General features: G+C 65.2%; 105 protein-coding genes, 1 tRNA gene and 4 pseudogenes (1 of these 110 running past the window's edge). 61 read left to right on the top strand and 49 right to left on the bottom strand.

Translation table 11 applies throughout. From position 1 onward, the window contains the following. Positions 1–542, top strand: partial view of an SDR family NAD(P)-dependent oxidoreductase gene (locus A5634_RS20435; protein WP_065145832.1) — the 3' portion only. Its footprint begins 274 nt before the window's first position; 542 of the gene's 816 nt are visible here — the last part of the coding sequence; its start codon lies off the left edge, out of view; its stop codon occupies positions 540–542. A gap of 10 nt (positions 543–552) precedes the next feature. On the opposite strand, the gene A5634_RS20430 is transcribed toward A5634_RS20435, so the two are convergent. Together A5634_RS20430 and A5634_RS20425 are read right to left on the bottom strand one after the other, a co-directional pair. After that, entirely contained in the window at positions 553–1,731 is a 1,179-nt protein-coding gene (locus A5634_RS20430) for an acyl-CoA dehydrogenase family protein (protein ID WP_065145831.1), read from the bottom strand. Continuing rightward, positions 1,728–2,750, bottom strand: a complete 1,023-nt coding sequence (locus A5634_RS20425; protein WP_065145830.1) for a phosphotransferase family protein — start codon at positions 2,748–2,750, stop codon at positions 1,728–1,730. The genes A5634_RS20430 and A5634_RS20425 overlap by 4 nt, the downstream gene beginning before the upstream one ends. Before the next feature lie 210 nt (positions 2,751–2,960). Between A5634_RS20425 and A5634_RS20420 the strand changes: the two are divergent. From A5634_RS20420 to A5634_RS20410, 3 genes and pseudogenes are all read left to right on the top strand, one after another. Further along, a pseudogene (locus A5634_RS20420) lies at positions 2,961–4,193 on the top strand (acyl-CoA dehydrogenase family protein). Beyond that, positions 4,194–5,318: an acyl-CoA dehydrogenase family protein gene (locus A5634_RS20415; protein WP_065145829.1), complete on the top strand. Its 1,125-nt coding sequence runs from the start codon at positions 4,194–4,196 to the stop codon at positions 5,316–5,318. It begins immediately after the preceding pseudogene. 6 nt (positions 5,319–5,324) lie between these two features. Next, a complete protein-coding gene (locus A5634_RS20410) occupies positions 5,325–6,065 on the top strand; it encodes an SDR family NAD(P)-dependent oxidoreductase (RefSeq protein ID WP_065145828.1) in 741 nt (246 codons plus the stop codon). Positions 6,066–6,073: 8 nt separating this feature from the next. Here the strand turns inward: A5634_RS20410 and A5634_RS20405 are convergent, their stop codons facing one another. Then, positions 6,074–6,712, bottom strand: a complete 639-nt coding sequence (locus A5634_RS20405) for a hypothetical protein (RefSeq protein WP_065145827.1) — start codon at positions 6,710–6,712, stop codon at positions 6,074–6,076. Between the two features lie 88 nt (positions 6,713–6,800). Here A5634_RS20405 and A5634_RS20400 point away from each other — a divergent pair, with 88 nt between their 5' ends. Further along, positions 6,801–7,370: a TetR/AcrR family transcriptional regulator gene (locus tag A5634_RS20400; protein WP_065145826.1), complete on the top strand. Its 570-nt coding sequence runs from the start codon at positions 6,801–6,803 to the stop codon at positions 7,368–7,370. Between the two features lie 113 nt (positions 7,371–7,483). Further along, complete coding sequence (locus A5634_RS20395; RefSeq protein ID WP_065145825.1) at positions 7,484–8,923, top strand: FAD-dependent oxidoreductase; 1,440 nt, start codon at positions 7,484–7,486, stop codon at positions 8,921–8,923. Here A5634_RS20395 and A5634_RS20390 read toward each other — a convergent pair. Beyond that, the gene (locus A5634_RS20390) at positions 8,920–10,347 is read right to left on the bottom strand and encodes an aldehyde dehydrogenase (RefSeq protein ID WP_065145860.1); all 1,428 of its coding nucleotides are present in this window, start codon (positions 10,345–10,347) and stop codon (positions 8,920–8,922) included. The two genes, A5634_RS20395 and A5634_RS20390, sit on opposite strands and share 4 nt — an antisense overlap. 88 nt (positions 10,348–10,435) lie before the next feature. Here A5634_RS20390 and A5634_RS20385 point away from each other — a divergent pair, with 88 nt between their 5' ends. From A5634_RS20385 to A5634_RS20340, 10 genes and pseudogenes are all read left to right on the top strand, one after another. Next, positions 10,436–11,710, top strand: a complete 1,275-nt coding sequence (locus A5634_RS20385; protein WP_065145859.1) for an aromatic ring-hydroxylating oxygenase subunit alpha — start codon at positions 10,436–10,438, stop codon at positions 11,708–11,710. After that, positions 11,707–12,045 (top strand): hypothetical protein, encoded by a 339-nt coding sequence (locus A5634_RS20380; protein WP_065145824.1) that lies wholly within the window; start codon positions 11,707–11,709, stop codon positions 12,043–12,045. Before A5634_RS20385 ends, A5634_RS20380 begins: the two co-directional genes overlap by 4 nt. Then, positions 12,042–13,313, top strand: a complete 1,272-nt coding sequence (locus tag A5634_RS20375) for a metal-dependent hydrolase family protein (RefSeq protein WP_065145823.1) — start codon at positions 12,042–12,044, stop codon at positions 13,311–13,313. The genes A5634_RS20380 and A5634_RS20375 overlap by 4 nt, the downstream gene beginning before the upstream one ends. Beyond that, on the top strand, positions 13,300–13,752 hold the full coding sequence (locus A5634_RS20370) for a MarR family winged helix-turn-helix transcriptional regulator (RefSeq protein ID WP_065145822.1): 453 nt from the start codon (positions 13,300–13,302) through the stop codon (positions 13,750–13,752). The genes A5634_RS20375 and A5634_RS20370 overlap by 14 nt, the downstream gene beginning before the upstream one ends. Before the next feature lie 107 nt (positions 13,753–13,859). Then, positions 13,860–14,102 (top strand): annotated as a pseudogene (locus A5634_RS20365) (2Fe-2S iron-sulfur cluster-binding protein); the annotation flags it as partial. Beyond that, entirely contained in the window at positions 14,099–14,845 is a 747-nt protein-coding gene (locus A5634_RS20360) for an SDR family NAD(P)-dependent oxidoreductase (RefSeq protein ID WP_065145821.1), read from the top strand. The pseudogene A5634_RS20365 and the gene A5634_RS20360, both read left to right, overlap by 4 nt. A 41-nt stretch (positions 14,846–14,886) precedes the next feature. Then, positions 14,887–16,149, top strand: coding sequence for an aromatic ring-hydroxylating oxygenase subunit alpha (locus tag A5634_RS20355; protein ID WP_065145820.1), 1,263 nt, complete (start codon positions 14,887–14,889; stop codon positions 16,147–16,149). Between the two features lie 2 nt (positions 16,150–16,151). Continuing rightward, the gene (locus tag A5634_RS20350) at positions 16,152–16,487 is read left to right on the top strand and encodes a hypothetical protein (protein WP_065145819.1); all 336 of its coding nucleotides are present in this window, start codon (positions 16,152–16,154) and stop codon (positions 16,485–16,487) included. Positions 16,488–16,515: 28 nt separating this feature from the next. Further along, positions 16,516–17,373: a TauD/TfdA dioxygenase family protein gene (locus A5634_RS20345; RefSeq protein ID WP_065145818.1), complete on the top strand. Its 858-nt coding sequence runs from the start codon at positions 16,516–16,518 to the stop codon at positions 17,371–17,373. A gap of 13 nt (positions 17,374–17,386) precedes the next feature. Next, entirely contained in the window at positions 17,387–17,692 is a 306-nt protein-coding gene (locus A5634_RS20340; protein WP_065145817.1) for a hypothetical protein, read from the top strand. A 1-nt stretch (position 17,693) separates the two neighbouring features. Here the strand turns inward: A5634_RS20340 and A5634_RS20335 are convergent, their stop codons facing one another. Next, positions 17,694–18,116: a YchJ family protein gene (locus A5634_RS20335; RefSeq protein ID WP_065145816.1), complete on the bottom strand. Its 423-nt coding sequence runs from the start codon at positions 18,114–18,116 to the stop codon at positions 17,694–17,696. A gap of 119 nt (positions 18,117–18,235) precedes the next feature. Here A5634_RS20335 and A5634_RS20330 point away from each other — a divergent pair, with 119 nt between their 5' ends. Then, on the top strand, positions 18,236–18,985 hold the full coding sequence (locus tag A5634_RS20330; RefSeq protein ID WP_065145815.1) for an SCO6745 family protein: 750 nt from the start codon (positions 18,236–18,238) through the stop codon (positions 18,983–18,985). Between the two features lie 62 nt (positions 18,986–19,047). Here A5634_RS20330 and A5634_RS20325 read toward each other — a convergent pair whose 3' ends face one another. From A5634_RS20325 to A5634_RS28745, 3 genes are all read right to left on the bottom strand, one after another. Continuing rightward, the gene (locus A5634_RS20325; protein WP_065145814.1) at positions 19,048–20,259 is read right to left on the bottom strand and encodes a thiolase family protein; all 1,212 of its coding nucleotides are present in this window, start codon (positions 20,257–20,259) and stop codon (positions 19,048–19,050) included. A 15-nt stretch (positions 20,260–20,274) separates the two neighbouring features. Beyond that, the gene (locus tag A5634_RS20320) at positions 20,275–20,673 is read right to left on the bottom strand and encodes a Zn-ribbon domain-containing OB-fold protein (RefSeq protein ID WP_065145813.1); all 399 of its coding nucleotides are present in this window, start codon (positions 20,671–20,673) and stop codon (positions 20,275–20,277) included. Positions 20,674–20,797: 124 nt separating this feature from the next. Continuing rightward, positions 20,798–20,965 carry a hypothetical protein gene (locus A5634_RS28745; protein ID WP_172831747.1) on the bottom strand — a complete coding sequence of 56 codons (168 nt, stop codon included), beginning with the start codon at positions 20,963–20,965 and terminating at the stop codon, positions 20,798–20,800. A 70-nt stretch (positions 20,966–21,035) separates the two neighbouring features. Here A5634_RS28745 and A5634_RS20315 point away from each other — a divergent pair, with 70 nt between their 5' ends. The 7 genes and pseudogenes from A5634_RS20315 (at position 21,036) to A5634_RS20285 (ending at position 29,175) form a co-directional block, all read left to right on the top strand. Continuing rightward, positions 21,036–22,505 carry an amidase gene (locus tag A5634_RS20315; RefSeq protein ID WP_065145812.1) on the top strand — a complete coding sequence of 490 codons (1,470 nt, stop codon included), beginning with the start codon at positions 21,036–21,038 and terminating at the stop codon, positions 22,503–22,505. A gap of 90 nt (positions 22,506–22,595) precedes the next feature. Then, positions 22,596–23,840 (top strand): cytochrome P450, encoded by a 1,245-nt coding sequence (locus tag A5634_RS20310; RefSeq protein ID WP_065145857.1) that lies wholly within the window; start codon positions 22,596–22,598, stop codon positions 23,838–23,840. Positions 23,841–23,953: 113 nt separating this feature from the next. Beyond that, positions 23,954–25,036 (top strand): GGDEF domain-containing protein, encoded by a 1,083-nt coding sequence (locus tag A5634_RS20305; protein WP_065145811.1) that lies wholly within the window; start codon positions 23,954–23,956, stop codon positions 25,034–25,036. 68 nt (positions 25,037–25,104) lie between these two features. After that, entirely contained in the window at positions 25,105–25,536 is a 432-nt protein-coding gene (locus tag A5634_RS20300; RefSeq protein WP_065145856.1) for a YiiD C-terminal domain-containing protein, read from the top strand. A gap of 50 nt (positions 25,537–25,586) precedes the next feature. Then, positions 25,587–26,741 (top strand): annotated as a pseudogene (locus A5634_RS20295) (DNA polymerase); the annotation flags it as partial. Between the two features lie 93 nt (positions 26,742–26,834). Then, positions 26,835–27,728: an alpha/beta fold hydrolase gene (locus A5634_RS20290; protein ID WP_065145809.1), complete on the top strand. Its 894-nt coding sequence runs from the start codon at positions 26,835–26,837 to the stop codon at positions 27,726–27,728. Positions 27,729–27,756: 28 nt separating this feature from the next. Continuing rightward, positions 27,757–29,175: a WS/DGAT/MGAT family O-acyltransferase gene (locus A5634_RS20285; RefSeq protein WP_065145808.1), complete on the top strand. Its 1,419-nt coding sequence runs from the start codon at positions 27,757–27,759 to the stop codon at positions 29,173–29,175. Between the two features lie 20 nt (positions 29,176–29,195). On the opposite strand, the gene A5634_RS20280 is transcribed toward A5634_RS20285, so the two are convergent. From A5634_RS20280 to A5634_RS20270, 3 genes are all read right to left on the bottom strand, one after another. Beyond that, entirely contained in the window at positions 29,196–31,364 is a 2,169-nt protein-coding gene (locus A5634_RS20280) for a molybdopterin-containing oxidoreductase family protein (protein ID WP_065145807.1), read from the bottom strand. A gap of 70 nt (positions 31,365–31,434) precedes the next feature. Continuing rightward, complete coding sequence (locus tag A5634_RS20275) at positions 31,435–31,929, bottom strand: MarR family winged helix-turn-helix transcriptional regulator (RefSeq protein WP_065145806.1); 495 nt, start codon at positions 31,927–31,929, stop codon at positions 31,435–31,437. Positions 31,930–31,957: 28 nt separating this feature from the next. Then, complete coding sequence (locus tag A5634_RS20270) at positions 31,958–32,374, bottom strand: DUF5313 domain-containing protein (protein ID WP_065145805.1); 417 nt, start codon at positions 32,372–32,374, stop codon at positions 31,958–31,960. A 159-nt stretch (positions 32,375–32,533) separates the two neighbouring features. On the opposite strand from A5634_RS20270, the gene A5634_RS20265 reads away from it, so the two are divergent. The 3 genes from A5634_RS20265 to A5634_RS20255 all read left to right on the top strand — a co-directional run bounded on the left by A5634_RS20265 (position 32,534) and on the right by A5634_RS20255 (position 35,012). Further along, positions 32,534–33,253 carry an NUDIX hydrolase gene (locus A5634_RS20265; protein ID WP_065145855.1) on the top strand — a complete coding sequence of 240 codons (720 nt, stop codon included), beginning with the start codon at positions 32,534–32,536 and terminating at the stop codon, positions 33,251–33,253. Between the two features lie 94 nt (positions 33,254–33,347). Further along, positions 33,348–34,136: a thioesterase family protein gene (locus A5634_RS20260; protein WP_437339997.1), complete on the top strand. Its 789-nt coding sequence runs from the start codon at positions 33,348–33,350 to the stop codon at positions 34,134–34,136. A 66-nt stretch (positions 34,137–34,202) separates the two neighbouring features. Continuing rightward, positions 34,203–35,012: a crotonase/enoyl-CoA hydratase family protein gene (locus A5634_RS20255; RefSeq protein WP_065145803.1), complete on the top strand. Its 810-nt coding sequence runs from the start codon at positions 34,203–34,205 to the stop codon at positions 35,010–35,012. Here A5634_RS20255 and A5634_RS20250 read toward each other — a convergent pair. The 6 genes from A5634_RS20250 to A5634_RS20225 form a co-directional block, all read right to left on the bottom strand. Continuing rightward, the gene (locus A5634_RS20250) at positions 34,999–35,580 is read right to left on the bottom strand and encodes a DUF998 domain-containing protein (RefSeq protein WP_065145802.1); all 582 of its coding nucleotides are present in this window, start codon (positions 35,578–35,580) and stop codon (positions 34,999–35,001) included. The genes A5634_RS20255 and A5634_RS20250 overlap by 14 nt on opposite strands. Next, positions 35,577–35,999, bottom strand: coding sequence for a hypothetical protein (locus tag A5634_RS20245; RefSeq protein ID WP_065145801.1), 423 nt, complete (start codon positions 35,997–35,999; stop codon positions 35,577–35,579). The genes A5634_RS20250 and A5634_RS20245 overlap by 4 nt, the downstream gene beginning before the upstream one ends. 101 nt (positions 36,000–36,100) lie before the next feature. After that, positions 36,101–37,312: an acyl-CoA dehydrogenase family protein gene (locus tag A5634_RS20240; RefSeq protein WP_065145800.1), complete on the bottom strand. Its 1,212-nt coding sequence runs from the start codon at positions 37,310–37,312 to the stop codon at positions 36,101–36,103. 26 nt (positions 37,313–37,338) lie between these two features. Further along, complete coding sequence (locus A5634_RS20235; protein WP_065145799.1) at positions 37,339–37,950, bottom strand: TetR/AcrR family transcriptional regulator; 612 nt, start codon at positions 37,948–37,950, stop codon at positions 37,339–37,341. Positions 37,951–38,027: 77 nt separating this feature from the next. Next, positions 38,028–38,975: an NAD(P)/FAD-dependent oxidoreductase gene (locus tag A5634_RS20230; RefSeq protein ID WP_065145798.1), complete on the bottom strand. Its 948-nt coding sequence runs from the start codon at positions 38,973–38,975 to the stop codon at positions 38,028–38,030. A 2-nt stretch (positions 38,976–38,977) separates the two neighbouring features. After that, positions 38,978–40,195 (bottom strand): GNAT family N-acetyltransferase, encoded by a 1,218-nt coding sequence (locus A5634_RS20225; protein ID WP_065145797.1) that lies wholly within the window; start codon positions 40,193–40,195, stop codon positions 38,978–38,980. 164 nt (positions 40,196–40,359) lie between these two features. Between A5634_RS20225 and A5634_RS20220 the strand changes: the two genes are divergently transcribed. Genes A5634_RS20220 through A5634_RS20210 form a run of 3 tightly spaced genes read left to right on the top strand, consistent with a single transcriptional unit; the run spans position 40,360 to position 42,668 of the window. Continuing rightward, entirely contained in the window at positions 40,360–41,277 is a 918-nt protein-coding gene (locus A5634_RS20220) for a metal-dependent hydrolase (protein ID WP_065145796.1), read from the top strand. Beyond that, on the top strand, positions 41,274–41,462 hold the full coding sequence (locus tag A5634_RS20215; protein ID WP_065145795.1) for a ferredoxin: 189 nt from the start codon (positions 41,274–41,276) through the stop codon (positions 41,460–41,462). The genes A5634_RS20220 and A5634_RS20215 overlap by 4 nt, the downstream gene beginning before the upstream one ends. 3 nt (positions 41,463–41,465) lie before the next feature. Continuing rightward, positions 41,466–42,668: an NAD(P)/FAD-dependent oxidoreductase gene (locus A5634_RS20210; protein WP_065145794.1), complete on the top strand. Its 1,203-nt coding sequence runs from the start codon at positions 41,466–41,468 to the stop codon at positions 42,666–42,668. Here the strand turns inward: A5634_RS20210 and A5634_RS20205 are convergent. Beyond that, entirely contained in the window at positions 42,628–44,136 is a 1,509-nt protein-coding gene (locus tag A5634_RS20205; RefSeq protein WP_065145793.1) for an FAD-dependent oxidoreductase, read from the bottom strand. The two genes, A5634_RS20210 and A5634_RS20205, sit on opposite strands and share 41 nt — an antisense overlap. Next, the gene (locus A5634_RS20200; protein WP_065145792.1) at positions 44,133–44,540 is read right to left on the bottom strand and encodes a hypothetical protein; all 408 of its coding nucleotides are present in this window, start codon (positions 44,538–44,540) and stop codon (positions 44,133–44,135) included. The genes A5634_RS20205 and A5634_RS20200 overlap by 4 nt, the downstream gene beginning before the upstream one ends. Before the next feature lie 89 nt (positions 44,541–44,629). On the opposite strand from A5634_RS20200, the gene A5634_RS20195 reads away from it, so the two are divergent. After that, complete coding sequence (locus A5634_RS20195) at positions 44,630–45,190, top strand: TetR/AcrR family transcriptional regulator (protein ID WP_065145791.1); 561 nt, start codon at positions 44,630–44,632, stop codon at positions 45,188–45,190. Here A5634_RS20195 and A5634_RS20190 read toward each other — a convergent pair. Next, positions 45,180–46,079, bottom strand: coding sequence for a LysR family transcriptional regulator (locus A5634_RS20190; protein ID WP_065145790.1), 900 nt, complete (start codon positions 46,077–46,079; stop codon positions 45,180–45,182). The two genes, A5634_RS20195 and A5634_RS20190, sit on opposite strands and share 11 nt — an antisense overlap. Before the next feature lie 78 nt (positions 46,080–46,157). Between A5634_RS20190 and A5634_RS20185 the strand changes: the two genes are divergently transcribed. The 5 genes from A5634_RS20185 (at position 46,158) to A5634_RS20165 (ending at position 52,339) form a co-directional block, all read left to right on the top strand. After that, positions 46,158–48,476 (top strand): hypothetical protein, encoded by a 2,319-nt coding sequence (locus A5634_RS20185; RefSeq protein ID WP_437339995.1) that lies wholly within the window; start codon positions 46,158–46,160, stop codon positions 48,474–48,476. Positions 48,477–48,612: 136 nt separating this feature from the next. Next, a complete protein-coding gene (locus A5634_RS20180; RefSeq protein WP_065145854.1) occupies positions 48,613–49,635 on the top strand; it encodes an ABC transporter substrate-binding protein in 1,023 nt (340 codons plus the stop codon). A gap of 68 nt (positions 49,636–49,703) precedes the next feature. Then, positions 49,704–50,438, top strand: a complete 735-nt coding sequence (locus tag A5634_RS20175; RefSeq protein ID WP_065145788.1) for an ABC transporter ATP-binding protein — start codon at positions 49,704–49,706, stop codon at positions 50,436–50,438. After that, a complete protein-coding gene (locus tag A5634_RS20170) occupies positions 50,428–51,279 on the top strand; it encodes an ABC transporter permease (protein WP_253861780.1) in 852 nt (283 codons plus the stop codon). The genes A5634_RS20175 and A5634_RS20170 overlap by 11 nt, the downstream gene beginning before the upstream one ends. Continuing rightward, on the top strand, positions 51,272–52,339 hold the full coding sequence (locus tag A5634_RS20165) for a hypothetical protein (protein WP_065145787.1): 1,068 nt from the start codon (positions 51,272–51,274) through the stop codon (positions 52,337–52,339). The genes A5634_RS20170 and A5634_RS20165 overlap by 8 nt, the downstream gene beginning before the upstream one ends. A gap of 6 nt (positions 52,340–52,345) precedes the next feature. On the opposite strand, the gene A5634_RS20160 is transcribed toward A5634_RS20165, so the two are convergent. Both A5634_RS20160 and A5634_RS20155 read right to left on the bottom strand, forming a co-directional pair. Continuing rightward, on the bottom strand, positions 52,346–53,800 hold the full coding sequence (locus A5634_RS20160; protein WP_065145786.1) for a flavin-containing monooxygenase: 1,455 nt from the start codon (positions 53,798–53,800) through the stop codon (positions 52,346–52,348). Next, positions 53,797–54,360 (bottom strand): PadR family transcriptional regulator, encoded by a 564-nt coding sequence (locus tag A5634_RS20155; RefSeq protein WP_065145852.1) that lies wholly within the window; start codon positions 54,358–54,360, stop codon positions 53,797–53,799. The genes A5634_RS20160 and A5634_RS20155 overlap by 4 nt, the downstream gene beginning before the upstream one ends. 184 nt (positions 54,361–54,544) lie before the next feature. Here A5634_RS20155 and A5634_RS20150 point away from each other — a divergent pair, with 184 nt between their 5' ends. Together A5634_RS20150 and A5634_RS20145 are read left to right on the top strand one after the other, a co-directional pair. After that, entirely contained in the window at positions 54,545–54,901 is a 357-nt protein-coding gene (locus A5634_RS20150; protein ID WP_065145851.1) for a hypothetical protein, read from the top strand. 1 nt (position 54,902) lies between these two features. Then, positions 54,903–55,943: an LLM class F420-dependent oxidoreductase gene (locus A5634_RS20145; RefSeq protein WP_065145785.1), complete on the top strand. Its 1,041-nt coding sequence runs from the start codon at positions 54,903–54,905 to the stop codon at positions 55,941–55,943. A 6-nt stretch (positions 55,944–55,949) separates the two neighbouring features. On the opposite strand, the gene A5634_RS20140 is transcribed toward A5634_RS20145, so the two are convergent. Then, positions 55,950–56,339 carry a nuclear transport factor 2 family protein gene (locus tag A5634_RS20140; protein ID WP_065145784.1) on the bottom strand — a complete coding sequence of 130 codons (390 nt, stop codon included), beginning with the start codon at positions 56,337–56,339 and terminating at the stop codon, positions 55,950–55,952. A 45-nt stretch (positions 56,340–56,384) separates the two neighbouring features. Beyond that, positions 56,385–57,062, bottom strand: coding sequence for a TetR/AcrR family transcriptional regulator (locus A5634_RS20135; RefSeq protein WP_065145783.1), 678 nt, complete (start codon positions 57,060–57,062; stop codon positions 56,385–56,387). Between the two features lie 118 nt (positions 57,063–57,180). Between A5634_RS20135 and A5634_RS20130 the strand changes: the two genes are divergently transcribed. Next, a complete protein-coding gene (locus A5634_RS20130; RefSeq protein WP_065145850.1) occupies positions 57,181–59,181 on the top strand; it encodes a flavin-containing monooxygenase in 2,001 nt (666 codons plus the stop codon). Here the strand turns inward: A5634_RS20130 and A5634_RS20125 are convergent. Further along, positions 59,178–60,377 carry a sulfotransferase family protein gene (locus A5634_RS20125; RefSeq protein ID WP_065145782.1) on the bottom strand — a complete coding sequence of 400 codons (1,200 nt, stop codon included), beginning with the start codon at positions 60,375–60,377 and terminating at the stop codon, positions 59,178–59,180. The genes A5634_RS20130 and A5634_RS20125 overlap by 4 nt on opposite strands. Then, the gene (locus A5634_RS20120) at positions 60,374–61,450 is read right to left on the bottom strand and encodes a DUF1214 domain-containing protein (RefSeq protein WP_065145781.1); all 1,077 of its coding nucleotides are present in this window, start codon (positions 61,448–61,450) and stop codon (positions 60,374–60,376) included. The genes A5634_RS20125 and A5634_RS20120 overlap by 4 nt, the downstream gene beginning before the upstream one ends. A gap of 66 nt (positions 61,451–61,516) precedes the next feature. Here A5634_RS20120 and fdh point away from each other — a divergent pair, with 66 nt between their 5' ends. Genes fdh through nrfD form a run of 3 tightly spaced genes read left to right on the top strand, consistent with a single transcriptional unit; the run spans position 61,517 to position 66,863 of the window. Next, positions 61,517–64,831 carry a formate dehydrogenase gene (fdh, locus tag A5634_RS20110; protein ID WP_081290549.1) on the top strand — a complete coding sequence of 1,105 codons (3,315 nt, stop codon included), beginning with the start codon at positions 61,517–61,519 and terminating at the stop codon, positions 64,829–64,831. Further along, the gene (locus tag A5634_RS20105; protein WP_065145778.1) at positions 64,831–65,796 is read left to right on the top strand and encodes a 4Fe-4S dicluster domain-containing protein; all 966 of its coding nucleotides are present in this window, start codon (positions 64,831–64,833) and stop codon (positions 65,794–65,796) included. The genes fdh and A5634_RS20105 overlap by 1 nt, the downstream gene beginning before the upstream one ends. Next, on the top strand, positions 65,793–66,863 hold the full coding sequence (gene nrfD, locus A5634_RS20100) for an NrfD/PsrC family molybdoenzyme membrane anchor subunit (RefSeq protein ID WP_065145777.1): 1,071 nt from the start codon (positions 65,793–65,795) through the stop codon (positions 66,861–66,863). Before A5634_RS20105 ends, nrfD begins: the two co-directional genes overlap by 4 nt. Before the next feature lie 13 nt (positions 66,864–66,876). Here the strand turns inward: nrfD and selD are convergent, their stop codons facing one another. Continuing rightward, positions 66,877–67,848 carry a selenide, water dikinase SelD gene (gene selD, locus A5634_RS20095; RefSeq protein WP_065145776.1) on the bottom strand — a complete coding sequence of 324 codons (972 nt, stop codon included), beginning with the start codon at positions 67,846–67,848 and terminating at the stop codon, positions 66,877–66,879. Between the two features lie 270 nt (positions 67,849–68,118). Here selD and A5634_RS20090 point away from each other — a divergent pair. From A5634_RS20090 to A5634_RS20075, 4 genes are all read left to right on the top strand, one after another. After that, a tRNA-Sec gene (locus tag A5634_RS20090) sits at positions 68,119–68,212 on the top strand. A gap of 31 nt (positions 68,213–68,243) precedes the next feature. Further along, a complete protein-coding gene (gene selA / locus A5634_RS20085; RefSeq protein WP_065145775.1) occupies positions 68,244–69,551 on the top strand; it encodes an L-seryl-tRNA(Sec) selenium transferase in 1,308 nt (435 codons plus the stop codon). Positions 69,552–69,558: 7 nt separating this feature from the next. After that, positions 69,559–71,349, top strand: a complete 1,791-nt coding sequence (selB, locus tag A5634_RS20080) for a selenocysteine-specific translation elongation factor (RefSeq protein WP_065145774.1) — start codon at positions 69,559–69,561, stop codon at positions 71,347–71,349. Between the two features lie 19 nt (positions 71,350–71,368). Beyond that, positions 71,369–72,571, top strand: a complete 1,203-nt coding sequence (locus A5634_RS20075; RefSeq protein WP_065145773.1) for an adenylate/guanylate cyclase domain-containing protein — start codon at positions 71,369–71,371, stop codon at positions 72,569–72,571. On the opposite strand, the gene A5634_RS20070 is transcribed toward A5634_RS20075, so the two are convergent. From A5634_RS20070 to A5634_RS20060, 3 genes are all read right to left on the bottom strand, one after another. Next, a complete protein-coding gene (locus tag A5634_RS20070; protein WP_065145772.1) occupies positions 72,568–73,608 on the bottom strand; it encodes a phosphotransferase family protein in 1,041 nt (346 codons plus the stop codon). The two genes, A5634_RS20075 and A5634_RS20070, sit on opposite strands and share 4 nt — an antisense overlap. Next, complete coding sequence (locus tag A5634_RS20065; protein WP_065145771.1) at positions 73,605–74,825, bottom strand: acyl-CoA dehydrogenase family protein; 1,221 nt, start codon at positions 74,823–74,825, stop codon at positions 73,605–73,607. The genes A5634_RS20070 and A5634_RS20065 overlap by 4 nt, the downstream gene beginning before the upstream one ends. A gap of 104 nt (positions 74,826–74,929) precedes the next feature. Then, on the bottom strand, positions 74,930–77,161 hold the full coding sequence (locus tag A5634_RS20060) for an NADP-dependent isocitrate dehydrogenase (protein ID WP_065145770.1): 2,232 nt from the start codon (positions 77,159–77,161) through the stop codon (positions 74,930–74,932). Between the two features lie 226 nt (positions 77,162–77,387). Here A5634_RS20060 and A5634_RS20055 point away from each other — a divergent pair, with 226 nt between their 5' ends. Further along, the gene (locus tag A5634_RS20055) at positions 77,388–78,344 is read left to right on the top strand and encodes an alpha/beta fold hydrolase (RefSeq protein WP_065145769.1); all 957 of its coding nucleotides are present in this window, start codon (positions 77,388–77,390) and stop codon (positions 78,342–78,344) included. On the opposite strand, the gene A5634_RS20050 is transcribed toward A5634_RS20055, so the two are convergent. The 3 genes from A5634_RS20050 to A5634_RS20040 form a co-directional block, all read right to left on the bottom strand. Beyond that, positions 78,326–79,945 (bottom strand): FAD-binding protein, encoded by a 1,620-nt coding sequence (locus tag A5634_RS20050; RefSeq protein WP_065145768.1) that lies wholly within the window; start codon positions 79,943–79,945, stop codon positions 78,326–78,328. The two genes, A5634_RS20055 and A5634_RS20050, sit on opposite strands and share 19 nt — an antisense overlap. A 40-nt stretch (positions 79,946–79,985) precedes the next feature. Beyond that, entirely contained in the window at positions 79,986–80,729 is a 744-nt protein-coding gene (locus A5634_RS20045; protein WP_065145767.1) for a PP2C family protein-serine/threonine phosphatase, read from the bottom strand. Positions 80,730–80,810: 81 nt separating this feature from the next. Continuing rightward, a complete protein-coding gene (locus A5634_RS20040) occupies positions 80,811–82,058 on the bottom strand; it encodes a cytochrome P450 (RefSeq protein WP_065145849.1) in 1,248 nt (415 codons plus the stop codon). A 185-nt stretch (positions 82,059–82,243) separates the two neighbouring features. On the opposite strand from A5634_RS20040, the gene A5634_RS20035 reads away from it, so the two are divergent. Continuing rightward, positions 82,244–85,534, top strand: coding sequence for a helix-turn-helix transcriptional regulator (locus A5634_RS20035; protein WP_065145848.1), 3,291 nt, complete (start codon positions 82,244–82,246; stop codon positions 85,532–85,534). 186 nt (positions 85,535–85,720) lie between these two features. Here the strand turns inward: A5634_RS20035 and A5634_RS20030 are convergent, their stop codons facing one another. The 4 genes from A5634_RS20030 to A5634_RS20015 all read right to left on the bottom strand — a co-directional run bounded on the left by A5634_RS20030 (position 85,721) and on the right by A5634_RS20015 (position 89,836). Continuing rightward, complete coding sequence (locus A5634_RS20030; protein ID WP_065145766.1) at positions 85,721–87,070, bottom strand: aromatic ring-hydroxylating oxygenase subunit alpha; 1,350 nt, start codon at positions 87,068–87,070, stop codon at positions 85,721–85,723. Between the two features lie 12 nt (positions 87,071–87,082). Continuing rightward, positions 87,083–88,843, bottom strand: coding sequence for an N-acyl-D-amino-acid deacylase family protein (locus tag A5634_RS20025; protein WP_065145847.1), 1,761 nt, complete (start codon positions 88,841–88,843; stop codon positions 87,083–87,085). A gap of 128 nt (positions 88,844–88,971) precedes the next feature. Further along, positions 88,972–89,412 (bottom strand): ATP-binding protein, encoded by a 441-nt coding sequence (locus tag A5634_RS20020; protein ID WP_065145765.1) that lies wholly within the window; start codon positions 89,410–89,412, stop codon positions 88,972–88,974. 46 nt (positions 89,413–89,458) lie between these two features. Beyond that, on the bottom strand, positions 89,459–89,836 hold the full coding sequence (locus A5634_RS20015; RefSeq protein WP_065145764.1) for an STAS domain-containing protein: 378 nt from the start codon (positions 89,834–89,836) through the stop codon (positions 89,459–89,461). Between the two features lie 283 nt (positions 89,837–90,119). Between A5634_RS20015 and A5634_RS20010 the strand changes: the two genes are divergently transcribed. Further along, the gene (locus tag A5634_RS20010; protein ID WP_065145763.1) at positions 90,120–91,169 is read left to right on the top strand and encodes an ABC transporter permease; all 1,050 of its coding nucleotides are present in this window, start codon (positions 90,120–90,122) and stop codon (positions 91,167–91,169) included. Between the two features lie 2 nt (positions 91,170–91,171). After that, complete coding sequence (locus tag A5634_RS20005; protein WP_065145762.1) at positions 91,172–92,164, top strand: ATP-binding cassette domain-containing protein; 993 nt, start codon at positions 91,172–91,174, stop codon at positions 92,162–92,164. Between the two features lie 3 nt (positions 92,165–92,167). Here the strand turns inward: A5634_RS20005 and A5634_RS20000 are convergent, their stop codons facing one another. After that, positions 92,168–93,109, bottom strand: a complete 942-nt coding sequence (locus A5634_RS20000; RefSeq protein ID WP_065145761.1) for an extracellular catalytic domain type 1 short-chain-length polyhydroxyalkanoate depolymerase — start codon at positions 93,107–93,109, stop codon at positions 92,168–92,170. Positions 93,110–93,221: 112 nt separating this feature from the next. Between A5634_RS20000 and A5634_RS19995 the strand changes: the two genes are divergently transcribed. Continuing rightward, a complete protein-coding gene (locus A5634_RS19995; RefSeq protein ID WP_155769632.1) occupies positions 93,222–93,671 on the top strand; it encodes a MarR family winged helix-turn-helix transcriptional regulator in 450 nt (149 codons plus the stop codon). Here the strand turns inward: A5634_RS19995 and A5634_RS19990 are convergent. The 6 genes and pseudogenes from A5634_RS19990 to A5634_RS19965 all read right to left on the bottom strand — a co-directional run bounded on the left by A5634_RS19990 (position 93,668) and on the right by A5634_RS19965 (position 99,575). Beyond that, positions 93,668–95,011, bottom strand: a complete 1,344-nt coding sequence (locus A5634_RS19990) for an acyltransferase family protein (protein ID WP_065145759.1) — start codon at positions 95,009–95,011, stop codon at positions 93,668–93,670. The two genes, A5634_RS19995 and A5634_RS19990, sit on opposite strands and share 4 nt — an antisense overlap. A gap of 65 nt (positions 95,012–95,076) precedes the next feature. Beyond that, a pseudogene (locus A5634_RS30030) lies at positions 95,077–96,144 on the bottom strand (PE family protein); the annotation flags it as partial. A gap of 53 nt (positions 96,145–96,197) precedes the next feature. Then, entirely contained in the window at positions 96,198–96,578 is a 381-nt protein-coding gene (locus A5634_RS19980; protein ID WP_065145846.1) for a hypothetical protein, read from the bottom strand. Positions 96,579–96,656: 78 nt separating this feature from the next. Further along, entirely contained in the window at positions 96,657–97,856 is a 1,200-nt protein-coding gene (locus tag A5634_RS19975) for a sulfotransferase family protein (protein ID WP_065145757.1), read from the bottom strand. Then, the gene (locus A5634_RS19970; protein WP_065145756.1) at positions 97,853–98,935 is read right to left on the bottom strand and encodes a DUF1214 domain-containing protein; all 1,083 of its coding nucleotides are present in this window, start codon (positions 98,933–98,935) and stop codon (positions 97,853–97,855) included. Before A5634_RS19970 ends, A5634_RS19975 begins: the two co-directional genes overlap by 4 nt. Positions 98,936–98,999: 64 nt before the next feature. After that, on the bottom strand, positions 99,000–99,575 hold the full coding sequence (locus A5634_RS19965; protein ID WP_065145755.1) for a TetR/AcrR family transcriptional regulator: 576 nt from the start codon (positions 99,573–99,575) through the stop codon (positions 99,000–99,002). A gap of 166 nt (positions 99,576–99,741) precedes the next feature. Between A5634_RS19965 and A5634_RS19960 the strand changes: the two genes are divergently transcribed. The 3 genes from A5634_RS19960 to A5634_RS19950 are packed head-to-tail and all read left to right on the top strand — an operon-like array spanning position 99,742 to position 103,602. Continuing rightward, positions 99,742–101,961 (top strand): acyl-CoA dehydrogenase, encoded by a 2,220-nt coding sequence (locus A5634_RS19960; RefSeq protein WP_065145754.1) that lies wholly within the window; start codon positions 99,742–99,744, stop codon positions 101,959–101,961. Positions 101,962–101,970: 9 nt separating this feature from the next. Beyond that, entirely contained in the window at positions 101,971–103,179 is a 1,209-nt protein-coding gene (locus tag A5634_RS19955; RefSeq protein WP_065145753.1) for a thiolase family protein, read from the top strand. A gap of 9 nt (positions 103,180–103,188) precedes the next feature. Next, positions 103,189–103,602: a Zn-ribbon domain-containing OB-fold protein gene (locus A5634_RS19950; protein ID WP_065145752.1), complete on the top strand. Its 414-nt coding sequence runs from the start codon at positions 103,189–103,191 to the stop codon at positions 103,600–103,602. Between the two features lie 17 nt (positions 103,603–103,619). Here A5634_RS19950 and A5634_RS19945 read toward each other — a convergent pair whose 3' ends face one another. Both A5634_RS19945 and A5634_RS19940 read right to left on the bottom strand, forming a co-directional pair. After that, positions 103,620–105,074: an aldehyde dehydrogenase family protein gene (locus A5634_RS19945; RefSeq protein WP_065145751.1), complete on the bottom strand. Its 1,455-nt coding sequence runs from the start codon at positions 105,072–105,074 to the stop codon at positions 103,620–103,622. Positions 105,075–105,159: 85 nt separating this feature from the next. Continuing rightward, on the bottom strand, positions 105,160–106,137 hold the full coding sequence (locus A5634_RS19940) for a LacI family DNA-binding transcriptional regulator (protein WP_065145750.1): 978 nt from the start codon (positions 106,135–106,137) through the stop codon (positions 105,160–105,162). A gap of 212 nt (positions 106,138–106,349) precedes the next feature. Between A5634_RS19940 and A5634_RS19935 the strand changes: the two genes are divergently transcribed. The 6 genes from A5634_RS19935 to A5634_RS19910 are packed head-to-tail and all read left to right on the top strand — an operon-like array spanning position 106,350 to position 112,618. Beyond that, positions 106,350–107,699, top strand: coding sequence for an amidohydrolase family protein (locus A5634_RS19935; protein ID WP_065145749.1), 1,350 nt, complete (start codon positions 106,350–106,352; stop codon positions 107,697–107,699). A gap of 2 nt (positions 107,700–107,701) precedes the next feature. Then, positions 107,702–110,032: a CoA transferase gene (locus A5634_RS19930; RefSeq protein ID WP_437339994.1), complete on the top strand. Its 2,331-nt coding sequence runs from the start codon at positions 107,702–107,704 to the stop codon at positions 110,030–110,032. Next, the gene (locus tag A5634_RS19925) at positions 110,033–110,377 is read left to right on the top strand and encodes a hypothetical protein (RefSeq protein ID WP_065145748.1); all 345 of its coding nucleotides are present in this window, start codon (positions 110,033–110,035) and stop codon (positions 110,375–110,377) included. It abuts the gene before it with no gap. A gap of 26 nt (positions 110,378–110,403) precedes the next feature. Next, positions 110,404–111,567, top strand: a complete 1,164-nt coding sequence (locus tag A5634_RS19920) for a thiolase family protein (RefSeq protein ID WP_065145747.1) — start codon at positions 110,404–110,406, stop codon at positions 111,565–111,567. Continuing rightward, positions 111,564–111,986, top strand: coding sequence for a Zn-ribbon domain-containing OB-fold protein (locus tag A5634_RS19915; RefSeq protein WP_065145746.1), 423 nt, complete (start codon positions 111,564–111,566; stop codon positions 111,984–111,986). Before A5634_RS19920 ends, A5634_RS19915 begins: the two co-directional genes overlap by 4 nt. Beyond that, a complete protein-coding gene (locus tag A5634_RS19910) occupies positions 111,983–112,618 on the top strand; it encodes a PadR family transcriptional regulator (protein ID WP_065145745.1) in 636 nt (211 codons plus the stop codon). Before A5634_RS19915 ends, A5634_RS19910 begins: the two co-directional genes overlap by 4 nt. Before the next feature lie 14 nt (positions 112,619–112,632). Here the strand turns inward: A5634_RS19910 and A5634_RS19905 are convergent, their stop codons facing one another. After that, positions 112,633–113,403 carry an SDR family NAD(P)-dependent oxidoreductase gene (locus tag A5634_RS19905; RefSeq protein ID WP_065145744.1) on the bottom strand — a complete coding sequence of 257 codons (771 nt, stop codon included), beginning with the start codon at positions 113,401–113,403 and terminating at the stop codon, positions 112,633–112,635. A 33-nt stretch (positions 113,404–113,436) separates the two neighbouring features. Then, positions 113,437–114,267, bottom strand: coding sequence for an alpha/beta fold hydrolase (locus A5634_RS19900; RefSeq protein ID WP_065145743.1), 831 nt, complete (start codon positions 114,265–114,267; stop codon positions 113,437–113,439). A 65-nt stretch (positions 114,268–114,332) separates the two neighbouring features. Between A5634_RS19900 and A5634_RS19895 the strand changes: the two genes are divergently transcribed. Next, positions 114,333–114,938, top strand: coding sequence for a TetR/AcrR family transcriptional regulator (locus A5634_RS19895; protein WP_065145742.1), 606 nt, complete (start codon positions 114,333–114,335; stop codon positions 114,936–114,938). A gap of 5 nt (positions 114,939–114,943) precedes the next feature. On the opposite strand, the gene A5634_RS19890 is transcribed toward A5634_RS19895, so the two are convergent. Next, positions 114,944–115,343 (bottom strand): LysR family substrate-binding domain-containing protein (locus tag A5634_RS19890; RefSeq protein WP_172831748.1); only part of this gene is annotated, 400 nt, incomplete at its 5' end.

Genomic DNA, 115,343 nt, shown 5'->3' with positions numbered 1-115,343 from the left:
CCGGCATCGTGCGCGGCAACGGCTACTTCTGGGACAACGAGCCACGCGACTTCATGCTCACCATGGAAGTCAACTCCATCGGCGCCATGCTGGTGGCGCGGGAGTTCCTGCCGGCGATGATCGAATCCGGTAAGGACTGTCGCCTCGTCAACATCGCATCCTCGGCCGGGCTCAATGCTATTCCCCGGATGGCCGCCTATGCCGCCTCCAAGTGGGCAGCGATCGGCTTCTCCGACTCCGTGCGGCTGGAGCTCGAACAGGCCGGACATGACCGGGTCAAGGTGACCACCGTGTGCCCGACCTACATCAACACCGGCATGTTCGATGGTGCCAAGGGGATTCTGTTCACGCCGATGCTCGAACAAGAGGACGTTGTCGACCAGACGTGGAAGACGATGCTCAAAGGCGGGCCGTTCGTCGTCATGCCGTGGACGTCGAAGATGAACAAGGTGCTCAGCGCCGTGCTACCGGTGCGGTTGCGTGACGTCTACCTTCGACGCGTCGGTGTGTACAACTCGATGGACGAGTTCACCGGGCACTGACCCGCAGACTTTATGTGTTGTCGCGCAACAGTTGTCGTGCGATCGCGTACTTGTGAACTTCGGTGGGTCCGTCGTAGAGGCGGAAGGCGCGCATGTCTCGGAAGATCATCGCGACCGGTGTCTCATCCGAGATACCAATTCCGCCAAGGACTTGCACACAACGGTCGGCCACTTGGTAGAGCTGTTCGGATACCGTCGCCTTGACCATGGAACTCTCGTGACGTCCCTTGGCTCCGCTGTCCAGCTTCCAGCAGGCCCACCAGATCGCCAGGCGGCAGTTCTGCAGCGCAATGGCGTTGTCGGCCAACATGAATGACACACCCTGATGCTCGCCGATCGGCTTGCCAAACGCTTGTCGTGTCCGCGCGTGATCGATGGCGATCGCTTGGGCGCGTTCGGCGGCGCCCAGCCAACGCATGCAGTGCGTCAGCCGTGCGGGTGCGAGTCGTAATTGTGCGTAGCGCAGCGCTTGTCCGACTTCACCGAGGACGCTGGACGCGGGCAGCGTGACGTTGTCGAGTCGGACCACGCCGTGGCCTTCCACATAGTTGCGGTCCATCGTCGACATGACACGTTCGATTTCGATGCCTGAAGTGGCACCGTCGCAGAGGAACAGCGTGGGGCCGCTGGCACCATGCGGGTTGTCGGCGACGTTGGCCATGATGATCCAGGTCTTGGCGCCCGAGGCTCCGGTGATGAGCCACTTCAAGCCGTTGATGACGTAGTGCGTCCCGTCGTATTCCGCGGTCGTCTTAAGTTGTGCGGGATCCGAGCCGGCGCCGTCGGGCTCGGTCATGGCGAACACCGAGCGCTGATGTCCGTCGATGACGGGTCGCAGGAATGTCTCGGCCTGCTCTTGGTTGGCGATCTTGGCCAGTAGGTACATGTTGCCTTCGTCGGGAGCGGCGCAGTTCATCGCGACCGGACCGAGTGTGGACCAGCCTGCCGCCTCATAGAGCACCGCTTGATCCAGATGTGAGGGTTCGCGACCGCCGAAGCGGGCGGGCGCCTGAATGGTCAGCAGCCCACGGTTGCGTGCCAGGTCCACCATCTCCGAACGTAATTCGTCGGTCGGCCCGTGCTGGGTCAGGCGTGGATCTTTTTCGAATGGCACGATCTCGTCGATCACGAACTGACGAATCTCGCTGGCCAGGGCGGCGGTTTCGTCGGGGATGGTGAAGTCGATCATTCGGATTCCTCTATCAGTTCAATCGCGCGCTCGAAGAGTCGCAGGGTAGTGGTGTGCAGTTGTTGGCCGACGTCCATTGAGGCCTTGCCGGCATGCGCACGGGCCCAGGTCCCCTCCAGGAGGATCCCGAGCTTGAAGCAGGCCAGGACGGTGTACCAGCGCAGGTGGCTCATATCGCGGGTGGTCTGCTGACCGTACCGATGTGCGAGTTCGGCCGTGCTGGGCAGGTTCGGCGAGCGGGCGAACGGCCCGCCGAACACCCCTTCGACGTCGGGTAGCCGCCATGAAGCCAGCAGCCAGCCGAGGTCTAGGAGCGGATCGCCGATGGTGGCCATTTCCCAGTCGACGATCGCGGCAACGGTGGGGCCGGTGCGAGCGAACATCACGTTCGCGGCGTGATAGTCACCGTGCATGATGCCCGGCGTCCAACGGGTCGGCTGCTGCGCCGTCAACCAGTCGGCGACGTCGGAGACGCCGGGGATCTGGGGATGAAAGCTGGGCGAGTGGTAGGAGTCCAGTTCGGCAAGCCAGCGGGGGACCTGTCGCTGCAGGAATCCCTCGGGCTTACCGAAGTCGGCCAGTCCGACCGCGGCGTGGTCCACCGCCCCCAGCGTGGCGAGCGCGTCCACCAGCGCGAAACTCATAGCGCGACGGACGCTTTCACTGCCGGCGTGCAGCGCGGGCAGTTCGACGCTGGCGTTGAAGCCGTCGATGGGTTCCATCAGGTAGAAGACCGACCCGCCCAGCACCGACGGGTCGTCACACGCCTGGATCAGTGCCGCATGCGGCACGTCGGTACCCACCAGCGCGGACAGCACCTGTGTCTCGCGCAGAATCGCGGTGTTGCTGTAGGGGCGGGGATGCGCCGGACCTCTGCGCAGGACGTACTCGCGGCCGTCGCGCTCGAAGCGGGCCATGATGTTCTGACTTCCGCCGGCAATCGCCCGCACATTCTCCACCGGTCCGGCGCCGAGCCCGTGTGCATCCATCCACGACCGCAGCGCGCCGATATCGATCATCTCGTAACCTGCTGTCTGCCAATAAATTTCACCCGAACGCGGCCGGCGGTAGTGTCGGGTGCCCGGCCCACGGAGGCCAGGAGCTCCTGGTCGTCGTCGAGCTAGTGCGCCACCGGTCACCTTACAAATGGCAGCGAAGATCGACGACGGCGCCTGGGCTAGACTCACCCCGACATCACCCGAACAGCGTGGTTAGGGCTGAGGGCATTCATGGATCTGCAGTGGTCAGAGCGTGACCGGACCTTCCAGGAGGAGGTCCGGCGGTTCCTTGACGAGAAACTCACCCCCGACATACGGCGCGCCGGGAGGTTGATGACCAGCGTCTACGCCGACCACGACGCGAGCATGGCATGGCAGGCGATCCTGCATGAGCGCGGTTGGGCGGCACCGGCGTGGCCGGTCGAGTACGGCGGCTGCGATTGGAGCCTCACGCAGCATTACATCTTTAGCCGGGAGACGACGCTGGCGGGCGCGCCGTCCTTGTCTCCGATGGGAATTCGGATGGTCGCGCACGCGATCATCAAATACGGGACGGACGCACAGAAGGAGTACTTCCTGCCCCGGATCCTCAACGGCGAAGTGTTCTTCTGCCAGGGGTATTCCGAGCCCGAGGCCGGGTCGGATCTCGCCTCGTTGTCGATGGGCGCCGTATCGGACGGCGACGATCTGGTGTGTACCGGCAGCAAGATCTGGACAACGCATGCCGCAGAAGCGAATTGGATGTTTGCGCTGGTGCGCACCTCGCGTATGGAGCGCAAGCAGCAGGGCATCACGTTCGTGCTGATCGACATGACCTCACCCGGCATCTCGATCCGGCCGTTGGTGATGACGTCGGGTGAACGAATCCAAAACCAGGTGTTCTTCGACGAGGTACGGGTGCCCAAGGGCAACGTTCTTGGCGCCATCGACAGCGGCTGGACGGTGGCCAAGTACCTTCTGGAGTTCGAGCGCGGCGGGGGAGCGGTGGCACCGGCACTGCAGGTGCAGGCAGAGGAGATCGGTCAAGCGGCGTAGGGCCAGCCAGGACCCGCTGGCGGGAGCTTGTCCGACGATCCCTCCTTCGCGCACAAGTTGGCCGAGGCGAAGATGCGCGCCGAAGTGCTGGAGATCCTCGAATACCGGGTGCTGGCCGCGGTGGCCGAAGGCCGCAACCCCGGTGCGGCGTCGTCGATGCTGAAGATTCTGGGCACCGAACTCAGCCAGAAACTCACCGAACTCGCGCTGGAGGCGGCCGGACCATACGGTCGGGCCTACCAGCCGCACGCTACCGCTCCCGGCGGCCCGGTCGCCGACTTCGAACCGCCCGCCGATGGATATCTGTGCGGCGACCCATGGCAGGCCATCGCCCCGCTGCGGTACTTCAACGACCGGGCCGGCTCGATTTACGCGGGCAGCAACGAAATTCAGCGCAACATCCTCGCCAAAGCGACCCTGGGGCTATAGATGGACTTCAACCTGAGCGCTGAGCAGCAACTGCTGCGTGACGGACTCGCGAAGTTCCTCAACGGGCGGTATCACCTCGAGACCAGCCGGGCAGTCGCCAAGACCGGTGCGGGCTGGCAGCCCGACATCTGGCACAGTTTCGCCGAAGAACTCGGCATCCTGGGCGCGCCATTGCCCGAAGACGTTGGGGGAATGGGCGGCGGCCCGGTCGAACTCATGGTCATCACCGAGGCGCTCGGGCACGCGCTGGTAATCGAGCCGTACGTGGGCACGGTCGTGGTCGCCGGCGGCTTACTGCTCCGCGCCGGCGGTCCAGCGGCCACAGCACTGTTGGAGAAGATTGCTGCGGGCAGTGCGATCGTGTCGTTGGCCGCCGCGGAGCCGGGATCGGCCGATCGTTGGCAGGACGTCTCCACGACGGCCCAACCCGACGGCGACGGTTGGGTTTTGAGCGGTTCGAAGATCATGGCTTTAGATGCACCGCTGGCGACGCATCTGCTGATCACCGCGCGCACGCCCGACTCAGACGGAATCTCGTTGTTTCTCACCGATTCCGACTCAACCGGCATTGAGGTGCACCCGTATCGAACTATCGACGACCGGCGCGCGGCCGACATCGTGTTCAACGACCTGCGGCTCGGACCCGAAGCCTTGCTCGGCGAAAAAGGCTGTGCCTGGCCATCTTTGGCTCAGGCGCGGGACGAGGGTGCCGTCGCGATCTGTTCGGAGGCCGTTGGTTGCATGCGAAAGGTGCTGGCGGACACCGTCGAATACTGCAAGCAACGCCAGCAGTTCGGCCAGCCGATCGGAAACTTTCAAGTGCTGCAACACCGCATGGTCGACATGTACATGGAACTCGAGCAGTCTGTCGCCGCCGTTTACCTCGCGATCCTCAATCTGGAGGCTGACGACGCGGTACGCGCCCGCACCGTATCGGTGGCCAAGGCCACCGTTGGCCGCGCGGCTCGGATGATCGGTCAGCAGGCCGTGCAGTTGCACGGCGGAATGGGAATGACCGAGGAACTGGCGATCGGTCACTATTTCAAGCGGCTCACCGCAGTCGAGTACGAATTCGGAACCACCGATGCCCACATCGCGCGATACGCCGAGCTGACCAGGACCTGACCGCTTATGGCAGGGTTGCAGGGCAAGGTGGCACTGGTCACCGGCGCCTCCTCCGGCTTGGGTGCCGAGACAGCACGCTTGCTGTCTCGCAGCGGCGCAACGGTTTTCGGGATCGCGCGAGACCCCGACAAGCTCGCAACGGTGTTCGACGACATCGAAGGCGGTGGCTACGCCTCGGTGAATGTGACCGTGGCCCAAGCCTGCCGCGACGCGGTGGAGCAGTGCGTTTCGCGGTTTGGCGGACTGGATGTGTTGATCAATATCGCCGGCCACCACCGGATGCGCCGCACCGAGTCGATGAGTGACGAGGACTGGGAAGACGATCTCGCGGTAAACCTGAACGGGCCGTTTTTTCTGTGCCGGGCCGCGCTACCGCACCTGCTGGCCCGCGGCGGCAACATCGTCAACGTCGCTTCGATCGCCGGTGTCGAGGGGCAGGCGTACTCGGCCGGCTATTGTTCGGCCAAGCACGGTTTGATCGGACTGACCCGCGCGCTGGCCATCGAGTACACCGCGGATCGATTGCGCGTCAATGCGGTTTGTCCCGGCGGCATGCTGACTCCGCAGATCGAACAGTTCAGCGCCCCGGAAGATCCCAACTACGAACTGATCATGCGTTCTGCCGCACCGCGCGGCATGATGCAACCCCTCGATGTCGCCAATGTCATTGCCTTCCTTGCCAGTGACGACGCAGCCGCCGTGCACGGCGCCGTGTATCGGGTCGACAACGGCAAAGGCGCGGGCTGAGACTCAACTCAACAGATCCTTGACGTTTCTCCGACCTCCGAGGACGAAGGCAGTTGCGGCAGCAGGTATTCCAGCTGCCCGACTTCTTCGATGTTGTGCCTCACCCATGCCTGCAGCATGTCGTCGGGAAAGCGCCTGCTCACCAAGCGGTTGGCCAACGCGAACAGCGGCGTGCGTGCGCCGACGTCCAGCACGGTGACGTAGTGCGCGCCATCGGAGCCCGCCGACCAGGTGTGCTCGAGCTGAAGGACGATGACGCCCGCAAATCGGGTCACCAGCCGGATGCCTGTCTCGTCCAGCTTCTCGACCCGGTCGACGACGTCGACCTTGAATTCGGGCCGTGCGCCGAACGCTTCCACGATGCGAAAGCGCGCACCCTCGGCCGCGCCGCCGCCGGGCGCCGGACGGGCCAGTTCCCAGCGAATGTGGTCGATCGGGTGCCAGGCGAGGTAGCGGTCAATGACCTCGCCGCCGTAGGACATCGTTTCGCCCAGGTGCGTGAACCAATCGAGCAGCATGGCCGGCGTTACGCCGGCGAGCACACGGTGGTCGATGGTGACGCGGCGCCGGTGGTGCGGAGCACGGAAGTAGCGGACGGTCGCGGTATCGACCGACCGTAGCGGATAGAGAACCGGGCGAGCCTGCATGACAACCTCCAAGATACGGTAACGTTTCTTGAGTCAGAGGGTAAGTGCTGTTGCTAAGAAACGCAATCGTTTCTTGGAAAGGATTGCGATGCGTCGGCGTCACGGTGCGGAACTCGAAGCGGCGATCATGGATGCCGTGCTGGGAATAGTCTGCGAGCACGGCACCACCGGCGTCACCATGGAGGCGGTCGCCGCCGCCGCCGGTACCAGTAAGGCGGTCCTCTACCGGCGCTGGCCAGACGGGCGAGCACTCTTGCGCGACACCCTGCTGCGCACCGCCACCGCGGCGATCCCGCACGACGACACCGGCAGCTACCGCGAGGACATGCTGGCGATCCTGCGCGGTTGGGCGGAGTTGTTCACCGGCCCACAGGCCGGCATCATCCAAGCTGGAATCGCCACGGCCGCACACGATTCCGAGTTCGCTGAGGTTTTCCGTACCGAGGTGATCGGTTGGCGGAAAAAAGAGATGGCCGACCTGTTATCCAGGGGGATCGCGCGCGGCGACGTGCGTTCCGACGTCCCCGTCGAGATCGCCCGCGAACTCGGCCAGAGTGTGCTCTGGCACCGGCTGCTGGTGACCGGCGACCCGATCGACGACGAACTGATCGTGCAACTCGTCGACGAGGTGCTGGTGCCGTTCGTCGCACCGCGCTGACACCCCGGGCGGATAAAGGTTCGAACACGTTTCGGTTGCCGTGCGTTATGGCACCACGGTCTCCGTCGGGCCGTCGCTGACAATTCCCCACATGACCGTATTGGGGGAGCGCCTTGTCGCGTGAGATTTCCCGCCAGGCGTTCCTGCGTGGTGCCGCCGGGGCGCTGGCCGCCGGCGTGATGCTCGGGCCCGGACGTGCCAGTGCGGATCCCGCGGCATCTCCGGGCTGGGACGGGCTGTCCACCGCGCTCGCCGGACACGTAGAGCAGTCCGGCAGCCCGCAATTCGCCTCGGCCAAACAGGTTTTCAATACCAACTACAACGGGTCGACGCCAGCGGCGATCGTCGCCCCGACCTCAGTGGCCGACGTGCAGAAGGCGGTGGCGTTCGCTGCGGCCCACAAGCTCAAGGTGGCCGCGCGCAGTGGTGGGCACTCCTACATCGGGGCGTCCACGGCCGATGGAGCGATGGTGCTCGACCTGCGGCAACTGCCCGGCGGAGTCAACTACGACGCCGCAACCGGGCAAGTCACCGTCACTCCCGCGACCGGTTTGTACGAGATACACCAGGCACTGGCCGCCGCGGGCCGGGGCATCCCGACGGGTACCTGCCCGACGGTCGGCGCGGGTGGGCACGCCCTGGGTGGCGGGCTAGGCGCTCAGTCCCGGCACGCGGGCATGCTTTGCGACCAACTGACGTCGGCTTCAGTCGTGCTGGCCAATGGTCAGGCGGTCACCGCGTCTGCGACGAGCAACCCAGACCTGTTCTGGGCGCTGCGCGGCGGCGGCGGCGGAAACTTCGGCGTGACAACGTCATTGACGTTCGCCACCTTCCCCACCATGGACGTCGACGCGGTGAACCTCATCTACCCGCAGCAATCGTTCGCCCAAGTGCTGGTCGGTTGGCAGAACTGGTTGCGAACTGCCGATCGCAACAGCTGGGCGTTGGCCGACAGCACCACCGAGGCGACGGGTACGCACTGCCGCATTCTGGCCACCTGCCCGGTCGGATCGGGCGCCGCCGTAGCCGAAGCCATCATCGCGGCCGTCGGAGCGCAACCGACCGGCACCGAGAACCACACGTTCAACTACCTCGACCTGGTGCGGTATCTCGCCGTCGGAAACCTCAACCCGGCGCCGGTGGGATATGTCGGCGGCTCCGATGTTTTCACCACCGTCACCCCGGCCGTGGCGAAGGGGATCGCGGCGGCCGTCGATGCTTTTCCCCGCGGTGCGGGACGCATGTTGGCGATCATGCATGCCCTCGACGGCGCGATGGCGACGGTCGCGCCGGCGGCCACTCCATTTCCGTGGCGTCGGCAGTCCGCGCTCGTGCAGTGGTACGTCGAAACATCCGGCTCTGCGGCGGCAGCAACCAGCTGGCTCAGCACGGCACATCAAGCGGTGCAACAGCATTCAGTCGGCGGCTATGTGAACTACGTGGAGGCCAACCAACCTCCGGCGCGCTATTTCGGCACGAACCTGGCCCGGTTGAGCGCGGTACGGCAGAAGTACGACCCGAACCGAATCATGTTCTCCGGGATGAACTTCTAACCGCCGACCGCAATCGACTTGGTGTTCAGGAAGCCGTCTAAGCCCTCCGGTCCCAGCTCGCGACCATAACCGCTCGACTTGACGCCGCCGAACGGCGCGAACGGATCCATCGTGTAGCCCTGGTTGATACCGAGCGTCCCGGTGCGGATGCGGGCGGCGATGGCCAGGGCACGCTCGGTGTCACCGGTCCACACCGATCCGGCCAATCCGTAATCGGAGTCGTTGGCGATGGCCACGGCGTCTTCCTCGTCGCGATACGGGATCACGGTGATGACGGGTCCGAAGATCTCTTCGCGCGCAATGCGCATGGCGTTGTCGGCTTCGGCGAACAGCGTCGGGCGTATGTACCAGCCCCGGTCGATTCCTTCGGGCATCTCGGCGCCACCGACGACCCGTCGAGCCCCTTCCTGTTCCCCGAGCTGGATGTATTCACGGACCCGCCGTTGCTGGCGGGCGGACACCAGCGGACCGAGCTGGGTCTGGGGATCGCTGGGGTCGCCGACGCGCAGGCCGCTCATTTCGGCGGCGAGCGCATCGACGTACTCGTCGTGACGCTGTTGAGGGACCAGAACCCGGGTCAGCGCGTTGCAGATCTGGCCGCTGTTGGACAGGCTGGCGGATCGCACACCGGCAGCGACCTTTTCCGGTGGCGCGTCATCGAGCACGACCGCCGCTGACTTTCCGCCCAACTCGAGGCTTACCTTGGTCAGGTTTGCCGCGCATGCGGCTGCCACGGACTTTCCGGCCGCGCTGGATCCGGTGAACGACACCTTGTCCACCCCGGCATGGCCAGCCAGGAGCTGACCGACGTCGCCGCCCCCAGGCAGCATGCTCACCACGCCCGACGGTAGGTCGACCTCGTCCAGCATCTCGGCCAAAAGCAGTGCGTCCAAAGGTGATTCGGCTGCCGGTTTCAGCACGACCGTGCAACCAGCCAGCAGCGCGGGCACCAGTTTGGTGACGATCAGGAACTGCGGCATGTTCCACGGCACAATCGCGCCGACAACGCCCACGGGCTCCTTGCGGATTTGGACGTCGGCCCCGAAGAACCCGGCCCGGCTTTCTTGCCAGGGGTGCCTTTCGGCCAGGTCGCAGAACGCCCGGATCATCATCGAGGGCAGCCCGACTTGAGCACGCTGCGCGAAGCTGATGGGAGCGCCGATTTCCGCACTGATGATGCCGGCCATTTCTTGACGCCGTTGGTCATAGACGTCGGCGAGGCGCCGAACTGCCGCGATCCGCTGCGCGGGACCGAACTTCGCCCATGGGCCAGAGTCAAAAGCGACCCGCGCGGCATGGACCGCCGCATCGACGTCCGCCGGTCCGGCAGAACCGATTTCGGCTATCACTTCCCCGGTGTGCGGAGAAATGACGTCAAAAGTCCCCGCCGACGCGAATACCGAACGACTCCGGGCTACCTGCATTTCCATGCCCACCTCCACCGCCATTATCAACTACTTGCGATTGATGGCCACAGCATATACCGTCGGGTTCCGACGGACAGGAGCGACCATGGCTCGATTCCCCAAGCCGCCGGAGGGCAGCTGGACCCAGCACTACCCCGAACTCGGTGTCGATCCGGTGTCCTACGAGGACTCGATCAATCCCGAAATCTACGAGCTGGAGCGGGCGGCGATCTTCAAGCGAGCCTGGCTCAATGTCGGCCGGGTCGAACAAGTGCCCCGAAAAGGTAGCTATTTCACCAAGGAACTCAAGGTCGTCAACACCTCAATCATCGTGGTGCGCACGACGTCTGGTGATATCAGGGCGTATCACAACATCTGCCGGCACCGGGGCAACAAACTGGTCTGGAACGACATGCCGCTAGAGGAGACCAGCGGGGTGTGCCGCCAATTCACCTGCAAGTACCACGCCTGGCGCTACGACCTGGACGGCAACCTGACGTTCGTACAGCAGGAAGGTGAGTTCTTCGACCTCGACAAGAGCCGCTACGGCCTGGTGTCGGTGCACTGCGAAGTCTGGGAAGGCTTCGTATTCGTCAATTTCGCCAAGCAGCCCGAGCAGTCGTTGCGTGAATTCCTGGGGCCGATGGTGACAGATTTGGAGGGCTACCCGTTCGGAGAGATGACTTCGCGCTGGCACTACCGCTCGGAGGTGAAGGCGAACTGGAAGCTGTACATGGATGCGTTCCAGGAGTTCTATCACGCACCGGTATTGCACGCGAACCAATCGCCGACCGCCTACTCAAAAGCCGCAGCGGAAGCGGGATTTGAGGCCCCGCACTACCGGCTCGACGGGCCGCACCGGTTGGTCAGCACCTCCGGTGTGCGGGCCTGGGAAATGTCGGAGGACATGCGCAAGCCGATCGAGGACATCTGCCAGAGCGGGCTGTTCGGTCCGTGGGACAAGCCGGATCTGGGCGAGATGCCGCCGGGGCTGAACCCGGCGAAATGCGATCCGTGGGGCCTTGATTCGTTTCAGCTGTTCCCCAACTTCGTCATCCTGTTCTGGGGGCAGGGCTGGTATTTGACCTATCACTATTGGCCAACCTCGTTCAACAGCCACATCTTCGAGGGCACCCTGTATTTCCCGCAGCCGCGCACGCCGCGCGAGCGCGTCGCCCAGGAGCTGGCGGCGGTTTCGTTCAAGGAGTACGGCCTTCAGGATGCGAACACTTTGGAGGCCACGCAGGGCATGCTGGAGTCGCGCGTGATCGACCGGTTCCTGCTCAACGACCAGGAGATACTGCTGCGTCATCTGCACAAGGAAACCGCGGCATGGATCGAGGAGTACCGCACGAAGACGGCTGGGGCGGTGGGGGTGTGAACACGTCACCTGCTTTGCTGCCAAGCGAATTCGCCGATTTGGAGCCGTTCAGCCAGTGGTGTCTGCCCACCGAAGCGCAGCGTTATGCCAAGCGGTTGGCCAGTTCGATGACGGAGATGAAGGCCTTCTACGACGCGATCACCCCGCGCGCCGAAGAGGCGTTGACCTACTGCGACAAGTTTCCGCTCGACGACCTTCCCGAGGACGTCCTGAACCTGATGCATCTGTTGTATTCGATGATCATGGTGTCGTTCCCGGTCGAGTGCTGGAAGCAACCGCGCGTGCCGGACTCGGGCGCCTCCACATTGGACTGCGTGTCCGAGCCTGTTCCATGACCACCGTCCTGCGGGCCGCCCGCTGGGCTGACGTCGACGCCGGACAGGTGCGCGCGCCCGCCGTGGTGGTGGTCGAGGGACAGCGCATCACCGCAATCAATCCATCAGAGCCACTGCCGGATTCGGCCACGGTTATTGATCTCGGGGACGTCACGCTGCTGCCCGGCCTGATGGACATGGAACTCAACCTGCTCATCGGCGGCCCCGGCGGACCAGAAGGTCTGCCATCGCCGATGCACGGCGTGCAGGACGACCCGGCATATCGCACCCTGCGCGGCGCGGTCAACGCCCGCACCACGCTGGACGCCGGCTTCACCACAGTTCGCAACCTGGGCCTGATGGTCAAGACCGGCGGCTACCTGCTCGACGTTGCATTGCAGCGAGCGATCGACCAGGGCTGGCATGCGGGACCGCGGATCTATCCCGCCGGTCACGCAGTCACCCCATACGGCGGTCATCTCGATCCCACGGTGTTCCAGCGGTTGGCGCCGGGAATCATGCCGTTGTCGGTGGCCGAGGGCATCGCCAATGGCGTTCCCGATGTGATCGCCTGTGTCCGTTACCAAGTCCGTCACGGCGCCAAGCTGATCAAGGTGTCGGCGTCGGGCGGCGTCATGTCGCACAGCACCGCCCCCGGGGCCCAGCAGTACTCCGACGCGGAGTTCGCCGCGATCGCCGACGAAGCCCACCGCGCCGGGGTTCGGGTGGCCGCGCACGCGGTCGGGGACTCCGCGGTTCAGGCGTGCATCCGCGCCGGCATCGACTGCATCGAGCACGGATTCTTGGCCAGCGACGAGACCATTCAGATGATGGTCGACCACGGCACCTTCCTGGTCTCCACCACCTACCTCACCGACGCGCTGGCGATCGACCGGATCGCACCGGAACTGCGCAAGAAAGCCGAGGAGGTGTTTCCGCGCGCAAAGGCGATGCTGCCCAAGGCCATTGCCGCCGGAGTCCGGATCGCCTGCGGCTCTGACGCGCCGGCGATCCCGCATGGTGAAAACGCCAAGGAGATCTGTGCGCTGGTCGAACGGGGTATGACCCCGATGCAGGCAATCCGCGCCGCCACGGTGGTATCGGCCGAGCTCATCGAGGCCGACCATGAGCTGGGTCGATTGGCGCCCGGTTATCTGGCGGACATCATCGCCGTTCCGGGTGATCCGTCTCGCGACATCGCGGCCACCCTTGACGTGTCGTTCGTCATGAAAGATGGACAAGTCCATAAGGCGCCTCCGCCGGCAGGAGGCACGGATGGAACTGACTGAAAACATCCTGTGGCTGCTCAAGCAGGCGTTCTATTTCTCGCTGACCACAGTGAACGACGCGATCAGCGCGCACGGTGTCAGCACGGCTCAAGTCGGTGTGCTGCGCCAACTTTCCAACGAGCCGGGCCTTTCCGGCGCCGAGTTGGCCCGTCGCCTGCTGATCAGCCCGCAAGGAGTTCAGCTGGCGCTGACCGCGCTGGAGCGGCGCGGTCTGGTGGAACGCAGGCAGGACCCCCAGCACAAGCGCATCCTGCAGGCCTATCTGACCGAGCAGGGTCAAGATGTCGTCGCCACCGTGGTCGGTGACGCCGTCGCCGCGCACGAGCAGGTATTCGGCGTCCTCAGCGAGGACGAAAAGGAAACCCTGCGCGAGCTGCTCGGGCGGGTGGTCGAAAAGGGCACCGGCCACGAATTCTTCACCGATCACGCCGAGCGCTGACCCATGTCTCTAGTACTTGATATTAGTCGCAAGTAGTTGATACTGTGGTCGTGATGCCCGACTCGACTGCCGCGGTCACCCAGGCGGTGACCATTCGGCTGAACCAGCGCGCCACCACCGTGCCGTACCAAGCGGGGGAGACCTTGCTGCAGACGGCGCGGATGGCCGGGCTGAACCCACCGTCATCGTGCGAAATCGGTTCGTGCGGAACATGTATGGCGCGGTTGACCGAGGGAAGCGCCCGGATGCTGAACAACGACGCACTCGAGGACGACGAAGTGGAAGAAGGCTGGGTGCTGACCTGTCAGGCGCTGCCCACCAGCCCCACCATCGGGGTGGTCTACGAATGAGCGCGCGGGTGGCGGTGGTGACCGGCGGCGCGTCCGGCATCGGTGAAGCGACCTGCCACGAACTGGGCCGACGCGGGCATCGCGTCGCGGTGTTCGACTTGAATGAACAAGCGGCGCAACGTGTCACCGAAGATCTTCGCGCCGCCGGGACGACTGCGCTCGGGGTCGGCGCCGACGTCACCGATCGGGCTGCGGTCGAACAGGCATTTGCCAAGATCCGCAGCGAGCTGGGTCCCGTGTCGGTTTTGGTGACCAGCGCCGGTCTCTTCGGCTACTCGCCCTTCGTCGAAATCACCGCACACGATTGGGCGCGGATTATCGATGTCAACCTCACCGGCACTTTTCACTGTTGCCAAGTCGCGCTGCCGGACATGCTGGCGGCGAAATGGGGCCGGATCGTGCTGATTTCGTCGTCCAGCGCCCAGCGTGGGTCACCGTTCGCCGCCCACTACGCGGCGTCCAAAGGCGGGGTGATCACCCTGACCAAGTCGCTGGCGCGTGAATTCGCCACACACGGGATCACCGTCAACACCATCCCGCCGTCGGGTATCGAGACGCCGATGCAACACCAATCCCAGGCGGCCGGATACCTGCCACCCAACGAACAGATCGCCGCCAATATCCCGGTGGGCTTTTTGGGCACCGGCGCCGATATCGCGGCCGCCGTCGGATTCCTGAGCTCCGAGGAGGCCAGATACATCACCGGCCAGGTCATCGGAGTCAACGGCGGTTCAGTGCTGTGACACCGGTTGCGCGACAAATGTTTTGAGAACGGAGACGTGACATGACGCGATCAGGACGCCCCCCGGAAGGCTCGTGGACCGAGCACTATGCCGACCTGGGTACCGGTCCCGTCTCATTCCGCGATTCGACCTCACCGGAGTTCTACGAACTCGAACGCGAAGCCGTCTTCAAGCGGGCCTGGCTCAACGTGGCGCGGATCGAGGAACTGCCGCGCGTGGGAAGCTATCTGACCAAAGAGATCGAGGTCGCGCGCGTTTCGATCATCCTGGTCAAGGGGCGCGACGAGCAGATCCGCGCCTTCTACAACGTGTGCCGCCATCGAGGAAACAAGTTGGTGTGGAACGAATTTCCCGGTGAGCAGACGCGCGGGACCTGTCGCCAGTTCACCTGCAAGTATCACGGCTGGCGGTACGACCTCACGGGCGCACTGACATTCGTGCAGCAGCCGTCGGAGTTCTTCGATCTCGATATGGCCGACTACGGCCTGAGCCCGGTGCACTGCGACGTGTGGAACGGTTTCGTCTTCGTCAACCTCGCTCCGGAACCCGAGCAGAGCCTGCGCGAATTCCTGGGCCCGATGATCACCGGCCTGGACGACTATCCGTTTGGGAAGCTGACCGAGCGCTACGAGTGGGTGGCGCACAACAACAGCAACTGGAAGATCTTCGCCGACGCGTTCCAGGAGTATTACCACGTGCCGTCGCTGCATCCCCAGCAGGTGCCGGCCGAGGTACGGGACCCCAACGCCGGATTTACCTGCGGGCACTTCCAACTCGACGGGCCGCATCGGATGGTGTCCACTGCCGGGCGGCGTCGCTGGCTGCTGGCACCTGAGTACATGTACCCGATCGAGCGGGCCACCAGAAGTGGGCTCGTCGGCCCGTGGCGCACCCCGGATATCGGCGAGCTGCCCGCCGGCCTCAATCCCGGTGGTATCGAACCCTGGGGAATCAGCAATTTCCAGATCTTCCCCAATATCGAGATTTTGATCTATGGCGGCTGGTACTTGCTCTACCGCTACTGGCCCACTTGGTACAACACCCACCGCTTTGAGGCCTACACGTACTTCCATCCGGCTCGCAGTGTGCGGGAACGCGTCGAACACGAAGTCGCAGCAGTGGTGCTCAAGGAGTTCGCGTTGCAGGATGCCGGCATGCTGGGCGGTACCCAGGCCGCGCTCGAGTACGGCATCGTCGACGACTTCCCGCTTAACGACCAGGAAATCCTGGTACGGCATCTCCATAAAGTCGTGGTCGACTGGGTCGAAGCGTATCGCAACCAGCGCACACCGGTGAGCGTGTAATCATGTCAAAACCGTTGCTGCCCAGTGCCTTTGCCGAACTCGAGCAGTACGCGCCCCTCTGGTGTCTGGCCACCGAGACCGAACGCTGGAATGCCCGTGTCAACAGCAGCATGCCGCAGATGCAGGCGTTCTACGACGCGTTCTTCCCGCGACTGGAAGAGGCCATCGACTATTGCGACAAGTTTGCGTTGGACGGTCTGCCCGATGACGCGCTCAACCTTCTGCACATGATCTATTCGCTGATCATGGTCGCCATGGCGGTCGAGATCATGCATCAGCCGGTACCGGTCAGCGCTGCCGACGCCGTCATGGTGCGCACCGACGAACCGGTGCCCTGATCGCGCAGCGCGCAAGAAAGGACGGACGATGAGTCTGCTTACCGTCACCAAGCTCACCGAGTCAGTCGGGGCGGAGGTCGTTGACCTCGATCCCACCCGACTCGCTTCCGATGACATTTCGGGCGACATCCTGGCTGAGGCGATCCTGGATGCATTGGAGGACAACGGAGTTCTGGTGTTCCGCGGGCTTTCGCTGGATCCGGTGGCCCAAGTCGCCTTCTGCAAGCGCCTCGGCGAGATTGACCACTCCTCCGACGGCCACCACCCCGTTGCGGGCATCTATCCCATCACCTTGAACCCGACGAAGAATTCTTCGGCGGCGTACCTGAAGGCAACATTCGACTGGCACATCGATGGCTGTACGCCCACCGGCGATGAGTACCCGCAAAAGGCCACCGTCCTGTCGGCGGTGCACGTCGCCGAGTCGGGCGGGGAAACGGAGTTCGCCAACTCCTACGCCGCCTATGAGGCGTTGACTCCCGAAGAAAAGGACTACCTCGGCACGCTACGGGTGGTCCATTCCCTGGAAGCCTCGCAACGGCGCGTCACTCCCGATCCCAGCCCAGAGGTGCTGGCGCGCTGGCGTTCTCGTCCCACCCACGAGCATCCCCTGATCTGGACGCATCGCAGCGGGCGAAAGTCGTTGGTGCTGGGCGCATCCGCGGACTACGTGGTAGGCATGGACCTCGACCGGGGTCGGGCACTGCTGAACGAATTGCTCGAGCGTGCCACCGTGCCGGACCGGGTATACAGCCACAGCTGGTCGGTTGGTGACACCGTCATCTGGGACAACCGCGGCGTCCTACACCGCGCCGCCCCCTACGACCCGGATTCGCCGCGCGAAATGTTGCGCACCACGGTCCTCGGCGACGAGCCGATCCAGTAGAAGGAGATTCGCAGTGGGCAAATCGTTGCTGTTTGTCGAGAGCAAACCCGAGTCGGCAGAACTCGTCGAGGAGTATCACCGCTGGCACGACGAGGTTCACCTGCCCGAGATGCTGACAATCGACGGGTTTGTGTCGGCGCGCCGCTGGCAGACAGACGGCGACAGCTTCATCACCCTCTACGAAATCGACACCGATGTCGACGCGGCCCGCGACAATCTGCGCGCGGCGTTTGCCAGCGGCAGAATGACCAAACCTGTTGCGGTGCAGACTCAGCCGCCGCCAGTGCAGCGTTATCTGAGTTTGATCAGCGAGCAGTAGCTCAGTCGGCCAGCTCGCCGTCCACATACAGCCATCGACCGTTCTCCCGGACGAATCGACTGCGTTCGCGCATGATGTGTCGTCTGCCGTCCCGCTCGTACTGGGCGCGAAACTCGACAACCCCGGTAGCGTCGTCGGGGCCGCCGGCTTCCGTGTCGACGATCTGAAGCCGGCGCCATGTGACGTCGCCGTCCAAAGCGAGACGGCTCGGCCGGGTGCTGGGATGCCAGGTCGCGAGGAGGTATTCGGTTGCACCGAGAGTGAATGCGCTGAAACGCGAACGCATTAGCGCCAGGGCGGTTTCGGCGCGGGGTTCACCGTTCGCGATGCCGGCGTGTAACGGCCCACAACAGGCGGCATAGCTGCGGCGTGATCCGCATCGACACGGCTCGTCCTCAGTTGCCGCAGGTGCCTTCGGGGCCATCGGGACATCATCTCAGCCGGAATCGCCACCGGCGTACTATTCGGCGCGAACGACTCTCATGCGGGGCGGGACATAAGGACGCGGGACTTAAGGACGCGGGACAAAAAAGGAGAAGTGTGATGAGCGACGCGATGTCTGAGGCCGCCCGGGCCGCGGGAGTACCCATTCAGCAAGCGGTGGCGATCTTCATGCTGCACCCGGAAACCTTCGCTGAGAGCGTCGGTGCCGGATACCAGAACCCGCTGGCCGGGTATGTGGCCGGTCGTGGCGGCGTGCTGGGTGAGGCCAACGGCGTCACCGTCGGTTCGGTGTTCGTGGTGTTCGAACCGAATGCGCTTGGTGCGCTGTGGGAGGAAGGCGTCGCGGTGCGCGGAGCGGCTGGTGCCGCCGAATTGTATTGGGAACAAACCGCGAACTTCGCCCGCAAGCATCTGGCCGGCACCCCAGGGCTGAATCGCTTCGCCGAGTTGGGCGAGAAGATCATCGCGGCGACACCGGCCGCAGGGCTGCCGCTGTATGCGGGCTGGCGCACGATGCCACTAGCCGACGATGCCCCGGCGCGGGCGCTGCAGGTGATGTTCATCCTACGCGAACTGCAGGCCGGTGTGCATTTCAATGCACTTGCCAACTCCGGTATCCACCCGGTCAAAGCCCATATGCTCAACAAGGGCCGCGAATACACCACCATGTTCGGCTGGCCTGAGCCGTTCGCCGACGGCTCGGACAAAAGGGATCGCTACGCCGAGATCCAAGACGTGACCAACCGCCGGATGACCGAAATCTTCGCGGCCGCGCTGAACATCGACGAGGCAGACGAACTAGCGCGATTGGGTGCCGGCGCGCTGACGTCGTTGAAAGCCGCGGGCTGAAGCGCGACATCGAAACTACCTGCGGGTCCAGATAATTCGAGTGTGGGTCGGTTCCGCTGCGTCTAGACGGCCGACTTCTCCAGGATGTGGACACCGCAAGCGGAGCCCAGGCCGATCACATGCGCCAGACCCACCTTGGCGTTCTCGATCTGGCGATCGGCGGCCTCGCCCCGCAAGTGATGGCACACCTCCCAGATGTTGGCAATGCCGGTGGCGGCGATGGGGTGGCCCTTTGACTGCAGGCCGCCGGACACGTTCACCGGCGTGGAGCCGTCGCGCCAGGTGGCGCCCGAGTTGAAATAGTCTGCGGCACCGCCTTCTTCGCACAACATCAAGTTGTCGTAGTGCACCAGTTCGGCGGTGGCGAAGCAGTCGTGCAGCTCGACCAGGTCGAGGTCGGCGGGGCCGATGCCGGCTTGCTCGTAAGCGGTCGCGGCGGCGTTGCGGGTCAGCGTGTTGACGTTCGGCAGGACCTGGCAGCCCTCTTCGTAGGGGTCGGTCGTCAGGACGGACGCCGAGACCTTAACCGCGCGCCGGCGTTGTTCGAGCGACAGTGACTTCAGCGTCTCACCGTTGCACACCACCGCGGCCGCGGCACCGTCGCAGTTGGCCGAACACATCGCACGAGTATTCGGGTAGGCGATCATGACGTCGTTCATGATCTGCTCAAGTGTGAATCGCTTCTGGTATGCCGCAAGCGGATTCAGTGTCGAATGGGCGTGGTTCTTCTCGCTGATCTTGGCGAAGAGCTCGAAGCTGGTGCCGCCGTACTTGTGTCCGTACTCGGTGCCGATCTGAGCGAACACACCGGGCATCGCTTCGGTACCGATACGGCCGTCGACCGGTGCGACCGCGCCGTAGCGACCCTTGGGTGCCCACACCTCGGCGTCGGCCTTCTTCTTGCCGCCCCCGCCGAGTAGCCCGGCACCCGACAGTTTCTCCACCCCGACGGCCAGCCCGTAGGCGACCTCGCCGGCCTTTACGGCCATGATGGCTGTTCGCAGGGCGGTGGCTCCGGTCGCGCAGGCGTTGGCCACGTTGTACACGGGTATGCCGGTCTGCCCGATCTGCTTCTGAAGTTGTTGTCCGATACCGGCATTCGCGGCCATCAGGTTGCCGGCCGCGATCACCCCGATGTCGGCCATGGTCACGCCCGCGTCGGCAAGCGCACCGGTGGCAGCCTCGGCGGCCAGGTCAACGGTGTCCAGGTCGGGATGCTTACCGAACTTGGTCATCCGAATGCCAAGGATCCAGATTTCGTCACTGGCGCTCATCGCCGCTCCATTCGCTTATTCGGCGGGCTCGAACCCGAAGCCGATTGCCTCGGTGCCCTCGGAGTCCGCGCCGATCGGGTAGGTGGCCAGTCGCACCTTCATTCCGTCGCGGACATGCTCGGGCGTGGGTTCGACGTTGACGAGGTTGGCCCGGACCTGGGTGCCGTCACAGTCGACCACGGAAGCTACGAACGGGGTCGGGATGCCCGGCGCGGCGAACGTGACGATGGTGAACGTCCGCACGGTGCCTTCGGTGGCGACCGCAACTGGGGCGAAGTCCGTTGCAAAGCAGCCGGCGCAGGCGTTGCGCCGGTCGAAAAACCGGGCGTCGCAGTTGGTGCACCGCTGCGCGACCAGGTGCGGTGGTCCATCGTCGAGTACCAAATAGTCGACCAAGGGGATCTGCCCAGTCATGGAACCTCCGTCGTGGTGTGCATAGCCATTAAAAGGCGGAGGTTGTCTGCACGGCAACACTATTGGCCGAGGTGCGCAGTGGGCGATACCAGGCGGTGGTTCCGGCGGGCCTGCCGGGCGGGCGTTACCGGGTGCTCTCGTCGGGAATCTGGTGGTGGGATTGCTGCGCGCCGGGCGCGCCCGGATCACCGTCCTGGTGCTCGAGCTGCTCCTCCTGTTCGCGCTGCGCTTCCGTGCTCTGTCTGGCGTCCATCGGCACCGGGCCGGTGTCGCCCTCGTCTTGCTTGTCCACAGCTCCAGGATCACCGCATTCGGCTGTCGCGAAACCCCAGCCGGTGATTCGGGGCGGCTACCGTCGAACCATGGACTTCGACGAGTACCGCAGGTATGACGCCACCGGACTGGCGAAACTGGTCGCTGACAAGGAGGTGACCGCGGCGGAGTTGCTCACCCTCGCCCGGGAGCGGGCCGCCGAGGTCAACCCCCGGATCAACGCGATCGTGCGCGACATCCCGGTCGCGCCAGCGGACCAGCGGCAGGGCCCATTCGCCGGCGTCCCGTTCCTGATCAAGGACATCGCGCAGGACTACGCGGGGCTGCCCACCTCGCAGGGGTCCCGCGCGCTGATGTCGACGCCTGTCGCCGAGCACGCAACCGTCGTGCAGCGCTGGCTGGACGCCGGGCTGGTCATCTTCGGCAAGACCAACCTGCCCGAGTTCGGGGCCAAGGGCATCACCGAATCGGAAGCCTGGGGCCCGGCCCGTAATCCGTGGGATCTGCAGCGAACGCCCGGCGGATCCTCGGGCGGTTCGGCCGCCGCTGTCGCGGCGGGCATCGTGCCGTGTGCGGGTGCCAATGATGGCGGGGGTTCCACACGCATCCCGGCGGCATGCTGCGGCTTGGTCGGACTGAAGCCGGGACGCGGCTTGACCCCGCTCGGCCCGGCATCGGGCGAAGCCATGCACGGGGCGGCGGTGCAGGGCGTCGTATCCCGAACAGTGCGCGATACCGCGGCCATGCTCGACGTCATCTGCGGCGGCGAACCGTTCGGGCCGTACGTGCCGGCGTTGCCACCGAAGCCGTTTGCGTCCTGCGTCGGCGAGGATCCCGGGCGGCTGCGGATCGGCGTGCGGGTGCCGTCGGCGATCAACCCGAATCCGCACCCCGAGGCGTTCGCGGCGGTCGAAGCGACCGTGCGAGTTCTCAGCGATCTGGGTCACCACGTCGACGAGTTGCCAAGAGCGCCCTACGACGACGACGCACTCGCCCGCGACTTTCTGCTCACCTGGTTCGTCCACTTGGCGTGGGACGTCGAGCAGACGAAGCAACTTACCGGGGCGGGCAACGAGTCCTTCGAGCGCGACACGTTGATCATGGCCGCGCTCGGTCGTGCCACCAGCGGCATCGACTATGTGGACGCCGTCGAACGGCGACATGAGCACACGCGCCGACTAAGCACGTTCTTCGAGTCCTACGACCTGTTGTTGACGCCGACTCTGGCGACCCCGCCCCCGAGGGTGGGCGAGTTCGACCTACCGGTCCCATTGCAGCGTGCAGCCGACGCGTTGCTGAAAACGCGGACCGCCCGCATGCTGCGCTACACCAAGATCGTCGACGACATGGTGGACAAGAACCTGGGCTGGGTGCCCTACACCCAACTTGCGAATCTCACTGGGCGACCGGCGATCTCGTTGCCACTGCACTGGACCGCCGACTCGTTGCCGCTCGGCGTCCAATTCGTGGCGCCGCTGGCCGGTGAGTCGCTGCTGATCCGGTTGGCGGCTCAACTCGAGCAGGCACTCCCATGGTCTGATCGGGATGCGCCTCTGTAGGTGGCCGGCCAATCCGGTGTGACTCGTACCACAGGCCGTACTGTAATATCTACGGTAAATCACTCCACCGCGGGGACGGGAAGGGTGAGCGTGTCACAGACCAGCGAGCTGCAAGCCGAACCACGGCCCGACGTCGACCTCACCGACGGCGCCTTCTATGCGGGCGACTCGCGCTCGGCGTACCGGTGGATGCGCCGGTATGAGCCGGTGTTCCGGGATCGCGCGGGCCTGGCTGCCGCGGCGTCTTATCAGGCGGTGATCGAAGCCGAGCGCGCGCCGGAGCTGTTCTCCAACGCCGGCGGAATCCGGCCGGACCAGGCCGCGCCGCCGATGATGATCGCAATGGACGATCCCGAACACCTGTTGCGACGCAAACTGGTCAACGCCGGGTTCACCCGCAAGCGCGTGAAGGACAAAGAACGCTCGATCGGCGCGCTATGCGACGCGTTGATCGACGCGGTGTGCGAGCGCGGCGAGTGCGACTTCGTCTGGGATATCGCCGCCCCGCTGCCGATGGCCGTCATCGGCGACATGCTGGGTGTGCTGCCGGAGGAACGCACGATGTTCCTGCGCTGGTCTGACGACATGGTCAGCTTTCTCAGCAGCACCACCGCCGACCAGGACTTCCAGGTCTCGATCGACGCGTTTGCCGCCTACACCGAATACATGACCACCATGATCGCGGCGCGCAAAGCCGAGCCGACCGACGATTTGGTCAGCGTGCTGGTGCACTCGGAGGTCGACGGCGCGAAGCTCGCAGACCACGAGATCGTCACCGAGGTGCTGCTGCTGTTGATCGGAGGCGACGAGACCACCCGGCACACGCTGTCTGGCGGCACCGCGCAACTGCTGCGCCACCCAGAACAGCACCAACGGCTGGTGGGCGACCCGCAATTGTTGCCCAACGCCATCGAAGAAATGCTGCGCTGGACTTCGCCGGTGAAGAACATGGCACGGACACTCACCGCGGACACCGAGTTCCACGGCGCACGGCTCACCCAAGGCGAAAAGATCATCCTGTTGTTCGAGTCCGCAAACTTCGACGAGGCGGTGTTCGGCGACCCCGAGAACTTCCGGATCGACCGCTACCCCAACAACCACGTGGCGTTCGGGTTCGGCACCCATTTCTGCCTCGGCAACCAACTGGCGCGCCTCGAGCTCTCGATGATGCAGGAGCGGTTGCTGCGGCGGCTGCCGGATATGCGGCTTTCGTCCGACGCTGCGCTGCCGCTGCGACCGGCAAATTTCGTCAGCGGTTTGGAACGAATGCCGGTCGAATTCACCCCGTCGGCACCGGTAGGCAGCGCAGAACTCCGCAGCGAATACCGAGAATAGGCATTTTGATGGCACATCAGCGATAATCCGCTTGTTTGGTCGCGGACCGGGCCGTGACTGTTGGGGCGAAGACCTCGAATTCCGATATCGGCGGAAGCGATTAAGAGTCGACAATGACCGCGGTGTTTAGCCGGTGGCGTGCTGATCAGTACGACTGGCTCTCCGGTTATCTGGCCTCGCGAGGCCTCAGCGGTGCCACCCGGGCCCTGATGTCCTTTCTCGCCGGGTCAATGGTGTTGTGCCTGATCGCGTTGCTGTACGGATCGGACGGACCCCGCGGCGCGCTACCGGTCGCGATGACGTGGATGGCCGTCGCCGGTGGGGTGGCGGGCGCGCTGTTGTGGGTATGGCGGTGGCCCACCCGCGGGCAGTCGGTGGCATTCGCCGTGACGTGCAACGCCGCGGTCGCCCTGGCCTGTTTGGCGCACCCCAATCCGTTGGCTGCGTTGATTGGATGCATCGCATTCGCAACCTTCGGTGCCTACATTGCGTTCTTCCACACGACGGCATTCGTGATGTACAACTTCGCGATCGCCGCCGGTGTCGCTCTCTACGAGGCTTCCCGACTGGCGACATCCGGACATCTGTCGCTGGCCGCAGTCGACCTGTGGCTGGTGCTGGAGGTCAACATCGCCCTCCCCTTGGCGATTGGAATCCTGGTCCGCGCCCTGGCGGGCGACCTACTGCGCGCTGACCGCGACCCGCTGACCGGCCTACTTAATCGTCGTGCTTTTCAGCACAACGCCTTAGGGATGATGCTGGCCCGCCGCGGCATCGACGCACACCTGGTCGTGTTGTTGATCGACCTCGACAATTTCAAAGGTCTCAACGACAACCGCGGGCACGCGGCCGGCGATCACGCGCTGGTGCAGGTCGCCCAGGCGCTGCTGGCCGCCGCAAATGACCAGGCGGTGGTCGCCCGCAGCGGGGGCGAGGAGTTTCTGGTGGCCGGAACCTCGGCGATCTGCAACGCCGAGTTATTCGCCGCGCAATTATGCCGAGCCGTCGAGGCTTCTACGGCCGGCGTCACGGCCAGCATCGGCACCGCTTGCGCGCGGCTGGATGACACCCCGACCGGCGAACACCAGTCGCTGCTCGAGGAGCTGATCTTTGCTTCCGACGGGGCGATGTACCAGGCCAAGCGCCTCGGCGGTAACCAGTGCCACCACCACGAACTGTGCGCCGCCGGCCACTGACCAACGGCGCTGCGTAGCGCGACGCGGGGTATGCGACCATCGACAGCGTGGCTGACCAAGTCGTCGAAATGATGAATGCGAGTCTGGCATCGACCATTCCGGTTGCCGGCAAGATGGGCGTGCAGGTATTGGAAGCCCGTCGGGGCTTCGCAGCGACCAGTGTTCCAGCGGAGGGCAACGGCAACCACTTCGGCGTCATCTACGCCGGCGTCCAGTTCACCGTCGCCGAAATCCTGGGCGGCATCATCGCCCTGTCGACATTCGACGCGAGCAAGTACTTCCCACTGGTGAAAAACGTGGATATTTCATTCGTCGGGATGGCCACCACGCCGCTGCGTGCGGAGGCGACGTTGGACGAGGAAACCATCGCCCGCGTCGAAGCCGAGGCCGCCGAGCGGGGCAAAGCCGATTACACGTTGGAGGCGGTGGTGACCGATGCTGCCGGTGCGGTGGTCGCCACCACCCGGGGGCTTTATCAGCTCCGCGCGCACCGGTCTTGAGGATTTCCTGCCTTTCGCCGTCGGGCCGATCATGACCAAGGATGAACAGGGTGTCGAACGGTTTCGACGTACGTGGGCGGGCGCTGCAAGCCGGTGAGCTCGCCGCCTGGCTGTCCGAGCACAGTCTGGGCAATCGGTTCGGACTCGAAGTCGTCGGTGACGGTTCGGCGTACGGCGGCACAGCAAACGCGCTGGCGATTGTCGCCGCGGACGGTGACGGCCGCTATATCGATCTCGCCGCATTGACGCCCGATGACGAAGAAGCGCTGGCATCCTGGCTGGCCGATCCCGGCCCGCCCAAAGCGGTACACGACGCGAAGCCAGCGCGGCATGCGCTGGCCGGCCGCGGTTGGATGCTGCGCGGTGTCACCTCCGACACGGCGCTCGCGGCTCACCTGTTGCTTCCCGAGCGCCGCAGTTTGGCACTCAATGACCTCTTGGTGCACCACATGCGCTGCGCTTTACCTGCGGAAGCTGTTGGGCCGCAACACTATTCTGATGGTGCATTGATCCTGCGGACCTGCGCGGTGCTCGACCTGGCCGATGTGCTGGACGAGGAGTTGGCACGAATCGACTCGTCGTCGCTATTGGGCCGGATGGAATTGCCGGTTCAGCAAGTGTTGACCGAAATGGAGGCCACCGGCATCGCCGTATCGGCCGTCGTACCGGCCCAAGTCGACGCGCTGGTTTCGGTTGCCCCCGATGGGCGTATCCACCCGACGTTCCACCAGACCCGCACCGCCACCGGCCGGCTCACGTCGTCGGATCCCGACCTGGACAACGTCCCGCGGCTATGGGAAGCGTTCGTGGCGGGCCACGACTTCACCGGCCTGATGACCGCGACCTATCGGGAGCTCGACGCGGCCATCTGGGCGCATTTTGTCGACGAGGCGGCGGTGATCGAGGAGGCGCGCGCGGTGGGGTACGCGGCAAGTGTGGCGGATCGGCGTCGCTACCTACCCGATCTGACCAGCAAGGATCGTTCGGCGCGCGAAAGCGCCGAACGGTCTGCCGTCGCTGCGACTGTCGAAGGTAGTGCGGCCGACGTCGTCAAAATGGCGATGATCAACATCGACCAGGCGCTCAAAGCACTTGGGTTGCGGTCGCGGATGCTGTTGCAGGCCGGTGGCGAGCTGATGTTCGAGGTCGCAGACGGCGAACGCGAGACGCTGGCGGAGTATGTCCTCGACGGTATGAGCGCCGCAGGGTCCGGGTTTGGGCTCCGAGCCGAACCTGGCTGCGATTTTCGGGCCGGTTTATCGCCGCCTGGTTCGGCTGGCGACAGTTAACATGAGCCAATGCAACGGCTACTGAAGGTGCCCGCGCTGGCACCGGTCGGGGAGCTACCGGTCGGAGTCGAAGTAGAGCTGCCCGGCCGGGGCAGCACCTACGTCGTCGACTCGGGACCTTGCGATGGACCTTGCGATGGGCCAACTTACATCCTGTTGCATTCGCTGGCCTGCACCGGACTGATGACCTGGTATCCGGCCCTGGAAAGGCTGCGTGAATTTGGCCGGGTGGTGGTCTTTGACCAGCGTTGCCACGGCCAGGGCATTACGCCGGCCCGGCTGCTGTTCGAGGACTGCGCCGACGACGTCGCCGCGCTAGCCGATGTGCTCGATATAGACAGCTTCGTTCCGGTGGGCTACTCGATGGGGTCTCTGGTCGCGCAACTGGTGTGGCGGCGCCACCGGGCCAGGGTCGACGGGTTGGTGCTGTGCGCCGCGACGGCGGCGGTCAGTCGGGCCCGCTACGAGCGGGTGGCCACCGGTCTGTTCGCGTCACTCATCGAAACACTGACGCCCACGCCGCGTCGTTACGGCCCCGCGGCGGCGGTGAGCGGCGGATTCCTTCCCGACTATCAATGGGTCCTGGGTCAGGCGCGCGCGACATCTCCCGGTGGCATCACCCGCGCCATCGCCGAGGTCGTCCGATTCGATTCGACGAGCTGGGTAGGCGAGATCGACGTGCCCACCGCGGTGGTGGTGACGATGAAAGACCGCGCTTTCGGTGTTCAGCGGCAGCAATGGCTGGCCGATCGCATCCCGGACGCCGAGCTGGTTCCGGTCGAAACCGGCCACGCCGGATGCACGTTGTCGCCGGCGGCATTCGTCCCGGGACTCGTGCGGGCTGTGGAATCGGTGCACCGCCGGTTGCCCGCTTCTCGTTCGGTTCAGCGCGCCGCCAGGTAGCGCATCGGTTCACCGAGAGGAGCGGCGATTGAAGCGACTCAGTGGGTGGGATGTGTTCATGCTGGCCAGCGAGACGCCCAACGTGCACCAGCACACCCTGAAGGTCGCGGTCGTCGACATCACCGGTTTCGAGGGCCGGGCGACTTTCGAAGCGTTCCGCGACGTTTTCCGCGACCGGCTGCCCGTCCTCGAGCCGATGCACTTCCAGATGATGGCGACACCATGGCACTTGCACCGCCCGGTCTGGCATGAGGACGCCGACCTGGACCTCGACTATCACCTGCAGCGGGTGTACGTCCCGGCGCCGGGAGGCCGGCGGGAACTCGACGCCGTGATCGGCGCGATCGCGAGCACCCCGCTGGATCGCAGCCGTCCGCTATGGCAGTTCTATTACGCCGAGGGGCTAGCCGACGACCGCGTCGCGGTGATCGGGAAGGTGCATCACGTGCTGGCCGACGGCGTCGCATCGGCGAACCTGATGGCGCGCGCGCTGTCGGATTCGGAGCCGAGGCCGGCCCACGCGCCGGCACCCACGCCCACGCCCATGCCCACGACAAGCGAAGTCGTGCGGTTCGCGGTACGCGACCACCTGGCGCGGATTCGCACGCTGCCCTCGGCGGTACGAGACGGGGTCGTCGGCTCCTACCGGATGCAGCGTCGCGCGCGGCAGCGGTTCGCCCATCCCGAGCTGGCCGCCCGATTCGACCCGCCGCCGACTTTCATTAATCACAAGCTCACGCCGGGCCGGACATTCGCCAGCGCATCACTGCCTCTCGCCGACGTCAAAGCGCTGAGCAAGAAGCTCGAAGTGACCGTCAACGACCTGGTACTGACGGTCACCGCGGGAGCGCTGCGGCAGATCCTGCGAAGCTACTCAGAACCCGCCGACCGGCCGTTGGTCGCGTCGATCCCCACTGCCACCGACGTCTCACCCGACCGCATCACCGGCAACGCGCTTGCCACCATGCTGGTTTCGTTGCCGGTGCAGATCGCCGACCCGATGGAGCGACTGCGGCTGATCCGCACCTCGACGCGGATCGCCAAAGAGGACCATCAACTGCTGGGGCCCACTTTGGTGGGCCGGTGGTTGGAGTTCGTCCCGCCGACGGTCACTCGCGCCACCTTCGGGTGGATGTCACGACGTGAGGCGCCCAACCAATTGTTCAACCTGATCGTCTCCAACGTCCCCGGACCGCGAGAACGCGGCCGCGTCGCTGGAGCTGTGGTTACCGAGTTCTATTCCATCGGCCCGCTTGCCGCCGGCGCGGCACTCAATATCACCGTGTGGAGTTACGTTGACCAACTCAGCGTCGCAGTACTCGCCGACGACGCGACGTTCGACGACACGCATGAAGTGACCGATGCGTTCGTCGCCGCCTTCGCCGAACTGAATGAGACGGCCGGATCCAACGGTGGCGCGGATCTCGCCGCGGCCCCGACCGGCTGACGCGCGTCGACGCGCGTGCGTCATCCGTGAGCGGCCACTTCCACCGGAATACCCGTCAGCCAAGACATTCCGGCCAGCGCCTCGAGGTCGTCAGGGTCGCTGGAGGTCAGCTGGTTGACATTGGCGCCGCCGGCGCTGTTGGCCAAATGCCATCTCCCGGTGCCCTTGTGGCCCCAACCATGCGGCACGGCGATGGTGCCCGGCACGATATCGGTGGTCAACTCGACGGCGACTGTGATCTGGCCGAACGGCGAGCACACGGTTACGGTGTCACCGGTTGTGATTCCGCGCCGGTCCGCGTCGGCGGAGTGCATTACGGCGCGCTGGGAGCGGTTGCCGCGCATCAGGATTGGTGAGTTGTGCAACCACGAATTCTCCGAGCGCGGTTCCCGCATGCCGATCAGCCGCATCGGATAAGCCGTAGGAGCGCTTCGTCGGGACAGGGCGGCAATCTCGCTGGTGATGTCGTCGTGGCGCAGCCGAATTCGACCGGCGCGGTAGGCGACCACCTCGTCCAGCACGCCGGTCCGCAGCTCCGGTGCGACCACCACACCATGTGGATACTGTTCGATCAGGCGGCGAAAAGTCAGGCCGCCGCGCCTCATTCCGAACCGATTACCACCGTCAGCCATGCGAATCATGATGTCCACCAACGGTCTCGGATGTAGCCGGACCCCGCAGCGCCGCAGCGCTCGTAGCAGCAGGAACAACGGCGTGCGCGTCTTGGTCCGCTGGATCAGGTCGGCGATGATGTCCCACTCCGTGCGCGCTTGGCCGACGGGTTCGACGACCGCCGCGGTAGCCTGCCGGAACGGCGTGGCCTGAAACGTCTGGAAAGTCACCGCAAAGTCGTCGCGTTCGTACATCGTGGTGACGGGCAGCACGTAATCACAGTGCGCCGTCGTCTCGTTGACGTACAGGTCGAGACCGACCATGAGATCCAGTTGCCCGACCGCGCGCTCCAGCTCGTCGCCATTGGGCACGGATAGCACCGGATTGCCCGCGCCGACGAACAACGCCCTGATCTGGCGCTCGCCGGCCGTGGTGATCTCTTTCGCCATGAGCGCGGCGGGTTCCGCGCCGATGGCGGTACGGGCGCCACCGACGCGAGTCCGCTTGCGGCGGTAGGACTGTCGTAGCGACCAGCCCATCGCCTTGAGTCCCCATTTTTGTCCCGGCATCCCGAGCGTGCTGAAAACACTGCCGCCGGGTCGGTCGAGATTGCCGGCGATGAAGTTGACCGCATCGATCAGGTAGGTGGTGAGCGTGCCGTGCCGACCGACGCAGGTGCCCAGACGTCCGTAGACGGCGGCGCGCGGTGTCGTGGCCAGGTCCCTGGCCAGCACGCGCACCGTATCGGGTGCGATGCCCGTATGACGCGCGGTGTTCTCGGGAGCGAAACGCGCGCACTGGTTCCGCAGCCACGTCACGCCGTCGGCGCGCGCGGCCGCCGCGTCGACCAAGCCATCGGTGAACATCACCTGCAACAACGACAGCAGCAGGTATGCGTCGGAATCGGGCACGATACCCAACCAGTCGAACTGGGCGGCGGTCTCCGAGCGGCGCGGATCGATCACGATCACCCGCCCACCGCGGTCGACGATATCGTGCATCCGATCCCGGATGCGCGGAGCGGTTAGGAAACTACCATGGGAGACAACGGGATTGGCTCCCATCAGAATCAACAGGTCGGTCCGCATCAGGTCGGGGATCGGCACCGACATCGGCGACCCGTAGAGAAGCTGGCTGGCGATCAGTCGGCTACTGGTGTCTTGCGAGGACGACGTGAAGAAGTGGCTGTGCCGACCGACGCCCTTGGCGAACGACATCGCACCGAACAAGTGGCTGTAGCTGAATGCGGCCGGGTTGCCCAAATACCAGCCAAACGCCCCCGATCCGTGCTTGCGGTGAATGTCGTCCAGACGCGCTGCGATGTCATCGAGGGCGTCATCCCACGAGACTGGCTCGAAGCCGGACGCGGTGCGGCGCAACGGCGTCCGTACCCGGTCGGGGTCGTTGACGACCTCGGTGAAGGCGATGCCCTTCTGGCAAGCGAAACCCGACGACAACGGGTGCTGCTTGTCGGGCCGCAGCGCCACCAGTCGGCCGTCCTCGATCGTGGCCACCATGCCGCACAACGGCTCGCAGATGCGGCAGAAGGTAGGTTTGTGGTCGACGCGGCCCGCCATCCTAGGCATCGTACTGTACGACTTACAGTACTGCCCTTGTTTGCGGGGCTCGTTCGGTTTGGGCTCGACGCTAGGCGCGCAGCGCGCCCGCCGCCACGGCGGCTGTGTTTATCCGGGTGAGTACCTCGCGCAGGTGCTCGAGTTCCGATAGTTCGACACCGAGGCGCTCCACAACCGCTAACGGAACTTTCAGCGCCTGTCGGCGCAGATTGCGGCCTTGGCGGGTCAGCGCCACCTGCGTGGTCCGCTCGTCGGTCGAGCTGCGTGTCCGGGTGATCAGTCCCTGAGATTCCAGACGTTTGAGCATCGGCGACAACGTGGCCGAATCCAATTGAAGTAGTGCGGCGATTTCCTTGACCGACAGGGCTTTTCCGTTCCGACCTGCATCCGACTTCGCCTCGTCCCAGAGCGCGAGCATCACCAGGTACTGCGGATGGGTCAGACCGAGCGGCTCCAGCAGCGGGCGGTAGACGGCGAGTACCGCGCGGTTGGTGACCGCGAGGGCGAAACAAACCTGGCGTTGCAAGGACAGCGGGTCGAGGTCCGCGGCGATCGTGGGGGGCACGGCTGTGTCGTCCCTTCGTGACTCGGGATCAGAACGGGCTGCTGTTTGCCTGCCACTCGGCCGACTCGGGCCGGGGTCCGTAGCGGCGCGCGTAGTCGTCATGGATGTGGGCTTGCTTCTGGCGTTTGAGCACGTCGACCAGAGTCGGGTCCAGCCCGTGCTGGGCCAGTCGGTGCCGCCGCCACACCTTGTTCAGGGCCAAGGCGATCAGCAGGGACCAGATATAGATCGGCGCCGTCATCTCCAGGTGCACGTACAGCGACGCGGGCAGTAGCCACAGCGGAGCGAGCACGAAAAGGGGCGGTATCGCCATTCGGATCATGTGCCGACGAATGGCGCCCGGGCCGGCCAGGTCATTGGCTACCCAGTCGCGCATCGATGCCGGCAGGACGCGGCCGTACGAAAAGCCGATGTACTGCAGCATATTTGGGCGATCGATCGCCATGGTTGCTCCTACGGTGACGGTGGATCAGCGGCCGGACGGGCCACGCCTTCGATTGTACGCGATTAGTTAGTGCCCTAACTATGAGTGCTCGGTCACGTTTGCAGCCGGCTAGTCTGACCGCTATACGAAGTGCCGATTAGCGGGGCATATGGTCGGATGGTGACCATCGCATACGACGACGCGCTGCGCGACCAGATCCGGGCGCGCTTGGCGGGTCACGAGCGCCGTACCGTGACGGACCCGACCAAGCGGCACGCGGCCGTGGCAGTGGTGCTGGTGGATTCCGAGGTGGGCGAGGACCGGGTAGATCCCGCTCCGGTCGACGACTGGATCGGCGGCCGACCCCTGCCCGAGGAGGGTCTTGACGGCCATATGGTCGACGTCGCCGGCGGAGCGGCGTTCCTGTTGTGCCGCAGGACAAGTCGGCTCAGTACTCACGCCGCGCAATGGGCACTACCCGGTGGGCGCCTTGACCCGGGTGAAACTGTCATCGACGCCGCATTGCGGGAACTCGACGAGGAGGTCGGTGTCAGACTGCCGGACTCGGCGGTACTGGGTCAGCTCGACGACTACCCGACCCGGTCCGGGTACGTCATCACCCCGGTGGTCATTTGGGGCGGCGGCCGGCTTGATCTGTATCCGGCGCCGGACGAGGTGCTCGCGGTCTACCGGGTCGGGCTGCACCAATTGCTACGCGAGGATTCACCGCGCTATATCAGCATCCCGGAGAGCCCTCGGCCAGTGGTGCAGATCCCACTGGGCAACGACCTGATCCATGCGCCGACGGGCGCGGTGCTGCTGCAACTGCGGTGGCTGGGATTGGAAGGCCGGCCAGACCCGGTCGACGAGCTTGAACAACCGCCGTTCGCCTGGAAGTAGGCGCCGATAGTAGGCCGTGACGCGCCGGCACCGAGCTGTGTTGTAGAAACACGTTGTGCAAGGCAATCCCGATAACGGCAATTCAGCGGCGCCGCTGCCGTACTTCGTTCGTGACGACAGCCGCTACGTGCCGACCGGAATTGCCCGCGGAGGGTGGGGCCCCTCGTTGAGCGGCCACGTGGTCGGCGGCCTGCTCGGTTGGGCGGTCGAACGCGCGGTCGACGATCCGCAGTTCCAACCCGCGCGCCTCACGGTCGATCTGCCGCGACCGACCGCGCCGAAGCCCCTTGAGGTGCACACCCGCATGCTCCAAGACCGCCGCCGCCTGCGCCTCGTCGAGGCTGTCGTGGTGCAGGACGGGAACCCGGTAGCGCAAGCGAGCGCGTTGTTTCTGCGCCGCGATGCACAACCCAATGGCCAGGTATGGTCGCAGCCTGTGCAGATGCCGCCGCTTCCGGACGATCCCGACGAGGCTCAGTCGCTGTTCATCCGAACTTACGGGTGGGGCACGGGAGTTCAGAATCCCGATCCGGACTGGGCGCAGACGTTCGGGCCGAAATACACCTGGATCCAAGAGACTCGGCCCCTTGTCGACAGTGAGCCGATGACGGCCTTCACGCGTGCGGCAATGGCAGGCGACATCACCGCGTCGATCGCAAACTGGGGCACGCAGGGCTTGCAGTTCATCAACGTCGACTACACGCTCACCGTCAGCCGGCTGCCCGAGGGACCTCATCTCGGGCTCGCCTCGCTCACGCACTACAGCGACGACGGGGTGGCCACCGGTTCGGCGGTGCTCGTCGACCACAAGGGCCCGATCGGCAACTGTGTTGCGGTCGCGGTAGCGCAGTCCGGGTTTCAGCCGACCTCTGGTGCCGGATAGTCCAGCACGCAGCGTGTTGATCCCGATCTAGGCCTAGCTCACGCAATTCGTGCTAGACACCAGTACGTGGCAGAACCGGCAGTGCTCGTCGAACGCGACCAGCACATCCTCACGATCACCATCAACCGTCCGGAAAAGCGCAACGCCTTCAATCCGGAAGTGCTGTGCCGACTCGCCGATGCCTGGGACCTGCTGGACGACGACCCGGATCTGCGCGTGGCGATCATGACCGGGGCCGCCGGAAACTTCTCCGCCGGCGCGGATCTGGATCGGTTAGTGGGCGCGCTGATCGCCGGAGAACCGCCGCAGAACGAGTACGAGGAGCGGGTCAAAAGCGACTTCTCGTTGATTTACAAGGGTTTTCTCAAAGACCACTACGTCAAGAAGCCGATCATCGCCGCTGTCGAGGGCTACTGCTATGCGGGTGGGATGGAGATCCTGCAGGCATTCGATATCAGGGTCGCGGCCGAAAATGCGCAGTTGGCAATAAGCGAGGTCCAGCGCGGTCTGTTCCCAATGAGCGCCTCGACGATCCGATTGCCACGTCAGATCCCGTATACCGTCGCGATGGAGATGCTGATCGCCGGGACTCCAATTTCTGGCCAGCGTGCCTACGAGGTCGGCCTGGTCGGACACGTCACGCCCACAGGGGGTGCCATGGCCAAGGCACGCGAGATCGCCGAGCAAGTGGCGGCCAATGGCCCGTTGGCCGTGCGCAATATCAAGGCCTCGGTGGTGGAGAACCTGGAGAAGACCGAGGCCGACGCGTTCGCGCGTGAACTCGAACTCGGTATGGCCGTGATGGCCTCGGCCGACGCCAAAGAGGGGCCGCGCGCGTTCCTGGAGAAACGGCCGCCCAACTTCACCGGGAAGTGACCGTCGAACGGCCGCGTCGCCACAGCAGCCAGGCAGTCAGCAACTGCCACAGGAAGATCGAGTACGCACTGCCGCGCTCGGCCACACCGGTGGGCATCACGATACCGGTCACCAACAGTGACAGGCACAGAAAGCCAACGGCCGCAATGATATTCGAGACGCTTCGATACCACCGTCGGATCGGGCCGACGACTGCGGCACCGGCCAGGATGGCGGCATTGCCACCGACGAGCGCCAGCGCGGCCCCGGCCACGTGCACCTTGCCGGTGTGCGCCGTACCGACCACGAAATTGCCAACCGCATTGGCGGCGACCAACGCCACAAACAGCCGGGCCCGGGTGCCGCGCACACCCGCGATCAGCGCTGCCCCGGCCAGAAACATGCTGCCCTGCAAGTAAAAGGCCGCGTGCATCAGCGGCGTCCGGGTGCCCCGCACCCCCAGGTCGCTGATGTAGTCGTGCACGTAGCTATAGCTCGGTCGATAACCGGTGGCGGCAATCGCTTCCAGGAGCAGGTATCCCAAGACCCCGCCGCTCCACAGGATGGCTCCCGCGGCGGTCTTGTTCACTCGACGGGCTTGAGGTGAATGTTCCTGGCACCCCGGGCGTTTCGTAAGCCAGAGCAGTTCACGCAACCGATGCAGCCGATGCAGTCGGTGCAACGCACACACGCGATGCAGCCGACGCACTGGGTGCAGGCAATGCATGCCAGGCATGCCACGCATTCCCGAACCGCGATACACACCACGGTGAGCAGACTCGCGATCACTCCGACACTGCCTGCGGTGGCCGCCGAGCCGGCGATCGCGACACTGCCTGCGGTGGCGGCTGAGCCGGCGACCGCGACGCTGCCGGCTGTGGCAACCGAACCGGCGACCGCGACGCTGCCCGCGGTGGTCGCGGACCCGGCCACCGCGACGCTGTCGATGGTGGCGACCGAGCCCACGACCGTGTCGTCGTCTGTTTCAGAGAGCGCAAGCACTGGCATGGGGCACATCCTCCCACGCCGAGCAGACAGAGAATCGCACGTATTGGCCAATCAGAGTGCGATTCTCTGTCTGCTCGCCGAGGGGAGCAGGCAGGCGCGGCCTAGCGGATCGCGAGCCCGGTCAGTGCCCGCGAAATCACCAGGCGCTGAATCTCACTGGTGCCCTCGAAGATGGTGAAGATCTTCGCGTCCCGGTGCATCCGCTCCACGGGATAGTCGCGCGTGTAGCCATTGCCGCCCAGGATTTGGATGGCCTCGTCGGTGACGTAGACAGCGGTCTCGCTGGCGACCAGTTTCGCCATCGAGCCTTCCGCGGACTCGAAATTCTGGTTGTTGCGAGCCATCCACCCCGCCCGCCACACCAGCAGTCGAGCCGCGTCGATGCGGCTCTTCATGTCCGCCAGCTTGAACGCCACAGCCTGGAACTCACCGATCTTGCGACCGAATTGTTCACGTTGGCAGGCGTAGTCGAGCGCGTACTCATACGCGGCGCGGGCTACGCCGACGGCCATCGCGCCGACGGTGGGCCGGGTGCGTTCGAAGGTCCGCATCGCGGCTTGGCCGCCCGCAGACGCGCCGGACTTGACCCGGGCAATCCTTGTTTCGAACTTCTCCCGCCCACCGAGTATCGCGTCCTCGGGCAGCCGCACATTGTCGAGCACCACTTCGGCGGTGTGCGACGCGCGGATGCCGTGCTTCTTGAACTTCTGGCCCTGCGCAAGGCCTTTGGTGTCCGGACCGATAACGAAGCTGGCCTGCCCCCGCGTCCCGAGTTCGGGGTAGACCGAGGCGACGACGATGTGCACGTTGGCAATACCGCCATTGGTGGCCCAGGTCTTCGTGCCGTTGAGCACCCACTCGTTGCTGGCCTCGTCATAGCGGGCCCGGGTCCGGATCCCACCCACATCGGAACCTGCGTCGGGCTCCGACGAACAGAATGCGCCGAGCTTGGGTTCCTCGGCGGTACCGAACATCTCGGGTAGCCACTGCCCGAGTTGCTCGGGAGTTCCATTGCCCGCCAACGCCGCCGCGGCCAGACCCGTGCCCATGATCGACAGGGCGATACCGGCGTCACCCCAGAACATCTCTTCGAAGGCGGTGAGCATGCCGAGCCCGGTCGCTTCGGCGGCCTGCTGTGCGAAAAAGTCGGGGGAGTACAGGCCTACTTTTGCTGCCTCCTGGATCACCGGCCACGGGGTTTCCTCCCGCTCGTCCCATTCGGCCGCGGCCGGCCGGATCACGTCGGCCGCGAACTTGTGTACCCAATCGCGTACCTCGATCACGTCGTCGCTGAGTTGCATGGAGAATGTCACGATCTCGCTCCTGAAATATGTTGGAATTAACTGGGTTTGGGGGTCCGGTAGTGCGTAATGACGCTGACGGTCTGGGCTACCCACGCCTGGAAGTAGCGATCTTCGTCGATGTTGCCGGGTAAACGGCCGGTGAGCGCTTGCAGGGTTGCGGCGTAGGACAGCGAGCCGATCGCGGTGGCCGCAATGGCTTCGGGATCCGGTATCTGGGTTCGGCCCGATCGGTTGGATGCGGTCAGTTCGTCCGCGAACCGCTGATAGGCGTTGTCGGTGATCACTTGCCAGGTCTTTTCGTCGAGATCGCCGAGTTCGTCGGGTTCGCGCAACATGACCTTGAGCAAGTCCTCGCTCTGTTTGAAGTTGCTCCAGATCAGTTGGCCCGCCGTGCGCACCGCGTGCTCGACGCCGCCGGGGTCTCCGGCGTCGTATTGTTCTCGCGCAGCGACGATGCTGTCGATCCGGTGCGCGACGGCCGCTTCCAACAGTTCGCGTTTGGAGCCGAAGTGTTTGTAGAGCGCGCCGGAGCCGGGTGCCAGGCCGGCCGCGCGTTGGATGTCGGCCACCGACGTCGCCGCGTATCCCTTGGCCGCGAACAGCTTCAGCGCCTCGGCCAATAGCCGGTCGCGTCCTGAAGCGCTCATATGGTGAGAGAGTACTCACTCACCCAGGCGGGCTCCAGCCTCTGTGGTAAGCGTCACCGGTACGGTGCCCGCCGCTATCAGCTAATGGCCAGATCAACGGGCAGTTCGTCACCGAGCACGAAATCGGCGAGAAGCTCACCGAGCAACGGCCCGAACTTCATCAGATTGGCGCCAACGAAAGCCACGACGCGGCCGCGCCGGCGCGCCGTCCAACCGTCGCCGCCGTCGTCTAGCCAGGACGCACGGGCCGTGACGCAATCCACCTGACCCACCGGCCGCAGCGTCGGGAAAAGTGTGCGCACCACGGCAGGATCGGGGACCTCCTGCCCGAAGGCCCAGCGGCCGGTGCTGCCTAGCGGCAACCCGTAGCGCTCCGGCGCGGACAAACAAGCGGCGCCGGTCGCATCGTCACCCTGATAGGTGAACCGGGTGTGCGGACCGAACTCGATGCCCATCGGACCGAACAGGGTCTGCGTCCGGACTCCCGCGCAGATCAGCACCCGGTCGGCCCGCAGCAAGGATGAGTCCGCGAACGTGACCGCGCCGTCATCGGTAACCGACAGCACATCGGCCCGCCGAACCTTGGCGCGTTGCGCCAGGGCGGTCAGCGCGCGACGGATGCGCAAGCTGCCGCCCAGGGGGTCGAAAAGGCCTGTCTGCCAAGGCGCATCCAAGAAGGGGATGCGCGCCTTGATGTCGCGGCGGCCGAGCCCGCAGAAATCGGCACCGGCGTCCTGCATGGCCGCCGCGGTGGCATCGATCGCACCTGCGGCGATGAAACCCTCGGAGCCAAGTAACCGGCCGACGCCGAACTCCGATTCCCAGCGCTGCCAGCCGATGCGGGCGCGCAGCGCCAGTCGACACAATTCCGGGCGGCGATGGGCAATCCGGAAGATCCGCGCCAGCCCCGCAGACTGCTCGCCGAAGGGCTCATTCCGCTCGACCACCAACACACGTTCGCCGCGCCGGGACAGTTCGTAGGCGGCCGCAAGCCCGCAGATACCGGCGCCGACGACGACGATCACGGCTAGAAGTAGAAGCCCGCGTAGGGGGCATGCGGTACCGCGAAAAGGCGGTCCGCGGTGAGCAGTGCCGACGGATCGTCCGCCCGTGCGAGTCCGGCGACCGCAAGACTGCGCCACGTCGTACCGCCGAGCAGTACGGCACCGAGCCCTTCGATGTCGACGTGTATATCGGGGTTTCGGTCCGTGGGTTCGGCCCCGTCACCGGCGATGGCAAAGACGGCCGAATTCCGTTGCAGCAATGGGTCTTCGACACCGATCACGACGGAACCGACTGCGGCGTAGCTGCGCGCGGACAATGCCTCTGCGACGTCGACGACGCGAAGCCAGGTCTCGTCGTAGACGGCGGTAACCTTCGCGGCCCGCCGATCGCGCAGCAGCACGGGTAACGGATCGTCGACGGGCAACATCCAAAAGATCACGCGGTCAATAAGATCCAGACCGAACAGGAAACGCAGCAGTCCTAGATAGGCGTCCATGGTCGGTGCGAAGAGATCCTCGACCACGATGGTCCGCTGGTCGCTGATGAACCACTTCTCGGTGTCGACCGGACGGTACCGGGCGAATCCCGACTCCGATCCCGGTGCTCCGTGCACCGCGATATAGGAAGGGCCGGGCGCTAATTCGCTGCGCAGCCGCAGTGCACGCCACCACACCGGCGCCCGGTCGACGGTTCCCGGCCGTGTCGGTCGGTGCTCGGAATAGATGCGTGGCAACGCTTCCCAGGCATCCGCCGGGTCGATCAGGCGCACCGGCCCGCCGGTCCCGACGCCGGGACGCAGTGCCGCGCGCGCCGTCTGCACCTCGACGCTCTGCGTGCAACTCGCCACCCCGTATCCGAAGCGCCCGTAGATCGTGGCCTCGGACGCGCGCAGCGTAGCGACCGCCTCGCCGCGGGCGGCGATGTCATGCAATTGGTGCCGAACCAGTTCGGTGGCCACACCTTGGCGGGTGAACGACGGCAGCACCCCGATATGCGTGACCGCGGCGTGGCCGACGGTCGATCCGCCGGGAAGTGTCAGACCGGTCGTGACGGCATCCGCCGTCCCAACCAACTGATCGCCGACGAATGCCCCGATGGTGCGGCCAGGTTCCAGCAGCGTTTTGATCTGGCCTGGCTGCAGGTTGGATAGCGGTGGGAATCCGATCATGGAAGTTCGGAACACGTTGGCCGCCGCGATCAGGTGGTCCTCGCTGTCGAGCACGCGGATGTCGGTGGTCACCCGGCCATTGTGCCGGTGGGTACGTCGCGCTGACAGGAGATACCCAGGAATCCGGTGGCGCCGATACGTTACTCCGCCGACTGGGTGGGTACAGCCATGAGTGAACAGTTGTTCGCGGGGTGGCGCGCTGCAACCCGTGCTCCCCCTCGCGTGGAAGGGGATTTATGCCGCAGGTCGAACTTCACCACGATGGGCACCCGAGATATCGCCGGATGGTCCGCTTTGACTGGTCGGACACGCCGCTGCACTGGGTGCCCGACGACCCGTTCTCGACACACATGATCAACGTCCTGCATCTGCTGCTGCCCGAGGGGGAGCGGCACTTCATCAAAGCCGTCTTGGAGGCATCGTCGCTTGTCGATGACCCCGAGTTGGAGGCGGCGATCAAGCCGTTCATCCAGCAGGAGTCCTGGCACGCCTGGGCACACCAAGTGGTGCTGGAACACCTTGCCGAACAGGGCATCGACACCAAGGCCTACACCGATCGGCTTGGGAAGACGTTGTCGATAAGTCTCGGCGACCCCCCGAAATTCTTTCCGCCGGCGTTGCGGCGCTGGTGGTTGTACCGTCGACTGGCCGATGTGGCTGCGCTGGAGCATTTCACCGCGATGTTGGGCGAATGGGTGCTGACCAACCGCGGTCTGGATTACGCGGGGGCCGACCCGATGATGCTCGACCTGCTGCGGTGGCACGGGGCGGAGGAAGTCGAGCATCGTTCGCTGGTCTTCGACGTCTACCAGCACGTGTCGGGAAATTACTGCATCAGGGCGTTCTCCATGCTGATGACCGCCCCGCTGTTCATCGGGTGGTGGGTCGCGGGCGCCAGGTACCTGATGAACAACGACCCGACTATCGACGAGAAGTGGCGTTTCCGCGACTGGCTGCGCGCGGCGCGGCAGTACCGACTGCCCGGCCCGTGGAAGCTGCTGGTGACGTCGCCGGCGCGATATATGCGGCCGAGCCATCACCCCGGTCCAGAGGCGGACACGCAGATGGCGGTCGACTACCTGAACTATTCACCCGTGGCCAAAGCCGCCCATGAGCGCGCGCGTGCCCAGGCAGACAAGGCCGTAGCGCGATGAAGGTAACCGTAGATCTGGACACCTGCGATGGAAATGGCGTGTGTATGAGCATCTGCCACGAAGTATTTGAGGTGAAAGAAGACGGGTTGCACGTGCTGCAGGACGAGCCCCCCGGCGAACTGCGTCAACAATTGAAGGGCGCAGAGGTCTCCTGTCCCACCCAGGCAATCACCGTGCGGGACTGACCGATGCCCACCGACCTGAAGCAGGTGGTCGTCGTCGGCGCGGGCGTTGCCGGGACCAGGGCTGCCGAGACGTTGCGGCAGGACGGCTTTGATGGCGAGCTCACTGTCGTGGGCGCCGAACGCCATTCGCCGTATCACCGTCCGCCGCTGTCCAAGAAGCTGCTCAGCGGGAAAGTCCATCGCGCTGGAATCGACATGGCGGCGCAGTTCGACATGGAGGCCCGGGTCTTGCGCGGCGCGTCGGCGCTCGCACTGGACATGTCCTCGCGGACCGTCCAAGTTCGCGACGGCGCCGATGAATTCGCTTTGCCTTTCGACGGTTTGGTGATCGCCAGCGGTGCGAGCCCACGCGAATGGCCGAACGGACCCGTACCCGATGGGGTGATGTTGCTTCGCACGGTCGACGACTGCCTGGCCATCCGGGAGCGGCTCGACGCGCGTCCACGCGTCGTCATCGTCGGTGGCGGATTCATCGGCGCCGAGGTCGCAGCGACCTGCCGGGAGATCGGACTCGATGTCGTGTTGGTCGAGCAGGCTGCCAACCCGTTGCAGGCCGCGCTGGGCGAGCAGCTGGCATCGAACTGGGCCGATCTGCACCGCCAGCACGGGGTGGATCTGCGCGTGGGTGTGAGCGTTGACGAATTCGTTGGAAATGGGCGGGTTGAAGCCGTCCGTTTGAGCGACGGCTCGCAACTGCCGGCCGATCTCGTCGTCGTCGGATTGGGCGTCACTCCGGTCACGGACTGGCTTGACGGCTCGGGGTTGCGTGTCGATGACGGGGTGGTGTGCGATGCGACCGGTGCGGTGGAAGGTGGCACCAATGTCGTCGCAGCCGGTGACGTTGCGTCCTGGTGGCATCCGCTCTACGAGCGACACCTGCGTATCGAACACTGGGACCACGCAGCCCGCCAAGGAGCGGTCGCGGCTCGAACGCTGTTGGCTGGCCCCGAGCGTGTGCAAGCCTATGACGAGGCGCCGTACTTCTGGTCTGACCAGTATGATGTCAAGGTTCAGATGCTCGGTGTGCCAACAGATTACGACGCGTTCGAAATCGTCGAAGGCGACCCGGACACGTGGGAGTTTGTCGCCGCATATGGATGTCGCGGCCAGACAATTGCGGTGCTGGGGACGGTGGCCGGGCGAGTGCATGCCTACCGTGACGCCATCACGGCGCGAGCGGCGTTCCCACCGAGCCCAGAGAATTAGGGGGACGGCTAGTGGGCACCGCGTCGATCCGCATCGGCCCGGTCCACTTGGCCAGCGCCGCGGCCCACCCGGACCGATCCGCCGAATCGCCCGCCCACGCCACGTAGCCGTCGGGTCGTACCAGCACGGCCGGACCGGCATCGGAACGTTGGGCTTGGTGCAGGTCAAGCGCGTCGATCGCGGCGGCTCGGTGTTCGCGAACCAGCACGAAGCCGGGCGTCACGCGTTGCACGTCGGTGAGCCGGTCCTGCGTCAACGGGATCTGCGTCGCACGAGAACCCACCAACGGGTGCTCGCCGCGGCGACGACCGTAACGCAACGTCGTTCCCGCGAAGCTCCCGGCCACCGCATCGCGAAACCGGGGCACACGAAGTAGCCTGGGCACCAACAAATTTCGCAGCACCCGTGCGACACGTGGGTGGAGCGTGACACCCCGGGCCAACATGCCGGACTGGAACAACACGCGCCGGGCGATCGGATACCGCTCGTCGTGGTAGGTGTCGAGCACGGCGTCATTCGCCCCGCCCAGGACGGCGTCAAGCTTCCACGCCAGGTTCGCCGCATCCTGGATACCGGTGTTCATCCCTTGTCCGCCCATCGGTGAGTGGACGTGCGCGGCATCGCCGGCCAGGAAAACCCGCCCGTGCCGGTAGCGCGTGACTTGCCTTTCCTCGCAATGGAATCGGGACTTCCATTGCACTTCCGACACGGCCAGGTCAGCATCCATGGCCTGGCCGAGGATGGCGATGATCTCGTCGTCGCTGACGGCTTGGTCGTCGGGCACCTGGTAGCCACGGTCCCACGTCATGGCGCGATACCACGAGCCCTCGGCGTCGCGACGCTGATAGGGAGCCAGGAACGCGAACGAGTTTCGGGTACTGCCAACCTTCAGGGTGTCGCCCGCCGGTGCGTGTGCCAGCTTTACATCGGCCAACACGATCGAGGACAGGATGGTCTTGCCTGGGAAGTCCGCGCCCACCAGAGCGCGGATCGTGCTGTGCGCCCCGTCAGCGCCGATCACATACCGCGCGCGCAACGGCTGTGCGCCGTCGGTGATCACGTTGACCCCGTCGGAATCCTGTTCGATGCCGGTCACTTCGACGCCGCGCCGAATGTCTGCCCCTTGCGCGACGGCGTAGCCGCGCAGCGCCGCATCGACATTGGTCTGCGGTGTCACCATCACGAACCGATAGGGCGAGTCGAGATGGGTGAGGTCGATGCGCGCTCCGCCGAAGATCGTGACGGCGGGCGCCCGATGTGCCTGCGCCAACAGGTCCTCGGCAAGTCCCCGAGCGTCGAGGACCTCGAGAGTGCGGGCCATGGTGGCAAACGCCCGGCTCGCCGGGTTCGGCGCGGGCCAACGTTCCAAGACGACGACCGACCTACCGGCCCGCGCCAGATCGCCTGCCGCGGTGAGGCCGGTGGGCCCAGCGCCGACGACGATGACGTCGACGTCATGTGCGTTCATTTCGCCACCGCCTCGGGGTGCGGGTACCAGCGTCGGATGTCATCCGGTGTCGACTGGGCCGCGTAGTTGAAGACGAATCGACAGCCGGGTTGCGTGACGTGCGCGGTGTTGACTATCTCCTCGAAAAGCAGTGTGTTGCCGGCAACTAGGCGGATGCCTGCCCCGATCAGCACCGCGTCATACCGGTTGGCTTCGAGCCACTGGCGGGCCTTGGTTGCGCCTGCCTCGCCGAAGTCGACGAGGCAGTTGTCGACCCGATAGCCGGCGGCCCGCATGGCGGCGACGTTGTCGTCGTTGGCGGCCCGAAGTTTTTCCCTTGTCAGACCGGGAAACTGCGCGAAATCGGCTGCGGAGCAGTCGATCACGTCGGGGTCGAGGCCGATCTGGATCGCGGTGATAGGCATGGCCGGACCTCCTGACTTCAACAACTGTTGAACTCAACGCTAGACCGCTGCGCTGGTCATGTCAACAGTTGTTGAATACACTGCTCGCCATGGCCCCGAAGGCGCGTGACGGTGAAGCAACTCGAGCCACCATCCTGGCGATGGCGCGCTCGCAATTCGGCACTCACGGTTTCGAACGCACGACCATCCGCTCGGTTGCGTCGGCGGCGGGTGTGGACCCGGCGCTCGTTATGCACTACTTCGGGAGCAAGGCGGAATTATTCACTGCGGCTGCACGATTCGACATAACCTTCCCGGACCTGAGCGGAGTCGCACCCGAACGGATAGTCGACCTGTTGTTGCCGATGTTCGTCTCGGTATGGGGTTCAGAGGGGCCGTTTCTGCCGCTACTGCGTGCGGCCGCAACCAACCGGGCCGCCGCCGACGCGATGCTCGAGGTATTCGTGGACCGGGTCGCGCCCGCGTTGGCCGCCGCCGTCCCCGATCGCGCCGCCGAGCGGACCGCCCTGTTGGGATCGCAGGTGTTGGGCTTGGCTACGGCGCGCTACATACTGCGAATCCCGGCGCTCGCCGATATGGATGATGCGACCCTCACCGAATGGTTGCGCCCGGTGTTCGCCCACTACTTGACCGGTCCGATCAGCTCGTGAGGCCGATGTGCTCGTGCACGCATCCGATGAAGGCGTGGGTCGCCGCCGAACGAAACCGACTCGGCGACGCGACCAGATGAACCTCGCGCCGCAACTCGGCGCCTTGCACAGGTAGCAGTACCAGCGTTGCGTTGGTCTCGGCGCGGCTTCGTGCCACCGACTCGGGAAGCAGTGCGACACCGAGGTTTTGACAGACGAAGTGAATCACCTCGTCGACCCGGGTCACCTCGAAGGCGACACGTCGCCGGACGTCGGCGAAGCCGCGGTCGGTCTCGCGGCGGAGTCCATAACCAGGCGGAAAGTCGATGAACGGGAGTGCAGCAAGCTCCGATAGCGACACCGACCGGCGGATGGCGAGCGGATGCCCGACCGGCAGCACGGCCACCAACGATTCGGAGAACAAGTGCTCGAAGCACAGTTGGTCGGTGGAGCGCCCGATGTTGGAGCCGACGATCGCCGCGTCGAGCTTGCGGTCCCGGGTGGCTTGGACGAGCAGGTCGCTGCCGCCGCTGCGCAGCGTCACGATGACGTCGGGGTAGCGCTCGTGGAAGGTCGCCATCAGAGCGGACACATCGAGGCTCTCCGACGGAATTTCCATCATCCCGACCGTAAGTCGGCCGGCCACCGTGCCGCGCAGCGCTTGGGCATCGATCGCGATCTGATCCACCCCGGCAATCACCTGGCGGAGCAGGGGAAGCAGCGCCTCTCCCGCGGGTGTCAGCGAGACCGATCGGGTGGTGCGATTGAAGACGGGAATGCCCAGCTCATCTTCGAGTTTGCGGACCTGTTGGCTCAGTGCTGACTGCACGACGAACAGGCTGTCCGCGGCCCGTGTGAAGCTACCGGTTTCGGCCACCGCAAGGACGTAACGGAGCTGCTGCAGGTTCACGATTGATCACTTTCGATGATTGATCGGATCATATCTATGCGCTGGACGTCTAAGTGCTGTCGATCAAGAATGAGCCACATGTCTGTCGTCGTGCGTCCGGTCACCGGACTCGGCACCAACGACTGCTCCTCGGTCGAAGTGCGGGAGCGGGTCGCTGCCGAGTTTGCGACGCTGCCGTTCCTGGGCACCTTGACCTGCCACACCGAGCGGGTGGTGGCCGGGGCGATAGAGGAACTCGTATTCACCTACGTCGTAGGGCAATCCGGCATCGCCGACAGCGGCTGGCTGAAGTTGTGCTACCGCTACTACTCCGACTGGGATCTGCAAACCTCCGAGCCCGCCGGCCGAGACTTCGCGACCGCTTCGCTGATCGGCCGCTCGGTGCTGGGCGGCGCGTCACCGGACGGCCGGGCCACCGCCCAGCAGCTGGTCACCCGATACGACGTCAAAGGCGGCGAGCGGCCGTTCCAGAAATCACTGCTGGTGCACGTGGTCGACGGATATCTGCGTCCAGGCGACGTGATCGAAATCCGGCTTGGCGACCGCCGTTTCGGTGGCCCCGGCACCCGGGTGCAAACCTTCGTCGAAGACGACTTCGAGGTGCATCTGTTCGTCGATCCGCTCGGTACCTCGCGGATGGCGCACGCGGCCGTCGCCAAGATCGCCGTCACCGCGGGCCCGCCGGCGCAGCTGGTGGTGCACGGTCCTCGCGTCGTCGGCGTCGGCACCACGGCGGCAAAACTGCGGGCACACTTGCAGGACCGCTGGGGTAACGCCTGCCGCGACGTCGCCGCGAGCGTGCGTGCCGAGGTCGGCGGCGAAACCATCGCGGCCGCAACAACTCCGGCGATCGGCTGGGCACAAACCACATTGGACGTTCCGGCTCCCACGGTCTCGGTCCAAGTGAGCGCTGAGGTCGACGGGGTGTCCTTCGGGCCGTGCCCGGCGGAGATCGACGTTGTCGCGGATCTGCCTGCGCCGCGCGGGTTTTTCTGCGATCTGCATGTGCACTCCAACGACACCGTCGGAACGCAGAACACAGACTGGAATCTTCGCTACGGCCGCGACGTCGGTGCGCTGGACATCCTCGGCTACACGGCCAACGACTTCCAGATCACCGACGGCGCCTGGTCGGACGTGGTGGACGCGTGCCGGGCCGCCTCCCAGGACGACGTCTTCGTCTGCTTCCCGGGGGTGGAATGGTGTGGGACCGCGGGTGTAGGCGGTGATCACAACGTCGTCTTCCTCGACGAGGACACCACCATCGCGCGGTCACTGGAATGGCGGCACGGCATGACAGCCACCGCACCAACGCCGCAGACGTGGCCGATCACCGAACTCTATGCGGCGTACGAAAAAGAGCCGGCATCGTATCTGCTGATCCCGCATGTCGGAGGTCGCCGAGCCGTCCTGGACTGGCACCATCCCGAGTTGGAGCGCCTGGTCGAGGTGCACTCCAGTTGGGGCATCAGCCCCTGGTTCTTCGAAGACGCATTGGCACGGGGTCTGAAAGTCGGCGCCAGCGCAGCCAGCGACGAACACCGGGGCCGTCCCGGCGGTGGCGCACCCGGCGCCAACATCTTCGGTGGTCATGGCGGTTTGACCGGAGTGCTCGCCGAGCGGCTCACGGCAAAGGACGTCGGCCGCGCATTGCGGTCCCGACGGACCTGGGCAACCACCGGCAGCAGGTCGGTAGCCCTGTTGCGCAGCGGCGAGGACTGGATGGGCGATGAAATACTCACCGCCGCCCCAGAACTCGCGGTGGAATACGGCGTCTACGGAAGCGCCGGCACCGAAGACATAGCGATCTACGACACGCACGGGCCGCTGTGGCGGCGCGACCTCAACGCCGAAACGGGGCTGTCGGATTCGCTGGTCCGGATCCGGTGGGGTGGCGCGCGGCACCGCGACCGCTACCGCTGGGCGACGTGGGCGGGCCGGCTGCAGGTCGACGGCACCGAAGTTGATTCCGTAACAGCCTGGGCGGCAAGTCATCCCGAACAGCAGATCGAAGGTGCGGGCCAGGTCGTCAACTGGGACACCACCACCTACGGGGCAGACATCGGATTCATCATGAGTCTGCGCGACTTGGCCGAAGCCCAATTGCACATCGAGACAACGGTGCTCGAATATGGCCACCGCGCGACCCTGACCGTCACGGGTTCGGAATTGATCGCGCAATCCGGCGTCGAGCAAGCGGCCGGTGGATTGAACCTGCGCATTCGCGCGGAACGAATCGCCGATCCGTCCGCATTGCCCACCACGGTCACCGGTGAGCTGGCACTGGCGCTTCCGACGCAACACAGTGCCGTCTACCTGAGGGCAAGGCAAAGCGACGGACATCAGATCTGGACCAGCCCACTGTTTGTCGCTCGGCCACAGGCAGACCCACGATGATGGGACATCGCGCGCTGACCCGGCGCCGTCACGTCGACTTCGGCCGCATCACCTGCGCTTCGTGTCCGGGTTCGCAGCAGGCCGGCTGAACATCCGGCGATTCGTCCCGTCCGCCAACCTTTCTCGGGGAGTGCCCGTGTCTGTTTCCAAGTATTTCCATCCCGCAATCGCTTTCGCGCTCGCGCTCGGCGCGGTGCTGGTCGGCTGCGGCGGTCACCCATCGACGTCGAACTCATCAGGTGTCACACTGCGGTTGGGTTACCTGACCCGGGTCACCCATGCCTCAGCGCTGGTCGGCATCGATACCGGGACGTTCGCGAAAAACCTCGGTCCGGGGGTGAAGTTCGAGCCACAGGCGTTCGGCCAGGGCACCGCGGAAACTACCGCGCTATTGTCAGGCCAACTCGATGCGGCATACATCGGTCCGAATCCGGCGTTCAACGCCTGGCAGCGATCCAACGGCACCGCCATCAAGATCATCTCCGGTTCCGCGGCCGGGGGGACGTCGATGGTGGTCAAGCCCGGCATCAACTCGGCCGAGGACTTTCGCGGCAAAACGTTCGCCGATCCGGCACTAGGCGGCGCCCAGGACGTCAGCCTGCGGGACTGGCTGTTGAAGAACGGCCTGAAGACCAATCCGCAAGGCGGCGGGGATGTTTCGATCAGACCGACGAGTCCGGAGTCGGCGATCGTGCAACAGTTCATCAACAACAAGATCGACGGTGCCATCGAATCGGCACCCTACGATGTGCAATTGGTCAACGCTGGTGGCGTCAGGCTCTGGTCGGACCCGAATACGATCACCATTTTGGTGGTGCGCCAAGAGTTTCTGTCCGCTCATCCCGACGTCGTCGCGGGTCTGATCCGTGGCCAGATCGAGGCCGACGAGACGATCCACCGCGACCCCGAGGCGGCGGCCCGGTCCACAAATGCCGCGTTGGTCAAGGCGCTGGGCAACGGACTGGCACCGGATGTGCTGACGGCGTCTTTCCAGGAGACTACGTTCACCAACGATCCAGGCGTGCAATCGCTCAACGATCAAGTACGCAAGGCTGTCTCGGTGAACCTGCTGCAACCGCTGAACCTCGAGGGCATCTTCGACCTCGGCCCGCTCAACCGTGAGCTGGCGGCCCGGGGTGCCCCGCCGGTGGCGGCGTGACGGCCGCCGGGGTTCGCGGTGCCGTAGTGTGCGACGCCAGCGTTCGCTCGCCGAGTTCGGTTGCCGCAGTGCGTCTCGACCGGGTGGCCAAGTCCTACGGAAAAGGGGCGGCCTCCGTCGCGGCGCTGGGCCCGTTGTCCCTGACGGTCGAGCAGGGGGAATTCGTCTGTGTGGTAGGTGTTTCCGGCTGTGGGAAGAGCACCCTGCTTTCGTTGATCGCCGAACTCGATAAGCCGACCGCGGGTTCGGTCAACACGGGCGGCCGCCGCGTCGCGATGATGTTCCAGGAGCCGGCCTTGTTTCCCTGGCTGACCGCCACGGGCAACGTCGAACTGGCGTTGCGGGCGCGCGCTGTTCCCCGCCGGCAACGTCGCGCGACTGCCCGCGACCTGCTGCACACCGTCGGGCTATCCGAGTTCGCCGACCGGCGGCCGCACCAGTTGTCCGGGGGAATGCAGCAGCGGGTGGCGTTAGCCCGGGCCCTGGCCCAAGATGCCGACGTCTTGTTGATGGACGAACCGTTTGCCGCGCTGGATGCGCTGACCCGCGATCGGCTACAGGGTGAGCTGGAACGGATTGCGTTGGCCCGCAACCTCACCGTTGTCTTCGTCACGCATAACGTGCGCGAGGCGGTACGCCTCGCCGATCGCGTGGTGCTGCTGAGTCGGCGGCCCGCGGAGGTCGTCGAGGAATTCCCGGTGTCGCTGACGCGCCCCCGTGACATCAACACCGCCGAAGTCGCCGAATTGGCCGCCCACATTACCGAGCAGCTCAATCGGAGCGGAAATACCAGTGGCGACTGAACTCGGTGACATCGTGCGGACTTCCCGGCTCGCCGATTCCGGCCGCAGCGGCATCATCCACCGGATGACGGCCACCGTGGGGCCGAAACTCATTGCCGTCCTGGCCATCGTCACCGGCTGGGAACTGATCGTGTTGAGCGGCTGGAAACCGCAGTTCGTGCTGCCCGGGCCTGGCATTGTCGCGGAAAACCTGTGGCGTCAACTGCAAGGTCCGTTGCTTTGGGATGCCATCGCTACCACGATGAGCCGCGCCCTGACAGGGTTTGCGCTGGCCGCCTTGATCGGCACGGCGATCGGCGCCGTGATCGCGCGAAACCGGTTGCTGCGTGTCGCTTTCGGGCCGTTGATCATCGGTCTGCAGACGATGCCGGCGATCGCGTGGTTCCCCTTCGCCATCATCTTCTTCGGTCTGAACACTTCGGCGATCCTGTTCGTAATCGTGATCGGCACCGTGCCGGCGGTGGCACTCGGCGTGATCGCCGGAGTCGATCACATCTCACCCGTGCTGCTGCGTGCTGCAAAGACTATGCAGCTCAGGTCTTTTGCGTTGTACCGACATGTGATACTCCCCGCCGCGCTGCCGATGTTCGTGGCCGGTCTCAAACAAGGGTGGGCATTCGCCTGGCGCAGTCTGATGGCCGGCGAGCTGGTGGTACTGGTCGCGAACACGTCGTCGATCGGGGTACTGCTGGAAAACGCGCAAAACCTCACCGACATGCCCTCGGCGATTGCCATCATGATCGTCATCCTGACGATCGGGATCTTCATCGACGCGCTGTTCAGCGTCGTGGATGTGCGGATCCGGCGGCGTTGGGGCCTGCTGGACGAGCGCGATGTCTGACGCGCGGCGGCCGTTGCGGCTGTGGGCGTTCGGTGACGCACACGTCGGTACCGACTGTCAGTACGGCCGGGAAAGCCTGGCGGAGGCCATCATCGACTCCGAGCGCGACGGATTCGACTGGGACCTCGCGATCGACGTCGGTGACATGTCGGGTGCACACCACAGCCTGCCCGATGACGCCGAAGGGCGAGAAGTGCGTCGCCAGTTCGGCGCGCTGCGCCGCCACCGCCGCGAGGACGTCTACAGCGTGTCCGGCAACCACGACCGCAATGGCATCGACGAACCCGACGCGTGGTGGTGGCGCAAGTGGATCGATCCGCTGGGCGAGCACACCGAAAGTTCCGGGGTGGATGCGACTGCGCGTCGGTATCCGATCACCGGGACCTGGGAGCGGTATTCATTTCGGGTGGGGAACTTGCTTTTTCTGATGATGAGCGACCGCAACGAACCGTCGCAGCGGGTCGGTCGCGGAACGCTGGGTGGTAACCCCGGCGGAGTGGTCAGCGGTGAGACGTTTCAGTGGTGGAAAGACATGGTGCTATCCCACCCGGACCTCAACATCGTCTCGGTGCATCACTATGTGTTGAAGGACACCACCGTCGCCTCGGGTGAATGGGAAGGGGTACGCAAGGGATCGGACAGACAATGGCACGAGCACTACCACCGGCCCTTCACCGAGGGCACGCCGAATGGGGCGTCGTACCTGTATTGGGTTGACAGCAAACCAGATTCCGCTCAGTTCGAATCGTTTCTCGCCGAACAGCCTGGCCGCGTGGCGATGTGGTTGGCCGGCCATACGCATACCCACCCCGACGACGACCACGGCGGTAAGACCCACATCGAACAACGTTGGGGCACCTGGTTTCTCAATGTCGCCTCGCTGAGCCGGCATCACATGCCGCTGACCACACTGCCGATCAGCAGACTGCTGACCTTCACGCCCGGGTGCCGCGAGGTGCGCGTGCAGTGTTATCTGCACACCGATCAGCATGCCCCGCAGGGTTGGTATCAGCCTGCGGAACGCACGATTGCGCTGCCCCACGCCTTCCGGTGGTGTTGACCGGCGCTACCGGATGTGGAAGTGCGCGAGATCGGGCGAGGCGAGCATCGACGTCAACCTCGCGCGGTTGTACGGCCACAGATCGATCGTGTTGCTGTCGGTGACGTACCACGAGTTGCACCCGGTATTCCACACGGTAGGTGTCATCGCTTCGGCCACATCGGCATTGAACTCGTCGGTGGCGTCCTCGGTGACCTCGACCGAGGTGGCCACTCCGGCGCGCAGCATCTCCAGGAGTTGCACTATGTAGTGGGCCGTCTTTTCCGCCGAATACTGCAGCGAGATGGAGCCTGTCGGCGAGTTCGGGCCCAGGACGGTGAAAAGGTTGGGAAATCCGGGGATTGCGGTCATTCGATAGGCCCGCGGCCCGCCGGCCCAGGCTTTGTCGATGCTGAGGCCGTCGCGGCCGGTAATCTCCATCGGTCGCATGTAATTGTGCGAGAGGAAGCCGGTGGCCAGCACGATCACATCGACCGACCGGTGCCGTCCGTCCGCGGTTCGGATCCCGGTCGGGGTGACCGCGGTGATGCGGTCGGTCACCAGTTCGGCATTGCCGGATTGAATTGCACGGTAGTAGGTTCCGGACACCACCTGTCGCTTGCACAGCGGCTGGTAGTCGGGAGTCAACTTCTTGCGCAAGCCGTCATCGCGGACCTGCAGGCGTAGGCAGAGCCGAGCGTAGCCCTGCACCGCACGGCGTCGCCAGGACGGGCGGGTGGTGATGTCCGCAAGAATTCCGGACGCCCACAACAGTGTCCGATACAGCCGGTCATTGGCGGTGGGGAAGCGCTTCATTGCCGCAGTGACAATAGCGTTCTGCCGCAACGACATCGGTGCCCACAGGATCCACTGGGGAGATCGGACGAAGTGAGTGATCGAGGCGGCACCTGGTTGCAGGGCGGAAACAATCTGAACTCCGGTGGATCCCGTCCCGATGACGGCGATGCGCTTGGCATCGGTGTCGACGCCGTCGTCCCAGCGCGCGGTGTGCACGACAGGTCCGTCGAATTCATCGAGCCCCGGAATGTCGGGCACGGCAGGGTGATGCAGGACGCCGGTGGCGCACACGACGACCTCAGCCGTCAGTTGGCGGCCTGCCGCGGTGGTCAACGTCCAGTTGGCGGTGTCCTCGTCCCACTGTGCGGCAACGACTTCGGTGTCGAGCTGGATGTGATCCCCGAGTCCGAGCCGCTGCACTACCTCGCGGTGGTAGCGCTGGATGTCACTGCCGTCGGCCCAGATGTGCGACCAGTCCGGTTTCGGTGCCCAGCCGAATTGGTAGAGCTGCGAAGGTACATCGCAGGTAAGCCCCGGGTAACGGTTCCAATGCCACACGCCCCCTACGTCGGAGCCTTTCTCCAATATCGTGACGTCGGAGAAGCCGCGTTGGGTGAAGACGTGTAGCGCGGTGATGCCGGCGAGTCCCGCTCCGATGATGACGATGCGCGGTTGACGCATCATGCGCGTGCCGGCAACCGACGCTCGATGATGGCCAGTGCGTGCTCGGCCCAGCGAATGTTCTCCTGCTCGAACGATATTCCGCGCAGCAGCGTCAGATACGGACCCACCCGTTCAGCCTGGGCCACGTATTCGTCCTCGGTGCGACCGGCGAGTAGCCGGGTCCGTAAGCGTTCGTAGCGTTCGAGTTTGGCCGTGGCCCAATGCATCCGCTCGGCGACCGAATCGCGGACGGCGCGGGTGTCCCCGGCATCGGCGGCCGCCGTCTTGATCATCAGCTCGTCCCGAATCGCCGACGGCTTGGGTGCTCGGGCAGTGAACTCCTGGATCGCCTCGCGGCCCGCGTCGGTCAGCGAATACATCCGCTTGTTTGGCCGCCGTTCCTGGTGGACGATTCGCGCCTGGATCAGGCCCTGCTCGGCCAGTCGATCGAGCTCGCGGTACAGCTGTTGGGGGGTGGCCATCCAGAAATTGGCGACTGACGCATCGAACTCCTTGGCCAGGTCGTATCCCGAATACTCCCCTTCCAACAGTGCGGCCAGCACGGCGTCACGCAGCGACATCGCCCGATCGTACAACGACACACCTATTCAACAAAGTGATTATTGTCGTCTGGACTTCTAGGTCGTCAACCTCTAGCGTCGATCGCGTCTACTCAACGAATTGACTATTGCGAGGTTCCTTGTGAGTTCCAAGCATCCCTTCCGCAAGGCGGTCGAGGAGCACGACGAAGCGGCCATCCAAGCGATGTTGGCCGACAATGTCGTGTTCACCAGCCCGGTGGCGTTCAAGCCGTACGAAGGCAAGCCCATCACCGCGGCGCTGCTGCGCGGCGTGCTGCGCGTGTTCGAAGACTTCCGGTATATCCGCGAGATCCACGACGAAAACGGCCGCGACCACGCGTTTCTGTTCGAAACGGTGGTTTCGGGTAAGAAGATCACCGGCTGCGACTTCCTGCACTTCAACGACGAGGGTCTGATCGACGACTTCATGGTGATGGTCCGGCCGTTGTCGGGTGCGACGGCGTTGTCAGAGGCGATGGGCGCGCAGTTCGACCGCATCCAGCAGGAAGCAGTCGAGTTCGTCGGAAGGCAGGGCGACTGAAATGCGGATCGGTTTGTCTATCAACTACGCGGGCGGTTTCAAGGAGGTGGCCGCCGAGGTGGCCGACCTGGAACGCGCCGGGCTGGACATCGCCTTTGTCCCCGAAGCGTATTCGTACGACGCGGTGAGTGCGCTGGGCTACCTGGCGGCCAGCACCGAACGGATCGAGCTGGCCTCGGGCATCTTGCAGCTCTACACGCGCACGCCCACTTTGACGGCGATGACCGCCGCGGGTCTGGACTACGTCTCCGACGGCCGGTTCATCCTGGGGCTGGGCGCTTCCGGTCCGCAGGTCATCGAGGGCTTCCACGGTGTGCCCTACGACGCGCCGATCGCCCGCACGCGCGAGGTCATCGAAATCTGCCGTCAGGTGTGGCGCCGCGAGCGGGTGCAATACCGCGGCGAGCATTACACCATTCCGCTGCCCCCCGAACAGGGCACCGGCTTGGGCAAGCCGCTCAAGCTGATCAATCACCCTGTCCGGGAACGCATCCCGATCCTGATCGCCGCGCTCGGTCCCAAAAACGTGGAACTGGCCGCCGAATTGGCCGAGGGCTGGCAGCCGATCTTCTACCTGCCGGAGAAGGCACAGGACGTCTGGGGCAAGGCGCTGGCTGCCGGTAGCGCCAAGCGTGATCCCGCATTGGGCAACCTCGAGGTGTTCGCCGGGCCGACGTTGGCAATCGGCGAAAACGTGGAGCCGCTACGGGAATTCGTCAAGCCGCACTTGGCGCTCTACATCGGCGGCATGGGCGCCAAGGGCAAGAACTTCTATCACACCCTGGCCACCAAGTACGGGTACGGTTCGCAGGCCGACCGGATCCAGGAGTTGTACCTGTCCGGAGACAAGGAAGGTGCCGCCAAGGTTGTTCCCGACGAACTCGTGCGCGATGTCAACCTGATCGGCACAAGGGAATTCGTCAAGGAGCGGGTGGCCGCTTACCGCGAGGCCGGGGTGACGACGCTGAATGTTGCGCCAATTGCGGCGACGCCGGGTGAGCGAATCAAACTCGTCGAGACATTGCGCGAACTGGTCGACTGATAGGGCCTAGCTGAACGCGGCGGTGATGGTGCCCATGTCGAAGTAGTCGCGCCAGGCAGCGATCTTGCCGTCGCGGACTTCGAAGACACCCATCACCGGCAGGGGCACCTCGCCGCCGTCCTTCTTGCGGAGCACGTCGGTGCGCTCATTCATCACGGTGTTGCCCTGGCTGACCTGGCGGTGCACCCGAAAGTCGACGCCATCGAAGCCCGCCAGAAAACCCTCCAGGAAGTTGCGGATCTCCGCGCGCCCGGTCAAAGGGGACATCGGGATGTTGTGGTACACAGCGTCTTCGGTAAAAGACTCGACGATGGCGTCGGTATCACCGGTAAGCCAGAGTCTGCAAAAGTCCTTCACGACGGCGTCGGGGTCGGTCTCGATCACGTTTTCTGTCATGCACCAAATGTGCGTCTGGCAGGCCCTGCGGTCAATGGGCGAGTGTCAGGATGCCGAGCGGCGGCGCGAAACTCGCGGGGAGACTTTCGCGAGGTTCGTCATCGAATCCATTGCCGTTGCGAAGCGCGGGTAGATGATCGCAGGCCCGATCCAGCGGGCCAGGAACTGACGGAGGTCATGACCGCGGCGTGGCGGCCGGCCGCGGTCGACGAGAAAGGAATAGAGCAGCCGAAGGCAGAATTCGGAGAGTTCGTCGAGCGCGGCGTCGTCGAAACCGCTGGCCTCCCAGTCCACGTCGTATCGGTGCAGCATCGAACGACTGAACGCCAACGCCGTGTCCGACGTGATCGTTGCGGTTACTTCGCCCTCACGCCGTTTGGTGAGTATGAATCGGATGCGGTCGTCGTCAGCCAGGTTTTCGATGGCAAACGACACGCCTTCGATAATCGCTTTCGCCGGATCGGTCTCGCCGCGCACATGTTCGGCCAGCTGGTCCAAGAACCCGTCGCCGGAACGCATTGCGGTGGCCAGCAATAGCGCCTCGGTACCGGGGAAGTAACGGTATACGGTCTGCCGCGTGACACCGAGCAACCGCGCGACGTCTGCGATGCGCATCGCTGATCCACGCTCGGCAATGATCTGGTCGGCGGCATCAAGGATCCGTCCGATTGCTTCCTCGTCGGAGGCGGGCGTGTTACCCGACCAACCGTGGCTACGCGCCACTACCGATCCACCCGCGCCGCAGACATGGGGTGATCATAATCGGCGACGGCGTGGGGTCTGGCGAACTACTCACCGGCGACCCCGACCATACGCGAGGAGATGAATGTATGGTGATTCGATGGGTCTCGTGGCCGACACCAACGCGGCCGTCTCAGCGGAGGGTAACGCGCTGCTCGGCCTGCCGTTCAACGATTCCGACGACGTCATCCGGGCCGCCATCGCGGACGCGAGTGTGCCGGCGCTGTTGATGTCGATGGTCCACATGACCGGTGACATGCGCCTGCTCGATGAACTGCCGCATCCGTTCGCGCTGATTGCGATGGACCTGCAGGGCGCGATGAGCGAGCCCGACAAAGATGCGGTGCGCGAACGCGCCTTCGACGTAATCCGCGATTACCGCGACCGCGGATGCCCGCCGCCGTACGTCCCGGGCCCCGAGCAGATGCGCGCGATGTTCGAGGTGATCTCGGCCGGCACCGTGACAGAAGAATTCGTCGACTACGTGGCTGCCGATTTGCGGTTCACCAACACCGACCAGGACGGACCGGTGCTCTCCTCGTCACCGCAGCAACGCGCGGACTTTCCCGTGCTCATCATCGGGTGCGGCGAGGCCGGGTTGCTCGCGGGCATCAAGCTCAAAGCGGCCGGGGTGCCGTTCACCATCATCGAGAAGCAGCGAGGCGTCGGCGGAACGTGGTTGGTCAACCGCTACCCGGGGTGTCGGGTCGACATCGCTAACCAGTACTACGCCTACTCATTCGAGCCGACGGACCATTGGACGCACTATTACTCCGAACAGCCCGAGATCCTGCAATACCTCAATGATGTTGCCGCCCGACACGACATCATCCCCTCGGTGCGGTTCAACACCGAAGTCATCGGCGCAACCTGGGACGAGAACTCGGCGACCTGGCGGGTGGCGATCCGTGGGCCAGCAGGGAACGAGGCGCTGACGGTGCGTGCACTGATCTGTGCGGTCGGCCAATTCAGTAACCCGGTGATTCCGGAGATCAAAGGGGTTGAGGCATTCCGCGGGCCGTCCTTTCATACCGCCGACTGGCGCGACGATGTGGACCTGACCGACAAGCGGGTGGCGGTTATCGGTGCGGGCGCCAGCGGGTTTCAGCTCGTGCCGGCCATCGCCGACGCGACGCGCCATGTCGACGTCTATCAGCGCACGCCGCAGTGGATGGCCCCAAACCCCCTCTACCACGACGTGATACCGGATGGAGCGCGATGGGCGATCCGTCATCTGCCGTACTACGGCAGGTGGCTGCGGTTCGTGTCGTGGTGGCCGCTGGCCGACGCCCTCGACGAGCAGGTGCGCTTGGATCCGGCTTGGGACAACGGAGGATTGTCGTGCAACGAGTCCAACCACGCCATCCGCGAGATGTTCATCGCATGGATGCGGGTGTTCTGCCAGGACGAGGAGTTACTGGCCAAGGTAACGCCGCGGTATCCGCCGATGGGCAAACGAACGTTGCAGGACAACGGAACCTGGCTCAAGACACTGCAGCGCGACGACGTCGAACTCATCACCGACAAGATTTCCGAAATCACCGCGGGCGGGGTCACCACCGCTGACGGTGTGCACCGGCCGGCGGATGTGCTGGTGTGGGCCACCGGATTTGACGTCAACCACCAACTCGGACCGATCGAAATCCGCGGACTCGACGGCGTTGACCTCAACACAGTCTGGGGCGACTCCGCCTACGCATATTTGGGCATCACGGTGCCTGACTTTCCGAACTTCTTCTGCATGTACGGGCCAGGCACCAATGCGGTCAACGGGGCCAGCATCATCTACAACTCCGAATGCCAGATGCGCTACATCATGGGCTGCATCGACATGGTGCTGGCGGGCGGTTACGGATCCGCCATGCCACGGGCAGAGGTATGCGAGGACTACAACCGGCGCAACCAAGAGCGGCTACGCCAGATGGTCTACAGCCACCCGGCGGTCAGTAGCAGCTACTACAAGAACTCCGCGGGAGCGGTGCCCACGCTCTACGGGTTCCGCATCTTCGACTACTGGCGATGGACCAACCGGCCGAAGCGGCAGGACTACGAACTGCGGCCCCCGGGCGAGCGCGTCGAGACGCTGCGGAAGCCGGGCTAGTTCAGAAAGGCGAATCGCTCGCGCAGTTCGATTTCGTCGATCCCGAAATCGCTGGACGTGTAACGGTGACGACCGATGTCGGCGGGATGTGCGACGTGGTAGTCGGCGATGAACTGCTCCAGCGCGGTGGGCGGTTCCATGTCGGCAGCCCGATAGACAAACGCAAGCGCGGCAGCGGGATTGGCGATGAACTCGCGGTAGTCCAGGTCGACGAATCGCACCCCGTCGGCGGCCGGTGAGGCCCGGAATTCGGCGGCGCGTCGAAACCACAGTTCGCTCTGATCGATCTGTTGTCGACCGACGTCGAGTGCGTCGACGTCGTCGCTGTAGGTGGATCGATACACGGCGAACAGACTGGAACCCGATGTCAAAGTCTCCACGATGTCGCGGTGGATCTGGACGACGACAGCGCCCGGGAACGCGGCGGCGAGGTGCCGCAGTTCCGCGGTGTGGGCCGGCGCTTTGAGGACGAAGCGGCGGTCATCATGCGTCGCGAGTAGCTGCAGAGCCTGCCGGTACCGAACGTAGGATGCCCCAAAGCTTTGACTGGACAGCCACTTTGAGTACCCGGGCAACCGCAGCATCGAGGTGAAGCCCCAGTTGCGCAGGTCGGTGCCCATGCCCAGCACGCATTCCTCGGGGAGCTTGGGTCCGGACGGGTGCACGAATGCCATATCGGGATTGAGCGTGTGCAACAGCACGTTGGCCGGTGCGGTGATAAACGGGTCCAGCGGCGGTTGTGGTCCGGCGAACAACCATGGTGCGACCAGTTCGGCCGGCAGTGGGGCGTGTAGGCGCGGGTCGGTACCGAGCAGCCGGAACAGGAACGTGGTTCCGGTTCGCCAACCGCCGATGATGACGATCGGTGGACGCAGTTGTGTCGCAACGGTTTCCGGGTGATCCGCGCGATAACTGGCGACGGTGGCACCGGCCGTCAATCTGCCACTGGCCATTCCGAGCACCATCCGGATGCCGACCGCGTTCAGACGCGCTTCCTGATCCGCCGACCCCAGCAACGCTTCCAGCCCGTCCTGCCAGCCCTCGGCGAACAGACTCTCCGGACAGCGCCGGGATGCTTTCTCTATCACCGTCTCGGGAACGAGGCGGTATCGGTCGGGCCGCTCGGTGCGTTCCTGCTCGGCGGCCGCGTAGATCGCGGTTGCGTCCGGGCTGCGGGCCGGAGCGTGCCAGGTCATGTGAGATCGCCGAGTGCGACGCGCCGAACGGTGGGCAACTCCGGTTCCGCGGCCGGTTGCAGGAAACGCATCACGAACAGGCCGAAGCTCCGCCGCTCGGTATCGAGCCAGTCATAACCGGCGACCTGCGGATCGCGGTCGGCCAGCATGAAGCGAAAACGCCCGTCGGTGATCGAACTGGTCGCCGCGGTGCGCGAGACGATTCGGTGACGATAATCCAGCGAATTCAGAAAGCGGTTGTACAGCACGATATTCCAGTGCCGGCACGCCACCACCGGGCCTTCGACCACGAGTGCTTCGTCGGGCTCGAGTTGCCAGGCTCCGCGCAGATAGTGAATCCCGGGCTCGGTGAACGCTGCACCGCCGGTCATCGATGTCCAGTGCCGCACCGTGTTCGGTGCCGCGAGGTCAGCTGCGACCGCGAATTCGAGCAGCTTTGGCAGCCGGCCCAGGAACGCACCGAGGCGGGACAGGTCGCGGTCCAGGCGTTCGTGGTCAGCCGACGCGTCCGCCGCTTGAGGGCCGGCGATCTCGATGCGACACCAGCCCGGCTGGGCCGGGCGCACTGCGTCGTGGACGTAACGTACCCACACCGACGTCGAACCCGGCGGCAACTCCAACCACCCGTCATGCCCGACACCGTTGCGCGACAATGTGACCGCGAAATTTCCGTCGGTGTCGGCAGACAAGTCGTCACTGTCGATGCGTGCCACCGCGGTCGTCGTCGCGATGTTCGTCCCGGCGTAGACCGTGACCGACTGGTACACCGAGTCACCGATGTTGCCGACAATCCGGTACTCGCCGTCGTCGCGGATGTCGGTGATCCAGTAGCGGTAGTCGGGATTGTCCATGAAGAACTTCTCGCGCCAACCATTGAACGGCACGAGTTCGGGTGCGTCCCGGTCGATTTCGAAGCGGCCGAGCAAATTGTTCAGTGCGCGCAGTAACGCCAACCGGGCGTCGGTGCGGTCGACGGCGTCGAGCCCGGCGGTGGACTCGATGCTCGGATACTCCAGGGCCAGGCCCGCGGCAGACATGCCCGCGACGAGTTCCCCCCAGCCTGTATCGGTCATCGCAAGCGAGTGTTGTCTACCGTCTTGTGGGTGTCAACGTGCCCGGATGAGCACTAGGCTTCGAACATGGCTCCCAAGAACCGCGTCGCCAAACTTTTCCTCGAGTGGCCCGTCGTGCGGCAGCTGCGGTCGGGTGACGTGCTGGGCCGCGGACCCGCGGTGACCTCCAAACAGACCCGCGCCCTGGCCCCGCGCACGTCGACCGCAGACCGAGTGGTGCAAAGCATCTGCCCGTACTGCGCGGTCGGCTGTGGACAGAAGGTCTACGTCAAGGACGAGACGGTGGTGCAGATCGAGGGCGACCCCGACTCGCCGATATCCCGCGGCCGGCTCTGCCCCAAAGGCTCTGCCAGCGAACAACTCGTCAACTCGCCCGGGCGGCAGACCAAGATGCTCTACCGCGCACCCGGTGCCACCGAATGGCAATCGCTGGACGTCGACACCGCCATCGACATGGTGGCCGACCGCTTCGTCGAAGCCCGCCGCCATGCCTGGCAGGACATCGACAAGAAGGGTCATCCCCTGCGGCGCACCATGAAAATCGCCGCGCTCGGCGGAGCCACTCTCGACAACGAAGAGAACTATGTCATCAAGAAACTCTTCACCGCCGCGGGTGCAATACAGATCGAGAACCAAGCTCGCATTTGACACTCCGCCACGGTTCCCGGTCTGGGAACCTCCTTCGGGCGCGGCGGCGCCACCCAGTCACTGCAGGACATGGCTAACGCGGACTGCATCGTCATTCAGGGCTCCAACATGGCCGAGTGTCACCCCGTCGGCTTCCAGTGGGTCGAAGAGGCTAAAGCTCGGGGCGCGAAGGTAATTCATGTCGACCCGCGCTTCACCCGCACTTCGGCGGTGTCTGACAAGCACATTGCGATCCGGGCCGGTTCCGACGTGGTGCTGCTGGGCGCGCTGATCAATTACGTGATTACCCAAGGCCTTTGGTTCAAGGAATACGTGGTGGCCTACACCAACGCGGCCACCCTGATCAACGACGACTTCCGGGACACCGAGGATCTGGGTGGACTGTTCTCGGGCTTTGATCCCGAGACTGGACAGTACGACCCGTCGACGTGGGCCTATGCGGAACGGGGAGCGGAACGGGGAGCGGAACGGGGAGCGGAACAGGAGAACGGTGACGAGCATGGCGCCAGCGCCTCCGAGCGCGCCGCCGGCCACTCCCACGGCAGCGGTGGACCGCAGTTGCCGCACGCCCGCGTACTGCGCGACGAGACGCTGACAGATCCGCAGACCGTGTTCCAGATTGTCAAGCGCCACTACGCCCGCTACACCCCGGAGATGGTTCGCGACGTGTGCGGCATCAGCGTCGAAGACTTCGATTACCTGGCCCGGGCCATCACCGAGAACTCCGGGCGCGACCGCACCACTTGCTTCGCCTACGCAGTCGGCTGGACCCAGCACACCCTCGGCGCCCAATTCATCCGCACCTCAACGATTTTGCAGTTGCTGCTGGGCAACATCGGACGTCCGGGAGGTGGCATCATGGCGCTGCGCGGCCATGCCACGATCCAAGGCTCCACGGATATCCCGACGCTGTTCAACCTGCTGCCCGGCTATCTACCGATGCCGAAAGCAGGGCTCCACGACACCTTCGACGACTACCTCGAGGCGGTGGGTCCAAAAGATCAGAAGGGCTACTGGGCCAACGCCGACGCCTATCTGGTCAGCCTGCTCAAGGCGTGGTGGGGGGACGCCGCCCGGCCGGACAACAATTGGGCCTACGACTACCTGCCGCGGCTCTCGGGTCCGCACGGCACCTATCAAACGGTGCTCGCCATGCTTGACGACGAGGTCGACGGGTACTTCTTGCTGGGGCAGAACCCGGCCGTCGGCTCGGCGCACGGGCGGATGCAGCGGATGGGCATGTCACACCTGAAGTGGTTGGTGGTGCGCGACCTCAACCTCATCGAGTCGGCCACGTTCTGGAAGGACGGTCCCGAAATCGCTTCTGGGGAACTGAAAACCGAAGAGATCGAGACGGAGGTGTTCTTCTTCCCGGCGGCCACTCACGTCGAGAAGGCCGGCTCGTTCACCCAGACGCAACGGATGGTGCAGTGGCGACATCAGGCGGTCGACCCGCCGGGCGACTGCCAGAGCGAACTGCAGTTCTTCGTCGAATTGGGCAACCGAATCCGCCAACGCCTGGCCGGCTCGACCGACGAACGGGACCGGCCGCTGCTCGATCTCACCTGGGACTATCCCGTCAACGAGCACGGCGACCCGGACTCCGAAGCGGTGCTGGCCGAGATCAACGGATTTCAACTCACCGGCCCCGAGGCGGGCAGCCCCCTATCCGGCTATCACGAACTACGCGCCGACGGTTCGACGGCTTGCGGGTGCTGGATCTACTCCGGCGTGCGCGCCGACGGGGTCAACCAGGCAGCGCGGCGCGCGCCGCAGGGCGGCCCGACACCGAACCAGTCCGAGTGGGGTTGGGCGTGGCCGGCCGACCGGCGCATCCTCTACAACCGCGCCTCCGCCGACCCCGAGGGAAAGCCGTGGAGCGAGCGCAAGAAATACGTGTGGTGGGACGAGGACGAGGGGCGCTGGGTTGGCAACGACGTGCCGGACTTCCCGGCCGACCGCGCTCCGACCGCACGACCCGACCCCGACATCGGCGGGCCCGCCGCCCTGGCCGGCGACGACCCGTTCGTCATGCAGGCCGACGGCAAGGGCTGGCTGTTCGCGCCCAAGGGAATGGTCGACGGTCCACTGCCCACTCACTACGAGCCGCAAGAGTCGCCCGTCGCCAACGCGCTCTATCCGCAGCAGCAGAGTCCGTCGCGAATCATGTTCCCCCGCAAGGACAATCTGTGGGCACCGAGTGCCGGCGATCCCGGGGCCGAGGTCTACCCCTATGTGTTCACCACCTATCGGCTGACTGAGCATCACACCGCGGGCGGCATGAGCCGGTGGCTGCCCTACTTGTCCGAATTGCAGCCGGAGATGTTTTGTGAGGTCTCGCCGGAGTTGGCTGCCGAACGCGGGCTTGAGCCGTACGGGTGGGCCACCATCATCTCGCCACGAGCGGCAATTGAAGCGAAAGTGCTTGTTACCGAACGGATGACGCCGCTGGTGATCAGCGGGCACACGTTCCACCAAATCGGTCTGCCCTACCACTGGGGGGTGGGCGGTGACGCGGTGGTCAGTGGGGATGCGGCCAACGATCTTTTGGGTGTGGTGCTCGACCCCAATGTGCAGATCCAGGAATCCAAGGCAGGGTCGTGCGACATCCGTCCCGGACGCCGACCGCAGGGCGAAGAACTGCTGCGCCTGATCGAGGAGTACCAGTCACGCGCGGGGGCGACCGTCGAGACGGACAATGTTCGTATCACCGAACCGCGCGAGGAGGGCTGATGGGTCAACTGGCCGGACCGACCGACCCCACCTCCGATGCCCGGTGGCCGGAACCGCAGTCGCGCAAAGGTTTCTTCACCGACACCTCGATCTGCATCGGCTGCAAGGCGTGCGAAGTGGCGTGCAAGGAATGGAACCGCAACCCGCTGGATGGTGACCTGGAGATCCTGGGCTCGTCCTACGACAACACCGGCCAACTGGGTGCCAGCACTTGGCGGCACGTCGCCTTCATCGAGCAGGGTCGGGAGCGCATCGAGGAGGCCCGCGAGTCCGGGCGTGCGCTGGTGAGCCTGGGTATGCCGGCCCTGCCGGGTCCGCCCGACACGAGTCCCCCGGAGACGCCCGAGTTTCGCTGGCTGATGGCCTCAGACGTGTGCAAGCACTGCACCCACGCCGGCTGCCTGGACGTCTGCCCCACCGGGGCGCTGTTTCGCACCGAGTTCGGCACCGTCGTCGTGCAGGACGACGTCTGCAATGGCTGCGGCACCTGCGTGGCCGGGTGCCCGTTCGGCGTCGTCGAGCGCCGCAGCGACGGCACCTACACTGCCCCCGACAAGCGTTCCGAGCGTCCGGGACACGAGTTCGTCACCGGCGTAGCCCAGAAATGCACGCTCTGTTACGACCGGCTCCTCGAAGACCAGACGCCGGCCTGCGCCCAGACCTGCCCGACGACGTCGATCAAATTCGGTGACCACGACGATCTAGTTGCGCAGGCTCGTGAGCGGGTCGCCGAACTGCACGCGCGGGGGCTCACCGAGGCGCGTCTGTATGGCGCCAACGAGAACGACGGCGTCGGCGGGACCGGGTCGGTCTTCCTGCTGCTCGACGAGCCCGAGGTCTACGGTCTGCCGCCGGATCCGCGGGTGTGCACGGCGGACCTGGCGACCATGTTCAAGCGGGCCGGCATCGCAGCCGCCGGCATGGTCGGGGCCGCGGCGCTGGCTTTTCTGGGTGGGCGCCGGTGACGACATCGGAGTTCGACAGCCTGCGGCCGCCGGAGCCGGAACGCGGCCGACGGCGCCGTCGGGGCCGGGCAGGGCGACGCCGCGACGAGTCGGTGATGGTGCCCGAGGCGGAGTTCACCAGCTACTACGGACGCCCGGTGGTCAAACCGGCGCCGTGGGGACACGAGGTAGGCGCGTACCTGTTTCTCGGTGGGTTGGCGGGCGGGTCCGGGCTGCTGGCGGCCGGCGCGCAGCTCACCGGACGGGCCACCTTGCGCCGCAACGCCCGGCTGTCCGCGTTGGCCGCCGTTGGGTTGGGGGCGGCCGCGCTGGTCAAGGACCTGGGCCGCCCGGAGCGGTTCGTCAACATGCTGCGGACCATCAAGTTGACCTCGCCGATGAGCCTGGGCTCGTGGATCCTCAGCTTCTTCAGCGCGGGCATCGGTGTCGCGGCGGTCTCCGAAGTCGACTGGATGACCGGTGACCGGTTGCCGTTGGGTCCGTTGCGGCCTGTGCTGCGTGCGGTCGAGGGGCCGGCCGGAATGGAGGCCGCGGTTTTTGCTGCGCCGCTGGCGGTCTATACCGCGGTGCTGCTCTCCGACACCGCGACGCCGACCTGGAATGCCGCATATCGAGATCTGCCGTTCGTGTTTGCCAGCTCGGCCAGCTTGGCCGCTTCGGGAATGGCCATGATTACGACCCCGGTCTCGGAAGCCGGACCCGCCCGCCGGCTCGCCGTCATCGGAGCGATCGCTGATCTGATCTTCGCGCGGATCACCGAGCACCGAATGGACCCGGTAACCAGGGAGCCGCTGCACCAGGGCGCGCCCGGTCGAATGCTGGAATGGAGCGAACGCCTGGCCGCTGCGGGCGGGTTGGGCGCATTGCTCGGCGGGGGACACCGCGGTGTCGCGGCCCTGTCCGGCGTGTCGCTGCTGACGGCGTCGGCGCTGTTGAGGTTCGGGTTCTTCGAGGCGGGGAAGGAGTCGGCGCGCGATCCCCGCTACACGATCGAGCCGCAGAAGCGGCGGTTGGCGGCGCGCCGCGCGGCGGGTATGACCGACGACTCGATCACGTCTGCTGGTTGATGCCTGAGGCGGACTAGCGGATCTCGATGCCGTGGCCCGCCACGGTGTGCCCGATGACCGGGTAGCCGGGTATTTCCCCGACCACCAGCAGGCCGCCGGAGGTCTGGGCGTCGGCCAGCAGCAGCAGGTCGTCCTCGGTGACATCCGGAGCTTGCGTCAGATGAGGCCGCACCCAGTCGAGGTTGCGCCGGGTACCGCCAGAGACGAAGCCGTCTTTCAGCGCCACCCGCGCGGCTTCGATCACGGGGACCGCCGAGCGCTCGATGACGGCCCCGACACCGGAGGCCCGGCACATCTTGTGCAGGTGGCCGAGCAAGCCGAACCCGGTGACGTCGGTGGCGGCCCGCACGCCACCGGTTATGGCCGCCTGCGCCGCGTCCCGGTTAAGCCGGGTCATGACTGCTATCGCCTCGGTGAACACCTCGCCGGTCTGCTTGTGTCGGTTGTTGAGCAGCCCGAGTCCGATCGGCTTGGTGAGGGTCAGCGGTAGTCCCGCCGCGGCGGCGTCGTTTCGCAGCAATTGGTCCGGATCGGCCACGCCCGTTACCGCCATCCCGTACTTGGGTTCGGGGTCGTCTATCGAGTGGCCGCCGATCACCGGACAGCCCGCTTCCGATGCCACCGCCAACCCGCCGCGCAGCACCTCCTTCATCAGCTCCAAGGGCAGCACGTCGCGCGGCCAGCCGATCAGGTTGATCGCTACCACGGGGCGCCCGCCCATGGCGTAGATGTCGGACAGCGCGTTCGCCGCGGCGATGCGCCCCCAGTCGAAGGGGTCGTCGACGACCGGTGTGAAGAAGTCGGCGGTGGACAGCACCGCGAAGTCACCGACGAGGACAGCGGCCGCGTCGTCGCCGTCGTCCAGCCCGACCAGGACGTTCTCGCCGCGTTGTCCGGTCAGCCCGCGGACCGCCTCTTCGAGCTCGCCCGGCGGAATTTTGCAGGCACAGCCGCCGCCGTGCGCGTATCCGGTCAGCCGCGTCATGAGCCGAGCGTACGAGGGCCCGGTTGTGCCCGCCGCTCGGGAGGGTGTCTGTTTGCCCGCCTCTCAGCGACAGAAAATTTGTCGCTCGGAGGCGGGCAACCGCACATATACCTCCGGAAGAGGAGCTGCCCGATCTCCGCAAGAGGAGCTGCCGGGGTAGTGCACTTTTGCCCGGCTCTCAGCGACAGAAAATTTGTCGCTCGGAGGCGGGCACGCGCACATATACCGCCGGAGGCCCAAACCGCGGTGCGCCACGCTAGGTTTACCAACGGAGGCGTTTGGGTTCCTGGTGGTCCCCCCGGTCTTCAAAACCGGTGAGATCGAGCATCTCGGTCTGGCGGGTTCGATTCCCGTCCGCCTCCGCGTGATGCCCGGCAAGTAACCCGAGAGGTCAAGTGACGCAGGTCGACCCACGCCGATTGATTCCGCGCACGGACCAGTTGCTAGCGCTGTCGGCCGTGCAGGAAGCGCGAAACAGGTTGGGCGACAACGTGATACGGACTATTGTCCAGGACGTCCAACAACAGGCCCGGCTAGGCCAGCTGGCTCCCGAACACGTGCGCGCCCACCTGGAGGAAGCCCTGACTGCGCGCACGGCCACGGCGCTGACGCCAGTGCTCAATGCCACCGGCGTCGTCGTGCACACCAATCTCGGTCGCGCGCCGCTCGCACCGGGCGCGGTCGAAGCCCTCACCGCAGCCAGCGGCTACGTCGACGTGGAACTCGACCTCGGCACCGGGACCCGGTCCAAGCGCGGGGTCGCCGTTCGGCGAGCGCTGCTCAACGCGTGCCCGGCCGCCGAGGACGCGCTCGTCGTCAACAACGGCGCCGCCGCCCTGGTGCTCGCGACTACCGCGTTGGCCGCCGGCCGCGAGATCCTGATCAGCCGCGGGGAACTCATCGAGATCGGCGCCGGATTCCGACTGCCCGATCTAATCGCGTCTACGGGCGCCCGCCTGCGTGAAGTCGGAACCACCAACCGCACGCATCTCAAGGACTACGAGGCGGCGATCGGACCGGAAACCGGTTGCGTACTCAAGGTCCATCAGAGCAACTTCCGCGTCGAAGGGTTCACCGCCGCCACCACCCTGCCCGAACTGCACACCCTGACCGCGGCCAGGCAGATCCCGCTCATCGCCGATCTGGGCAGCGGCCTCCTCGCCCCCGACTCCCTGCTCCCCGACGAACCCGATGCCGGCACCGCGCTGGCGCAAGGCGCCGACATCGTCACCGCCAGCGGCGACAAGCTGCTCGGCGGCCCGCAGGCCGGAATCGTGCTGGGCCGTGCCGAGGTGGTCGCCCGGATGACGCGACATCCGCTGGCGCGCGCGGTCCGCGCCGACAAACTCACCCTCGCGGCGCTGGAAGCTACCGTGCAAGCGGGCGAGTCGCCGGTGACGCAGGCACTGCACGCCGACCCCGCCCGGCTACGCGCCCGGGCCGAGACACTGGCGGCCGCCGTGAACGCGACCGTCGTCCCGCACGACGGACGGGTCGGCGGCGGCGGAGCCCCCGGAGTCCCGTTGCCGGGCTGGGCGATTCGGCTGCCGGAGTCAACGGCCGCGCCGCTGCGCACCGGCGACCCGGCAGTGCTGCCGCGCGTGCACGACGGTGCCTGCCTGCTGGACCTGCGCTGCATCCCGGAAGCCGACGACGCTCGCCTGCTGACCGCGGTCCGAAAAGCGTTGGGTGCAAAGCACTAGAGCACGAATGTCACGCAATGTAGTAGCCACCGCAGGTCACGTGGACCACGGCAAGAGCACGCTCATCCACGCACTCACCGGCATGGAGCCCGACCGATGGGAAGAAGAGCGCCGACGCGGCCTGACCATCGACCTCGGCTTTGCTTGGACCACTCTGCCGTCGGGCCGTAGCGTCGCCTTCGTCGACGTACCCGGTCACCACCGGTTCCTTGCCAACACCCTGGCCGGGCTTGGTCCCGCGCCGGTGGTCTGCTTCGTCGTGGCAGCCGATGAGGGTTGGCAGGCGCAGTCCAGTGACCATCGCGATGCCGTTGCGGCCCTTGGTATTCAGCATGGTCTCCTGGTCGTCACCCGCGCCGACCGGGCGCCCGATCGGGCCGCCGAAGTCCTGACGCAGGCCCGCGCGGAGCTGGCCGGAACAGCGCTGCGGGACGCTCCCGGCGTCGTCGTCTCGGCAACCGGGGGCACCGGCCTGAACGAGCTACGCTCCGCCCTCGACGCCGTTCTGGCGCGCGTGCCGGCACCCCAGACCAGCGCCCGACTAAGACTCTGGGTGGACCGCTCCTTCACCATCGACGGTGCGGGAACCGTAGTCACCGGAACACTTTCGGCGGGCACCCTGGCCGTCGGCGACGACCTGCAGTTGCTGGGCGGGTCGCGCGTCCGGAAAGTATCCATCCGCGGCCTGCAAAGCTGCGGCGAACCCTTCCCCACATTGGGTCCCGTCGCTCGGGTGGCACTCAATCTGCGTGGCGTCCCTCGCGAGGCCGTGCGACGCGGTGACGCGCTGGTCACACCCGACGCGTGGCCATGCACGCGATCACTCGACGTGCGCCGCGCCAGCGGCGGCCCTTTCACCGAGGCCCCGACGCAACTCGTCGTGCACGTCGGCACCGCGGCCTCACCCGCGCGACTGCGGCCCTTCGACGACGACCACGCCCGACTTACCCTCGACCGGCGGCTGCCATTGATACTCGGGGACCGGTTGGTGTTGCGTGACCCGGGTAGCGTCCGGGTACTGGGCGGTGCGCAGGTACTCGACGCCGAACCGCCTGCACTGCGGCGACGTGGCGACAGCGCGCGCCGGACGGCGACGCTGGCCGGCCTGAGGGCAGAGGGCGACGTAAGCCTCGAGGTGGCTCGCCGCGGTGCGGTGCAGGAGACCCATCTGCGCCGGTTGGGGTTGCGACGCGACGAGGTGCCGGCCGAGGTACGCGTGATCGACGGCTGGTGGGTGTACGCCCCGACATTCGAGGCATGGCAGCAACGGCTGCAAGCCGCGGTGGTCGAACTGCACGAACGAGATCCATTGGCAGAAGGCCTGTCCCGCGGCGCCGCGCGTGATCTGCTGGCGCTGCCCGACGAGACGCTGCTCGACGCTGTCGCACGCGGAGCAGGTCTCGAGCAACGGGGTGGTCACATTCGAGCGCCGGGAACTCACACCAACATCGGTGTGGCCGAGGCAGCGGTGGTGGAGTTGGAGACGCGGTTGCGGACGGAGCCGTTCCGGGCGCCCGAGGCTTACGAATTGCAGGCACTGCACCTCGGAACCCGTGAACTGGCCGCCGCCGAACGCGCCGGGCGCGTGTTGCGACTGCGCGACGGTGTCGTCTTACTGCCGAACGCGCCCGCGCTGGCGATGCGGGCGCTGGCCGCGATCGAGCAGCCGTTCACCACAAGCCAAGCGAGGCAGGCACTGAACACCACTCGGCGGGTCGCAATCCCCTTGCTCGAACACCTCGACGCTCGCGGGTGGACCCGCCGACTGGACGCCGGGCACCGCGAAGTGGCGCGGTAGCAGAGTTACGCTGCATCGCATGGCAATCCGCCTGCCTGTGCACAGCACACAGCACGCTGACCACAGTGCCCGCCAAGAGCGGGTGCTTACCATGGCCACTCGTATCGGCGCCGTGATCGGCGCGTTCTTCAGCTTCGCTTCGCTATTCATCGGACGCGGCGGGTGGCTGGTCGGGACCATCAGTCTCGTCAGCACCGTCGTGTACCTGGCGATCCCGTTGTTGTATCGCTTCGGCCAACTGGTCGCGCCGGTGGCCTTCACCATCATCGCTTACGTGATGATCACGACCATCAGCATGCACGTCGGCACGGGATCCGGGATGCAGTTCTATTACCTGGTCGGGGCGTCGCTAATCGTGTTGGTGCTGGGCATCGATCATTTCGTGCTCGCGGCGGTGCTGGCCGCGCTAGGCGCGGGACTTACCATCGGGCTGGAATTCCTGGTTCCGGAAACTACTGGTGCCCAACCTAATTGGGCCTACAGCTTCGGATTCGTCATTTCGGTTCTCTCCGCGTGGCTCATCGTGGTCGCGACTGTTGGGTATGCGCTGCGGGAAATCACCAGCGCCGAAAAGGCAATCACGGTCGAATACAACAGATCCGAGTCTTTGCTGGCCAACATCCTGCCCGCCCCGATCGCCCAGCGGCTCAAAGACGATCCGGAGACCGTGATCGCTGACAGCTACGACGACGCCTCGGTCCTGTTCGCCGATATCGCCGGGTTCACTCGACGAACGAGCGACACCGCGGCACCCGTCGTGGTGCAATTTCTGGATCGGCTCTTCAGCCAGTTGGACGTACTTGTCGATCGGCACGGCTTAGAGAAGATCAAGACAAGTGGGGATTCCTACATGGTGGTAAGTGGCGTGCCGGAGTCGAGGGCAGACCATCTTGAGGCGCTGGCCTATCTGGCGCTCGACATCGCCGACGAGGTTGCCGGACTGCAGGATTCGCGCGGACGAGCGGTTCCGTTGCGAATCGGCCTGGCGGCGGGTCCCGTCGTGGCGGGGGTCCTCGGAGCACGAAAGTTCTTCTACGATGTGTGGGGCGACGCGGTAAACGTGGCGGCACGGATGGAGGCAACCGCGCTCGAGGGCCGAATTCAGGTGCCGCAGGACGTCTATGAGCGGCTCCAGGCCACCTTCGTATTCGAGGAACGCGGCGACATCGAGGTAAAAGGCAAGGGCGTCATGCACACCTGGTACCTGGTGGGCAGTCGCTAGATCCCTGCGGCGTCGGCGATTTCGCGAGCCTTGCGGACCCGCGCGTCGATCCAGTTGGTAGAGGGTGTTCCCGCCGAAGCCCTGTTCTGCGGCTCATCCATCGCCCGGCGCATCACCCCCTCGGCGATGATTGCCAGCTTCCACAACCCAAGAACGTGCCAATACTGCAGTGCGGCCGGATCGCGACCGGTCTCGTCCAGATAGAGCCGGGTCATCGCGGCGCGATCCGGGAACCCCGGCAGCGTCGACGGCGCGAAATCACCGGCGAGCGCCTCGCCCGGTTCGGCCCAATAGGTAAGCAGCGAACCCATATCCGCGACCGGATCGCCCAGTGTGGACAGTTCCCAGTCCAGTGTTGCGACGATGCGACCGCTCCCGGGCGACGTGATGAGGTTGCGCAGGTGGAAATCTCCGTGCACCAGACTGATTTCGCGCTGCTCGGGCACGGCGGCGATCAGCCGACGGGTGAGGTCGTCGAGTTCGGGTAGGTCTCGGGTCTTGGACAGTTCCCATTGTCCGGTCCACCGTTTGAGCTGACGCTGCGCATATGGCTTGTGGCTGGCCAGGTCCGCCAGCCCCACCTCGGCGAGGTCGACGGCGTGGATCTTGGCCAGCGTGCGCGGTAGGTCCACCGCGATCTGGTGACGCTGCTGCGGTGTCAACGCCTCAGCGACGCCCATCGTGTCTACCACCAATCCGTCAACGAACTCCATCAAGACCAGTGGCACGTCGGAGAACCGCGAATCCGTTGTGGTAGCGAGTATTTGGGGTACCGGGACGTTCGTATCGGCCAACGCCGCGATGATCCGCGCCTCGCGCAGCACGTCGTGCGCAGACGCGAGCAAATGCCCCAGCGGCGGCCTGCGTACCACCCAGGCGCGGTCGACCGCGTCGCTGACCCGGTAGGTCAGATTCGATTGCCCGAGCCCGATGCGCTGGAACTGCAGTGGTGCGCGAAACTCGATGTCCAACTCCGTGAGCCACCGGGCCACTGCGTCGGGGTCCAGGCCCACGACCACAGGCGCGTCGTGTGTCACTGCGGTGCCACTTCGCGGTACTTACGCAGCTCCTGACTGGCGATGGCGCGCTTGTGTACCTCGTCAGGACCGTCGGCCAGTCGCAGCGTGCGCAGGTGCGCCCAGGCCATGGCGAGCGGAAAGTCGTCGGTGACCCCTCCGCCGCCGTGCACCTGGATCGCACGGTCGACGATCTTGAGCGCGATGTTGGGAGCGGCCACCTTGATCGCAGCGATTTCGGTGCGAGCCTCTTTGTTGCCGACGGTGTCCATCAGATACGCGGCCTTCATGGTGAGCAGCCGGATCATCTCGATGTCGATGCGGGATTCGGCAATCCAGTCGCGGATGTTGGCGTTGTCGCTGATCGGCTTTCCGAAGGTGACGCGGGACTGCGCCCGCCTGCATAGCAGTTCCAACGCCCGTTCGGCCATGCCGATCGCACGCATGCAGTGATGGATGCGGCCGGGCCCGAGCCGGGCCTGACTGATCGCGAAGCCCTCACCCTCCCCTTTCAGGACGTCCTTGGCGGGCACCCGCACGTCGTCGAAGTCGATTTCGGCGTGGCCCTCGCGGTCCTGGTAGCCGAACACCGACAAGTTGCGCCGTACCGTGACGCCGGGGGCGTCGATCGGCACCACCATCATCGACTGCTGGCGGTGCGGTGCCGCGTTCGGATCGGTCTTGCCCATGACGATCAGCACTTTGCAGTTTCGGTGCATACCGTTGGACGCGAACCACTTTCGGCCGTTGAGGATGTAATCGCCCGCGTCGCGCACCATCGACATCTCGACATTGGTCGCATCCGAGCTTGCGACCGCCGGTTCGGTCATCGCGAAGGCCGACCGGATCTTGCCGTCCAGCAGCGGCTTGAGGTAACGCTCCTTGTGCTCGTCGGTACCGAACAGCGTCAGCACCTCCATGTTGCCGGTGTCCGGTGCGCTGCAGTTACACGCTTCGGATGCCAGGTGGCTGTGGCCCATGATCTCGGCCAGCGGCGCGTATTCGAGGTTGGTCAGTCCCGGGCCCCACTCCGAGTGTGGGTGAAACAGGTTCCACAGACCGCGCTTTCGCGCCTCGGCCTTCAGTTCCTCGAGGATCGGCGGGTGAAAGTGCGGGTCACCGGCTTCCCGCATCTGCTCGTCGTAGACCGTCTCGGCCGGGTAGACATGCGAATCCATGAACTCGCGCAGATCCGTTTGGTACTGCTGGGCGCGGTCGGAAATTTCAAACAGGGACATACCAGTGTCCTACACCACCGAAGCGATAAACCCTCCCGCGAGCCGAACCTGGCTGCGATTTCCCGACGGATTTTTCGCAGTGTGGTTCGGCTCGGGGACGACGGCTACGCAGAATCCAGGGCGTCGTTGAGCGTCTTGCTGGGCCGCATCACCGCCGCGGTCTTCTCTGCGTCCGGGTAGTAGTAGCCGCCGATGTCCACCTCTTCGCCCTGCGCCTTGTTGAGCTCGGAGACGATCTTCTCTTCGTTCTTGCCCAACGTTTCGGCCAGCGCGGCGAAGTGCTTCTTCAACTCCTCGTCGTCGTCCTGCCTAGCGAGTTCCTGCGCCCAGTAAAGAGCGAGGTAGAACTGGCTGCCCCGGTTGTCGAGTTCGCCGGTCTTGCGGGACGGGCTCTTGTTGTTCTCCAGCAGCTTGCCGATGGCATCGTCGAGCGTCTTGCCCAGGATCTTGGCCCGCTCGTTGCCGGTCTTGATGCCGATGTCTTCGAAGCAGGCGCCCAGCGCCAGGAACTCACCGAGCGAGTCCCAGCGCAAGTGGTTCTCCTCAACCAACTGGTGGACGTGCTTGGGTGCCGAACCGCCCGCCCCGGTCTCGTACATGCCACCGCCGGCCATCAGCGGCACGATGGACAGCATCTTGGCGCTGGTGCCCAGTTCCAGGATCGGAAACAGGTCGGTGAGGTAGTCGCGCAGGATGTTGCCCGTTGCGGCGATGGTGTCCAAGCCGCGGATCAGGCGCTCAAGGGTGTAACGCATGGACCGCACCTGCGACATGATCTGGATGTCCAGACCTTCGGTGTCGTGTTCCTTGAGGTAGGTCTTGACCTTCTTGATCAATTCGTTCTCATGTGGGCGGTACGGGTCCAGCCAGAAGAGCACCGGCATTCCCGAGTTGCGGGCCCGGTTGACGGCCAGCTTGACCCAGTCGCGGATCGGTTCGTCACGCACGATCGGCATCCGCCAGATGTCGCCTTCCTCGACGTTCTGCGTGAGGAGCACTTCACCGGATTCGATGTCGACGATGTTGGCGACGCCGTCCTCGGGGATCTCGAAAGTCTTGTCGTGCGAGCCGTACTCTTCGGCCCGCTGGGCCATCAACCCGACATTGGGCACAGTGCCCATCGTCGTCGGGTCGAACTGGCCGTTGGTCTTACAGAAGTTGATGATCTCCTGGTAGATGCGGGAGAAGGTGGACTCGGGGTTTACCGCCTTGGTGTCCTTCTGCCGCCCGTCGGCGCCGTACATCTTGCCGCCGGCCCGGATCATCGCCGGCATGGACGCGTCGACGATGACGTCACTGGGCGAATGGAAGTTCGAAATTCCCTTGGCCGAATCGACCATCGCCAGTTCGGGCCGGTGTTCGTGGCAAGCGTGCAGATCCCGGATGATTTCGTCGTGCAGCGACGCCGGCAGTGAATCGATCTTGTCGTAGAGGTCGGACAGACCGTTGTTGACGTTGACGCCCAACTCGTCGAAGAGTTCCTGATGCTTGGCGAAAGCGTCCTTGTAGAAGATGCGCACCGCATGCCCGAACACGATGGGGTGCGAGACCTTCATCATCGTCGCCTTGACGTGCAGCGAGAACATCACGCCCGTCTTGTGCGCGTCCTCCATCTGCTCTTCGTAGAACTCGATCAACGCCTTCTTGCTCATGAACATGCTGTCGATGACGTCGCCCTCCAACAGCGACACCTTGGGCTTGAGCTCGATGGTCTCGCCGCTCTTGGTCTCCAGCACCATCTTCACGTCACAGGCGCGGTCCACCGTCATGGACTTTTCGCCGTGGTAGAAGTCGCCATGCTTCATGGTCGCGACGTGCGTGCGCGAGGCCATCGACCACTCGCCCATGCTGTGCGGGTGCTTGCGGGCGTACTCCTTGACCGCCTTGGGCGCGCGACGATCTGAATTGCCTTCGCGCAGTACCGGATTGACCGCACTGCCCAACACGTTGGCGTAGCGCTTGCGAATTTCCTTTTCTTCGTCGGTCTTCGGATTGCCTGGAAAGTCGGGGATTTTGTAGCCCTTGCCCTGCAGTTCTTTGATGGCCGCGACCAACTGCGGTACCGAGGCGCTGATGTTGGGCAGCTTGATGATGTTGGTGTCCGGATCTTGTGTCAGCTTGCCCAGCTCGGCCAGGTTGTCCGGAACGCGCTGATCCTCGTCCAAGTCGTCGGGAAACTGCGCGAGGATGCGAGCCGCCACCGAGATGTCACTGGTCTTGATCTTGATGCCCGCCGGCTCGGCGAAGGCGCGCACTATCGGCAGAAAAGCGTAGGTCGCCAGCATCGGCGCCTCGTCGGTCAGCGTGTAGATGATGGTCGGCTGCTCGGCGCTCATGCGTGTTCTCCCGGCGTCAGTGTCGGTCGGATTGTGAGGGGCAAATTTCATCGCCAGCCACAACAGCGACCCTAACGCACGATCGGTATCCGAGATTAAGACAGCCGCCGCACTCTGGGCAGTCACAGATCACCGATTCGTTCTCAATGACGATCAAAAGGTTCCCGAGCAACCGAGTGGGGTGACCTACCCGATGGGTTGAGCGCCGGGCCGACAGAATGACCCAATGCGCCCGCTGAGGATCCTCGCGACGATGGCCATGACGGTGGCCATGACGATGGCGATGGTGGTTGAGTTGGTGGGCTGTGGTGCCCAACCGCCGGGTAGCCGCCCCGCGCCCGCGACAGGGCCCCGCGGCGACTTTGCCGGTCCCGTCGATATCGGCAACGGGCGGCACCTGTATCTCGAGTGTCGGGGCTGGGGCAACCCGACGGTCGTCCTGGAATCCGGTTATCACAACTCCTCGGATCCATGGAGTGCATCCGACGCGGCAGCCCCCGCGGCCGGCCCAGCCGTGCTTCCCGCCGTGGCCCGCGAACACCGCGTCTGCGCCTACGACCGGCCCGGAACGTTGCGGCTTTCCGGTTCACCCACTCTGGCCGGTCGCAGTTCAGCCGTCACGATGCCGCGCACCGCAGGCGACGTGGTCGCAGATCTGCACGCCTTGCTCGACGCGGCGCATATCTCGGGCCCGTACGTGCTGGTCGGCCATTCGCTGGGCGGCCTGTTCATCCGGCTGTTCGCCCAGACCTATCCCGATCAGGTTCGGGGGCTGGTGTTCGTCGACGCATTCGGGGTCGAGATTCCGGCCTTGATGGGACCCGACTGGCCGGCGTATAGGCAGGCGTTGGATGGTCGGCCGCCGCAGTTGGCGGACTCAGATTCTTTCGAGACAGTCGACATCGACCGCAGTGTCGCGCAGGTCGCCGCCGCGGACGCATTCCCGCCGGTGCCGACCGTCGTGCTGACCAGGACGGAGCCGTTTCTGGTACCGCCGGATCTGCCGGCCGAGCAGGGTGCGAAGTTGGAACAGGCCTGGCGCGACGCGGCGAATGCCCTTGTCGCGCTTCGGCCGCAGACACCGCACATCTCGGCAACCGGTAGCGACCATTTCATTCAGATCCACCAACCGGATCTGGTGGCTACCAGTGTCGAGCTGGTGATTCAGCGATCGGCTCGCTGATTGGCGGCCGCGTGTTTTCCGGCGCGACGACCGGCAAACACGCAGTCGGCCAACGAAAGTCCACTGACATAGGAATTGGAACAGATTCCGGTCGCGGTGCGTCCCGCGCTGAACAGACCGGGAATTGCCGCACCCGTCTCGTCAAGGACCGACCCGGTGCTCTGGTCGACCCGAATGCCGCCGAGGGTCAGCATCGGGGTGGGGTTGAGCAGGTTGGGCCGAATAGAGATGTTCAGCAACGTATACGGCGGTCGACCGATGCGGCGCACGAAGTCCGCTGGCTTTCCGGCCGGGTCCGCAGTGCCATTGTCGATTGCGTTGTTGTGCGCTTCCACCGTCGCCGTCAGGCCGTCGGGGTCGACGCCGGCGCGTTGGGCCACTTCGCGCAGCGACGCACCCTTGACCGAGTCGAGGAACATCAGCGCCGCGGACTGAGCGCGCTGAAACCACAAGGGCTGCTTGATCATTTGGCGGCGCGCCTCTTTCATCAAGGCGGCATCGGCGAGGATCCACCCCTTGCTGTTGTGGCGGCGCACCATGGCATGTCCGACCGCGGCACCGTAGCGGGTCTCGTCGATAATGCGCTGTCCCTGCTCGTCGACGATGATCGCGTTGATGAAAGCGCTTGGCGGCGTGATGAATCGCCATGCGGAGACGTTATCCATCCGTTCGGTGACCGCCCCGACGCTCTGCGCCATGGCGATACCGCTGCCGTCGTCGCCACTGGTGCCGAGTTGCAGACCGCCCAGGTATTGCGGTGCGTACCGTTGCACCCACTCGGTATTGGCCATATAGCCGCCCGCGCAGACGATTACGCCCCGGCGCGCTTCGACCCGGACCGGCTGAGCGTAGCGTCGTTCCAACCTGCGCATCCGGCCTTCCGTCAGGGTACGCAGCGGTGGGTAGTAGATGCCGGGTTTGGTCGACAGCGCGGCCAGCCTCGCATACAGCCGGCGGATGCGGGCCGGAGCGTAGTGCATCGTCGTTGCCTCCACGCCCGTGACGCGGCCGGTGGCATCCTGCAACAGCTTGGTCGCCAGTGTGTGGGGATGGAACTGAACCCCAAGGGAGAGTGCGGATTCGGCCAGCGGGACGTATAACTTCTTGCCCGACACGCCTTTACCCTTCACGCGGTGCCCGCGTTGCACAGGCGGGGTGTGTGCGCGGAAGGCGCCGGCGTTCTCACTTCCCGAGTGGTAAAGGTAGTAGCGGTTGTTCGGGTAGGAAGTCTTGTAGGGGCACAAGGTTGAATCGAATGGGACACCGTGATCGCTGAGCCAGCGGATCATCTCCGGGCTGCCGGCTACAAATGATTCCAGCGTTTGCGGGCTGACGGCGTCACCGACCTCTAGCCGTAGGTACGTCAGCATCTGTTCGGCGGTGTCTTGCACGCCGGCCTGTTGCTGAATGGTGGTGCCACCGCCGGCGTAGATGATTCCACCCGAAAGAGCCGTCGAGCCGCCACCATTGGCTCGATCCAAGGCGATCACGTCGGCGCCCTGTTCGCGGGCGGTGATGGCGGCGCAGGCGCCCGCGGCACCGAAACCGACCACCACGACGTCTGCGGATTCGGCGAAGTGTGTCGACTGGTCCGTTTTCACCGCTGCACCCTAACGTGAGCCCGCGATCGGTCGCGAGGGGTCAGTCGAGCGGGTCGATCACAACGGCGGTGATATTGTCCGGCCCGCCGGCGGCCAACGCGGCTTCGATCATGGCCTCGCACGCATCGGCAGGATCTGGTTGCGAATTCAGAATCTGCTCCAAGGTTGCCTCGTCGACAACCCCGTGCAGGCCGTCGCTGGACAGTAGGAGGCGGTCACCGGGCAACAGGTCGAACGTCGCTGCATCGGGCAGCGCGCGCGGGAACATCGCCACGTGCCGCGTCAGCGTGGCCCGTGCCGGGTGCCGCTCGGCGTCTTCTACCGAGACCTCGCCGGCATCGATCAGATCCTGGATCACGCTGTGATCACGCGTCAGTTGCTGCAGCCGCTCGTCACGGAACAGGTAGGCCCGACTGTCTCCGAGATGCGCGACCAGACCGCGTGAGCCCGCGATGACCACGGCCACCACCGTGGTGTTAGCCCCCGCGGCGCGGATATCGGTGTTAGCGAAGGCCCGAAAGTCGTCGCAAAACTCGACGATCGCGCGCCCGAGCGGTTCGGCCGCATCGTCAGCTTCGCCCGGTATCGCGTCCGGTTTGACATGCCGGGTGACATAGGTCGGCAGCAACTCCACCACCAGGGCTGCCGCCAATGCGCCGTCGGTGCTGCACGCAACACCGTCGGCGACCATGAACAACGACTGGTCGGGATCGGCGCCCCACCGGTCCTGGTTGGTGGCCCGGAGACGGCCGATGTCGGACAGACCTGCAAACCGCATGCCCATCCGCTCCGCCTTCGGTCGGTCCAAGTAGCGCTCGAGGTTGCGATAGATGCTAACGACTCGGCGCTGCTCGCTGCCTGGCGGCTAAGCGATGGTGTCGAACTCGATGGGCAGGGTGATCGGCCCGCCCAGCGCGTTCACCGGTTTCCATGGAGCCGGGCCGGTGCGGCGGGCGTTGGGCATCCGCCGCGTCATGACGGTCAGGGCCTCCGTCAATTCGAGCCGGGCGAGGTTGGCGCCGAGGCAGTAGTGCGCGCCCGCGCCGAACGTCTGGATCGGTGGGACGCCGGAGCGGCGGATGTCGAGACGATCGGGATCGTCGTAGACCGCCGGATCGCGGTTGGCGGATCCGGTGTTGATGACGACGATCGTGCCGGCGGGGATGGTGACGCCGGCGAGCTCGACATCTTCGAGGGCGGTCCGCAGCGTCACGAACGTGACGGGCGAATGCCGGATCAGCTCCTCGACGGCGCCGGCCGCCAACTCTGGATACCGGCCGAGCAGGGCCCACTGCTCGGGGTGATCGCACAGCGCGTGTGCGGCCGCACCCAACTGGTGCCGGGTGGTGTCGGTGCCGCCCAGCAGCAGTGCGGCGACCAGCATCCGCAGTTCGTCGGAGCTGAGCCGATCCCCCGGAAAACTGGGATCTTCGGCGCGGATCAACTGCGATAGCAGGTCGTCGGTCAGAGCGCGCCGTCGTCGGGCGACCATCTCGTCGATGTAGGTGTCGAGGGCGTCCCAGGCGGTGAGGATGGCCGGGGTTGCCGCGGCGGCCTCCCAACTGAATGCCTGCAGGATGTCATCGGTCCAGTCGGAGAACAGTTCCCAGTCCGCGGGCGGTGCGCCCAGCAACGCACAGATGACAGGAATCGGGAATTGACGGGCGACGTCGGAGACGACGTCGCAGGCGCCGCGGGCACTGTGCCGGTCGACCAGCTCGGTGATGATGTCGGTAATCGTCGTGCGCAGGCGCACGGTCGCCGCGGGGGTAAAGGCCTTGCTCACCAGTCGGCGGAGCCGGCAGTGCTCTTGTCCGTCGAGGCTGAGGATGTTGGCAACGACGCGGTCCCACAGCGGGCCAGACGTAATGCCTTGTGCGGCAAGGAACATCCCCTGCGGAACCCGAAACCGCGGATCGCGCAGCGCGGTTCGCACGAGCTCGTAGCTCAGCAGTTCGGGTCCGTAGGGTCCGATCGCGATCGGCGCCTGTTCGCGGGCTTGGCGGACGATCGCGTGGGCTTCGTCGGGATGTTGTGCGTGTCCATAACTGATCGATGGGAGACCCGCATCGAAAAAGCTGGGTCGGCTGGCGTGGGCGGTGGTGATAGTCATGCTGATCACTGTCTGCCACGTCAATCGCCGAACCATCCGGGCGAACCCGCAAATTTGGGGGACGTTGATTCTGCGGCTGTGGCGGCAAAGTCCGAGAAGAACGCGCCGTAAGCGCAGCGTGAACACACGCGGCATACGGGATTTCCCCGATGTTCGCGGTCCGCTACCCCGAGATGCTGGCTAGCATGACCGATACCCATCCACGCGCGGAGTTGGACTGGAGCGAGGTGCTGCCAACCGGAACGGTCACCATGCTGCTTGCCGATGTCGAGGGCTCGACGCGGCTGTGGGAAACCCAGCCGGGCGAGATGGCCGCTGCCGTCGCGTCATTGGATCGCATACTGGACGGCCTGCTTGTCACCCACCACGGCGTGCGCCCGGTCGAGCAGGGCGAAGGGGACAGCTTCGTCATCGCGTTCACCAGGGCGAGCCAGGCGGTGGCCTGCGCCTTGGATTTGCAACGCGCGCCGTTGACGCCGATCCGACTGCGGATTGGTGTGCACACCGGTGAGGTGCAACTGCGCGACGAGAACAACTATGTGGGCCCGACGGTCAATCGAACGGCGCGGCTGCGCGATCTTGCCCACGGCGGCCAGACGGTGTTGTCGGGCACCACCGAGGATCTCGTCCTCGACACGCTTCCGGCCGACGCGTGGCTGTCCGATCTGGGCAGGCACGAGTTGCGGGGTGTCGCTCGCCCCGAACGGGTGGTGCAGCTCTGTCACCCGGATATCCGCAACGATTTCCCGCCGCTGAGAACGTCGAAAATCGTTGCCTCCGAACACTTGCCAGTGCAGCTCACCAGTTTCGTCGGCCGCGGCGCGCAGATCGACGGCCTGCGGCTGGCGCTCGCTGCCGACAGGATGGTCACGTTGACCGGCGCGGGCGGAGTCGGCAAGACGCGGCTGGCCATCCAGGTCGCCGACCGGTTGGCCGCCGACTTCGAGGCCGGAGTGTGGTACGTCGACTTCGCTCCGGTCGCCGATCCCGATCTGGTGCCGGTGGTGGTGGCGGGTGTCCTGGGTTTGACCGAGCAGCCGGGTCGCTCGACGGCCGACACGCTGATCCGGTTCGTGGCGGACCGCCGGATGCTGGTGGTGCTGGACAACTGCGAGCACCTGCTGGATGCGAGTGCCGCGCTGAGCACCGCGCTGCTGAGCGGTTGTCCGGCATTGACGCTGTTAGCGACCAGCCGCGAACCGATCGGCGTGGCCGGCGAGGTGACCTGGCGGGTGCCGTCACTCGCGCTGGACGACGAGGCCATCGAGTTGTTCGTGGACCGCGCTCGCCGCGCGCGCTCGGATTTCGACGCGAGCGACGACATTCGGGTGGTACGCGAAATCTGTCGACGCCTCGATGGCATGCCGCTGGCCATCGAACTCGCCGCGGCCCGGTTGCGGGCGCTGTCAGCCGAGGAAATTCTCGGCAGCTTGCACGACCGCTTCCGTCTGCTGACCGGTGGCGGGCGCGTAGCGGTACGCCGCCAGCAAACGTTGCGCGCATCGGTGGACTGGTCACACGCGTTGCTCACCGAGCCCGAACGGGTGTTGTTCCGAAGGCTCGCGCCGTTCATGGGCGGGTTCGATCTCGCCGCCGCCCGGGCGGTAGGCGGCGGCAATGAGGCCGAGCGTTTTCAGCTGCTTGACCAGCTCACGCTGCTGGTGGACAAGTCGCTGGTGATGGCCGACAACACCGGTGGCCGCACCCGCTACCGGCTGCTGGAGACGGTTCGCCAGTACGCGCTGGAGAAGCTCGGCGAGTCCGGTGAGGCAGACGCGGTGCGAACGCGGCACCGTGACTACTACACGGCGATGGCTGCCCGGCTCGACGCACCAGCCGACACCGGACATCAACGTCGCGTCGAGCAAACAGAAGTCGAGATCGACAACGTGCGCGCGGCGTTTGCCTGGAGTCGAGAAAACTGTGACACCGAGTTGGCCTTGCAGCTCGCGTCGTCGCTGCAGCCGTTGTGGCTCACGCGAGGACGTCTCAACGAAGGGCTGAGTTGGATCGACGAAGCTCTGGCCGACCTGAATACCGTCGACTGCGAGGTGGCACCGGCGGTCCTGGCGCGGGCGCTGGCCGACGTGGCACTGCTTGACGGGTGGGTCGGCGTGCCGGCGCGGAGGGAGCAGGCCACCGAAGCTCTGGCGATCGCTCGACAACTCGACGACCCTGCCCTGCTGGTCCGTGCTCTCACCGGCTGCATTGGAACGGCCGCCTTCAATCCCGAACAGGCAGCAACGTACTTCGCCGAGGCCATTGAGCTGGCACGCGGCCTGGGCGACAAATGGAGATTGAGCCAGCTGCTCGGCTTCCAGGCGTACGCGGCGACTATCGCTGGCGGCTCGATCTCAGAGGCCGCCGCCGCTGAAGGGCGTGACCTTGCCGACGCGATCGGTGACCGAGTGGCCTCGGGTCAGTGCCGCCTCTGGGGTATCGCCGGTGGCCGGACGATGCGCGGTGAACTCCAAGGCGCCGAGGACGAGTTGCGCGACCTACTCGCCGATGCCGAGGCCGCCGATGATCTGTCTAGCCGCTTCAACGCCTTGATGGCGCAGAGCTTCGTCCTGGGAAGGCATGGCAAGACGAAAACGGCACTGGCCGCCGCCGAAACGGCGGCCGAGTACGCCGCCGAACTCGGCACGGCTATCGACGGACTCGGCTATCTCGCGTTGGGTTGGGCACGACTGGCCGCGGGAGACGTTGCGGGTGCCAGGGACGCGCTCGCGAAGGCCTATGGCCGCATCCCGGACGCCGGCTGGACTTCGACGAACCTGATGTGGCGAGCCCAAACTGAGTTGGCGGCAGGCGATGTCGCAGCCGCCCGGCTGTGGGCCGATGGGGGGGTCGCGGCGACCACCGGTTATTTCCGCATACTCGCGCTGAATACCCGTGCCCGCGTGGCCCTTGCTGAAGGCCACCCAGCGGGCATCGAAGCGGCCGAGAGTGATGAGCACGAAGCGCTAGCGTGCGCGGCCGCTACCGGAGCGCAGCTTGGCGTGCCCGATGTCTTCGACGGTCTCGCTGGGTTGGCTGCCCAAGCCGGGAGCTATCCGGAGGCGGCCAGGTTGCTCGGCGCGGCGGAGGGTATCCGGGACCGCACCGGTGAAGTGCGGTATGTGATTTACCAGGCCGATTACGAAAAGACGGTCGCGGTGTTACGAGAGGCCATGAGCGAGAACGACTTTGACGCGGCACGGGCCGAAGGTTCCGCCCTATCCACAATGGAAGCGATTGCCTATGCCCGGCGCGGCCGCGGCGAACGCAAACGTCCGTCCACCGGGTGGGCATCACTTACCCCGGCTGAGTTGGACGTCGTCCGGTTGGTCAGCGAAGGATTGGGCAACAAGGACATCGCCGCAAGGCTTTTCATCTCACCGCGCACCGTGGAGACCCATCTCACGCACGTCTATACCAAGCTGGGTCTGACCTCTCGTGTCCAACTTGCCCAAGAGGCGGCGCGTCACGCGTGACGATGCAAAGCATTCACATCGTGCCGAAAATCGGGATACTTGAATCACGGCGCTTACGGATTTGACTGTGAACCTACGGTTTTCAGTGTGCAGATAGGGCGGGATTCTTGCCGTTTCGGCGCCCTCAGTTCACTCCGAAAGCCCTGAGTTCACCCCGAAACCTGAACTCCAACTACTTGCCGGCAATCAGTAGTGCCCCGGGCTGTCTTGCACTGTGTCGCCCCCGGTCATCCGCTCCGATTCGGGCAACTCAAGGTAGCGCTCAAGATTACGGTGCATGTTGATCACGCGGAGCTCCTCGTTGGACAACACCAGGTGCGTCAAACCCGGCTGATGCAGCCCGCGCTGCAAGCCCGGGAGTACCCGGATGTCCTGGGTTAGAACGATTCCGGGTTCAGCATCGGCCGCGGACATCCGGACATCGGCAGGCTTGTTGCGCCCCGCCCCCGGCGGCATCCGCGTCATCAGGAACATCACCAACTCGCCGTGATCGGGGTCCGGGCCTGGCCGCGAACACATGATCGTCAGATGGTCGGCGTTGGCCAGAAACGTCATATTGGGAAACACGTTGTACTGGTGCAGCCGGGTGATCCGGTCGGTGTCAGCCCAGTCCAGATCAACACCGCGCTCGGCGGCGAACGCCCGTGTGCGCGCGGCGATCAGATCCTGCACGGTCTGATCGGGCTCACGCGCCGGCATCGGTGTCCCCTCGGCCACACCCATCAGCGCGCCCTGAGTGTAAACATAAGCGTCCCAGACCTCTTCGTCGCTCAGCGTTCCATCGAAGCGAGGGCTCGGCACGCCGTAGGGCTGGTCGGACTTACCTGTATGGGTCCAAATCTGTTGCGGCGCATGAATGTCGTCTACGCAGCGCAGCAGTTCGGGATGCAGTGTCTGGACGTGGTAGGTCTCGCTGTAGCCGTCGGCGATCGTTTTCCAGTTGGCCTCGACCTCGACGGTGAGTGTGGCATAGCAACGGAAGTCGCCGATGTTGCACCAGGCGATGTCTTGCGGAATCTCGTCCAGATAGTCGAGCAACGGCATCGCGCCGAGATCCAGGTTGACAAAGACCATGCCTTCGAAGGTGTCGACTTTCGCAGGGATCAACGGGAATTCGGACATCTTCAGCGAGCCGAAGCCCTTGCGGTTGGGCACCCGCTTGAGCGCACCGGCCAGGTCCCAGGTCCAGCCGTGGTAGCCGCATTTGAGTTCGCGTAGCCCGCCACCTGAGCCTACGCATAGCGAGTTGCCGCGGTGGCGGCAGACGTTCTGAAAGGCGCGCAGCACGCCGTCGTCCCCGCGCACGATCAACACTCCATATGGGCCGCAACGGTATTCGAAGTAGTCACCCGCCTCGGCAACATGGTCGACCATGCAGGCGATTTGCCACACCTTGGGCCACATCCGGTCAATCTCGAGCGCAGCGAACTCCGCGGAGTAGTAGCGCTCGGCCGGAACCAAAGTAGGGGAGGCGGGTGGGGTGCCGATCGCGTCCTCGTCGCGGGTGCGGGTCGGATTGCCCTCGGTGGTCGTCACGGGCGCAGACCCCTATCGCGCTCCGCGCACCAATCGGCCGGGGCGCGCACCGGTGTCGACGTCGTTGCGACGGGTCACGGCCCCGCTGACGATCGTTGCCGCGTAACCGCTTGCGCCCTGCAGGATCCGGTTGCCGCCGGCTGGCAGGTCGAACGCCATCGCAGCGGGGTGCAGCCTGAGCGCATCCAGGTCGATCACGTTGATGTCGGCCTTCTTGCCCCGCTCGATGGTGCCACGGTCGGTGAGTCCGAACAGGTGCGCGGTGTCACGAGACTGCTTGCGGATCACGTACTCCAGCGAAAGCTTCTCGCCGCGGCGGCGGTCGCGCGCCCAGTGGGTCAGCAGGAACGTGGGATAGGAAGCGTCGCAGATCATTCCGCAATGTGCGCCGCCATCGGACAAGCCCAGCACGCCGGCGGGGTGCAGCATCATCTCCCGGATGGCGTCATGGTTGCCGTCGGCGTAGTTGAACAACGGCAGCATCAGCATGTTGGTCGCGTTGGACTCGAGCATCAGGTCATAAAGCGTGGACAGCGGGTCCTCGCCGCGCGCTTTGGCGATCGCGCCGACGGTGCGTTCCACAGTGGGTTCGTAGTCGGGCGGATTGCCCAGTGCGTACAGACGGTGCAGCGAGTGCTGGACCAACGCGAACATCCCGTCGAACAACAGGTTCGGGTCGACGGGCAGGTCGTCCTCGGACAGGATCGCGGCTTTCACCGCGGGATCGGCCAGGCGCTGGGCGAGTTCCTCTCGGGTGCACTCGGCCTTCAGTCGGCGGTAGGTGGGTCGATGGCTGAAACCATGGTGTCCTTGGAATCCGATCATCATGCCGAACGGGCGTGCCGCGATCTGCGGGTGCAGCCGGCTGCCAGCGGCGTGCGCGTCCGCGGACAGGTCTAGCATCTCGCGCCACAATTTCGGGTCGGCGTCCACCTGGATCAGAGCGAACGAGACGGGTCGGTCGATCTCGGCGCCCAGCCGCCGCATCCACTCCAGTTCTTTCTTAGGGGCGACGATGTCCTCGCCCGCGGAGCCCTGCGGGGCCAGCTCGAACACCGCCTGACCGCCGGCGGCCATCGCGCGGCCGAGGCCGAACAGCTCTTCCTCGGCCGCGAACGTTCCGGGGACGGGCTCGCCGTCCATCGCGCGGTGCCCCATCGTGCGCGACGTCGAGAATCCCAGCGCGCCGGCCTCGATGCCTTCCCGGACCAATCGGGCCATCGCCTCGATGTCCTCGGGCGTGGCCGGCTCGTTGCGGGCGCCCCGCTCGCCCATGGCGTAGGCGCGGACGGCGCCGTGCGCGATTTGACTGCCCACGTCGATCGCGAACTTCTGCTTGCCGATCGCGTCGAGGTACTCCGGGTAGGTTTCCCAGCCCCAGGTGATGCCCTCGGTGAGCGCGGTGCCGGGGATGTCTTCGACACCTTCCATCAACTCGATCAGCCACTGTTCGCTGCCCGGTCGCACCGGCGCGAACCCCACTCCACAGTTGCCGGTCACTACCGTGGTGACGCCATGACCGCTCGACGGTTCGAGGGACGCGTCCCAGCTCACCTGGCCGTCATAGTGGGTGTGGATGTCGACGAATCCCGGCGCCACGACGTGTCCCGTCGCATCGATGGTTTCGGCGGCCTCGCCGGCCAGCTCGGGGTCGTCGGCGCCGCGCCGGACGATGTCGACGATCTTGCCGTCTTTGATGCCGAGGTCGGCGCGGTAGCGCTCGGCGCCTGTGCCGTCCACGACGGTGCCACCGATGATTTTCAGGTCGAACATGAATGCCTCCACGGCGAGGAACCAGGGCTGATGCTTATTACGCGACGACGCGTAGCGTATGTAACAGACGGTAAGCGCCTATTCCGGCTCAGTCAATGAGTCGAGCGGAACTTCAGCCCTGCGAAACGTCACCGCGTCAGGTGATTCCAGGTCAGCCTGACCTGGGTGCCGTTCGGGGTGCCGTGGATGTCGGCGTGGTCGGCCAGTGCCCGCATCAGGGGAATGCCCCGTCCGCGGCTGAAGTCCCGCTTCTCGACGCGCTGATGCCAGCGCCCCCGGTCGTTGACCGTTACCGCGAGGGTGTCTGATGCCGCGTCGTAGTCGGCGCTGACGTCCATCGTCCCGTGACCAGGTGAATCGGCATCCGGCGAATCGGCATAGGCGAATTCGGCGACGTTTGCCAAGGCCTCACTGACCGCCAGCACCAGGTCGCTGAACCGCTCGGCGCCAAGCGTGAAGTGACGATCGAGCCAGTTGCGGAACTCAACCCTGATCCGGTTGGCACTGAGCGCGTTGGCGGCAACACGCGTTCGGACGAAACGCGACCTGTCGTCGAGCAGAGACGTCATGAGGGCCGACAATCAGCGCGTCCGGCCCTCCCCGGTACACCAAGGCTTACGCACCGGCGGCCCAGCTCAGCGCGTTATCCAGGGTGCGGTGCAACGAAAGCACGCTGTCGATGCCCATCAGCTTGATCGGACGGCTGGTGGCCGGACCGTCCGCTACCACCGCGAATCGGGTCGGCGGCACCACCTCGGCCTGCCCGTTCACCAGAACGCTCAGCCCCGCGGAGGCCAAAAATTCCACCTTGGTGAGGTCGACGATGAGTGCGGCCGGCTTGGGCGCGAGGGCTGTACGTATCGCCTCGGCCAACTGCGGGGCGCTGAGCATGTCCACCTCACCCGCGACAGCGAGCACGACGGCACCGTCCGTCTCGTTTTGCTCGACTTCGAAGGGGGCTCGATTCACTGAATCGCCGGGTTGATCGACCATGCTGTATCTCAAATCCGTCCTCGCGGGAAAACGCTAGTTTTCAGACAACTACGCCAAACAGGGCTGTTGCTTCAACCCGCCGAATACGCCAACGAAACTCGTCTCGCAAAATTCAGCGTGACGCCCCGTTCACAGCTGCCAATTCTATGTCACCAAGGAAAAACCGCGACCGGAGCCTTACTGGCGGGCCCGTGCTGCCCACCGACAAGGCATAGCTGACCTGGTCGAGGGGCTCGCGGACAACTTCGCACTGGGGTCTTGTGCACGTTGGTAGCGTCTGGGGATGCTCTTTGCTGCGTTGCGCGATATGCAATGGCGAAAACGCCGCCTGGTAATCGCCATCGTCAGCACCGGCATCATCTTCGGGATGACGCTCGTGCTGACGGGTCTTGCAAATGGGTTTCGCGTCGAGGCCCGGCAAACGGTCGACTCGTTGGGTGTGGACGCGTTCGTGGTCAAGGACGGCGCCGCCGGGCCCTTCCTGGGTTCGACGCCGTTTCCCGACGTCGACCTGGCTCGGGTCAGGACCGAGGCCGGCGTTTCATCGGCGGCCCCGCTGGGCTGTGTCGGGACGATCATGAAGGACGGTGCGTCGACGCGGAACGTCACCGCCTTCGGCGCGCCCGAACGCGGACCTGGGATGCCACGAGTCTCGGAAGGCCGGGCGCCGTCACGGCCGGATGAGGTTGCGGCCTCGAGCACGTTGGGCCGCCACCTCGGCGACACCTTGCAGGTGAATGCGCACACCCTCAAGATCGTCGGCATCGTGCCCAATTCGACGGCACTGGCGAAGATCCCCAATATTTTTCTGACCACGCAGGGCCTGCAGGAGGTTGCGTATAACGGGCAGCCGATGGTGACCTCGATCGGCGTTACCGGTACGCCCAGCCAGCTTCCTGCCGGTTACCGGACTTACGACCGTACGGGTGCCGTCAACGACTTGATCCGACCGTTGAAGGTCGCGGTGAACTCGATCTCGATTGTGGCGATCCTGTTGTGGATCGTGGCGGTACTGATCGTCGGATCGGTGGTGTACCTGTCGGCGCTGGAGCGGGTGCGTGACTTTGCTGTGTTCAAGGCGATAGGTACGCCGACGCGGTCGATCCTGGCCGGTCTGGCACTGCAGGCCCTCATCGTCTCGCTACTTGCGGCGCTGGTGGGCGTCGTCCTTTCCTGGTTGCTGGCGCCGCTGTTCCCGATGGTCGTGGCGATCCCGTCGCTGGCCTACGTGCTGTTGCCGGTGGTCGCGATCGGCATCGGCCTGTTGGCCAGCCTGGCCGGGCTGAGGCGGGTGGCGGCCATCGATCCCGCGCTCGCGTTCGGAGGTCCCTGACGGTGAGTGACCTCAGCATCCAGAACCTCGTCGTCGAGTACTACAGCGGTGGCTACGCATTGCGTCCGATCAACGGGCTGAACCTCGACGTGTCTGCCGGGTCGCTGGTGATCCTGCTCGGCCCCAGTGGTTGCGGAAAGACGACACTACTGTCGTGTCTCGGTGGCATCCTGCGGCCCAAGTCCGGGGCGATCAAGTTCGACGACGACGACATCACCACCCTCGACGGCGCCGCGCTGGCCAAGTATCGGCGCGACAAGGTCGGCATTGTCTTCCAGGCGTTCAACCTGGTCCCCAGCCTGACCGCGCTGGAGAACGTGATGGTGCCGATGCGGGCAGCCGGCATGTCGCTGAAGGCCTCACGCAAGCGGGCCATCGAATTGCTGGAGCGTGTCAACCTCGCCGACCGGATGAAGCATCGTCCCGGTGACCTCAGCGGCGGACAGCAGCAGCGGGTCGCGGTGGCTCGGGCCATCGCGCTGGATCCGCCGCTGATTTTGGCCGACGAGCCCACGGCGCACCTGGACTTCATCCAGGTGGAAGAGGTGCTGCGGCTGATCCGCGAACTTGCCGACGGCGACCGGGTGGTGGTGGTCGCGACCCACGACAGCCGGATGCTGCCACTGGCCGACCGCGTCGTGGAGCTGACACCTGATTTCGCCGAAACGGATCGAGAACCGGAGTCGGTGCAGTTGAAGGCCGGCGAAGTGTTGTTCGAGCAAAGCACGATGGGCGAACTGATCTACATCGTCACCGAAGGCGAGATCGAGATCGTGCACGAATTGGCCGACGGCGGTGAGGAATTCTTTAAAGTGGTCGGGCCGGGCGACTACTTCGGCGAAATCGGTGTGCTGTTTCACCTGCCGCGTTCGGCCACCGCACGGGCCCGCACGGATGCGACGGTCGTCGGCTACACGGCGCCCGCGTTTCGGGAGCGGTTGGGGGCGGGCGGAATTCGTGAATTGATCGAACACCGCCAGCTAGAGGGCGACTGAGTCTCAGCGGCGGTGCTGACTGAAGAACTGCCAGATGGTGTCGGTGGCGTCGAGCGCTGTCGAAGGCTCTGGTAGGCGGAGTCGCTCCAAGATGGGACCGCGGACACTGCCTGGCCACTGATGGCCGGCGTCGGCCACCGAGATCAACTCGACGGTGCGTCCGTCGGGACATCCAGCCGTCTCGGCAGTCACCGCTCCGGCGGTGGTCGAGGTCGGTGGTCCGCAGTTGTCGATCGTTCGCCAGGTGGCTGTCACCGACGGCACCGGTAGGCCATCGACGCGCGGACTTCCGTTGCGCTTCAACGCTTTACCGGGCCCGCCGTTATAAGGGACGCTGGCGTCGGCAGTACCGTGAATCTGCAGCACCGAGGTAGGCCGCGCGCGTGAACAATCGGTGACCAAGGTGCCCGCCACCGGCGCGATCGCGGCGAAGATGTCCGTCTCGCACGCCAGTCGCAGCGACATCATGGCGCCGTTCGACATACCCGTCGCGTACACGCGGGCCGGGTCGACGGGAATCTGACGCTCGATTGCCGAGACGACGGCCGCGATGAATCCGACGTCGTCGAGATTGGTTTGGGATGGCATGCCACAGCACGAGCCGGCGTTCCACGCCCGTCCCCGCCCGTCGGGGTAAGCAACCAGGAAGTGCCCTTTGTCGGCCTCGGTGTCCCAGTGATAGGACCGTTCGGCCTGGTCTCCGTCGCCGTAGCCGCCGTGCAGCATCACCACCAGTGGCGCGGGGTCCGTCAAACCGGGTGGGCGGTAGACGTTGAACGTCCGGTCGGCACCGTCCCATTTGATGCTCTGGGAGGACTTGCCGACCGGGATCGTCGGATGGTCGGGTGCACCCGCCGCGTGGCCGCCCGCGAAACAGCCCCCTACCAAGAGGGCCACAACCGAGACGACGAATACGATGCCGGCCCGGGCGGATCGAGATGCCATCAGCCCATGGTGACAGCACATCCGCATGATTGACAAGCAACTTGTCAAATTCAATTCTGATGGCAGACTTTGACCCGTGCGACGCCTCGGGGATGGACAGTGGGAACCGACCGTGCCCGCCCTGGTGCAATTGGTGGCGGCGAACGGCGGGCCGAGATTGAGGGCGGCGTTCGCGGCGGCCGGACTGGACGGCATCCGTCCTGCCCAGGCGGTTGCGCTGGTACCTCTTGCCACCGGCGGACTGCACGCCTCGGATCTGGCCGACCGACTCGGAGTGAGCCGGCAGGCGGTGGCCCAGGCGGTCACGGCGCTGGAACGGCACGGCTATGTCAGCCGCCTGCCGAATCCGGTCGACGCCCGCACCCGGATCATCGAACTCACCTCGCGCGGTCGCCAGGTGTTGCGCGTAATGCGTTCCAACGCAATCGAATTAGAGAAAAGTTGGGAACAGCTACTCGGTCCCCGCCGACTCGACGAGTTGCGAAAAACGTTGCACATGCTGCTGGCCGCGCCCGGGTCCGAAGAACCCGGCGCGGCCAGCGCGGCAGCACGCGACGATTAACCGACGGCGCGAATCCCCAGCGCGCGCCCCAGCGCCCCGGCGACCTGAGCCAGCCGTGCCGCGGCCAGACCGCGAGCGGTGAGCAGTGCGGTGAGCATCACGGCCACGCACACCAGACCGTCATCCTTGAGGCCCCACTTCACCGCGGCGAGGACTGCGGCACCCGCCACGCACAGCAACGTGCCGATCGCGGCGCCGCGCCACTTTGACGTGACGGCCGGCACGTGATCCCAACCCGGCAACGGGTTGTTTTCCAACGGCCGTAACACCAGGAACAACACAGCTACGACGCCGATCATGATGAACAGCTGCGCGAAGGTGACCGTGAGGAAGCCCGGCTGCCCGGGGAAACGGGGGTGGCCAAGAGTGTCGAACGCCACGTGCACGGCCAGTAGCGCGGGCATGTGCCACAGGTAGAGGGTCATCGCGCCGGAGTTGCCGACGGCGGTGCACCACCACACGCGGGGGCGTCGTGCCCACCGATTGATCGCCGGTGCTGCCGCAATAGCCAACGCGCTCAACACGATTGCATGCCCGGCGAGTAGCAGCGACGGGGGGCTCATGTTGGGGAGGCGTTGACCTTCGATGCCGACCAGGCTCAGCTCGTAGGGCCCCCACCGCAGCAGCGCGACGTCGACCGCGAGCAGGGCCGCAGCTGTGCCCAGCGCGGCACGGCCGGTCAGCAGGTGGCGGCGGTAGGCGACGCCGAACATGCCGGGGATGAGCCAGACGGCAAGATTGAGGTAGCCCAGGGGCGCGGCGGCGGCCCAGTGCAGCCGGATGGCGTCGATCAACGCGACGGCCGCATAGACGCCGACGACACCGGCGGTGAGACGGGCCGTCGTGGTGATCCGGTACAGCGCCGGCATCGCGGCCAACACCAGCACGTAAACGCCCAGAAACCACAGCAATTGAATGCTGATACCCGCAACGGGTTCGTAAACATGTTGTGGCAGGAGTGGATACAGCAGGGTCAACGCGACTGCCCAGAACCCGAAGTAGTGGAAGACGGGTCGGAACAGGCGAGTGCTGCGCTTCATCAGCCAGCCACCCCAGTTGCTACCGGGTTGCCAGGAGCTCAGGCATGCGGCCGTACCGGCGAAAAAGAACAGAGGCATGATCTGGAAAATCCACGTCAACGCCTGAAACACCGTCGAGGTGGTCAGCAGGTTGTCCCAGATCAGCACCCCGTCGCGGATGATGCTGGTTGCCATCACGGTGTGGCCGATCACCACCCCAACCAGGGCGGTGATGCGAATGACGTCGATGGCGCGGTCGCGGTCGGCTGGCGTGCGCGCGTCCAGTTCGGTAGGAGATGGAAAGGCCGTCAAAAGGGTCATTCCAGCAGCATTCCTGCTTGGGAGGGCTGGGTGCTTGCGTAGTTCTACTTCATTTACGGTCAGGTGCCGTCGGCGCCCTGCTGTCCGGGCTGGCCGAAGTACTCGCCACGGCTACCCCCGGCGCCACCGTGGGCGGGGTCGAAGCCTCCTCCGCCGGCACCACCGTTGCCGCCGTCGCCGACGAACTGCGCGCTGCCGCCGCTGCCGCCGGCACCACCGGAGCCGTCGACGAGTGACGCCTGGCCCCCGCGACCGCCGCTACCGCCGTTGCCGAACTGCCCGCCGTCACCGCCGTCGCCGCCTACCCCGCCGCGCAGCGCGGTGCTGGAGCCATAGCCGTTGCCGCCGGCTCCGCCATTGCCGAGGAATTGCCCGCCGTTGCCGCCGTTGCCGCCGTCACCTCCGCCGAGCCCACCGGCGGCCCCCGGCCCACCGGCGCCGCCGTTGCCGAACCACCCGGCGTTTCCCCCGTAGCCGCCCCACCCGCCGGTCATCTTCGCGCCGCCCAATCCGCCCTCGCCGCCGGCTCCGCCGTTGCCGAACAGCCACCCGCCGGCTCCGCCGTTGCCCCCGGGCGGGGCGATCTTGTTGATAGCACCGGCCTTTCCGCCCTGCCCGCCGTTGCCGCCATTGCCGATCATCCCGGCGGCACCCCCGTTACCGCCGAACCGGCTGTCGCCCCCGGACCCGCCATTGCCGCCGTTGCCGAACAGCAGTCCACCCGGACCGCCGCTCTCGCCGGTTCCGGGCCGTCCGTCAGCCCCGTTGCCGATCAGCGGGCGGCCCATTGCGGCCTGGGTGGGAGCGTTGACGGCGTCGAGCAGTGCCTGCGGCGCGCGCTGCAACAGCGCCGCGACATTGGTCGTCTCGGCGGTGGCATAGCTGCCGCTCGCCGCACTGAGGGCTTGCACGAACTGCTCGTGAAAAGCCGCCGCTTGGACGCTCAGCGTTCGATAGGCCCGGGCGTTGTTGCTGAACACCGCCGCCAACGCAGCGGAGACCTCATCGGCACCGGCGGCCACCATTTCGGTGGCGGGCCCTGCCGCGTTCGCCGCGTTCAACGCCGCACCTATGCCGGCAACGTTTGTCGCGGCCGCTGACAGCAGGTCCGGCACGGCTGACAAATACGACATCGGATTGCCTCCTTGTCGGGTCGGCAAACGGGCAGTTCAGCGCGGCGAAGCGCTTACATAGGCGCGGCTTGCTGGGTCAGACTGAAGAAGCAATAGGCAATGCAGAAAAGGAAATTCAGCGCGACCAGGATGAGACCGACGCAAAGGGTCAGGTGTCTGCAGCGGCGCCGCAGGCGGTTGCGTTTAGCGGTCCGTTTCTCGCGGTTGTACCGAGTAGCGATCAAGGCGAAGTTGACGTCAGTCAACTCCTTGTCCGCCACCGGTGATCCAGTAACCAACTGCTGCAGGCGCGCCGCCGGAATGTGTACGCCGACGAGCGCAAAGCGCCGGCTCAGCCGTCGCGCCTGTCTGCGGCCAAGTGTTTGACCTCGCATCTGGAGCTGGTGCGAGAGTCTCCGTCGTTCGTCGCCCCACGGGTTCGACGGGGTCGTCACAAGCCGGGATTCTATGTCGTTCGTCACACTTTTGGGGGCATTCTGAATTCAATTTCGGACGGGTTTATTCAGCAATCCTCATCGCAACTGCTCGGTCGGGACCGCGTAGCGCTCCTGGTAGGCACTCACCCGCTCGCGTACCTCCCCGGCGTCCAACCCGGTGTCTGACCACGTGTAGCGACCGCGTCCACCGTCACCCGGGTGGTCCGCCAGGAAATCCCGCATCTTCTGTTCGGTGTCCGGGCGTAGCTCGCGGCCCAACTTCTGGTAGATGCCGCCGATCGTGGTCCACGGGTCGGCGATGAAATCGGCGTAGTGCACGTCGATCACCCGCTCGGTGGGGACCTTGCCGCTGTCGCGCAGGGCCATCTCGCGATCCAGACCGACGACGATCTCCTCGTAGGACTGAGCGGCACACTCGGCGATCTCGGATTCGTCGCTGCCCATCCGCCGCAGGTGACGGGTCAGGGCGGCGATCGAGGAGATGACGTTGAGTGGATCGCGGTGGGTCTGCACGATCAACGCGTCGGGGTACTCACCCAATAGCGCATCGAGTTGCCACAGGTGCGCTGGGGATTTCAAAAGCCACTGACCTGAAACGCCAGACTGCAAGTGCTGCAGGAACATTCGGTGAAAGCGGTAAGCGCCGGCGTGGTCGGCCTCATGGAGCAGCCACCGATAGTAGCTGGGCAGCCGGTACTGGACCGAGAAGATCATGGAAGTGAACTCGCTGGCGGTGATGCGCACGCACTCCTGACCGACCTGGGCGCCCATTGGATGAAACTTCAAGAAGCCGGGAATGATTTGCTCGGACATCTCCAGGCTGGCCTGGGTGGCGGCGATGCGCGGATCGTTGTGGTAGGTCTCGGGCTGCGGCACCGGTAGTGGCGCATCCACCTCCCAGGTCAGCGGGGCACGCAGATCCGGATCCTGGGCGAGCAGATCGTAGAGAATCGTGGTACCCGTGCGCGGCTGCCCGACGATGAAAATCGGTGCCTCGATACCCCAGGTGGCGATCTCGGGATGTTCGTTGCGCCAAGCGATTACGTCCAGCCGGTTCTTCAGCGCGCGCATGAGATCGAGGTATGCGATTTCGACGCCTATCGGCGATAGCCTGGCCTCGTTGATAAGACCCGCGGTGACCAATTCGAGTCCGTGCCGCCAGCCACCATCGCCGGAGATGTCGTCAGAAGTCTGGCCGAAGTCGTCGTGGCCGGTTTCCTCGCAGGCCGACGCGATCAGTCGTTCCGGGGCGAATCGTTCGGATAGCGCTGTCATGGTTGTGCCGTGCACGAAGTCGACGTCCGGACCGACACGCTGACGTCGGGCGGCGTGGGGTTATCCAGCCAGCGCAGCACGATGAAGCCCCGATGCCGGCCACCGGTGTCGAGCCAATGCCCAAATCCGAAGTCCTGCGCCGAGATTGCGATGCGCACCCGCCCGTCCGGGTCGGGGTTGACGGCACGATTGGTCACCGAACTGTGTCGACGGCGGGGCTCGAGGCATTCGTGCCAGATATTCTCTAGCGTGACGTTCCAGTACCTGGTGTCGGGTGGTTCGATGTCCAGCACCAAAGCCTGGTCCGGCTCGAGCCGGAACGTGCCGAGCATGTAGAGATTGTCCGGCGTCGTGTCGGCGGCTCCCAGATCGGCCGCCTCGGCGGTCAGCAGCGTGTTGGGGGAGTCGAGCAGCTCGGGTTTGATGGTGCGGTGCAGTGTGGCGAGCTTCATCAGCGACCATGCCATCGCCGTGAATTGTTCGGACAGCGCGGCGTCGGTCAGCGGGGCCACCGGGTCGGGGTCGAGCGCTTCGATGTTCAGAGTTGCCAGCTGTTCCACGGAGCGGTCACCGATGTACTCGCGAACGACCACCGAGGAGGCGTCTTCGGGGATCTGCAGCCACTGTGCGTTGTCCGTGGGTCTCTCGGCGGACAGGATGAGCTCGAATTCCCCTGAGTTCAAGGCCAAGTCGGTGTCGCTGAGGTACCCGGCCATGCGGCGCGGCGTCAGTCCCGTTCCGGCGAGGATCTGCAGGCCGAGATAGGCGCTGGTTCCACGACTGCCGGTGATCCGGTAGCGGCGATCACCGCGGATCATCGCCAGGTAGTAGTTGCCGTCCGGGTTGGGACCGCCGACCATCCGGCTCGGCGAACACATATCGAAGAACACTGGCTGGGCGAGGTCGGCTTCGACGGCCATCTGTGAGCACAATGACGAGACACGAGCGATCACCCGCAGTCCTTCGAGCAACTCGCGTTCAGTTTCGGCGTCCTCGGTCACGATGTTGGTGACATTGGTGAGCATTTCCTGGAAAAACTGCCACGCGGGCAGCGCCTGCCGGGCGTCAGCCTGAGTCATAGCCTCACCTTTCTCGCCGAGTGTGCATCTTACGACGCAACGCGCCGATTCTGCGTCGGGTAACTCACTCTCGGCGGGCCAGGGCACCGACGATCAGCCGTGTGGTGAGTTCGGCTCGCTCACGCGAATACCCTTGTGCGTCAGAGAGAATCGGGTAGACGACGCCGCCTACCACGGCATCGGCGGCCGACTCGGCCGTCGTTTCGTCGATACCGTCGGCGATCAGACGCCGACGCACGCTGTCGTGCAGGGGCTTGCTGAATCCGGCGCGCAACCTCGTCGCGGTGTCCATGTGCTCCATGCCGGCCGCGGTCAAGGTGCGCAACATCGCCGAGCCACGCGGTGTGGTCAGGGTCGCCGCCAGTTTGCCCACCCAACCCACCAGGTCGCCGGTCAGATCGTCGGTGTGGTTCATCGTCGCGAGGATCTTGTCGGCGTCCTCGAGCACGACGTCGGCAACCAGCGCCGGACGACTGCGCCACCAGCGGTAGATGGTCTGCTTTCCCACCCCCGCCCGGGCGGCGACGGCTTCGATGGTCAACCCGTCAAACCCGCGCTCGAGCAGCAACTCACGTGTGGCGGTCACGATAGCCGTGCGCGACTTCTCGCTACGGCGACGTGGCGTGAGTTCCGTGGGCATCCTGTCCTCGGTTGGTCCTTGTCACAGGCCCCGGCTTTACAGACTTTGGGGGCGACCCGTAATCTTCGACAAGACGAGACGGTTCGTCTTGTAAGACGAAAGGATAGCAGTCTGTGCGGCCGACGCCGAGTCCACTATCCGCGCATCGCAACGCCGAGTCGGCACCGTGACCCTGGGGTTGACCGCGGAGCAACAAGAGCTCAGCGACGCCGTCGGGCAGTTCGCCGCGCGCCATGCTCCGGTCGCCGCCACGCGCGACAACCTGGCGGCACTTGCCGACGGGCAGCTCCCGCAATGGTGGGACACGCTGGTTAACAACGGCTTTCACGCTGTTCACCTACCCGAGCAGGTAGGCGGACAGGGCGGGCGGCTGATCGACGGCGCCTGCGTTCTCGAAGCCGCGGGCAAGGCACTGCTGCCCGGCCCTTTATTGCCGACGGTCGCCGCGGGTGCCGTCGCGTTGCTGGCCGATCCGACGTCAGCCGCCGAGTCGCTACTGCGCAGCTTGGCCGCGGGGACACCCGCCGCGATCGTCACCCCCGATGCCGGTGACTTCCGAGCGCATCTTGACGGTGAGGGGTGGGTCGTCTCCGGGGCCTCCGATCTCACCGCCGGAATCTGTTCGGCCCAAGTGGTCCTTCTGGCCGCACGCGGCCCGGACGACGAGGTCGTGTGGCTCACCATAGTGCCGGAAAAGGCAACGGCCACTGTGGAATCCGTCGACGGAACCGACATCGTCACCGACGTCGGACGACTACGGTTGACCGACCACGACACCGCCGAGCGGCTTACCGGGATCGACCCGCAGCGGGCCGAGTGCGTCGTGGCGAGCCTCGTCGCCAGCATGACGGCCGGCATCACCCAGTGGTGTGTCGAAGCGGTGACCGCGCATCTGCGTATCCGAGAGCAGTTCGGCAAGGTGATTGGCACGTTTCAGGCGCTGCAGCACAATGCCGCGATGCTGTTGGTGAACAGCGAACTGGCCACGGCTGCGGCCTGGGACGCGGTGCGCGCCCTCGACGAGTCCCTCGACCAGCACCGCATCGCCGCCGCCGGTGCGGCGGTGCTCGCGATCTCGCCCGCCCCCGACCTAGTGCTGGACGCGCTCACGATGTTCGGGGCCATCGGCTTCACGTGGGAACACGACGTGCACCTGTATTGGCGGCGCGCGATCAGTTTGGCCGCATCCATCGGTCCGGCGAATCGGTGGGCACGCCGTCTGGGACAGCTCACCTGCACCCAGCAGCGGGACATGTCGGTGAACCTGGGCAACGCGGATGCCGAGTTCAGGTCGTGGGTCGGCCAAACCCTCGATGCCGCAGCAGAACTGACCAACGACCAACCCGGACGTCAGGGCGACTACGACGACTTCAGGATCGGACCGCAACGAACACTGATTGCCGACGCCGGGCTGATCGCCCCACACTGGCCCCAGCCGTGGGGGCTCGATGCCGGACCACTGCGGCAGCTCATCATCGACGACGAGTTCGCCAAGCGGCCCGACATCGTCCGCCCGTCGCTCGGCATCGCCGAGTGGATCCTGCCGTCGGTACTGCGTGCCGCGCCGAACGACTTGCAGGAGAAGCTGATACCGCCAAGCCAGCGCGGCGAGATCGCATGGTGCCAGCTATTCAGCGAACCGGGTGCCGGTTCCGATCTGGCCGCGCTGAGCACCCGCGCGACGAAGGTCGATGGCGGCTGGAAAATCAACGGACACAAGATCTGGACGTCAGTGGCGCACCGGGCTGACTTCGGCGCGCTGCTGGCCCGCACGGATCCCGAAGCCAGCAAGCACCGCGGCATCGGCTATTTCATCCTCGACATGCGGTCGCCAGGGATAGAGATTCAGCCGATCAAGACGGCGACGGGTGAGGCGCACTTCAACGAGGTGTTCTTGACCGACGTCTTCATCCCCGACGACATGCTGCTCGGTGACCCAGTCGGTGGCTGGAACCTGGCGATCGCCACCATGGCCGAAGAGCGTTCGGCGATAAGCGGTTACGTCAAGTTTGATCGGGCGGCCGCGCTGCGGCGGGTGGCATCAGAAGAAGGGCCGGACCGCGAAGACGCGCTGCGTGCACTGGGCGAACTCGACGCCTACACCAACGCCATCAAGGCACTGGGTGTGCGGGAGACTATCCGGCTGCTCGACGGCCAGCCATCCGGGCCGGCGTCCAGCATCGCCAAGGTCGCGATGAATGTGTTGCTGCGGCGCACATTTGCCGCCACATTGCAGCTGACCGGACGGATGGCCATGGTCTCCGACTCCGACCCGGCCATCGTCGAGCCGTATCTGCACCTACCCGCCGAGTTGATCGGCGGGGGAACCCGAGAGATTCAACTGAACATCATCGCCCAGATGATTCTGGGTTTGCCCCGCAAATGAGGAAGCGCCATGGGATTACGCGGAGAAGCAGCGATCGTCGGATACGTCGAGCTGCCGCCCGAGCGGCTCAACAAAGCCACGCCCGCACCGTTCGTCCTTGAGCAGTGGGCAGAACTCGCCGCGGCCGCGCTTGAGGACGCGGGACTGTCGGGCGAGGTGGTCAACGGTATCGCGACGTCGCATCTGGCGGAGTCCCAGATATTCGTACCTTCGACAATCGCCGAATACCTAGGTGTGCCAGCCAAATTCGCCGAGCTGGTAGACCTTGGCGGGGCCAGTGCCGCCGCGATGGTCTGGCGTGCCGCCGCGGCAATCGAACTCGGCATCTGTGACGCGGTGCTATGTGCATTGCCGGCCCGCTACATCACGCCGTCCTCCAAGAAGAAACCCAGACCGATGGTGGACGCGATGTTCTTCGGCTCGTCGAGCAACCAGTTCGGCTCTCCGCAAGCGGAATTCGAGATCCCCTACGGCAACCTCGGCCAGAACGGTCCCTACGGCCAAGTCGCGCAGCGCTACGCCGCCGTCTACGGCTACGACGAGCGGGCGATGGCCAAGATCGTCGTCGACCAACGGGTAAACGCCAACCACACCGAGGGCGCGATCTGGAAAGACAAGCCGCTCACCGTCGATGACGTGCTGGCCAGCCCGGTCATCGCCGACCCACTGCACATGCTGGAGATCGTCATGCCGTGCGTCGGGGGTGTGGCCGTCGTCGTCGCCAACGCCGACCTTGCCCGACGGAGCCGGCATCGTCCGGTGTGGATCAAGGGATTTGGCGAACACGTGCCGTTCAAGACGCCGACCTACGCCGAGGACCTGTTGAACACACCGATGTCCGCGGCCGCCGACACGGCTTTCGGGATGACCGATCTGTCCCGCGATCAGATGGACATGGTGTCGATCTACGACTGCTACACCATCACCGTCATGTTGTCGCTGGAGGATGCGGGCTTCTGCGAGAAGGGCAAAGGACTGCAGTTCATCGCCGACCACGACTTGACCTTCCGCGGCGATTTCCCGCTGAACACCGCCGGCGGACAGCTCGGTTTCGGTCAAGCGGGACTTGCCGGCGGCATGCACCACGTATGCGATGCCACTCGCCAGATCATGGGCCGCGCGGGTGCGGCCCAGGTCGCCGACTGTAATCGCGCATTCGTATCGGGCAACGGCGGAATTTTGTCGGAGCAGACGGCACTTGTCCTGCAAGGTGATTGAGGAAGATCAATGGCTATCAGTTTCGAACGCCCGATGCCCGTCAAAACGCCGACCACCGCGCCCTTTTGGGATGCTTTGGCCCAACACCGGATCGTCGTGCAGTACTCCCCGTCGACGCAAAGCTATGTGTTCTACCCGCGGGTGCGAGCGCCACGCACCCTGGCCGACGACCTGGAGTGGCGCGAGATCTCCGGCATGGGAACGCTGTACTCCTACACCGTCGCCCACCGGCCGGTGAGTCCGCACTTTGCTGATGCCGTCCCGCAATTGCTGGCGATCGTCGAATGGGACGAGGGGCCAAGGTTTTCCACTGAGATGGTGAACGTCGAACCCGAGGCGCTAAGAGTCGGCATGCGGGTGCGGCCGGTGTTCTCCGACTACCCCGAGCACGACGTCACCATGCTGCGCTACGAACCCGCCTGAAGCTCGCGCGGGGAAAGTTACATCTGCGCCCAGACGATCTTGGTCTGCAGGTAGGTCTCCAGGCCCGCCTTGCCGGACTCGTAGCCCCAACCAGACTGCTTGTAACCACCGAACGGCATCGAGTGGTCGAACTGCATCTGGCAGTTCAGCCCCACCGTTCCGGCCTTGAGTCGCTTGGCAATCCGGTGTGCCCGGCCGAGGTCCCGCGTCCAGCAGGTGGCGGCCAGCCCGTAGGTGCTGTCGTTGGCCAGGGCCACCGCTTCGTCCTCGGTGTCGAACGGGATGACCGCGACCACGGGGCCGAAAATCTCCTCCTGGAACAGCCGACTCGTGGAGGCGACATTGGTGAGCACGGTGGGACGGATGAAGTAACCCTTGCGGTCCACCCGCTGCCCGCCCGTGACGACCTCGACGCCATCGGATCTGCCTTGGTCGAGGTAGCCCAGCACGCGAGTGAGCTGCTTCTGGCTGATCAGCGGGCCGATAAGGCTGCCTTCGTCCTTCGGACCTCCCTGCGGCAGCCCGTTGGCGACGTTCGCCAGCTGTTCCACGAACTGGTCAAAGATGCCGCGCTGCACGAAGATTCGCGACCCGCACACACACGCCTGACCGGAGTGGATGAACGTCCCGAACGCCGCCATCGGTACCGCCTTGGACAGGTCGGCGTCGTCGAAGACCACTACCGGCGACTTGCCGCCGAGTTCCAGCGTCACCTTTTTCAGGTTGCTGTCACCGGCTGCGTGCACGATGGCCCGGCCAACCTCGGTCGATCCGGTGAACGCGACCTTCTCGACGTCGGGGTGTGCGGTGATCGCCGCACCTGCGGTGTGACCGTTGCCCAACACCAGGTTCGCCACGCCTTCGGGTACCCCGGCCTCGTGCAGGATGTTGTCCAACACCAGGGCTGAGAGCGGAGTCTCCTCAGCCGGCTTGACGACGCTGCTGCAGCCCGCCGCCAGCGACGGCGCAAGCTTGGCGCAGAAATTGAAAACCGGTCCGTTCCACGGGAAGATCAAACCCACCACACCGTAGGGCTCTTTGAGCGTGTAGGCGTGCTGGTGGGAGTCGATTCCGGTGAGCCCGCCAGTGTGCACGTCGGCGGCGATGCCCTCGATCTTGGTGCACCAGCCGGCGTAGTAGCGGAAGAACTCCGACCCGACGGTCACGGTGCCCTGGGCTTGCAGCGGGGTCATTCCGGCGTTGAGCGATTCGAGTTCGGCCAGCAGTTCGGCGTTCTGGTCGATCAGCTCGCCGACTCGCCACAGGATCTTGGCTCGCTCGCTGGGCGGTTTGTCCCGCCAGACTCCGGACTCAAAAGACGCCCGCGCCCGCGCAACGGCGTCGTCGACGGCCTCTGGACCGCAGTCCTTGAACTCGGTGACCTGTTCTTCGGTGGCGGGATCGACAACCGTGATCACTTCACCGGTTCCGGGGCGTTCCCGGATCTTGTCCAAGACAGCCTGGACCGTCATAGGTACTCCTCCTTGAGCATCTGACTCGTCACCCGCGAGGTTATGCGCTTAACCAATGGATGTCTAGAGGGTCCAAAGGCTGGTCTCATGTCGATGAGCGGACGATGATGCGGGCGATGTCGGTGATGTCCGGAGACGGCGGGGGCGGGTAGCCGAGGCGCTCATAGATGGCGGCGATCGCGGCATCGGCAACGGCATGCGGGTCGAACTGCACCGTGGTTAGCGGTGGGGTGCTCACCATGCCCATGGTGCTCGCGTCCACCCCCATCACGGCGAGGTCACTTGGACAATTCAGCCCTGCCAGGTGCATGCCATACAGGACCAGGCAGGCGATTTCGTCGCTCTGCGCGCACACCGCCGTCACGCCCTCGCGTACCCACCCGGTCACCACTTCGGCCGCGTTGGCCACGGTGATTTCGGCGACGGGCACGGCCGGCAGATTGCGCGCTTGCGCCGCGCGGGAGACGCCCTCGAACCAATATTCGCCCAGTGCACGCCATTTGGCGATCCCGGTGTTGGCGAAGGCAATTCGGCGATGACCACGCGATGCCAGATGCGCGACGCGCATCTCACCCACCGCCAGATGCGGATCGCCGAGCGCGGGCAACGTCCCGATCTCGACCAGCGGAATGGCTGCCGCTGTCACCGCTTTGGCGGCGGCCTCGCTGAGTGGGAACAGGCTCGTGACCGCGACGGGGTCGAGATTGGCGATGGCATCGACGACGTGATGGTCGTCCTCGGTCTCGAAGATCTGCACCTGCAGCAAACCTAGTCGGGCCAACTCGGTCGTCATCCGACTGCCGGCTTGCATCGGCATGTCGCCGACCGCCACGTGCGGCACCACGTAGAGCACAACGCCGCTCTTGCCGCGGGCGAGATTGCGGGCGGCCAGGTTCGGCCGGTACCCCAGCAGTTTCGCCGCGCGGTTGACGGCATCCCGGGTCTGCGCGGAGATTCTGCGGCCCTCGGCATTGTTGAGGACGTAACTGACCGTCGCGGTGGAAACGTCGGCCAATCTGGCCACGTCAGCGGTGGTGGGTCGCACACTTCCAGGCCCGGCCATGCCTCATGGTGGCATGTCTGTCAATGGGTGGCGCCACAGCCGCCCCACGTCGTCAAAGGGACTATTAGTCCATTACTGCGTGCGCCCCTTGTGCGAGGCGTCATTGGCCACGACAGCGATTGGCCTGGGCAAAGACGCTTTCGCCCCCGCGTCAATGCGTTGACAGCCGAACAACAACCATTGTCTACTAGTCAACAACCAGGGAGCGGCTTATGAACAAGGACGATCTGATCCTGATCAGCGTCGACGACCACATCGCGGAACCCGCCGACATGTTCGACGCGCACGTCCCGGCGCGCTACAAGCACCTCGCCCCGCGGGTGGTGACCGAACCGGACGGCGTTCAGCAGTGGTACTACGGCGAAATCCGCGGCCGCAACATGGGGTTGAACGCGGTCGCCGGTAAACCCCGGGAGATGTACAACGTCGACGCCTCGCGCTACGACGAGATGCGGCCGGGTTGTTTCAACGTCGACGAACGGGTCCGCGATATGAACGCCGGCGGGCAGTTGGCCGGTCTGAACTTCCCGAACTTCACCGGGTTCTCCGGGCAGGTTCTCAACCAAGGTCCGGACCGCGAGGTCAACCTGGTGATGATCAAGGCGTACAACGATTGGCATGTCGACGAATGGTGCGCCGCCTACCCCGGTAGGTTCATCCCGTGCGGCATCCTGCCGCTCTACGACGTGGAAGAGGCCGCCAGAGAAGTTAAACGATTGGCGGACAAGGGATGCCATGCGGTGACGTTCTCGGAGAATCCGGAAGCGTTGCAGATGCCCAGCATTCACACCAAGTACTGGTACCCGTTGTTCGAGGCGGTCTGCGAGAACAAAACCGTGTTGTGCACCCATGTCGGCTCGGCGTCCCGGTCTCCGATGGTGTCGACGGATGCACCCGCGAGCGTGATGATGACCGCCTCTTCGATGATGAGCATGTTCACCTTCACCGAGCTCATTTGGGCCGAATTCTGGTCTGATTTCCCGGATTTGAAGTTCTCACTGACCGAGGGCGACATCGGCTGGATGCCGTACTTTCTCTGGCGTGCCGAGCACGTCTACCGCCGGCACTCGGGCTGGACGCTGGCCACGTTCCCGGCGGGCTACGCCGGGCCGATAGATGTGTTCAAACGGCACTTCTATACCTGCTTCATCAGCGACAAAGTCGGAGTCCGGAACATGGACTGGTTCGACGAGAACATGGTCTGCTGGGAGTCCGACTTCCCGCACTCCGACAGCAACTGGCCGTTCGCCCCAGAGGATGTCATCGAGACGATGGGCCATCTCGACGATGCGGTGATCGACAAGATCACCCACCAAAACGCCATGGCGGCATACTCGTTCGACCCATTCCGGCACATTTCGAAGGACCAGGCGCGCGCCGGTCACCTGCGTACCCAGGCCACGGACGTCGATGTCGTGACCCATGTCGGCCGCCAGGCAAGTCAGCGTGACCGTGATGCCTGGACGCGGATGACCACGTTCGCGCTGCAAGCTCAGGCCGCCACACCGGTCACCGCGGAAGCCGCCGGGATCGCCGGACGCGCCACCAGCATGGGCAACTGAACGTGGGGATCCAGCCACCGTTCGCCGGCTGGCGCGTGCTGGAGTTCTCCAATGGCATCGCGGCGGCCTACGGCGGGAAAATGTTCGCCGACGCCGGTGCCGAAGTGGTCAAAATTGAATCCGCACAAGGAGACTCGCTACGCCGCTGGTCGGCCGGGGACGGTCCGCCCGGCGCACTGTTCGGATATTTGGCCGCGGGCAAAAGGTCGGTTATCGCCGAGGATCAGGACCAGGTGGCCGCGCTGCTCGCCGGCACCGACGTGATATTCACCGACCTGACTGACGGCTGGGCACTGGAGGACATCACGACCCGTACCAATCCGCGGGCTGTTGTCGTCGCCGTGACGCCTTTCGGCACCACGGGCCCTTACGTCGACGAACAAGTCGCAGCCAACGAGTTCATCCTGCAAGCCCTGTCCGGTTCCATCGCCAGCCGTGGCTGGCCGGGTGACGAACCAGTACAGGCGGGCGGCCGACTCGGGGAATGGTTGGCTGGCACCTTCGCCGCCGCGGTCGCCGCGGCCGCCACCCGGCACGCGATCCGGGGCGGGAGCGGCGAAATCATCGACCTGTCCATCTATGAGGCGATGGCCATCGCAATGGGCGGGCTGCCCGCCATGTCCGCCAGCGTGATGGGCGTGGACTCGTTGCTGAATTCCCGCAGCTTGGAACTGCCGTCCATTGTGCCCACCGCCGACGGCATGGTCGGGTTCTGCACGATCACCGCGCAGCAGTTCCAGGACTTTCTGGTGCTCATCGACCGTGCCGACCTGATCGGCGACCCGGAACTGGCGGCGGTGGACGGCCGCATCGCACGGCGCGACGAGTTCCTCGCGACGGTCACCGGATGGACGCAAACCCGCACGACCCAAGAGATCGTCGATCTAGCGGTAGCCTTTCGAATTCCGGTGGCTCCCATCGCAACACCGGCCACCTTGACTACCGTCGACCACTTCGCGCAGCGCGGCGTCTTCGTCGAATCCGAATCGGGCGTGCTGCAACCCCGGGTGCCCTACCGCGGCAATGCAATCCACACCAGAGCGCCCGGGCGTCCGCCGCAGCTGGGCGCAGACACCGGCAACGTGCACTGGACGCCGCCCGCGTACCGGCCGGACCCGGCCCGCGCAAACGATTTCCCGTTGTCCGACATACGCGTAGCCGATCTGACCGCGTTCTGGGCCGGACCTTTCGCAACCCAGTTCCTGGGTGCGCTCGGTGCGGATGTGATCAAGGTCGAGGGGGTGCGCCGGCCCGACGGTATGCGATTCTCCGCGGGCCGACCGCCAAGCTGGGACCAGTGGTGGGAATGGGGACCAGTTTTCCTGTGTAGCAACAACAATAAGCGTGCCGTCAGTATAGAACTCGGTACCGACACCGGCCGTGCGGTGGTGCTGGACCTGATCGCCGCAAGCGATCTCGTCATCGAGAACTTTTCGCCACGGGTGATGGAGAATTTCGGGTTGCAGTGGGAAGCAGTACATACCGCCAACCCACGAGCGGTCATGGTTCGGATGCCTGCCTTCGGCCTGGACGGCCCGTGGCGGGACCGGGTGGGCTTCGCCCAGACCATGGAACAGGCGACGGGGATGGCGTGGATGACCGGGCACGCGGACGGACCGCCAGTGATACCCCGGGGTGTGTGCGATCCGATCGCCGGGCTGCATGCCGTCGTCGCCGCCGTGGCGGCTCTGGTGGTCCGCGACCGGGACCAGACCGGCGTGCATGTCGAATCGACGATGGTGGAGTCCGCGTTGAATGTCGCCGCCGAAATGCTGGTGGAGCATTCACGTAACGGAATTTCATTGCACCGCAGTGGTAATCGCGGTCCCGGTGCCAGCCCGCAGGGGATCTACGGTTGTCGAGACAACCAGGAGTCCAGCGAGGCGTGGGTCGCGCTCGCCGCGACGACCGATGCCGGACGATGTGCGCTGGCCGAACTCGTGGGTGGGTCTGCGCAGCAGTCCGACGACGAACTCGACAAACTGATCACGGATTGGGCGTCTGTTCGTACGGTGACCGAGGCGGTCGACGCGTTGCGCTCCTGCGGAGTCGCCGCCGCACCGGTCAAGGGCCCGGTCGAGCTACTCACCGATCCGCAGTTGCTGGCCCGCGGGTTCTGGGAACGAGTTGAGCATCCGGTCGCCGGCTCGTTCCGGTGCACCGGCATGCCTTTTGCGTTCCTCGGCAAGCCGCGGCAATGGATATCGAGGGTGGCCCCGCTGTATGGCCAGCACACCGACGAGGTGCTGACGCAGGTAATCGGTTACAGCCGAGACGATCTCGCCCGCCTCGCTGGGGCAGGGATCACTGCGGCGCGACCGGCGGGTCTGTGAATGGGGCCGACTGCTGGGGTCACGCTCTGTGTACCGCCACGACCGGGAGAATTGTGCCAGCCGGTGCGCTTCCTCCTCCGGGGAGACTCGACGGTGATGGAATTGACCGCGCGCCACCGCATTACCAGTGTCGAGTGGGATGAGCGCGAGCATGCACTGGTCATGGTCGTCGAGATCACCGACCCGCAAACCGCACGGCCCGTCGACGTTCGGATCGACATCGTCGGTAGCGGCGGTGTTGCACCCAACGACACCCGGTCCCGGACGATCGGTCAGATAGTCCGCGGTGGAGCGCAATTCGACGTGATCGGCAGCTATCTCGGTGTCGTGGCGGACGAAAACTAAGCGGCGACTACAGGAACGGAGCCAGTGTGGGTAAGCGCACCGCAGCCATCGTCGGGGTGTACAACACCGCGCAGGGCCGCCGACTCGACGGCGAGACGTCACGCAGCCTGGCCGTTGCGGCGATCCGTGGGGCGCTCGATGACGCCGGCCTGCTTCTCGACGACGTGGACGGGATCAGCGCGGGCCCGATGTCGACTTCGCTGATCTACGACCTGCGCCTCGGACCGGCCTGGCAGGGGCTGGGCTTCGGCGTCGGCATGGTGACCGAGGCGGTTGGCGCGATCGAACACGGCATGGCCGACGTGGTCGTGCTGGTAGCTGCGCAAGCGGGTGAGTATCGCGACCACGAAGCCACCGCGCCCTGGACGCGGCCGGAGAACGAATTCGTCGCGCCGTGGGGTATGTTCACCGCCGCCGAGTTCGCGCTCATCGCGCGCCGACACATGCACGTCTACGGCACGACACGCGAACAACTGTCCATGGTCGCGGCGACCATTCGCAACAACGGCTCGAACAACCCCGAAGCCGTTTATTACCAACGCGGCCCGTTCACCACGAGCGACATCACTGCCTCCCGTCCCATCGCCGACCCGTTTCATCTGCTGGACTGCGCCACAACTTCCGAAGGCGGCTGTGCTCTAGTGGTGGCCAATCTAGACCGGGTTGCCGACCGGCTTGATTCCGCCGCGCAGCCCGTCTACGTGTTGGGCAGCGGCGCGGACTTCCACGGCCCGTCGTATCAGCATCCGCCCGCCTGGGACCTGGAAGGTCGCGGCAACCATGTGAACGGGGTGGTGGGTCGGCGGGCCGCCGAGCGTGCCTTCGCGCATGCGGGTGTGCGCCGCGAGGAGGTGGACGTATTGGAACTCTACGATCCGTTCTCGTTCGAGATCATTCGCCAACTCGAGGCGTTCGGCTTTTGCGGAGAAGGCGAAGGCGGACCCTTTGTCGCCGATGGACACATCGCCATCGACGGCAGTCATCCCATCACCACGGACGGAGGAACCATGTCGTTCAGCCATGCGGGTTCGAATCCGCAAATGATGCAGCGTGCCGTTCGCGCGGTTCAGCAGTTGCGGGGTACGGCAGGTGCCCTGCAGGTACCGGATGCCCATATTGCGTTGTGCAGCAACGGGGGAGCGGGAGCGTTGTTCACCACCGTGCTGCTACTCGGGGATGAACCGCGATGACCGACAACCTGTTGCGGGCGCAGAGCGGAACAGTACCGCATGCGAGTAGCACAGTCAGCGCCCCGTTTTGGGAGGGTTGCCGCGCCGGGGAGTTGCGGTATCAGCGCTGCGGCGATTGCGGTTCGGCCAACTTCCCGCCGTCGGAGCATTGCCGCCAATGTCTGTCAGCAGACCTTGCCTGGACGGTCAGCCACGGTGTTGGTGAAATCTACAGCTGGACAGTGGTTTACCGCCCTGTGACGACATCGTTCGCGCCTCCCTACGCACCGGCCATCGTCAGCCTGGATGAGGGCTATCAGATGTTGACCAACATCATCGGCGTAACTCCCGACGAACTGGCCGTCGGGATGCGTGTGCACGTCGAATTCCAAACCGTACAGCCAGACTTGGCCTTGCCCTATTTCACCAGGTCACCATGAGTCCCGGCCGCACCACGAACGGCTTGCCGGTGACGGCCTATCTCGTGCTGGGTGTACTGGCCGCCAACGACGAGCAACTCACCGCCGGTGAGATCAAGCTGCGTGCCGAACTTTCGGTGGGCCACTTCTATTGGTCGCCGTCGGTCAGTCACGTTCGCCGCGAATTGAACAGGTTGCTGCAGCGCGGGATGGTCAACGAGGTCGAGGCGCAGTCCGGCAAGCGGTCCATCACGTTGTACGAGACCACCGACGCCGGTTTGGCGGCGCTGCGGGACTGGGTGCAGCACTTCCCCGGCCAGGACCAGGTTGTCATCAAACATCCTGTCATCCTGCGGACCTGGCTGGCTCGCGGCGAAGACCCGGAACGGGTCGTCGACACATTGGAGCGGCATCTCGAGGCCACCCGGGCCAGGTTGGACGAGGCATTGTGGTCGCGTCAGCGATCTCGCGAGGTGGGGTTGCTCGACGATCCCGAGCAGCGGTACGCGTTTGCCGTGCTTGACTATTCGATACGCGGGTTGTACGCGGAGATCTCCAACATCCAGCAGCTCCGCGACGAGATCGCCAGTGGCACAGCACGGGATCCGGCCAAGCGAGTGCGCCGCTCCAAGGGGCAGATCCGCCGCCGCTGAGTGGCTCGCGCGAGCTACGCGCCCAGCATGATCAGGCCGCCGTCGACCGCCAGCAGTTGCCCGGTGATGAAGCCGGAACCGGGTCCGGCCAGGAATACCAGCACCGGTCCCAGATCGCGCGCCGGATCACCCAACGCGCCGCCGAGCGGAATCCGGGTCTTGAGTTGCTCGTCGATCAGGGGCGCGACCTGGGGGCCGAGGAACTCGCGCAACCGGTCGGCACCCGGCGTCTGCACGGCGGGTGCCAAGGCGTTGACGGTGACCTTGTCGGCAGCCCAGGCCTGCGCCGCGGACCGCGTCCACGCCTGCACCGCGCCTTTGGTCGCCGCGTACACGGCCGAAATCGGGCTGCCCATCACGGCTTCGGACGATCCGAAGTTGATGATCCGGCCGCCCTTGGGATCCTGGTCTTTCATCACTGCATAGGCGGCCTGGTTCGTGAGAATCGTTGCCTTGACGTTGGTATCCAACAGGAACGAGATATCCGCGGGGTCGATGTAGCCGGGAATACCGGCCTGCCACAATCCCGCGGCGTTCACCAGGACGTCCAGCCCGCCGAGGCTTCCGGCAACCTGCTGCACCGCCGAGGACACGGCATCGGCGTCGCGGACATCGCATTGAAACCAGTTGGCTGCGAGGTCATCTGGTGGTGGCGTCCGGTGGTAGGTGGCTGCGACCTGTGCCCCCGCTTCGGTGAGTGCGGTGACCGCCGCCGCTCCGATCCCCGTCGCCGCACCCGTCACCAGAACCCGCCGGCCGGCCAGCGGTGCCGTATCTTCTGACATGGCGGCAACGCTAGCTGGGCGGCGAGACGGACCTCAGGCGGGCACCGCGACGGTGGACAGCAACTCGGCGAGCCGGTCGGGTCGATCCACCATCGAGAAGGTACGCGCGCCCTCGATGATCTCGAGGCGGGCATTCGGGATGAGCGCGGCAAGCCGGCGGCCGTCCTCGACTTCGAAGAAGGCATCGTCGCCCGACCACGCGATCAACGTGGGCTTGTCGAACTCGGGTAACCGGGCCGCCACTGCGGTGGTGACTTCGGTGCGCAGCGACAGCGAGAGCTGCCGCAGGTCCTCGGCGATCGCCGGATCGGACAGAACCGGACGTACCCAGCCCTGGGTCAGGTCGTCAATGTCGTTGTGCGCTAAGCCGTCATAGGCGCGCCGCCGCGCAGCCGGCGCCCGCATCGTCTGAATCGCCCCACGGAAGATCGACTTCGACTTGGCGGCGAGGATCACCGGTTTCAGGATCGGCGGCGGAAAGTGTTCGAACGCATCGCAACTCGTCAACACCAGTGCACCCAGACGCTGTCGATGATGGACCGCGACGAGTTGTGTCACCACGCCTCCGGTGTCGTTGCCGACCAGCACCACGTCTTCGAGGTCGAGTGCGTCAAGCACATCGGCGACGATGCGTGCGACACCGGTGATGGTCCGATCGGCGCCGGGCCGCAGGGGTTGCGGGTGGGCACCGAGCGGCCAGGTCGGGGCGATGCAGCGCAGACCCTGATCGGCGAGTCTCATGCTGACCTGGTGCCACAGCTCGCCGCCCATCAGGTACCCGTGCACAAAAACGACTGGCCTGCCGTCTTCGGGTCCGGTTGCTTCGTAGTGGATCGTTCCAGCATTAATGTCGATCGTTGGCATGAAGGACTCCTACTAAAGATAGATTTACAAACAGGCTGTCTGTTCGTAAATTACCAACAGGTTGTATGGAAATCAAGAGACGCACCCAGGAAGAGCGCTCCGCTGCAACTCGCGAAGCGCTGATAGCGGCTGCCCGCGGGTTGTGGGGTCGGCGCGGTTACGCCGAGGTGGGGACTCCCGAGATTGCCAAAGAGGCCGGGGTCACCCGCGGTGCGATGTACCACCAATTCACCGACAAGGCAGCACTATTCCGCGACGTCGTCGAAGCGGTCGAGCGCGATGTGATGGCCCGGATGGCGAGCTTGGTCGCCTCGTCAGGAGAGACGACGCCGGCCGGCCTGATTCGCGCCGCGGTCGACGCATGGCTCGAGGTGTCCAGCGACCCGGAGGTCCGCCAATTGGTTCTGCTGGACGCGCCCGCGGTACTGGGTTGGGCCGGCTTCCGTGACGTCGCGCAGCGCTACAGCTTGGGCATGACCGAACAGTTGATCACCGAGGCCATCGAGGTGGGGCAGTTGCCCGAATTGCCGGTGCGACCGCTGGCCACGGTTCTGATCGGTGCGCTGGACGAGGCGGCCATGGCCATCGCCACCGCCGACGACCAGGAGCGTGCCCACCGCGAGATCCGGCAGGTGCTGCGTCGACTCGTCGACGGAATGCTCGACGGCTGAACGCTTTACCCCAATTGCGAGTAATGCTGCCGCAAGTCGATGAGGTACTGCGGAGATGCTTGCTTGGCGACCTCGAGGAAGCTGCGCACGGTGGGTGACTGGTTGGCGGTGCGCCAGGCCAGTGCGAGGGGTCGGCTGGGCAGCGGGCCCCGTAACGGGATGAACCGCACACCTTTTCGGTTGAGGTTTATGAATGATGTTGGCAGCAGCGCAGTTCCGGCGCCGGCGGCCACCAGTGCCAGGATCGTTTGGACGCGTGGCACTTCGTCGACGATGGGCGGATCGATCTCATGCATCCGAAACAGTTCGACGACATCGGCGTAGGTGGTGGTGGCCGCCGCCCGGGTCCACAAAATCATCGGTTGATGGGCCAACTCCGCCGGATCGATGCGTTGCCGCTCGGAC

This window comes from Mycobacterium asiaticum (assembly GCF_001673365.1).
Lineage (GTDB): Bacteria > Actinomycetota > Actinomycetes > Mycobacteriales > Mycobacteriaceae > Mycobacterium > Mycobacterium asiaticum_A.
This window is presented reverse-complemented; position numbering and strand designations above follow the sequence as displayed.

Coding starts and splice junctions, on each gene's coding strand:
- A5634_RS19925 (WP_065145748.1), top strand. CDS start 110,033: ATGGGGCCGACTGCTGGGGTCACGCTCTGTGTACCGCCACGACCGGGA.
- A5634_RS19945 (WP_065145751.1), bottom strand. CDS start 105,074: ATGACGGTCCAGGCTGTCTTGGACAAGATCCGGGAACGCCCCGGAACC.
- A5634_RS20290 (WP_065145809.1), top strand. CDS start 26,835: ATGCAACGGCTACTGAAGGTGCCCGCGCTGGCACCGGTCGGGGAGCTA.
- A5634_RS20055 (WP_065145769.1), top strand. CDS start 77,388: ATGCGCCCGCTGAGGATCCTCGCGACGATGGCCATGACGGTGGCCATG.
- A5634_RS20325 (WP_065145814.1), bottom strand. CDS start 20,259: ATGAGCGCCAGTGACGAAATCTGGATCCTTGGCATTCGGATGACCAAG.
- A5634_RS20020 (WP_065145765.1), bottom strand. CDS start 89,412: ATGACGTCTCTGCTCGACGACAGGTCGCGTTTCGTCCGAACGCGTGTT.
- A5634_RS20130 (WP_065145850.1), top strand. CDS start 57,181: ATGGGTCTCGTGGCCGACACCAACGCGGCCGTCTCAGCGGAGGGTAAC.
- A5634_RS20015 (WP_065145764.1), bottom strand. CDS start 89,836: ATGGTCGATCAACCCGGCGATTCAGTGAATCGAGCCCCCTTCGAAGTC.
- A5634_RS20410 (WP_065145828.1), top strand. CDS start 5,325: ATGGCAGGGTTGCAGGGCAAGGTGGCACTGGTCACCGGCGCCTCCTCC.
- A5634_RS19955 (WP_065145753.1), top strand. CDS start 101,971: ATGGGATTACGCGGAGAAGCAGCGATCGTCGGATACGTCGAGCTGCCG.
- A5634_RS19970 (WP_065145756.1), bottom strand. CDS start 98,935: ATGACTCAGGCTGACGCCCGGCAGGCGCTGCCCGCGTGGCAGTTTTTC.
- A5634_RS20105 (WP_065145778.1), top strand. CDS start 64,831: ATGGGTCAACTGGCCGGACCGACCGACCCCACCTCCGATGCCCGGTGG.
- A5634_RS19895 (WP_065145742.1), top strand. CDS start 114,333: ATGGAAATCAAGAGACGCACCCAGGAAGAGCGCTCCGCTGCAACTCGC.
- A5634_RS20360 (WP_065145821.1), top strand. CDS start 14,099: ATGAGCGCGCGGGTGGCGGTGGTGACCGGCGGCGCGTCCGGCATCGGT.
- A5634_RS20185 (WP_437339995.1), top strand. CDS start 46,158: ATGTCTGTCGTCGTGCGTCCGGTCACCGGACTCGGCACCAACGACTGC.
- A5634_RS19975 (WP_065145757.1), bottom strand. CDS start 97,856: ATGACAGCGCTATCCGAACGATTCGCCCCGGAACGACTGATCGCGTCG.
- A5634_RS20270 (WP_065145805.1), bottom strand. CDS start 32,374: ATGGCGATCGATCGCCCAAATATGCTGCAGTACATCGGCTTTTCGTAC.
- A5634_RS20140 (WP_065145784.1), bottom strand. CDS start 56,339: ATGACAGAAAACGTGATCGAGACCGACCCCGACGCCGTCGTGAAGGAC.
- A5634_RS20065 (WP_065145771.1), bottom strand. CDS start 74,825: ATGTCCCTGTTTGAAATTTCCGACCGCGCCCAGCAGTACCAAACGGAT.
- A5634_RS20375 (WP_065145823.1), top strand. CDS start 12,042: ATGACCACCGTCCTGCGGGCCGCCCGCTGGGCTGACGTCGACGCCGGA.
- A5634_RS20235 (WP_065145799.1), bottom strand. CDS start 37,950: ATGAGCGCTTCAGGACGCGACCGGCTATTGGCCGAGGCGCTGAAGCTG.
- A5634_RS19910 (WP_065145745.1), top strand. CDS start 111,983: ATGAGTCCCGGCCGCACCACGAACGGCTTGCCGGTGACGGCCTATCTC.
- A5634_RS20355 (WP_065145820.1), top strand. CDS start 14,887: ATGACGCGATCAGGACGCCCCCCGGAAGGCTCGTGGACCGAGCACTAT.
- A5634_RS19965 (WP_065145755.1), bottom strand. CDS start 99,575: ATGCCCACGGAACTCACGCCACGTCGCCGTAGCGAGAAGTCGCGCACG.
- A5634_RS19935 (WP_065145749.1), top strand. CDS start 106,350: ATGAACAAGGACGATCTGATCCTGATCAGCGTCGACGACCACATCGCG.
- A5634_RS20075 (WP_065145773.1), top strand. CDS start 71,369: ATGGCAATCCGCCTGCCTGTGCACAGCACACAGCACGCTGACCACAGT.
- A5634_RS20215 (WP_065145795.1), top strand. CDS start 41,274: ATGAAGGTAACCGTAGATCTGGACACCTGCGATGGAAATGGCGTGTGT.
- A5634_RS20195 (WP_065145791.1), top strand. CDS start 44,630: ATGGCCCCGAAGGCGCGTGACGGTGAAGCAACTCGAGCCACCATCCTG.
- A5634_RS20000 (WP_065145761.1), bottom strand. CDS start 93,109: ATGGCATCTCGATCCGCCCGGGCCGGCATCGTATTCGTCGTCTCGGTT.
- A5634_RS20035 (WP_065145848.1), top strand. CDS start 82,244: ATGACCGATACCCATCCACGCGCGGAGTTGGACTGGAGCGAGGTGCTG.
- A5634_RS20345 (WP_065145818.1), top strand. CDS start 16,516: ATGAGTCTGCTTACCGTCACCAAGCTCACCGAGTCAGTCGGGGCGGAG.
- A5634_RS20045 (WP_065145767.1), bottom strand. CDS start 80,729: ATGGGCATGCGGTTTGCAGGTCTGTCCGACATCGGCCGTCTCCGGGCC.
- A5634_RS20350 (WP_065145819.1), top strand. CDS start 16,152: ATGTCAAAACCGTTGCTGCCCAGTGCCTTTGCCGAACTCGAGCAGTAC.
- A5634_RS20400 (WP_065145826.1), top strand. CDS start 6,801: ATGCGTCGGCGTCACGGTGCGGAACTCGAAGCGGCGATCATGGATGCC.
- A5634_RS19905 (WP_065145744.1), bottom strand. CDS start 113,403: ATGTCAGAAGATACGGCACCGCTGGCCGGCCGGCGGGTTCTGGTGACG.
- A5634_RS20405 (WP_065145827.1), bottom strand. CDS start 6,712: ATGCAGGCTCGCCCGGTTCTCTATCCGCTACGGTCGGTCGATACCGCG.
- A5634_RS20385 (WP_065145859.1), top strand. CDS start 10,436: ATGGCTCGATTCCCCAAGCCGCCGGAGGGCAGCTGGACCCAGCACTAC.
- A5634_RS20315 (WP_065145812.1), top strand. CDS start 21,036: ATGGACTTCGACGAGTACCGCAGGTATGACGCCACCGGACTGGCGAAA.
- A5634_RS20390 (WP_065145860.1), bottom strand. CDS start 10,347: ATGCAGGTAGCCCGGAGTCGTTCGGTATTCGCGTCGGCGGGGACTTTT.
- selB (WP_065145774.1), top strand. CDS start 69,559: ATGTCACGCAATGTAGTAGCCACCGCAGGTCACGTGGACCACGGCAAG.
- A5634_RS20145 (WP_065145785.1), top strand. CDS start 54,903: ATGCGGATCGGTTTGTCTATCAACTACGCGGGCGGTTTCAAGGAGGTG.
- A5634_RS20165 (WP_065145787.1), top strand. CDS start 51,272: ATGTCTGACGCGCGGCGGCCGTTGCGGCTGTGGGCGTTCGGTGACGCA.
- A5634_RS20125 (WP_065145782.1), bottom strand. CDS start 60,377: ATGACCTGGCACGCTCCGGCCCGCAGCCCGGACGCAACCGCGATCTAC.
- A5634_RS20120 (WP_065145781.1), bottom strand. CDS start 61,450: ATGACCGATACAGGCTGGGGGGAACTCGTCGCGGGCATGTCTGCCGCG.
- A5634_RS19900 (WP_065145743.1), bottom strand. CDS start 114,267: ATGCCAACGATCGACATTAATGCTGGAACGATCCACTACGAAGCAACC.
- A5634_RS20415 (WP_065145829.1), top strand. CDS start 4,194: ATGGACTTCAACCTGAGCGCTGAGCAGCAACTGCTGCGTGACGGACTC.
- A5634_RS20210 (WP_065145794.1), top strand. CDS start 41,466: ATGCCCACCGACCTGAAGCAGGTGGTCGTCGTCGGCGCGGGCGTTGCC.
- A5634_RS20010 (WP_065145763.1), top strand. CDS start 90,120: ATGCTCTTTGCTGCGTTGCGCGATATGCAATGGCGAAAACGCCGCCTG.
- A5634_RS20425 (WP_065145830.1), bottom strand. CDS start 2,750: ATGATCGATATCGGCGCGCTGCGGTCGTGGATGGATGCACACGGGCTC.
- A5634_RS20330 (WP_065145815.1), top strand. CDS start 18,236: ATGAGCGACGCGATGTCTGAGGCCGCCCGGGCCGCGGGAGTACCCATT.
- A5634_RS20280 (WP_065145807.1), bottom strand. CDS start 31,364: ATGGCGGGCCGCGTCGACCACAAACCTACCTTCTGCCGCATCTGCGAG.
- A5634_RS20220 (WP_065145796.1), top strand. CDS start 40,360: ATGCCGCAGGTCGAACTTCACCACGATGGGCACCCGAGATATCGCCGG.
- A5634_RS20430 (WP_065145831.1), bottom strand. CDS start 1,731: ATGATCGACTTCACCATCCCCGACGAAACCGCCGCCCTGGCCAGCGAG.
- A5634_RS20205 (WP_065145793.1), bottom strand. CDS start 44,136: ATGAACGCACATGACGTCGACGTCATCGTCGTCGGCGCTGGGCCCACC.
- selD (WP_065145776.1), bottom strand. CDS start 67,848: ATGACGCGGCTGACCGGATACGCGCACGGCGGCGGCTGTGCCTGCAAA.
- A5634_RS20335 (WP_065145816.1), bottom strand. CDS start 18,116: ATGGCCCCGAAGGCACCTGCGGCAACTGAGGACGAGCCGTGTCGATGC.
- A5634_RS20305 (WP_065145811.1), top strand. CDS start 23,954: ATGACCGCGGTGTTTAGCCGGTGGCGTGCTGATCAGTACGACTGGCTC.
- A5634_RS19990 (WP_065145759.1), bottom strand. CDS start 95,011: ATGACCCTTTTGACGGCCTTTCCATCTCCTACCGAACTGGACGCGCGC.
- A5634_RS19940 (WP_065145750.1), bottom strand. CDS start 106,137: ATGGCCGGGCCTGGAAGTGTGCGACCCACCACCGCTGACGTGGCCAGA.
- A5634_RS20320 (WP_065145813.1), bottom strand. CDS start 20,673: ATGACTGGGCAGATCCCCTTGGTCGACTATTTGGTACTCGACGATGGA.
- A5634_RS20155 (WP_065145852.1), bottom strand. CDS start 54,360: ATGTCGCTGCGTGACGCCGTGCTGGCCGCACTGTTGGAAGGGGAGTAT.
- A5634_RS20370 (WP_065145822.1), top strand. CDS start 13,300: ATGGAACTGACTGAAAACATCCTGTGGCTGCTCAAGCAGGCGTTCTAT.
- A5634_RS20245 (WP_065145801.1), bottom strand. CDS start 35,999: ATGCCAGTGCTTGCGCTCTCTGAAACAGACGACGACACGGTCGTGGGC.
- A5634_RS20060 (WP_065145770.1), bottom strand. CDS start 77,161: ATGAGCGCCGAGCAGCCGACCATCATCTACACGCTGACCGACGAGGCG.
- A5634_RS19915 (WP_065145746.1), top strand. CDS start 111,564: ATGACCGACAACCTGTTGCGGGCGCAGAGCGGAACAGTACCGCATGCG.
- A5634_RS20025 (WP_065145847.1), bottom strand. CDS start 88,843: ATGTTCGACCTGAAAATCATCGGTGGCACCGTCGTGGACGGCACAGGC.
- A5634_RS20040 (WP_065145849.1), bottom strand. CDS start 82,058: ATGACTATCACCACCGCCCACGCCAGCCGACCCAGCTTTTTCGATGCG.
- A5634_RS20150 (WP_065145851.1), top strand. CDS start 54,545: ATGTTGGCCGACAATGTCGTGTTCACCAGCCCGGTGGCGTTCAAGCCG.
- A5634_RS20160 (WP_065145786.1), bottom strand. CDS start 53,800: ATGATGCGTCAACCGCGCATCGTCATCATCGGAGCGGGACTCGCCGGC.
- A5634_RS19950 (WP_065145752.1), top strand. CDS start 103,189: ATGGCTATCAGTTTCGAACGCCCGATGCCCGTCAAAACGCCGACCACC.
- A5634_RS20300 (WP_065145856.1), top strand. CDS start 25,105: ATGATGAATGCGAGTCTGGCATCGACCATTCCGGTTGCCGGCAAGATG.
- A5634_RS20200 (WP_065145792.1), bottom strand. CDS start 44,540: ATGCCTATCACCGCGATCCAGATCGGCCTCGACCCCGACGTGATCGAC.